This is a genomic window from Chryseobacterium pyrolae, assembly GCF_025153485.1.
GTDB classification, from domain to species: Bacteria; Bacteroidota; Bacteroidia; order Flavobacteriales; family Weeksellaceae; genus Chryseobacterium; species Chryseobacterium antibioticum.
Genome location: NZ_JANZQH010000010.1, coordinates 1 through 115,343, shown reverse-complemented (window position 1 = coordinate 115,343; position 115,343 = coordinate 1). Strand labels below are relative to the sequence as shown.

Genomic DNA, 115,343 nt, shown 5'->3' with positions numbered 1-115,343 from the left:
AACAAATGTTGAAGGAACACAAAATGTAATTCGTGCAGCTGCTTTCAATGGGGTGAAAAAAATAATTTGTCTAAGTACTGATAAAGCTGCTTATCCTATTAATGCAATGGGGATTTCAAAAGCAATGATGGAGAAAGTTGCCATTGCTGAATCTAGAAATTTGACAGATACTGTAGTGTGTTTAACGCGTTATGGAAATGTAATGGCATCTAGAGGATCTGTAATTCCATTATTTTTAAATCAGATCCAAAAGGGAGAGCCAATCACGATAACAGATCCTAATATGTCTCGTTTTTTTATGTCTTTAGAAGACGCAGTAGATCTGGTACTATTCGCTTTTGAAAATGGTAACACTGGAGATCTATTTGTAAATAAAGCGCCTGCAGGATCTATTGGCGATCTGGCAAAAGCTCTAATTGAACTTACAGGAAAAGAAGTGCCTATTACTGTTATTGGAACCCGCCACGGAGAAAAATTATATGAAACCCTTTGTACTCGGGAAGAAATGTTGAAGGCTGAAGATATGGGAGATTTCTATAGAATCCCAGCAGACAACAGAGATCTCAATTATGCAAAATATTTCTCTGAAGGTGAAGAAGATGTTTCTAGAATCGAAGATTATCATTCCCATAATACAGAACAACAGGGAGTTGAAGGGTTGAAGAAATTAATTTCAACATTGCCTTTGATTCAAAAAGAAGTCTTTGGAAAAGATGTAATGCAGTATCCTTATTAATCATAGAAATATTTGAAATGATATTAAAAGGGAGTAAATTCAAAGATGACCGGGGAGCTCTTAAGTTTAATAATGATTTTGATGTCAGTAGTATAAAACGTATTTATACCATAGAAAATGAAAATTTAAGTTTTATTCGGGGTTGGCAAGGACATAAAATTGAGCAGCGTTGGTTTGCTTGTATGAACGGAAAATTTAAGATAGGAGTAATAGAGATAGATAATTTCGACTCCCCCTCTAATCAACTTTGTCCAAAATATTTTGAATTAACTGCCGATGTCCTTGATATTTTACACGTACCTGCCGGATATATAACCTCTATTAAAGCTTTAGAAGAAGAGAGTAAATTATTGGTTATGGCAGATTATAAATTAGACGAAATTCAGGATGAATATCGTTTCCCTTTAGATTATTTTAGTAATTAATTATGAAAAAAATAGGAATCACAGGTCAAAATGGTTTTGTAGGCCTTCATTTATATAATACATTAGGGCTATCTCCTGATGAATTCGAAAGAATAGATTTTAATAAAAATTTCTTTAATGATGAAACTCAGTTAGATCATTTTGTTGCACAATGTGATGTTATTGTGCATTTAGCAGCAATGAATCGTCATGAAAGTGAGCAGGTTATTTATAATACCAATATTAAACTGACTTCAAGCCTAATTAAAGCTTTAGAACGAACAGGTTCTAAAGCTCATATTTTAATCTCCTCTTCTACACAAGAAGAAAGAGATAATTTGTACGGAAAATCAAAAAAAGAAGCACGAGAAGCATTAATTAATTGGGCTGAAATTAATGGAGGTAAAGTGACTGGACTGATTATTCCTAATGTATTTGGTGCATTTGGTAAACCATTTTATAATTCCTTTATTGCTACTTTTTGTCATCAGCTCACGCATGGAGATATACCAAAAATTGCAACAGATGGAGAAGTAAAGCTAATTTATGTTCAAGAATTGGTGGAAAGAATTATTCATGAAATAAGAGAAGAAAAAAGCAATTATTACCTAAACATTGAGGCTACATCAGTACAAAAAGTATCTGAAGTACTAGGTTTGTTGGAAGATTATCACGCAAAGTACTATCAAAATGGTGAAATCCCTGTATTATCTTCGTCTTTCGAGATCAACTTATTTAATACCTTTCGCTCATATATCGATTACAAAACCCATTATCCTGTCAAATTTACCCAACATGTTGATCCTAGAGGAGCTTTCGTTGAAGTAATTAGATTAGGAATTGGTGGGCAATGCTCTTTTTCTACCACAGTGCCGGGAATAACAAGAGGCAATCATTTCCATACCAGAAAGATTGAACGTTTTGCTGTCATTAAGGGAAAAGCTTTGATTCAGTTAAGAAAAATAGATTCTGATGAAGTTTTTAATTTTGAGCTTGATGGAAATGAGCCTGCTTATGTAGATATGCCTATCTGGTATACCCATAATATTAAAAATATAGGAGACGAAGAATTATATACAATCTTCTGGATCAACGAACCATTTGATCCAAAAGATCCGGATACTTACTTTGTAGAAGTTAATAAATAATGATACACAATATAATATAATGAAAAAATTAAAAGTAATGACAGTCGTGGGTACACGACCAGAGATTATTAGATTATCAAGAGTATTATCAGCTTTGGATGCTTCTGAGGCTGTAGAGCATATTATCGTTCACACAGGACAAAACTATGATTATGAACTTAACCAGATCTTCTTTGAAGATTTGGGATTGCGTAAACCTGATTATTTTCTGGAAGCTGCAGGAAAGACGGCAACAGAAACAGTAGGTAATATTTTAATAAAAATAGATCCTCTTTTAGAAGAACTTCAACCTGATGCTTTCTTAGTGTTGGGAGATACAAATTCTTGTCTATGTGCAATTCCTGCAAAGAAAAGACAAATTCCTATTTTTCACATGGAAGCAGGAAACAGATGTTTTGATCAGAGAGTTCCGGAAGAAACTAATCGTAAAATTGTAGACCACACTTCAGATGTCAATTTGACATATTCGGATATTGCCCGCGAATATTTGCTAAGAGAAGGTCTTCCAGCAGATAGGATTATCAAAACAGGGTCTCCTATGTTTGAGGTTTTAAACCATTACTTACCTGAAATAGAAAGTTCTGATGTCTTAAAAAGATTAAACTTGGAAGAAGGGAAGTACTTCGTTGTATCATCACATAGGGAAGAAAATATTAATTCTGAAAAGAATTTTACCGGATTAATGGACAGCCTTAATGCCATTGCTGAAAAATTTGGATATCCTATCATTGTTTCTACACATCCCAGAACTAGAAATATGATCGATAAAAAACAAATTGAGGTACGGCCAGAGATTCAGTTTTTAAAACCATTGGGTTTTCATGATTACAATGCACTTCAAATGAGAAGCTATGCTGTATTATCTGATTCTGGAACTATTTCAGAAGAATCATCTATTCTTAATTTTAGAGCTCTCAACATCAGAGATGCTCATGAAAGACCTGAAGCAATGGAAGAAGCATCTGTAATGATGGTAGGTCTTTCCCCTGAAAGAATTTTGCAGGGTCTAACCCAGCTTCAACAGCAAAAAACAGGTAAAGAAAGAAATTACAGACCAGTATCTGATTATTCTATGCCTAACGTTTCTGAGAAAGTGGTTAGAATTATTTTAAGTTATACCGATTACATTAATAGAGTAGTTTGGAGTAAGAAGTAATGAACATATTAATTGTAACCCAATATTTTTTTCCAGAAAATTTTAAAAGTAATGACATGGCCTTTGAACTTCAGAAAAGAGGCCATGATGTTACTGTTTTAACTGGAATACCTAATTACCCGGAAGGTGAAATATATGACGGATACGGCTTTTCCAAAAATAGAAAGCAGACAATTAATGGAGTTGAAGTTGTACGGGCATTATTATTACCAAGAGGGAAAGGAGGTGGAATAAAACTATTCCTTAATTATTTTAGCTGGGCCTTTTTTGCGTCTTTAAAAGCGATCAAACTTTCTTCTCGTAAAAAGTTTGATGCTGTTATTGTTCATGAACCTTCTCCTATTACTCAATTTTACCCTGCCTTAATGGTGAAAAAAAATCAAAAGACCCCAGTGTATTTTTGGGTCATGGATCTTTGGCCTGAAAGTTTAGAAATTGCTGGTGGAGTTAAAAATAAATTTGTGTTGAAATTTTTCACGAAAATGGTTCAGAAGTTTTATAATGAGTCTGAAAAAATATTGATTACTTCCAAAGGTTTTAAAAAATCAATATTAGAGAAGGGAGATTATGAGAATAAAATTGAATACTTCCCCAATTGGGCTGAAGATACAATTTCTGCTGGAAATCTAGATTATCCTATTCCTGTTTTACCTGCTGGCTTTAAAGTAATGTTCGCAGGAAACATTGGGGAAGCTCAGGATATGGAAAGCATAATGCATACTGCGTTGAAACTTAAAAACCATCACACAAATATTAAGTTTATACTAGTCGGAGATGGGCGTAAAATGCCTTTTGTTCATGAATTTATTAAAGAGCACGGTCTTGAGGAAACAGTATATACTTTGGGGAGATTTCCTGTTGAGGCTATGGCTTCTTTCTTTAATGCGGCAGATATATTGTTGGTAAGCCTTAAAGATGATCCCATCTTTAATCTTACAGTACCTGCCAAAGTTCAGGCATATATGAGCTCAGGGAAACCTATTATGGCTATGCTCAATGGCGAAGGGTCGGAAAATATAAAAGAAGCAGATTGTGGATTTGCTGTTCCTGCTGGAGATAGTGAGAAACTTGCTGAGGCGCTAGAATATGCTGCTAAAAGAGGGGAAAATGAATTAAATAGGATGGGATTAAACGGAAAGCTCTTTTATGAAAAAAATTATAAAATGGAAGAATGTATTTCAAATCTCGAAAATATAATTTCACCGAAATGAAAATTATAATTACTGGAGCATCGGGATTTGTAGGACAAAACCTTTTAAAATATCTTGAAGAAAAAGAATGTCATATTGAGAGCTTATCATTAAGAAAAGTCTGGGAAATTGATAAAAATGCGGATGCTGTAATTCATCTCGCAGGGAAAGCTCATGATACAGAAAACACTTCTGCAGATGATGAATATTTTAGAATTAATACAGAGTTAACAAAGAAGCTATTTGATAAATTCTTAGATTCAAATATTAACGATTTCATTTATTTTAGCAGTGTAAAAGCCACCGCAGACACTGTTGGAGGAATTCTAGATGAAGAACATATCTCAGATCCCAAAACCCCTTACGGGAAATCAAAACTTTTAGCAGAACAATATTTATTGTCTAAGGGGTTGCCAGAAGGCAAAAGAATGATCATTATCCGCCCCTGTATGATTCACGGTCCAGGAAATAAAGGGAATCTTAATCTTTTATATAAAATAGTAGAGAAAGGAATTCCTTGGCCGTTAGCATCATTTGAAAACCAACGTTCATTTTTAAGTATTGATAATCTTAACTTTTTAATATTACAAATTCTTAAGACTAAAAATATTCAATCAGGAATTTATAATTTTGCAGATGATGATTTTATTTCTACCAACCAACTTATTAGAATAATAAGTAATGCTTCAGGAAAGACAAGTAGATTATGGAATGTTCCCGCAGGGCTTATTTCTTTTGCTGCTAAAGTTGGAGATAAAATTAAAATACCTCTAAATTCAGAAAGATTAAAAAAATTAACTGAAAGTTATGTTGTTTCTAATAAGAAAATAAAAAATGCTTTAGAAATTACTAAGCTTCCTGTTTCAGCAGAAGAGGGATTAACAAGAACAATAAAAAGCTTTCAATCAAAGTAATGGAATATATTCTAGTCACAATTATATTGTTTGTTTCGATTTTGATGTATTTCAAAATTGCCGACCGCTATAATATTATCGATAAACCCAACCACAGAAGTGCACATACACAGATTACCTTAAGAGGAGGAGGAATTATTTTTCCTATTGCATTTATTATTTTCTGTCTGTTTAATCTAAATGAAACCATACAGGATTATTGGTCTTTCGGGTTAGGGCTTTTGGCGATATGTACCATCAGCTTTGTTGATGATGTTCGGACTTTATCAAACAAGATCAGGCTCTCCGTTCACTTGATTTCCGTGGTCCTTCTTTTATACTTTACAGGCGCTTTTACTTTAATGCCTTTCTGGGTATGGCCAATACTTTTTGTGATCATTATCGGGACATTGAACGCTTATAACTTTATGGACGGTATTAATGGCATGACGGGAGTCTATAGCCTTGTTACTTTGGGTTCGCTGGCATATATCAATAAAGATGTCATTCAGTTTACCAATGAAAATTTTATACTATATCCAATTTTGGCATGTCTGGTGTTTCTCTTTTTTAATTTTAGAAAAAAAGCGAAATGTTTTGCAGGGGATGTTGGAAGTATGGGAATAGGCTTTTGGGTAATAGGTCTTATTACACTTCTTATCATGAGGACAGGGGAATACAAATATATCCTGTTACTTTCGATTTACGGAATGGAAGTCGTTCTTACGATTACTGAAAGGATACTTTTAAAAGAAAATATTTTTGAGGCGCATAGAAGACATTTGTATCAGCTTTTTGCCAATGAGAAAAAAGTTTCACACCTGATCGTAAGTTCTGTATATGCTGTTTGTCAATTATTAGTTAATATATTTTTAATTCATTCGGAACTTCCTCTTTGGGCCGTTATTTTGATTATATTTATTCCTGCAGGTGGAATTTATTTAGGATTAAAATGGAGTTTAAAAAAAGAGTATAATTTATAGAAACATCACCATGAAAATAAAAGAAACTCCACTTAAAGACTGTTATATCATAGAACCCACCATATTTGAAGATGAGAGAGGTTATTTCTTTGAAAAATTTAATGAGAAAAAATTTGAGGAACTGACCGGAATGAACGGACATTTTGTTCAGGATAATATTTCAAAATCTTCTTATGGCGTTCTTCGTGGACTCCACTTACAGAAGGGAGAACATGCTCAGGCTAAATTGGTGTCATGTCTGGAAGGGAAAGTATGGGATGTAGCAGTTGATCTCAGAGAAGATTCCCCAAGTTTTGGAAAATGGTTCGGAATAGAGCTCACAGCAGAAAACAAAATCCAAATGTATGTTCCCCGTGGATTTGGACATGGATTTTCGGTCTTGAGCGAAACAGCCGTTTTTTCTTATAAATGCGATAATTTTTATAATAAAGAATCTGAAGGAAGTGTCAAATTCAATGATTCGGATTTGATGATAGACTGGAAGATTGATGAAAAAGATATGGTACTTTCTGAAAAAGATGTGAATGCACCTAGTTTCAGAGAGAAAAAATTTTAAATAAAACCTTGAAAACCACTTTAGCAAAGTGGTTTTCATTTTTTAATCCTTACTCCTTTATTATTTTGTATCTTTGCACACTCAAAATCAAAACGATGCGCACAAAATCTGTAGGGAAGAAGAAAATCAATGTGGTTACGCTTGGATGCTCCAAGAATGTATACGATTCTGAAGTATTAATGAGCCAGCTGAAAGCTAACGGAAAAGATGTAGTTCATGAAGGACGCGGAGATATCGTAGTGATCAACACATGCGGATTTATTGATAATGCAAAAGAAGAATCTATCAATACCATCCTTGATTATGTAGAAGCAAAAAACAGAGGCGAAGTCGAAAAGGTTTTTGTTACAGGATGTCTATCCGAAAGATACAAGCCAGACCTTATTAAAGAAATCCCTGATGTGGATCAGTATTTTGGAACAAGAGATCTTCCTATTTTATTGAAGCACCTTGGTGCAGATTATAAGCATGAACTGGTAGGAGAGAGATTGACAACAACTCCTAAACATTATGCATACCTTAAAATTTCCGAAGGCTGTGACAGGCCGTGCTCTTTCTGTGCAATTCCTTTAATGAGAGGAGGGCATGTTTCCACACCTATTGAAAAATTGGTTTTGGAAACTCAAAAGCTGGCAAAGAAAGGAACAAAAGAGATTATTCTTATCGCACAGGATCTTACCTACTACGGTCTAGATATTTATAAAAAACGTGCACTTGGAGAACTTTTAAAAGAGCTTGTAAAAATTGACGGGATCGAATGGATTCGTCTTCATTATGCTTTCCCAAGTGGTTTTCCGGAAGATGTTCTTGATATCATCCGTGAAGAACCTAAAGTCTGTAATTATATAGATATTCCTCTTCAGCATATCAATTCCGATCTATTGAAATCTATGAAGAGAGGAACGACACATGAAAAAACGGATGCATTATTGGCTAAGTTCAGAGAAAAAATTCCTGATATGGCCGTTAGAACTACATTGATTGTAGGCTATCCCGGAGAAACTGAAGAAAGATTCCAGGAGCTGAAAGATTGGGTAAGAGAGCAGAAATTTGACAGATTGGGATGCTTTACATATTCTCACGAAGAAAATACCGGTGCTTACGTACTGGAAGATGATATTCCACAGGAAGTGAAAGAAGCAAGAGTTGAGGAAATTATGGAGTTGCAGTCACAGATTTCCTGGGAAAAGAACCAGGAAAAGATCGGTAAAACATTTAAATGTGTATTTGACAGAAAAGAAGGCAATTATTTTATAGGAAGAACAGAATTTGATTCACCCGATGTAGATAACACCGTTTTGGTTTCTGCTGCTGAAACTTACATCTCCATAGGAGAGTTTGCAGAAGTGAAAATAACTTCAGCAGAAGAGTTTGACTTATATGGCGAATTAGTCTGATAGTGTGTCTTTTATCTAATTGTAATATTTTCATGCTTTCTGCAAATAATTAATAATATTAATAAAATTTAACACAATTAATAGAGTTGTTAGATTATTGATGTTTTTGATTTTCAGCAAGTTATCATTTTGATAGATAAAAGTCTATTATTTTTTTTGCATAAAAATGAATTAATTCGAAAATTATGTCTTAAATTTGCGCAATAAGCAATGTTTTAAAATCAAATGCTTCAAGCAGTTGCCTATTTAAATAAGGTTGAAAAATAGTTAACCTTTATGATTTGCACAAGTTGAGATGCACTTCCAGTTTGGAAATATTGATGGAAATAATGTAATTTAAATCTTTAAAAACTTATGAAAAAAATTTTATTAACAGCGACCGTACTTGCTAGTATGACAGCGTTAACTAAAGCTCAGCAAGGACGTGTAGGTATTAACACAACTACACCTGCCGCTACTTTAGATGTTGTAGCAAACACTACAGATTCGACTAGACCTGACGCGCTTTTAGTCCCTCGTATGACAGAAGATCAATTAGCAGCTAAAAATACTGCATATGCAACTGCTCAAAATGGTGCTCTTGCATTTGTTACAGCTGTAGACGGTACAACGACGCCTAAAACTGTAAATGTTACAGCTCCTGGTTTCTATTACTATGATGACCCAACATCTACTTGGAAAGCAGTAGGAGGAGGAGGTGCTGCGACCCCTCAGAAGTATGAAGTGACGAGAGGAACAGTAACTACAACTAGTGCAGGAGCTTATACCGTTGCAGCAAACGATTATTTAATAGTAACAACTGTTGCGGCAGGAGGTAGTACTATTACTTTCCCTCTATTAACAGCTGCTGATGCAGGACGTACTGTACTTGTTTTTAATAATAACCCTTCACTTGCTGCGAATACTATTATTGGTCCAATAGGACAAGTTAGTAATAACCAGGTTAGAGGTAGAACATTAGTTTGGACTGGGACCAATTGGGTGAGTATTGGATTATAATATATACAAGAAATAATATTTAATTTTTAAAATTTATACAACGATGAAAAATATATTTAATCTTTTGTTATTGGTTGGGCTTGGAACAGTGAGTTATGCTCAGGTTCTTACTAACCAACCAACCAATGCTACCATTACAAACTCTAACGTTTTATTAGATGGAAGTACAAACTTTAGTACTGAATCTGGAGCTCAGCCATATGTAGGTAAAGGAGTAATTATTCCAAGTGTAGACTTGGTCAACTTTCAATTTGATCTTGCATTAGCAGATGGTGTTACATTCCCAACTTTTTTTGATGGTATGATGGTATATAATAATGCTACAGGTACTACATTAACAGCTGGTAACAGATCTTCAACAGCAACACCAGTAACACCGGGATATTATTATTTCTATAATCCAAGTGGTGCATCAAATTCTAACGTAACTGGTGGAGTTTGGAGACCAATAGGTGGAGGTAATCCTAAATTTGACGTAACCGCTGCTGAAACAGCAACAAATACATTAGTAGCAAGTAAGCAAGTTTATGCTATCAAAGGTACTTTCACTGCAACTGGTTCTTCTACTGCAGTAAACATTCCTTCTCCTACAGGTATGACTGCTTTGTATGGTATTACCATTTATAAAGCAGGTACAAATACAGTTTATGACAGAAGTCTATATTCTTATACAATTGCAACCAGCGCTGGAAATGCAATTACAGGTTCACCTAGCATGTCAGTAGTGTATCCTTCTGGAACATATGACTATGTAATTGAATACTTGAAATAAGATAAGATATAACTTATATATAAAAAAAGAACCATTGAGCAATCATTGGTTCTTTTTTTGATTTAATGAGATATTAAAGATAAATAATAAGAAGAAGAATAAGAGATTAGATCATTGAAAAGATTATTTGGTATTCAATTTGATAATCTAATGAAGAGGATTGCTTTGAAATACAGTTTATTTTCTCAGGTTGGAGGTAATGAATTTATGACATAATTTAAGTTTGATGTTAAATAGGGTGTTAAAACAGAGATGCCTTATTACAGCCAACGGGCTTAAATTGCTTCTGTCAAACCTATTCTGCAGATTGAGCATCTTAAAAAATTTAGTTTTTAAAATAATTTTATTTGATTTGTTAGATTTTTATGATTTACGTAACGTTTTGATTTATAGTGAGTTTTGATTTTTTGTTTTTGAATTTTTTCGACAACAAGTTAATTATGTTAACTTTTGACCTGTTTTTTTAACGTTTTTTAACAGTGTGGTCTAAAACCCCTGTCAATAGGAACTTACAGGCCCTCTTAACATATAATTTAGTTTTCGTTAACGGTTTTTAACATATGGAGTAGGGACTTTAGAACATTCCTTATACATTTGCTCCGTCAAAACCAATAAAATTCAAGATGATGAAAAGATTCATTCTCGTAATCATAATGATGATTTCAACCTTAGGTGTTTATTCTTTTACAAATAATACCTTAGATGCGAAGAAAACAAGTTATGCATCGTACTACCACGATAAGTTTAATGGTAGAAAAACAGCAAGCGGAGAGATCTTTAGTAATTCAAAGCTTACCGCTGCAAACAGAACGCTTCCGTTTGGAACTAATATTAAAGTTACCAATCTGAACAATGGAAAACAGGTGATAGTGAAGATTAATGATAGAGGACCTTTCCATGCATCAAGAGCATTAGATATTTCTAAAGCTGCGTTCGATGAAATCGGGGATACCAATCGTGGGACCATTCCGGTTGAATATGAAATTGTCGACTAAATTTATGATTTAAATTTAAAAAAGCCAGCTGAAAATCAGCTGGCTTTTTATTTTGTGGACCTTCTAGACGTTTAATTCTAATAGAGCAGGGCAATGGTCTGAATGCACAGCCTCCTTTAATATAACTGCCCGGGAAAGCTTATCCTTTAGAGTATAGGTGGCAAAATTGTAATCCAGCCTCCATCCTTTATTTTTAGCTCTGGAATTCTGTCGGTAGCTCCACCAGGTATAATGATCTGGTTCATTGTTAAAAAAGCGGAAACTGTCAATCAGTTCACATTCTTCAATAAAGCTGGTCATCCATTCTCTTTCCATTGGCAGGAAGCCGGAAACGTTCTTTAAACGGACCGGATCATGAATATCGATAGCCTGATGGCAAATGTTGAAATCTCCCGAAATAATAAGGTTAGGGATCGTTTTTCTTAACTCCTTTATATAAGCCAGGAAATCGTGGCAGAATTGCATTTTAAATTCAAGCCTGTCAATATTACTGGCAGAAGGTACATACACTGAAATCACGGAGTAATCGTCAAAGTCTGCACGGATGATCCTGCCTTCATTATCGTAGCTTTCAATTCCACATCCGTATTCAATATGATTGGGGTTTATTTTTGACGCGATTCCGACCCCACTGTAGCCTTTTCTTACTGCGGAATGCCAATAACTATGGTAGCCTATTTTTTCAAGACTTTCAATATCTATCTGGTCGTTTCCGGCTTTGCTTTCCTGGATACAGACGATGTCCGGATCAGCCGTCTGCAGCCAGCCTAAAAAATCCTTCGTAAAGGCAGCTCTGATTCCGTTGACATTATAAGTGATTAACTTCATGAGTTTTTTATAAAAAAATTAAAGTGTTTATTATATTTTGATGGAATAAATTCAATAATATCGTAATCCGCTATCTGGTTACTGTAAAAAGGATCTTCTTTAATGATCTGTTCGACTTCACCCTTAGAATCTGCAGCAGCTAGAATAATTCCTCCGGTTCTGGGTTCTTTTCTGCCTGAAGTGATGAAATTTCCGGAACGGTAATACTTGTTAAGAAAATCATTGTGTTCCGGAATAAAACGTTCCACATTTTCAAGAGATGTTTTGTAGGTAAGCGAAATAATATACATCGTTTTTTTGCTAAGATAAGAACTCTTTGAGATTATTAAAAGAGGCTTAAAAAAAGAAGCGGCAAAAATCATATGATTTTTGCCGCCCCTGAACCCAAATTTAAATAAACTATGAGAAAAACTACTTGGGTTCTAAAATACTGAAAGGAATGATACATTCTTCCAATGAGATTCCACCGTGTTGGTAGGTTTCTTTATAGTAATTAACAAAGTGATTATAATTCTTAGGATAAGCCAGGAAAATATTATTCTTTGCAAAAATATATTTCGAACTTAAATTTCCTTTTGGAAGGAACAGTTTTTCAGGATTCGTTATAGCCCATACATCACTGCTGTCGTAGGTTAAACTTTTCCCTGTTTTATAACGGATATTGGTTGATGTCTCGCGGTCACCCACTACCTTGCTTGGTTTTTTCACATATACGGTTCCATGGTCTGTCGTGATGACAAGTTTATAACCGCTTTCTGCCGCTGCTTTGATAATCTTAATTAATGATGAATTTTCAAACCAGTTAAACGTAAGAGATCTGAATGTTTTATCATCACGGATCAGCTGATCTACAATATGATTATCCGTTTTAGCATGCGAAAGAATATCAATAAAGTTATAAACAATGACCAGCAGATCATTATTTTTATGCTGGTTAAAATCATCATAAATCTTTCTCTCAAAATCTGCATTCAGAACTTTAAGATACTTCATAGATTTAGATCCCAACCCAATTCTTTTCATCTGATCTTCCAGGAAATCACGCTCAAACTCATTTTTGTTTCCTTCCTCATTGTCATTGAACCATTTATCTGGAAAACGTTTCTCTATTTCAGATGGCATCAACCCTGCAAAAAACGAGTTTCTTGCATACTGAGTAGCTGTAGGAAGAATACTGTAGTAATAATCCTCTGAAACCTTGTTGTAATATTTTGTAAATAAAGGTTCGATGACTTTCCACTGGTCAAAACGTAAGTTATCCACCATAAGAAGCAGCACTTTATCTTTCTCTACCTCAGGTTTTACTTTTTCTTTAAATAGAGTATGACTCATCAAAGGCTTATCAGAATCCGTCAACCAGTCTTCGTAATTTTTTTCAATGAATTTAGCAAACTGGATATTGGCTTCCTCTTTCTGCGACTGCAAAAGGTCAGAAAACTCATTATCCGCTACCTTATCAAACTTTATTTCCCAGCTTAGGATCTTCTTGTAATATTCTGCCCATTCCTGATACGTTCTGATATAAGAAAGTTCCATAGACAGGTTTCTGAATTCCTGCTGGTACTGAAGAATGGTTTTCTGTTCCACAAGATTATCCTCCTGTAGATTCTTTTTTAATGATAATAGGATCTGGTTAGGATTAACCGGCTTAAGGATATAGTCAGCGATCTGTGATCCGATGGCTTCCTCCATAATATGTTCCTCCTCACTTTTTGTGACCATAACGATCTTAAGAGCGCTATCTTTCTCTTTGATCATGGGAATGGCTTCCAATCCCGAAATGCCGGGCATATTTTCATCAATAAGCGTCAATGCAAATTTCTCTGAATCCATTAGTTCCAGAGCCTCGTTCACGTTATTAACAGGGGTTACATGGTAACCTTTCTTTTCTAAAAATACGATATGGGGTTTGAGTAAATCTATTTCATCATCTATCCATAATATCTTTTCCGACATAATTTATTTTTTTACATGGTTATAATATCAAATTGTTGACCAATTCTTTTTAAATTCTCACAAATTAGAGACAATAAAAGTTAAATGTTAGTTAAATGAAAATGCTCTCCATCATTACTGATATTTTTTTCATCTAAAAACCGGTCTTTATATAATGTAAAGCCCTTTCCAGAACTTCGTCTTTTCCTTCCTGTATGCCCTTTACTGTAGGCTTTATGATAATATCGGGGATAATTCCTATCCGTTGCGTTTCTCTTCCGTCAGGATAGTAGGCTCCGAGTCCTGTAAAGCAGGTGTCCAGATCTGCAATTTTAAACCGGATGATATCACCATTGGCTCCTGAAGTATTACTCCCTATTATTTTCGCTTTAGGATGCTGTTTAAACATCATTGTTGTGGTTTCTGCCTGGCTTTGCGTATTCTCATCCACCAGAACCACTACATTTCCTTTATAATAATCCGGGTTCTTCCTGCCGATACTGTTTTTAGCGCTATAAAATTTACTCAAATAATCCGTCTCCGGGAAATTAAATTGGTAATAAATTGATTTTTCCGGAAGAATCATCCTGCTTAATGGGAAAATGGTCATTTTAGGATAATTTCTGAGATCAAAAATAATGGATGTCGCAGATTTTAAATCCTTATACATGTCATCCAGATCACCTTTCTCAATAATGCCCATATTGACGTACCCAGTCTTTTTTTCTGCATCCAGAAACTTCCACTTTTGCGGAACAGCCTGTTTTTCTAAGATAATATCCTTGAGAAGATACGTTTTAGCGGTTACACTCAGGTTCTGTCCGTCGCGCTCTATTTTTAACGGAATAGAATCATTATTATTGAAAAGAAAAAGATTTTTCACCTTGGTGATCTTTCCCCAGGAATTGGAAGCGGGAACATATTTTCCAAAGCTGTTCACCATCTGAGGAATCGTTCTGCTATTGATGTCGTAGATGACATCGCCGATCTTTAAAGAACTTTCTTCATTAAATTTATTTTTAATAATCTTAGTTACGACCAGCTTTCCCTCTGCATGGTTATATTCCACAGGAACCTTTCTTCGTCCGTATTGATGGGTACTGATGAGCGGAGAATATAAAAAGGCATGGGAGTCATCCACTTTTGTTACCAATTCTGCCAATGTCAGGTGATAACTTTCATCATGATCTGCATTGAGGAATTTGGGGATCATTTCCTTTAACACATCATTCCAGTTCTGATCTGTCTGATATTTATATGGGAAAAAATATTCTACCAGATTCCAATATCTGAAAAGTTCCAAAAGATTGATCTGCTTTGATGTAAATTTAGAACCGTATGAGTTTTCATTTCGGAAATAAACCTTTTTTCCACCACTTCCAAAGTAGTGATTGCTGCCAAGATTTCTGTTATTTTGAATAAAGAGAAGCTGGCGGCTTACTTTTTCGTTGAATATATGTTTATTACTGATCCAGGTCAGATCAAAATTTCTCAGGAAATACACTTTCGCTTGGTCTTCCTTTGCGCATTTTTTGCATTTTTCAACATTCCCAAGACTGGAGATCCAATTAGAATACAATTCATTCAGTTGAGCTTTGTCATGAATCTGGTCAAGCTCATCAATTTTCCGGATAAGTTGCTTGTCCCAGTCAAAATCCCCTTTTGCCACATGCGGATGGTAATATTTCAAAAATCCCCAGACTTTACAAAGTGATTCGAGTTTCTGAGTTTCAGATAAAGCTTGTGCAGAAAAGTTGATACTTAAAAAGGATATGATGAAAATGAATAAGCTTTTCATGAAGGGCAATTAGTTTATTAAAGCGATCAAAGGTAAATGTAAAACCAATATCACGCAAAGCTAAAGTATGTAAGCTTCGTAAAAATATCGTAAAAGCTTCATAAAGGACATTTTATATTTTTAAACAGAAATGTCCTCATGGATTTTAATCTCAATTCTAATGAGAGCTGCTGATAAAAGCTACTTTTTTTTCACCAATGGATGATTGGTCTCATTTCTCACCACTTCAAAATGCGGCAGATCATCAAATAATTTTGATAAAGTGGAATATCCATACGTTCTCGAGTCAAAACTGGGATCAATCTTTCTGATATTGGTGCCGAGTGTTGAAATAAAAGCGATGTCATTTTCGTTAGCAGAAATTTCAAATGCCTTTGAAATTGTCTCTTCATCTTTTCTGGATAAGAAGCCTTGAAACTCCTGAATTTTAGGACTGGCATCCTGTTTTTTTAGCGTATCCTTGGTTTTGTTTTCTTTGATCTTCTGGTTTTCGGCCTTTGGTTCCTTTTTGATTTTAGGGGTAATGTTTTCAGTATAAGTAAATATATCGCAGGATTTCACAAAAGCTTCAGGCGTTTTTTTCTCTCCGATACCCATGACGAAAAGTCCTTCCTCACGAATCCTTTTGGCCAAGCCGGTATAGTCGCTGTCGCTGGACACGATGCAGAAACCTTCAACGCTTTTTCCGTGCAAAATATCCATCGCATCAATAATCATGGCCCCATCTGTTGAATTTTTTCCGCTGGTATATGAAAATTTTTGAATAGGATTAATGGAATAGAGATTAACAAGATCTTTCCAGGAGTTCATACTTTGAGAAGTCCAGTCTCCATAAATCCTCCTGATTGTAGCTTTACCATATTTTGAAACCTCTTCAATGGTTTCTTTTAACAATTTAGCTTGAGCATTATCACCGTCAATAAGAATAGCGATATTAAATTTTTTGTCACTCATAGTTTTGCATGTTGGATGAAAAGTAATTATTCGTGCCGATTAATTTATTGCAGGAGTAATTTCTAAAAATTAATATACTTAAATTTAATGAAAAGACCATACTTATTCAGGTTTTTTTTGATTTCCAGTTAATTTTAAGAGGATTATGAATGAAAATTAAATAAGCCTAAAATTTAAAATCCCTAACTTTGTTTGCTAATATCTACCTTTCAATGCAGAACAAGCTAAAAATCATCAACGACCCTGTTCATGGTTTCATCAGAATCCCACACGAAATTTTATTTGACGTAATTGAACATCCCTATTTTCAAAGACTTCGAAGAATAGGCCAGACCGGACTTCTGAATCTCATCTTTCCGGGTGCCACACATACCAGATTTCATCACGCACTGGGAGCGATGCATCTGATGTTTACTGCATTAGAAACACTGCGACAGAAAGGAGTGAAGATCACAGAAGAAGAAGAGAAAGGCGCTATGCTTGCAATCCTGATGCATGATATCGGGCATGGACCATTTTCACACGCATTGGAAAATATGCTGATGGATGACTGGCACCATGAAAAGCTTTCGCTTTTGTTGATGAACAAATTAAACGAAGAGTTTGGCGGACAACTTTCAGTAGCCATCGAAATGTTTCAGGGTAAATACCACAGGAAATTTTTCAATCAGCTTATTTCGTCTCAACTGGATGTCGACAGGCTTGATTATCTAAACAGAGATAGCTTTTTTACCGGAGTTTCCGAGGGAAATATTAATACCCAGAGGATTATTTCCATGATGAATGTTTGTGGGGAAGGCGAGCTTGTGATTGATGCCAAAGGAGTTTACTCTATTGAAAATTTCCTGACGGCCAGAATGTTTATGTACTGGCAGGTATATTATCATAAAACTTCTGCATTGGCGGAGTTTCTTTTGGTTAAAATTCTGGAAAGAGCTAAATACCTGGTTTCCCAGGGGATGGATCTGCCTGCAGGGGAGAATCTGAAGTATTTCCTGCACAGAGCAAAAAGTTCAGCTACCGATGAGGATATTTATCGGTTTAACCAGCTTGATGATAATGATATAATTCATGCGATGAAATCCTGGCAGGATTCTGAGGACTTTATCCTTTCTTATTGGTGTCAGTGTGTGATCCAGAGAAATCTTCCGAAAACTATTATTTCCACACGTCCTTTTGATCGGGAATTTGTTGAAGAAAAAATAAAAAATACCAACGAATTTTTCGGAATTGATAATGGAAAGGAGCTTGTACACGAGATTAAAAGGAAATTATTGCCTTATGATACCGAAAAGCAACCTATTTACCTTCTTCAGAAAGATGGTAAAAAGATCAGGCTGGAAGAGTCCCAGGACCAGTTGTTGTCGGGGCTTATGGTACATAAGACAGCAAGGTATATTCTTACCTTTCCAAGAGATATTTCCCAGATAATTTCTTAAATAGTATTAAAATTCACGTTCCGAAAACCAAAAAATGTTTGCGAATTATAGAATTTCTTATCTTTGCAGAATATGGAATTTACAGCTTCGCAAATTGCAAGTTTTATTGACGGACAAATAATAGGCGACGAAAGTACGGTTATTACAGGGGTTTCACCAATTGAGAATGGTGAATCAGGGCATCTTTCTTTTATAGCACAAGATCGATTTTCCCACTTTTTAGACACCTCTAAATGCTCCGTTATTATTGTTTCGGAAAAACTTATTGATAAAGATAATTACAATCCTACCTTAATTGTTGTAAAGGATGCATACCTTTCATTTCAGGTCTTAATGAATCTGTATCAGGAAATGCAGGGAAGAAAAGAGGGAATCGAAACAGGTTCTTCTATTCATGACACAGCAGTGATCGGAGAAAAGGCTTATATTGGTGCATTTACATATGTTTCCGAGAAAGCTAAGATCGGAGAAGGTTCACAGATCTATCCGCATGTGTATATCGGTAAAGGAGTGAAAATCGGCAAAAACTGTAAAATTGACAGTGGTGCAAGGATTTATGACTACTGCATTATCGGGGACAACTGTGTAATCCACTCCAATACGGTGGTGGGTGGCGACGGATTCGGTTTTCAGCCTACCGCAGAAGGATTCAAAAAGATTCCTCAGTTAGGAAACGTAATCATTGAGGACGATGTAGAAATCGGCTCGAACTGTAGCATCGACAGAGCAACAATTGGTTCTACCATTATTGGAAAAGGAACGAAGATCGATAACCTGATCCAAATTGCCCACAATGTGAAAATAGGGCAGAATAACGTTATTGCCGCACAGGCTGGAATTGCAGGATCTACGACGATTGGAGACTGGAACCAGATCGGTGGTCAGGTAGGCGTGGTAGGGCATATCAGAATTGGTAACCAGGTTAAAATTCAGGCTCAGAGTGGTGTGAATTCCAGCGTTAATGATAAAGAAACGCTGTATGGATCTCCGGCGATAAGCTATAATGACTATCTTAGAAACTATGTACATTTCAGAAATTTCACTGAAATAGTACGAAGAATAAATAATCTTGAGGATACCTCAAAAGATAAAACTAATGAGTGATATGCAAAAAACACTCCAGAAAGAAGTAACGCTTTCCGGAATTGGCCTTCATACAGGTAAAGAAGTAAAACTTACCATCAAACCTGCAAAAGAAAATACAGGTTTTGTGTTCGTAAGAACAGATCTAGAGGGACATCCTCAGGTAGAAGCTGATGTTAATTATGTAGTAGCAACAGAAAGAGGAACAACATTAGAAAAGCTGGGCGTAAAGATTACTACCTGTGAGCACCTATTGGCTGCTTTGGTGGGATGTGACGTAGACAATGCTATTCTTGAAATGGATGCTTCGGAACCCCCAATTTTAGATGGATCTTCAAAATTCTTTGTTGAGGCTATTGAAAGTGTTGGTATCGTAGAGCAGAGTATAGCCAGAGAATATTTGGTGATCAAAGAAGTGTTGAGCTATTCAGATCCTGCATCAGGATCAGAAATTACCATTATTCCTTCAGATACTTACGAAGTGACTACCATGGTAGATTTTGGAACCAAAGTTTTGGGAACCCAAAATGCCACTCTTAAAAATATTTCAGAATTTAAAGACGAAATATCTTCCGCAAGAACATTCAGCTTTTTACATGAGCTGGAAATGTTGTTGGATCACGGTTTGATCAGAGGTGGAGATATCTCTAATGCAATTGTATATGTTGACAAGGATCTTACTCCTGAAACAACAGAAAAATTGAAGAAAGCCTTCGGAAAAGATAATGTTTCTATCAGACCGAACGGTATTTTAGACAATCTTACATTAAACTATCCCAACGAAGCTGCAAGACATAAATTACTTGATGTAATTGGTGATCTGGCTTTAGCTGGTGTAAAAATAAAAGGTAAAGTCATTGCAAACAAGCCCGGGCATTATGTGAATACCCAGTTTGCAAAAAAACTTAACCGTCAGTGGAAACTTCAGAAAAAGAAAAACGTGCCAGATTTTGACCTTACCAAAGAACCTGTTTTTGATATCAACGGGATCATGCGTCTTATGCCTCATAGACCACCATTCCTATTGATTGACAAAATTCTTGAACTTTCAGATTCTCATGTAGTAGGTTTGAAAAATGTGACCATGAATGAGCCTTTCTTCGTAGGACATTTCCCTAAAGAGCCTGTAATGCCCGGAGTACTTCAGGTAGAAGCTTTGGCACAGACAGGAGGTATTCTTGTGTTGGCAAGTGTTCCGGATCCGGAAAATTATTCTACTTATTTTATCAAAATTGATAAAGTGAAATTCAAGAAAAAAGTAGTTCCTGGAGATACTATTATTTTCAAAATTGAATTGATAGAGCCTATCAGAAGAGGTATTGTACATATGCAGGGGTATGGATATGTAGGAGGTACCGTGGTTGTAGAAGCAGAGTTAATGGCTCAAGTTGCAAAAAATAAAGTTGATTAAATGATTCATCAATTAGCCGCCGTAGATAAACGCGCAAAAATCAGCAAAAATGTTATTGTAGAACCTTTTACTACAATTGCAGGGGACGTGGAAATAGGAGAAGGAACCTGGATCGGACCAAATGTCACCATCATGGATGGGGCAAGAATAGGAAAGGATTGTAAAATTTTTCCGGGAACTGTAATCTCTGCCATCCCTCAGGATCTGAAATTTGACGGTGAAGACACACAGACCATTATTGGTGATAATACGACTCTAAGAGAATGTGTCACTGTCAACAGAGGAACCAAAGCGCTGGGGTTTACCAGAGTCGGCAGCAACTGCCTTATTATGGCAACTTCTCACATCGCTCATGACTGTATCATTGGAGATAATGTAATCATCGCTAACGGATGTGGTATTGCAGGCCACGTAGAGATAGGGGATTTTACTGTAATGGGAGGATTGTCTGCTGTACAACAGTTTGGCAAGATCGGAAAACATACCATGATTTCCGGAGGATCTTTGATCAGAAAAGATATTCCACCTTATGTAAAAGTAGCAAGAGACCCGATTTCTTATGCAGGGATCAATTCAGTAGGATTAAGAAGAAGAGGATATTCTAATGAGAAAATCTTTGAAATCCAGAAAATATACAGAGCGATCTTCCAAATGAAGATGAACGTTTCCCAGGCTTTGGCATTTATTGAAAAAGAAATGCTTCCAACGGCTGAAAGAGACGAAATCCTTCAGTTTATCCAAAACTCTCCGAGAGGGATTGTAAAAGGATACGGAACAAGTAAGGAAAGCAATTAAGAGCAAAAAGAAAAAAGGCGAATGCATCATATATTGGCCGAAATAAAAACTAAAATAAAAAGATAACATAAATTAATGGCAACAAGTAACGATATAAGAAAAGGACTTTGCATCGAATTTAGCAATGATATTTTCAAAGTAGTTGAATTTATGCACGTAAAGCCAGGAAAAGGACCTGCTTTCGTAAGAACAAAACTAAAGTCAGTAACCAACGGAAAAGTACTTGATAATACTTTCTCTGCAGGACATAAAATTGATGAGGTAAAAGTGATCACCAGAAAGTTCCAGTATCTTTACGATGATGAGAATGGTTTCCACTTCATGAATAATGATGATTTCTCTCAATTATATTTAGATAAAGAAATGATCGAAAACGCTCAGTTTATGAAAGCTGGTGAAGAAGTAACGATCATTCTGAAAGAAGTTGACGAAACTCCGCTTTCTGCCGAACTTCCTCAGTCTGTGTATCTGGAAGTAATTGAAGCTGATCCGGGTATCAAAGGAAATACAGCGACGAATGCTCTTAAAAACGCCATCGTTGAAACAGGAGCAAGAGTAAATGTTCCTTTGTTCATTGAGCCGGGAGACAAGATCAAAGTAAATACTGAAGACGGTAGCTACTTAGAAAGAGTAAAATAATAATTAAAATTTACATAAATTCGGTTTGCATTAGCAGTCCGAATTTTGTTTTTATAAGAAAAATCAATTGTTATGAGATTCCATTCTCCGCAAAAGCTCAAATCGATTGCCGATTTAATAGGTTCGGAATTTGTTGGTCCTGAAAACTTTGAAGTATTAGGAACTAATGAGATTCATAGGGTAAAACCAGGTGACATTGTTTTTGTCAACCATCCGAAATACTACGATAAAGCACTGAATTCCGCTGCTACCATTATTTTGATCGATAAAAAGGTAGATTGTCCGGAAGGAAAAGCCCTTTTGGTTTCTGATGATCCTTTCAGAGACTTCAATAAGATCAATACTCACTTTACGAGAATATATAACTTCACGGAAGAACTTCACGATGCTGAGATAGGAGAGGGAACAAGGATCCACTCTTCAGCAGTCATTGGAAACAATGTAAAGATCGGGAAGAACAGCCTTATCTTTCCTCATGTTGTGATCGGCGACAGAACTGAAATCGGGGATAATGTGATCATCCAGTCCGGAACGGTACTGGGAGGTGATGCTTTCTATTACAGAAAACTGAACGGGAATTTTGACCGTCTGATCTCTGTAGGAAATGTCATTATTGAAAACAATGTAGAGATCGGAAATAATTGTACGATCGACAGAGGCGTTACAGACTCCACGGTAATCGGGGAAGGTTCGGTTTTAGATAATCAGATTCAGATCGGACATGATACGGTTATCGGAAAAAAATGTTTAATTGCCTCTCAGGTAGGAATTGCCGGCTGCTGCATCATTGGAGATGAAGTAACACTTTGGGGGCAGGTAGGCATGGCTTCCGGGAACACAATTGAAAGCGGATCTGTGATTCTTGGTAAAACAGGAGTGAACAGAGATCTTAAAAAAGGAACCTATATCGGGATGTTTGCAGAAGATTTTAAAGGCTATCTGAAAAAAGAAGTAAAGCTGAGAAATCTCAAATAAACTATTCTCTTGGTTTTGTCTAAAATCAAAGAAAAATAAGTAAATTTGTGAGCATTAATAAAATATTTAAATAAATTAAAACATCAATAAAATGTCAATTTTAGTAAACAAAGATTCTAAAGTAATTGTACAAGGATTTACAGGGAACGAAGGTACTTTCCACGCTGGTCAGATGATTGAATACGGAACCAACGTAGTAGGAGGGGTAACTCCAGGAAAAGGAGGAACTGAGCACTTAGGAAAGCCTGTATTTAATACAGTAGCTGACGCTGTTGAAAAAGCTGGAGCAAACGTAAGTATCATTTTCGTACCACCTGCATTTGCTGCTGACGCCATCATGGAAGCTGCTGAAGCTGGGATCAAAGTGATCGTATGTATTACTGAAGGTATTCCTGTAGCGGATATGGTGAAAGTAAAATCTTACATCGCTGACAGAGACTGTAGATTAATCGGTCCAAACTGTCCGGGAATCATTACTTCTGAAGAAGCTAAAATTGGTATTATGCCAGGATTCGTTTTCAAAAAAGGTAAAGTAGGTATCGTTTCAAAATCAGGTACTCTTACTTACGAAGCTGCTGACCAGGTTGTAAAAGCGGGTTACGGTGTTTCTACAGCAATCGGTATCGGTGGTGACCCAATTATTGGAACCACTACAAGAGAAGCTTTGGAATTATTTATCAACGACCCTGAAACTGAAGCGGTAGTAATGATCGGTGAAATCGGAGGTGGTCTTGAGGCTGAAGCTGCAAGATGGTATAAAGCTAGTGGATCTACTAAGCCGGTTGTAGGCTTTATCGCTGGACAAACTGCTCCTAAAGGTAGAACTATGGGACACGCTGGTGCTATCGTTGGGGGTGATGAAGATACAGCTCAGGCAAAAATGGAGATCATGAGAGAAAACGGAATCAACGTTGTAGATTCTCCAGCTGATATCGGTGTTACTGTTGCAAAAGTTCTAGGATAATCACTATACAAAAACAAAACATATGAAAAAACTTTTATTAACCTCAGCATTGGCCCTTTCAACTTTGTCGTTTGCCCAAATCGACTTTGCGAATACAAGATTCGGTGTCACGGCAGGAGGTAACTATTCCAGAGTAAGAAATGCCCATAACCCTTCTGGTCCGAGATACGCGTTTCAGGGTGGAGCTTTAGCTCTTATCCCGGTAGGAAAAGCAAACCAGTTCTTTATACAACCAGAAGTTGTGTATTACGGTGCTGGAGAAACCGGAAAAGATAAAGATGCTAAAGGAAAAGATGGTTATGATGCAGTATATGGTAACAATTATCTGAGCGTACCTATCTATTTTAAAGGATATTTTTCTGAAGCAGAATCAGAATTCTTTGGAATGATAGGACCAAGATTTAACTTTTTGATGAGTCAGAATGTTAAAAATGCACCGATAGGCAGACCTTATTATGATCCGGATGTTACTGACCCTCTATATCCTTCAGTAAGCGGAAAAGCAGCAAGCTTTAACTTTGCTTTAGGATTAGGAGTAGGCTATAGCTACAAGAGACAGCTGGAAGTAGCTCTTAAATATGACCTTGGTCTTTCAGATACTTATCCTGATCTTGCCAAAGAAAAAGGAGGTACTACTAAAGGCAAGTCTGAGCAGGTAATGAGCTTAAGCTTAAGCTATATCTTCAAATAGAATAACGAGTTATTCAACGATAAAAAAATCCCGGAAATTCAATTTCCGGGATTTTTGTTTTATACAATGTTATGAAGTTGGAAGCTGGAGGAGAGAAGTTATAGAAGGTACAAAGAACAACTGGAATCCGTTCAGTACTTTCCATCCTCCCTCTTCCGGCTTCCAGTCCTTAATTCATTATCCTCTGATCCACTTCCAGATCTCTTTTAAAGTAGCTTTATTGCCATACATTAAAATACCTACACGGTAGATCTTTCCGGCTAAGAATATCATGAAAATGGTGGTTGCCAGCAATAAGACAATCGACAAAGCGATTTGCCACGCAGGAACACCGAAAGGTATTCTCGCAATCATCGCAACCGGTGATGTAAATGGAATAATAGACAGCCAGAAGCCCAAAGGACCGTCAGGATTGTTCATTAATGAGAAACTTCCATACATCCCTAAAGTAAGCGGTAAAATCGCAAATAAAGTGAACTGCTGAGTCTCTGTTTCATTATCTACCGCAGAACCGATGGCTGCATAAATGGAACTGTAGAAAATATATCCCAAAAGGAAAAATACAATGAATACAAAGATGATCAGCGGAAAATTAAGCTCTAATAAACTGTGTGAGATCTGCGTTGCGATCTGTGCTATGTCAAGCTTGCCGGCAAGCTCTTCATTACCTCCGGGAATGTTCTTCTGAAGAGACATAAATCCTGTATTTAAAACCAATGCTCCAACAACGGACATTGAGATCCAGATCAGAAACTGGGTCAACGCTACCAGAGTTACCCCTAATATTTTACCCATCATCAGTTCAAAAGGTTTAACAGAAGAAATAATGATCTCTACTACACGGTTATTTTTCTCCTCAAGAACACTTCTCATCACCCTTACTCCGTAAATGATGATGAACATAAAAGTTACATACATTAAAAGGATACTCAAGCCGCTTTTTACCCCAAAAGCAAGATCGGAATCTTCCTTATTGTTATTAGAAACGTTAATGGTCTTTAAAGTAAAGCTCTTATCAAGGCTGTTCAGTTGTGATTCCTGGATTCCAAGCTGTTTGATCTTTTCTTTTTTGATAACATCCGTGATATCTGAAACAATCTTCTGCTTCGTATCAAAGCCCATCTTGGCATTCACAATTAGTCTTGTGCTGTTTTCCAGCCCGTTGTAATCATGATCTTTAAGCTCAGGAAGGATCAGAATACCATCCAGAGACTCATTATCTTTCAGGTTATTGATCTTGGCCTTCTCGTCAGCGGCAGAAACAAACACATAATTCAGTTTGTCATTAGATTTCAGCTGATCTTTAAAAAGTCCGCTTTTATCAACCACTTCAATGATGCTGTGCGATTCATTAGCTTTAAACATCAGCCCGATCACGGCTCCAAATCCTATCAGCAAAAGAGGAGCGAGCAGCGTTAATATAATGAAGGATTTTTTCTTAACCTGAGTAAGAAATTCCCTTTTCGTAATTAAAAAAATATTGTTCATAAAATTAAGAATGATTACTTACGGCATTAATAAACACTTCATTCATGCTCGGAATTCTTTCGTCGAATGATCTTACTTTTCCCACATTCACAAGATCCAGAAGGATGTCGTTTTGCCCGCTTTCATTTTTTAAATCGAAAGAAATAAGGTTGTTTTCATTGGAGAAATTAAAAATATCATAACTGCTTTTGAAACTGTCAAACTTAGCTTCATCCACCTCAGAAAGAGTCACTCCGAAAATATTTTTCTTGAATTTTTCCCTTACGTCAAAAACCTTTCCGTCAATGATTTTTTTTGAGTTGTTGATCAGTGCCACATAGTCACACATTTCCTCCACACTTTCCATTCTGTGTGTAGAAAGGATGATAGTAGTTCCGTTATTTTTAAGATCTATGATCTGATCTTTAATTAAGTTGGCATTCACAGGGTCAAACCCTGAGAAAGGCTCATCAAGAATCAGAAGGTGCGGACGGTGAAGTACAGTGACCACAAACTGAATCTTCTGTGCCATCCCTTTCGAAAGCTCCGAAAGTTTCTTTTTCCACCATTGATCGATGTTCAGTTTTTCAAACCATTTTTTGGCTTCCTGCAAAGCATCATTTTTAGTCATTCCTTTCAGCTCACCGAAATAAAGGATCTGATCTCCCACGGTCATGTTTTTGTACAGACCTCTTTCTTCGGGCATATAACCGATATCTCTGATGTGACTTGGGTTGAGCTTGTTTCCATTGATGAATACATCTCCGGAATCGGCCTGGGTAATCTGATTGATGATACGGATAAAAGAAGTTTTTCCGGCTCCGTTCGGGCCTAAAAGACCATAAATACTGCCTTGAGGTACATGGATGCTGAAATCATCCAATGCTACTTTATTCCCGGCACTATAGGTTTTTCTGATATGTTCAGCTTTAAGCATTAAATTGTTTTTACAATGAGTATAAAAAAGTCCTTAAAGTTACGGAAATATTAAGGCAGAACTTACCTAAAAGAAAAAATCCTGATGATTATCAGGATTAAATTTTTATTGTTTTACAATTTGAGTCACCTTTTGGGTATTATCGCTTAAAATATAGCGAATCAGATATTTCCCGGGTTTTAATTTTTCAATATTAATCTCTCCGGAATTCATGTTGACAGCGTAATTAGCTACCTGCGTTCCTAAAATTGAATAAAAGGTTACACTTTTAATCTTTAAAGCAGAATCTTTTGCTTTGATCAAAAGAAAATCCTTTGCTGGATTTGGATAAGCTACCAATACACCATCATCAGACTTCTGTGTGATGGAACCCGGCTCTCTCAGCTGTGCCTGCATATTGTTGGAAAACCCAACGAAAGCGCCTGTAAATAGAAATAAAAGTAAAAGTTTTTTCATCAAATTATAATTTCTCGAATGTATTAAAACAAAAATAAACAATTCTACAATTCTATACAATAGTTTTTTATATAAGTTGTAGTAAATTTGTGGAAACTTATTCAAAAAGTATTCCAAAATGATACATTCAAGAAATAGAAGACTTAGAGTTAATGAATCTATCAGAAGTTTAGTAAGAGAAAATATCCTTACAACTGATGATTTTGTAATGCCGATCTTCGTAATGGAGGGCGAAAACCAGCAGGAAGCTATCCCGTCTATGCCGGGTATCTTCAGGAGGAGTATAGATTTGACGGTGAAGGAATGTAAAGAATTGTTTTCTTTGGGTGTAAAATCTGTCAACCTGTACATGAAAGTGTCAGAACATTTGAAAGACAATACCGGAAAAGAATCTTGGAACAAAGATGGATTAATGCAACAGACCATCAAAGCGATCAAAGATGCAGTGCCGGGAATGATTGTGATGCCGGATGTAGCTTTGGATCCTTATTCAATTTACGGCCATGACGGAATCATTGAAAACGGAAAAATCGTGAATGATGCGACCAATGATGCTTTAGCAAGAATGTCTGTATCCCACGCCGAGGCAGGAGCTGACATTGTGGCACCAAGCGACATGATGGACGGAAGAGTACTGGCGATTCGTGAAGCGTTGGAAGAAAGCGGATTTACCGATGTGGGAATTTTGAGCTATTCTGCAAAATATGCAAGTTCTTTTTACGGACCGTTCAGAAGTGCTCTCGACAGTGCACCGAAAGACAATATGGACATTCCTAAAGATAAAAAGACTTATCAGATGGATTTCCATAATTCCCGCGAAGCTTTAAACGAAGTATTCAAAGATATTGACGAAGGTGCAGATATCATTATGATCAAACCGGGATTACCTTATCTGGATATCGTTTCCAAAGTACGTGAAGCGATTGATCTTCCGATAGCAGTTTACAATGTAAGCGGAGAATATGCTATGGTAAAAGCAGCAGCTCAGAATGGCTGGCTGGATAATGATAAAACGATCATCGAAAGCCTTACCTGCTTCAAGAGAGCTGGAGCAGATTTGATCTTTACCTATTTTGCGAAAGAAGCAGCGATGATTTTAAATAAATAATGATTAAGTCACCATCATACAGAAACACCTCAGTTTAAACTGAGGTGTTTTTATTTTTAGAAAAAAAATGTTTTTTGTAATAGAGTAACGACAATTGATTACATGATATTGAAATCTTTTCCTTTCGTGAATTTTGCAGCAAAAGGAGCCTGATTTCCAGAATATTTTAAAACAAAATGTTTCTTTGTATCCGTATCTACTTTAGCATCCACTTCCACATCGGTAGTTTGAAAACTGACATCCAGTCCTACACCTGATTCTTTTTCAAGAAAGATTTCTACACTTTCTGCATAAAACAGGGAAGTACTCAGATAATTGAACTTGATATTCTTTCGGTACGTTTTGGATTTGTCCTGCGTAAACTGAGAGTAGTTTTTCAGAATTTCAATTCCCGGAGAATCAATGTTGGTCACCCGCGATTTTGTCACTCCGTTTACCCGTACAGAAAAGCTTTTAGCATTTTTTATATTGCCGTTCACCCCGATATTGAATAAAGAAGGAAGCGACAGGCCATATTCAACCATGCTGTCTTTTGTGAATTCAAAGTCAGGGATCAAAGCCGGATGTTTTGGCGTGTTGATCAGTTGTTCCTTTACAGTATTCAGGACATCCCCGGAAAATAGAAATCCGATGAGGTTGTTTTCTGTAGTTCTCCAGTTTCTGCCGTTCCACTCAAAGATTTCGCACAACAATGTGTCCGCAGAAGAGTGGGGAAGAAGATCCATATCCTGCCATTTGAAAACCTCCTTGGCGTAGGGCCTTCTGTCCACAATATTGAGACCCAGGTCCAGCGCAAGCAGATCTGTCAGGTCTTGATTATTTTCCATAGTAACTTAATTCTTGATTTGATGGAATAAAATTATGGAAATAAAATAATAAATGGTTTACAGCCATCCTTTTTTCCCATACACATACGTGTCATCAAACTGCTTATCACTCATAAACAGGTATAAAATCCCCTCAATAAAAGGAATAATAGAAGCTGCACCGAAAGTGACAATATTAAGGATAAGCTGAATCACCCCTTCCTTGGTATAGCCAAGATAAAACTTGTTTAAAGCCAGCCAGCCCACGAGGATTCCCAATATCGCAGCCGGAATTTTCTTTTCAGAACGGTAAGAACTATTGTTTTGCTGATTCTGATTCTGATTCTGATTCTGATTCTGATTGTTTTCTGTTTTGGTATAACCGTAATTTTCCATTGCTAATTTCTTTGTGATGTCTGATAGGTCGAATGAAATTCTCAGGAGTTACAAAATACCCGTTTAAATATTCTTCTTTTTCGGTGGACAGATGCTGATTGTTGAAAGTGTTTTTTATGAATGAACGGAAAAATAAAGCCTTTCACTCAAAAAACAACGGATACAATTTATAATCTAAAATTTGAATTCAAAAAAACTTTATCTTTGCTCCTATGATTTTACGAGGAGAAAACTTAATCAAAGAATACGGTCCTAAAAAAGTAGTAAAAGGTGTTTCTGTACAGGTTCAGCAGGGAGAAATTGTTGGTTTGCTTGGTCCAAATGGAGCAGGGAAGACCACTTCATTTTATATGATCGTAGGACTGGTTAAGCCTACTTCAGGAAAAATCTTTCTCGATAAACAGGAAATCACCACCGATGCGATGTACCGTCGTGCCCAAAAGGGAATCGGTTATCTGGCACAGGAAGCCTCGATTTTCAGAAAGCTGTCAGTAGAAGAAAATATCATGGGTGTTTTACAGCTCACCAAACTTTCAAGACGTGAGCAGCAGATCAAATGTGATGAGCTGGTTGAAGAATTTTCATTGCAGCATGTGCGTAAAAACCGTGGTGACCTTCTTTCCGGTGGGGAAAGACGTAGAACCGAAATTGCCCGCTGTCTGGCTACAAGCCCCAACTTTATCCTTCTTGATGAACCTTTCGCAGGGGTAGACCCGATTGCGGTAGAAGATATCCAGAAGATTGTAAGAAGTTTGGTAGATAAAAATATCGGGATCCTGATCACCGACCACAACGTTCAGCAGACCCTTGCCATTACCAATAAAACATACATCATGTTTGAAGGGAATATCCTGAAAGAAGGACTTCCGGAAGACCTTGCCAACGATCCACAGGTAAGAGAGGCATATCTTGGAGAAAATTTTGTGTATCAGAGCATTTTGGACAAACCGAAAAGGAAGAAATATATTTATAACATCTGGGCCGGTAATTTTGACTCAAAATCACAGCTGCAGGGGTTTGTAGATGAAAATTTCGGACAGTTTGATGACCTGAGGCTGATGTACGGTTTTGAAGATGCCAGTTTTGCTTCGCTTGCCAATTCTGAAATTGAGCATATCTTCAGTGAAGTGGTAGATAAGAATGCTAATAATTCCTTTGTTTTCCAAAGAAAAGAACTCACATCACAGTACACTCTGGAACAAGCAGAAGCTGAATCCAAAGCCGCAAGCCGACCGGAACTGCATTATCTGACGACGTATTTTTACGAAGGATAAGACGATTTGTTAAAAAAAGCAGATCATTTGCTGAAAAATAGAATTAAACGTACCTTTTCTCTCAGAAATGGTACGTTTTTTAGTTAAATAATTTCTATGGCAAAACCTTTTAACAGAACAGTCACATTATTTGGAATCTATAAACAGCTCGTTCCATTTATCAGGCCTTACCGTCCCATGATTTACTGGACGCTGTTTCTTACTTTTTTAGGTGCTCTTGCTGCACAGGTCAATCCTATTGTTTTAAAATACACGGTAGATGAGGTGACCAATCTTACCCATCTTCCGCATCCGATGTCGGAGGGGATTCATATTCTGGTGGTTATCTCGATTATTTTACTCGGAAAAGAACTGCTCAATATTTTTATCAACTTCGGGCAGAAGTTTTACGGTGAAAAAATAAGAATCAATGTAAGTTCTGTTTTGGCACAATCTGCCATCGACAAGATCCTGTCGTATAGAGTGGCCTATTTCAATGATGAGAATCATGAGTCCGGAAAACTACAGATTCGGATAGACCGTGGTATTGAAAGTTTAACGAAGCTGGTACAGAATTTTTTTATAGATATTCTTCCTCTTTTTTCCAATGCTATTATAGCTTTGATTATTATGTATATGCAGAATGTATATGTGGGAATGGTTTCTACAATCATTGTCCCGATTTATTTTTATATCAGTTCTCTTCAGGCAAAAAAATTGGGAGGAGTACGCCGTCAGCTCAGAAATCAGAGAGAAAGAAAAACTTCAGGACTGCTGAACCTGATCAATTCGATTATGGTGATCAAGAGCTTTGTCCGGGAAAAATTTGAAGGAAAAAAACAGTATGACCTGCAGATGGAGCTGATGGAAAGCCAGATGTTCACAAGAAAAACCAACTTTATCTATGACGGTTTAAAAACTTTTATCGAACAGTTCGGAGTGGTTTTAATTATCCTTTTGACAGTTTATCTGGTACTGGACCAGCAAATGACCATTGGTGCTATTATGCTTCATATCATGCTGTTCAACAATATTTCGGCACCTATCCGCCAACTGCATAGAATCTACGATGATATGAACGATGCCATGATTTATGCTGAAGGCTATTTTGAGATCCTGAATGCAGATGACGAAAAAGAACAGAATGGAACCTATGTAGAAAAACAGATCAAGGGTAATTTTGAACTGAAAAATGTAAACTTTAGTTATCCGAACGGGACCCATGCACTCCATGATGTTTCCATGAAAATAGAGAACGGGAAAACCACGGCATTGGTAGGGTTGAGTGGTGCTGGAAAATCTACAGTAATCAATCTCCTGTGTAAATTCTATCTTCCAAATTCCGGGGAAATCCTGCTGGATGAAGTTAATTTAAATAATTTTGAAAATAGTTTTCTAAGAAACGATCTTGGTTTGGTGCTTCAGAAAAACCATATTTTCCAGGGAAGCATTGAGGACAATATCCGTTATGGCGATATGAATGCGAGCTTCGAGGAAATTCAGGAGGCTTCGAGAAAAGCGTACCTCCATGAGCAGATCATGGATCTTCCGGATGGGTATCAGCATGACGCTACCCAGCTTTCCGGTGGACAGCAGCAGAGAATTGCCATAGCAAGATTATTCCTGAAAAACCCACCCATCATTTTCCTGGATGAGCCAACCGCCAGTCTGGATGCTATTGCTACAGAACAGATCAAAAACTCCCTCGATGCTATCAAAGAAGGCCGTACTGTCGTTATTATCTCCCATTCACTGTCACAAATTCTGGATTCAGATACCATTTATGTAATGAAAAAAGGAAGGGTAGTGGAGAGCGGAACCCATGACGAATTGGTTCAGATGAACGGAACATACCGTGAAATTTTTGATGCCTCTGCCAGAAGTTTAAATCTGGATAAGCTGGTGAATTCTTTTAAAGACAATTGATCTGAGCCGTACTGCATTCAGATTTGTAATGATGAAATTTTTTATGTCTCACAGATCACACGGATCTTCACATAGTATGGATTGTTGTTATCTGTAGGAGAATATATGTAGTAAGTTTCAAATGTTTTCTCATATAAAATTAAACGCAAAGGCTAAAATAAACCTTTGCGTTTGAAAAATTTTCAACAGTCAGTTTATTGTGCAGTTTCAGGGACCTTATACGTGCCTACCTCTGCGCCAAAAGCAATATTGATCCGGTTATAACTGTTTATAGCAATCACAGCCATGGTAAGATCTACCATTTCACTTTCGGAAAAATGTTTGCTGGCTTCGGAATAAATTTCGTCCGAGATTTCCCTGCCGTTTAAAGACGTTAAGCTTTCCGCCCAAAGCAATCCGGCTTTTTCTCTGTCTGTATAAAAAGAGCATTCTCTCCATGCGCTTACCAGAAATATTCGTTGCTCGGTTTCGCCTTTGGCTCTTAATTCCTTGGAGTGCATATCCAGGCAGAAAGCACACCCGTTCATTTGTGAAACACGGAAATACAAAAGTTCTAAAAATGAACTGTCAAGTGATGAATGCTGTACCTGAGATCCCATATGGTGAAGGGCGTTGACAGCTTTGTTTCCCATTGCAAATGCATTGATTCTTTGTGGCATAATAATTTGTTTTTTGATTAATTATGAGACAAATGTAGATCGCAATTTTCCGGAATTTTTTTACATATGATAAAAAACTATTTTTGTGCTCTGATCCTGCTTAAAGAAACCTGGGTGATCCCGATATAATCTGCCATATCTCCAAGGCTGATTCGCTGAACAAGATCAGGTCTCTGCTTCAGGAAATTATTGTACCGCTTTTTGCCATCATCTTCAAGCATTTCGCTTATCCTTCCCATCATATTGACAGGAGCTTTTGAATACAGCTTACTGAAAAGTGTTTCTGCCGTATGGTATTTTTTGCATAAACCTTCGATATGATCTTTATGTACACGGAAAACGTCACAGGGCTCCAGGGCAACAATCATATATTTTGAAGGACGACCTGTCAAAAAACCGCTCAATTCCGTGAAAAAAGAATTTTCCGCAAAGAAAGTCATGATGAAATCTTTGTCGCCATTATCGAAAAACAGCTTTACCAAGCCTTTCTCAAGAAAATAAAAATATCTGCACGTTTCGTCTCCTTTTAAAAGAAAATCTCCTTTTCTGTAAGTTTTTAATTCTAAACCTGAGACCAGATCTTCCATGACAGACGGTTCCGGTTTTATAATATTTTCAATGAACTGAATAAAACGGGTAGAATTCATATTTAAAAAATATTGATTGTAAAAAAATTAAATATAATAAAAAGCAATCCAATTTATATTCTCCGGACCAAAAAAGATTGATAGATTTGCTATAGCAATATGAACGATCACTATCTTAAAAAACTGGACAGAGTAACGGCAATTCTCACCCAATTACAATCAAAACCAACGGTAAGAGCACAAGACCTTGCTGCCAAATTTGATGTCAGCATCCGTACGATTTACCGTGATGTGAAAACCCTTGAGAACGCTGGGATTCCTATTATTGGAGAAGCCGGGAACGGGTATTCTCTGATGGACGGCTACAAACTTCCGCCCATAATGTTTACGAAGGAAGAAGTGCTGAGTTTTATCACTGCGGAAAAACTGATGCAGAAATTTTCCCATCAAAGTCTCGGAAATCATTACCAGACGGCGATGGAAAAAGTCAGGTCGGTGCTTCGGCATTCAGATAAAAATCTGATTCAGAATATTGAAAAGCAGATTGATGTTTTTAACTATCATACCCAGCCTGGCGGAGAACTCAAAAATGTGATCCCAACTATTCTGGAAAGCATTGCAGACAAAACACAGCTCATCATTGAATATAAAACAGTTCATTCCGAGGTAACGAACAGAACGGTGGAAGCAGTAGGTGTTTTCTTTGAATTCAATTACTGGTACATCATGGCTTTCTGTACACTAAGAAAAGATTTCAGACAGTTTAGGGTCGACAGGATTTTGCAGATCTTTAAAACTCAGATCCCTTTTTCTCAGGAATACGGGCAAATCAATGATTACAGGAGGTATTCAAACGGAGAGAAAACAAGGGTCAGACTTTTGATAGATAAAAAAATAATAGGACACATCGTGAATTCCAAAAAATATTACGGATTTATTGAAGAAACTGAAACCGAAAATGGAATTGAAATGACCTTTGATACCGAATGGATCGATGAAGGCTTTCCGCGCTGGCTGATCACTTTTGCAGATTATGCAACCATTTTAGAGCCGGAATCTTTAAAAACAAAACTCAGAAATTTGGCCTCGGATATTTCAAAAAAAATGGAATAGAAAATATAAACTCCGGCTTCACGAACGTGAAGCCGGAGTTTTGGAAATTTATATAATTTGAATAAAGAAACTTTTACTTCAACTAAAAAGGCAAAAATCAAAAACAACAAATCTGGGGTGTCTATATTTAATGGATGGATAATTGACATGATTGGTTTTGCGATTCTGCAGTTTCCTCTTTCTGTCTGAATTGAATCATCATTTTCAGTTTAAGTAAAGGCATTAATGATCCTAAAATCTCTCCCAAAAAAAAGGGGGCTCAATTCCTAAAGCTCTCAGATAGGTATATCCCTGGCCTCTGTGGTGAATTTCATTATCTACAAAATAAAGAATGTTCTGATACACCGGAAATTCGTACTGTCCGAATAAATTGAAAGTTTCCTGGAAACGTTCTTCAGTGATTTGGCTGAAATAATGGTTGATCACTTCTGTTTCCTCATCCCATTTTGTTAAGATATCTTCTTTGGTTTTTGGGTTGAATCCTTCTTCATTGTAAGCTTCCATATTTTTGTTAACGATTCCTTTTAAAGCAGGTCCTCCAATACTGATCAGTTCTAATGCCAGTTTCGCGAAAGGTCTCATTCCACCTACAGAAAATTCGAATAGTTCTTTTTCGGGGAAAGCTTCGATCACTCTTCTTGTCAGGTTTCTGTGTCCTTGCCAGTGTTCTAATAATTGGTCGGAAGTCATAAACTGTTTTGTGGCTGTGGCTGTAGTTGTCATAATTGTATTGTTTTAATTTGTTATTGTTGATACAAAGATAAGATGGGGTTATGACAACAGCTTGTCAGTAGGATTTTTGGTGCTGAAAAAATATTTTTTTTTCTTTGCTAAAATATAAACGTATGTTTCTCCGTTTAGATGTAAATTGCATGAAAAAATAAATGCCACGCTATTAAAATCTCGAAATGAAGAAGTATATTTTGCCTGTTATTCCTCTTTTTTTATTCCTCTCATGTAATAAAATTGAAGAGAAAATAGACGAGACTGTTCAGAAAACCACCGAAACTGTGCAACAGAAAGCGCAACAGGCGGTAGAAGAGACTGTCAAGAAGACCGTCAGCGAATCCCTTAATTCTTTAACCAATTCCCAGGACGTAAAATTTAATCAGGTATTTCCTGATGGAGGAAAACCTGTCGTTTCAGAAGAAACTGGAAAGAAATTTAAATTTCCAAACGGTTCCGAAGGATATATCTTTAAATACAAATCAGACATCGCTGTATTGCTTCCTTTCCTGGAAAAGCAACCTACTTCTGACGAAAACAAATCAGATAAAACAGCCCGTAAAATAGACGGACAAAGCATTATAGACAAAATAAGTTTTGTCTCAAAATTTCTTCCTGAAAATACTTTTGATACCAGTTTTCTGGAAGATATCAAGAGTGATAAAAATATAGAATATTACAAACTGAAAAGGTTTCCCAACAACAGTACAATAATCTATAACCCTAAAAACCAGACCATCATACAATACGTAGAGGTAAATAAATAATTTGTGAGTGACCGGATTTATCCGGTCATTTTTTTATTCATAACAAATTCAATAGAAACGGGCTTTAGCCCGTTTAAAAAAAACACCATCAATCGGGCTTTAGCCAAAACCTAAAACCCAAATCCTACATCCAAACATTTACATCTGTGCAATCCGTGGTGAAAATATCCTTCGTGAACTGCATTCATAAACCTTCAGTTTATACCCGGAATGATAACGTGTAATAAAAACAGATAGTATTAGCTTTGTAATCCTGAGCGAAGTCGAAGGACTCTCTCATTCAATCAATAATAAAGCTATAACTGTACAGAGATAAAACTACGAATCATTCCTGCATTTTACTTTTTACATTGTACAAAATAAAGTAATTTAGTAGTATGAAAATTTACACGAAAACAGGAGATAAAGGACAGACCGCTTTATACGGTGGTACAAGAGTTTCCAAAGCCAGTGCCAGAGTAGACAGCTACGGAAATATAGACGAGCTTAATTCATTCATTGGGATTTCTAAAAGTCATATTGAGGATGAAGAGGTTTTGAAGCAGTTGAAGAAAATTCAGTTTGATCTGTTTACAGTAGGTTCAGAAGCAGCAACACCAGTTGATAAATTGATGTTGGCCAACGGAAAATCACGTCTGCCGTTAATTATTTCAGATACGGAGATCGAAGAACTTGAGCAATGGATGGATGCTTTTGAAGATAAATTAGAGCCTCTTCAATATTTTATCCTGCCTGGTGGAGGAAAATCTGCAACATTTTTACATGCAGCAAGAACGATTTGCAGAAGAGCAGAACGTTCCCTTGTTTTCTTAAATGAATCTGAAGAAGTACGTCCTGAACTGATCAAATACCTGAACAGGCTTTCTGACTATCTTTTTGTTTTGGCAAGATATATTTCGAAAATCAACAACGAACCTGAAGAATACTGGAATCCGAATGAGAGATAAAGTATTGCTTTTCATCAACGGAGATCATCCGAAAACCCTTCCAGATCCGGATCAATATAGTTTAATAGCCTGTACCGACGGCGCTTTTCATTATTTGAAGCAGCTTGGTTTTCCTTTAGATAAACTGGATTTTATTTCCGGTGATTTTGATTCTCATTCAGGATCGGATGAAAGTGTTTATCAGGATAAATTTATTTTAACCCTGGATCAGGATAAAACAGACTTTCACAAAGCATTGGAAATTATTCTGGAAAAAGGTTTTACAGAAATTGATGTTTTCGGAGGAAGTGGGGGTGAACAGGATCATTTTTTAGGAAACCTGACGGTTGCTTATGCTTTTAAAGACAAAATGAATCTGAAATTCTACGATGAATTTTCCGAATATTATTTTGTTCCGAACAATTTTAAGCGGAAAGGGGTTAAAAATAAAATGATTTCATTGTATCCTTTCCCTTCCGTTGAAAATATAACCACAACAGGGTTAAACTGGCCTTTAACTAATGGAAGTTTGAGCATCACGTCAAGAATCGGAACAAGGAATTTCGCTGTGGAAGATGAGGTTTCCATTCAATACGAATCCGGTGATCTGTTGTTTTTTGTAGGAACTAATGAAATAGAATATCCCTCAATATATTGAAACAGTTTATAAAAATATCGGTTCTGCTAACAGTAGTATTTTGTGTTTTTTCCTGTAAAACACAGGATTTTACACCGCCTGAATATGGAAAAAGTGGAACCGGGAACTCTATTGAAATCAAAAAAGTAAACAATTTTCGAACGGTAGGAAATATTAAAAATTCTGAAGGAAGAACTTTAAAAGAAGGGAAGTTCTACAGAAGCGGACATCTTCATCAACTGAAGAAAAATTCGTTCAAAGAACTGGAGATTCTAGGAATAAAAGAGGTAATCGATCTTAGAAATTCAAAAGAAATATCAGATAAACCGGACCAGCTTCCCGATGATATTGTTTATAAAAAATATTCAGCTTTTAAAGATGAAGGAGATCAGCTTACCCAGGCAAAAAAGCTTGTTTTGAAAGGAAAGGTAAATGGCTCTGATGCAAATAAAAGAATGATTGATTTCTACCGGGAATATGTGACTGAGAATCCTGAAGTGATCAGAAAAATCATCACAGAAATTCTGGAATCTGATAAGCCGGTTCTTTACCACTGTACCGCGGGGAAAGACAGAACAGGCATTACGACGGCTTTAATTTTAACGATTTTAAAATTTGATAAAGCAACCATCTACAATGATTATCTTTTATCCAATAACTACAGAAAAAGATTGGTCCTCAAAAGGCTAAAACTGGCTGGTAATCTACATTTCCTATATCCCAAAATGGATGTGAAAGTTCTTGAAAAACTGAGCTGGGTTGAAACAGCTTACCTCGATGCGGCGTTTGATGAAATCAATAAGAAATATGGCTCAATGGATGCTTATATTCAACAGGTTTTGGGTATTTCGGGAAATAAGAGAGAGGAATATGTTAAGAAGTTCACGAATCAATAATGTGTAGCGGTTTTTACATGATGTCATTTTTAAATTTATAATAAATTTAACGCTTAAAAATCAAACTTTTTTAGCAATTTTGCATTTCGTAATTCACTTGTCAAGAAATGAAAATAAAGTACTCGGAACTTATTGATCAGACATTGTATTTTCCTACAGAGGAATTTAATGTTTCTGAGAACAATTTGTTATTTCACGATGTTCCTTTAATGGAAGTCGTTGAAAAATTTGGCACCCCGCTAAAAATTAGCTACCTGCCGAGAATTTCTCAAAATATCCAGAAGGCCAAGAGCTGGTTTAGGGAAGCTTTTGAGAAAGCCGAATATAAAAAGAATTATACCTACTGCTACTGTACAAAATCCAGTCATTTCAATTTTGTGCTTGAAGAAGCTCTTAAGAATGATATTTCTATAGAAACTTCTTCAGCCTACGATATGGATATTGTAAAATCTCTTTATGGGAAGGGTAAAGTAGATAAAAATATTGAGGTCATCTGTAATGGATTCAAGACTGATGATTATCTGGCGAAAATTTCCGAGATGATCAACAGCGGTTTTGAAAACATTACCCCGATCCTGGATAACTACCGTGAGCTGGATAAGCTTACAGAAAGTATTGATACCACGTTCGATATCGGTATCAGAATAGCTTCGGAGGAAGAGCCTAAATTCGAATTCTATACCTCAAGATTAGGGATCGGATATAGAGACATTATTCCTTATTACAGCCAGAAAATCGCTGAACACCCGAATGCAAGACTGAAAATGCTTCACTTCTTCATTAATACCGGGATCAAAGACACCGCTTATTACTGGAACGAATTGTACAAATGTCTTCGTGTATATGCACGTTTGAAGAAAATTGCTCCGGAAGTGGATTCACTGAACATCGGTGGAGGTTTCCCAATCAAAACTTCTTTAAACTTTGAATACGATTATCAGTATATGGTGGAAGAAATCGTTTCTCAGATCAAAAAATTCTGTGAAGAGGAAGGAGTGGAAGAACCTAATATTTATACGGAATTCGGAAGTTTTACGGTTGGAGAAAGTGGGGCTAATCTTTATAAAATCATTTCTCAGAAACGTCAGAATGACAGAGAGAAGTGGAATATGATCGATTCTTCATTCATGACTACACTTCCTGATACGTGGGCGATCTCCAGACACTTTATCATGCTTCCGTTGAACAGATGGGAAGATACGTATGAAAGAGTATTCCTGGGTGGATTGACTTGTGATTCTGATGATTATTATAACTCCGAACAACATACCAATGCTATCTATCTGCCGGTTTTCAGCGATACCAAACCTCTGTATATAGGATTCTTCCATACAGGAGCGTATCAGGAAACAATAGGAGGGTACGGAGGTGTTCACCACTGTCTGATGCCTCAGCCAAGACACGTCCTGATCCAGAAAGATGAAAATGGTGAGCTTCAGTATGAAGTTTTCCGTGAAAAACAGGAACCTGAAGATATTTTGAAAATCCTGGGTTACAAATAATAACATCGTCATTGCGAGGAACGAAGTGACGAAGCAATCTCAACTTAATGATCTTAACAACTCAATTATTTCTTAATGTTTTAAATTTAATCATTAAGGTTTTTGTTAAGAATTAAGAATAGTTAAGAATCTTCTCTTCGTTTCAGATGATAAGGAAAACATAAAAAATAAAGCTCTCAAAATTTTGAGAGTTTTTTTTCATTTAAAAATATTTTGAAAGCTTATCCAGTTCCAGTTCTTCATAATCTGAAACCACGATATCAGCTAAAGTATAATCCTGATTTTTTGAATGGAGACTTCTGTAGGCAGCACAGAAAATTTCAGCTCTGCTTGCTGCAAGAATTCCGTTCGTAGAATCTTCAATCACCATGCAGCTTTCTACAGGTTCTTCCGCCATTTCTGCTGCCAAAAGAAATACTTCAGGGTGAGGCTTGGATTCCTTCAAGGCTGCACCGCTTATTTTTCCACTAAAATATTGTTCAAGACCGAACTTTTCAAAAACCATGTTGATGGTCACCATCGTTGCAGAAGAAGCAAGAATAAGCTTAATGCCGTTCTCATGGTAATGCTTGATCAATTCTCTTACTCCGGGAATCAGGTCAAATTCCTCATCATTATCGAAATAATCTTTGAAATGAGCTCTTTTGATGGCAGAAAGGCCTTCGTGAGTATGAGATAGACTGTATTTCCCGATGAGTGTTTCAAAGACTCTTTTAGTGGAAGCTCCGGTGAAAGAGGTGTATAATTCTTCGGAAACAGCAATTTCCAGTTCGTCAAACGTTTTAAAATAAGCTTTTCTGTGAAGTGGTTCCGTATCTACAATAACCCCGTCCATATCGAAAAGAACAGCTTTTAAAGGCATATTTTGTTTTTTACAAAAGTAGGGAATTGGTTTGAAAGAGGAAAGGGGAGGAAGATGCTAGATTTCAGACACGAGATGTGAGACATGAGACTTTTTTGGTTAAGGTTTAGAAAGTGTCAATAGTGAATTTTGCTTTGCAAATGAAGGGAGAATGATAGAATCAAGAGCCAAGAACCAAGAGCCAAGAATCAAGATTTCAGACATCAGATAATTATCTTATTAACTTAATTACGATGAACCAGCAACATTATTTCAACCAGCAACTGACAACCGACCTCTAAACTCATTTACCCTCTTATTCTCAAACGAAAAAACCCTTAAACTCTGCCACCCTTAAACTCAGGTACACTCAAACTCACAAACTCTTCGTATCTTTGCCCAGAATATTTCAATCTTTAAATCATTTAAATTTTTAAATAAAACATGAGAACATACGCAGGAATTCCTGAAGAAAATGCAACGTTAGAGAACTCTAAAGTAATGCTGGTAACCGTTCCTTACGATGGAACTTCAACATGGGGTAAAGGAGCTGATAAAGGCCCTGAATTATTCCTGGATGCTTCCGAAAACATGGAGCTTTATGATATTGAAACAGGAACTGAACCTTTCCTTGACGGAGTATACCTGGCAGGAGAAATTTCTGAGAATTCAAGTCCTGAAGCGATGACGGAAGCTGTTTACCAAAAAACGAAAGAGCTTTTGAACAACGAAGGAAAAGTTTTTACTCTTTTCGGAGGTGAGCACTCTGTTTCTATCGGTTCTATCCGTGCAGTAGGAGAGAAGTTTGAAAACCTTACCGTTCTTCAGCTGGATGCCCACACAGACTTACGTCCTGAATTCCATGGCTCTACTTCTAACCATGCATGTGCAGTTTTTGAAGCGAATCAAAAGCATAACTTAGTTCAGGTGGGAATCCGTTCTATGGATGCTGAAGAAGCTGAATATCTGTCGGAAGGAAGAGTGTTTTTTGCGCATGAGATCGCAAACAATGAGAACTGGGTGAATGATGTTTTGGAAAAAGTTTCAGGAAACGTTTATATCACGATTGATCTTGATGCTTTCGATCCTTCTATTGCTCCATCTACAGGGACTCCTGAGCCAGGTGGTCTTCAGTGGTATCCAACGTTGGAATTATTGAGAAAAGTATTTGAAAAATGTAACGTAGTAGCCTTTGATATTGTAGAATTAATGGATTCTCCGATGCCTAAGCCAACAGCTTTCTTAGCCGCTAAGTTATATTACAAAATGCTTGCTTACAACCATATTTATAACAACAACTAAAATTCCGCAAGAATCAGATTTTTTCTGCCCTGTATTCTTCGGAAATTTGTGAGGTAAAACAGAAATATTATGTCCGCACAAAGTCAGATCGATTACAACAGAATTGCCAAAGCGATAGCATATATCCAGAGCAATTTCAGGCTTCAGCCAAGTTTGGAGGAAGTGGCAGAGAATATTCACTTAAGTCCGGCTCATTTTCAGAAGATATTTACGGAATGGGCAGGGACAAGTCCGAAGAAATTTTTACAGTTCATCAGTCTTGAACATGCTAAAAATTTATTGAAGGAAGAAAAAGCGACTTTATTTGATACCGCTTACGAGACGGGACTTTCCAGCACAAGCAGGCTTCATGACCTCTTTGTGAACATAGAAGGAATGTCTCCGGCGGAATATAAAAACGGCGGAAAAAGCCTGAACATCAATTACAGTTTTTCCAAAAGTCCTTTTGGATCTGTAATGGTAGCATCCACTGAAAAAGGAATTTGCTACATGGCTTTTGAAGACGATAAAGAAACAGCATTGGGAAATTTGAAGCATACGTTTCCCAATGCTTCTTTTTTTGAAAGACAGGATGCTCTTCAGAACAATGCATTGTCCATATTTGATCAGGACTGGACGAAACTCAACACGATTAAACTTCATCTAAAAGGCACAGATTTTCAGCTTAAAGTCTGGGAAAGCCTTCTTTCTATTCCAATGGGAAAACTGTCTACCTACGGCAATCTGGCTGGAAAGATCGGGAATCCGAGGGCATCCAGAGCAGTTGGAACTGCAATTGGCAGTAATCCTGTAGCCTTTCTTATTCCATGTCACCGGGTGATTCAATCTACGGGTAATATGGGTGGTTACCGATGGGGAACTGAAAGAAAACAGTTGATGGTAGGCTGGGAAAGTTCCCATATCTATTCTGAAAACCCTATTTTACTTTAATTATTATTTAAACCACAAAAGTCACAAAAGCGCTACGTTTTATCTAAAAGTTGAATACTTTTAAGTGAAAAAGTTCACAAAATATAACCTGAAGTTTTTTAGCTTTCGTTTATATGAATACCAGATTTAAGTTTTGGCTAAAGCCAGATTGGATGTTTCTGATTGATAAAACGGGCTAAAGCCCGTTCCTATTGATGTAAATACATCTATTTAGAAATAGTAGTGCCGAATAAAAATCTTTGATTTCAAAAAAAACTAAGTGGACTTTATTCAACGTTTTAGTAATAACTTAAAAAAACTTAAGTGTTAAAAACTTTTGCGACTAAAATAAAACTCTGATTATAAAACTTAATGACTCACTCATACTTTTTACAAACTCAAAATCATGAACAGCCTGTTTGAAGAAATATCAGAATATCCTTTCAATATCCTTCCGAATGACGGAACAGTCCATTATTACGGAACAGTATTTAACAAAGAAAGATCAGATTTCTTTTATGATTATCTGCTGAATCAGATCCCCTGGGAAAATGATGAAGCAGTGATCTTTGGAAAATTAATTTTAACGAAGAGAAAAGTAGCATGGTTCGGAGAGAAAGCCTTTGAATATACCTACTCAAAACGAACAAAATATGCGAAATTCTGGACACCGGAATTACTCGAGCTGAAGAAAAAATGCGAGGAAGTTTCAGGAGAAACATACAATTCCTGCCTTCTCAATTTATACCATGACGGAAGCGAAGGAATGGCCTATCACAGCGACGGAGAAAAGGATCTTAAAAAACATGGAGCTATCGCATCCCTGACTTTCGGTGCTGAAAGAAAGTTTTTATTTAAACATAAAATCACCAAAGAGAAAGTGGAAATATTCCTGGAAAATGGAAGCCTTCTGATTATGAAAGGAACAACGCAGGAAAACTGGCTGCACAGACTTCCGCCAACAACCAAAGTGAAATCGCCAAGGGTAAATCTTACTTTCAGAACGATCGAAGAGTAAAAATTCATGCTGGCTGAGGTTCTTGAAGCCACTAATAATGATTACATAAAAAAATCCGGTCACACAATTTCTCGTAGCGGCCGGATTTTACGTTTTATAAACAGATATCTATTACCATAGGTGGCTTTAGGCACCTTATTTTTATTTCAATACTTCAGCTTCAATAGAGCTGTCATTATATACTTTAATAAAAGCTTTTGTATAATCTGCTTTCGTCGCAAAGTTTGGATTCTCCATAAATTTCTGAGGGTTTATCGCGAAAAGCGGCCACCATGTACTGCTGATCTGAATCTGGATTTTATGTCCTTTTTTGAAGGTATGCATCACATCCTGTAATTTGAAATTGACAGCCGTTTTCTGATTAGGAACCAAAGCTTCGCCTTTTTCTCTTGAATTTCTGAACCTTGCCGGCATGATCTCACTTCTTACCATCTGGTGGTAATTAGGATAAATGACTCCGTCTTTCTTTTCCTTAGGTTTAAAATCTTCAGGATAAACATCAATCAGTTTTACTGCAAAATCTGCGTCGGTAGAAGAGGATGCGATATTCAGTTTAGCCATGATCTCTCCCGCAAAACTCATATCTTCTGTTAAAACATCTGTCGTAAACGTCAAAACATCAGGTCTTCCAACAGCAAATCTCTGGTCTTCCGACATATAATTTTTAGGGGTGAATCCGTTGAAATCTTTCAGATTATCAGAACTTAAAACAGGGTTGTTCGGATCACTGTAGTATTCTGAAGAGCCCTGGCCTGCAGCGTTCTTCAATGTTCCGTCAGCTAAGTAGAAATTGATCTTTTGGGCATTTTTTGGAGGATAAGAGGCAAATTCTCTCCATTCTTTAGATCCCGTATCGTACATCAAAGCTTCCGGAAGCCCGGCATCTTCTTTGGTGTTTCCTTTTAAATAATGATTAAAAAACTTGGTTTCAATATTTTTCTGGTAATACGTCGCAATGCTGTCCCCGAAATAGATCTGGTTATGGAAATGTTTTCCTTGTTCCTGTGCCCATGCTCCGTGAGAAAAAGGTCCCATTACAATGGTATTCTTAGCTTTCGGGCTTGTCTTTTCTATCGTTTTGTAAATGTTAAGCGGCCCTGAAAGGTCTTCTGCATCAAACCAGCCTCCAACGGTCATTACCGCATGGTTGACATTCTTTAAATGGGGAAGAAGGTTTCTTTTCTGCCAGAACTCATCATAGTTAGGATGATTCATGATCTCCGTCATGAAGAAATTGTTTTTGTAGTATTTTTCGTAGCCATCCTTTAAAGTTCCCATATCTCTGTAAAACTTAAGACCATCTTCCGAAGTCTGCTTCACGAAAGTATCCATATACCAGGCTTTATTTTCCGGTTTTGCCTTCTGAATCCCAAAAACAGGGAACGTTCTGAAATAGCCCAGCATGAATCTTCCGTTATGAAGAAAATCATCATTCCAGAAATCAGAAATAGGAGCCTGGGGAGATGAAGCCACAAGGGCAGGGTGCTGCGCCAGTATTCCTACCGCGGTGTAAAATCCAGGGTACGAAGTTCCATATTGTCCCGCTTTACCATTGTTGTCTTTAACATTCTTTAAAAGCCACTCTATCGTATCATAAGTATCCGTGCTTTCATCTATGTCTTTTTTCGTTTTGCGGTCTACCTGAGGCGTCATATTGGTAAAAGCTCCCTCACTCATATATCTTCCGCGTACATCCTGGAAGACAAAAATATACTTATCCTTCATCAGGTATTGGTTAGGTCCCAGTTTGGATCTGTATTCATTTTCTCCGTAAGGCGCGATGCTGTAGCAGGTTCTCTGCATCAGGAAAGGATATTTGTTTTTGTTTGAAATATCTTTCGGGACGTATATGGCTGTGAAAAGCTTTACCCCGTCACGCATCGGAATATAGAATTCCTTTTTGGTAAAATTATCTTTTACGAACGTATCCTTCTGATCTGTACTCTGTGCACGCCCAAGGATAAAAAAGAAAATAAATAAAATTGAAATATGGATCTTCATAAATAAAATTTGACGCTAATTTAGAAATAAAATGCGTCCAATACACATCATGCTCTCAATCTTTTGGCAGAAAATAGGGGAGAATGAAAAAATGACCGGAATCTTCCGGCCATAGTATGAGTTTTAAAAAATATAAAAACTATTTTTTCTACATCTTTTTTCCTGCAAATCTGTTGAGTTTCATACTCAGAGAGAACATGATATAGCGTTTCAGGATAAGATCTTCACGGTCTTCAATATATGAATTGGAGATCGTTCTTCTGACACTTTGGTTTTGGTTCAGAACATCATAGATCTTCATCTTTGCCGTGAATTGTTTATTGAAAAAAGAATATCCTAGACTTGTATTCCAGAAGTAAAAATCTTTTTTGAAACCGGGGGCAATATTAGAATTCGTATTGTATTCAAAGTCATTTCCGAAAACCAATCTGCTTTTAAAAAGATAATTGGTGAGTTCCAACTTCAGGGTTTGGTTGGCAGTATGTACATTATCAATGCTGTAATTGGTGTATTTTGAAAAATTATATCCAAGTCTGTAGGAAGGTTTTATGCTGAATTTATCCTTAAGCTCGTAGGTTACATTCAGGCCGGGATTCAGGCCGTACGACTCATTGGTGAAAAATTGACCATTAATAAATCCCTTATTGTAATTGTACTGCATATTAAACCTTGGGTTCACAGACAGTTTACTGTCTTTCCACTTAAAAGTTTTGTTGAAGCCTGCTCCCAGATTCATGTTCTTATTACCGCTCACGTTGTCATACGTCACAAGCTGCTTTCCTGAATCGTCATATCGGGAAAAATTAACAACATCATTATTTCTGTACATAAAATTAAGGCTCACGTAATAGTTTATGTTTTTTACCAGATTGTAATTATTGAAAAATATAGAGCTGCTATTGGTCCACGTGTTTCTTAAATTGGGATTTCCGGTAGAGGTAATCAGAGGATTTGAAGTGTCTTCATAAGGGGTAAGCTGTTCTGCCCCCGGAATCGTAAAACCTGAATAATTGTACAAATTCAGCATTTTATTTTCTGAGAACTGGTACCTGGCATTAAAGTTATAACCCGGAAGAGCAAAGCTTTTCTGTAAACCATATTGCTGGCCGTTATAGACAGAATTGACCTTCATGTCCGAAATATCAACAGTCACAGATCCCCAGATACTGAATTTCTTTTTATTAAGTTCAAAAGAAAGCTGGGGAGTAATTTGGTTGATCTTTTGTCTCAAACTGTTGGACAACGATGAATTATAATCAGAATACTGTCCTGAAGCTACATTGAAATCATTAACATTCCTCGAGTCACTGGAAATTTTTGAATTGTAAGCAACTTCAAAACTTACCGTTGCAGAATCTGAGACAGGTTCAGTATATCCGGCACTGAAATTATACATACTGTTCTGGTTTTTGGTTTTGGACAGTTGGTTTCTGTTGTCATTCTCCTCAGCTCCCTGATAAAATACAGTTTGTGATCTGTTGAGGTTATCCCTGTTGGATTCAGAAATTGTACTGTTCATTTTAGCATTCAGGGAACGTCTTTCCTTTCTGAATTGTTTTGAATAATAAATATAGGGAGTAAATGAATTGCTTTCAGATTCAGTGCTTGTAGAAGATTCACTTCCGTTGAGTAGTACATTATCTCGTAACGTAGATGATTGTGAACTGTTAAAACTGGAGCTTCGGCTATTGTTAAACTTTGGTGAAATGTAAACAGTACTCAAAGAATCCAGTGTAATTTCTGCTGAGGCATCTATATTGTTCTGCTGGGTTTCACTCTCACCTTTATTCTCAGAATGCGTTGTAAGCGTGTATTCCGGAAGAAGGGTAGTTCTTGATGATTTGGATGCTGTTTCCGTCTCAGAATTGGAATGGTTGAAGCTGAAATTGTCCAGATCCATCTCTTTTCCGAATTTATCATTGTAATTGATACCGACGGTGGTGGATTTCTGAATTCCTTTTCCCCTGCCTGATGATGATATTCCGCCCTGCCTTCCTGATGAATTCCGTCCTTCTCCCATGCTATCAAATACATCATCATTAGAGAAACCCTGGGAATTGATATTGTTCGATGAAGCGATAAGGCTTATTTTAGTGTCATTTTTAAAGTAACTCACCAATGCACTGCCTTCATAACGTTTGTCTGAACCGTAGCCTAGCATCAATCTCGACAGTAATCCCTTATTCTTTTTTTCGTCAATATTAAAATTGATCGTTGTGTTATTAGATTTAGGTTTTTTCCCGCTTAATTCTTCCTCCTTCGTTTTGGTAGTGGTAAACTGAATGTTTTTAATGATATCTGCAGGAAGATTCTGAAGAGCAATTTTACCATCCTTGTCAAAAAATGGCTTTCCGTTGATCATGATCTGGTCTACCTCCTTTCCGTTGACGGTGATTTTTTTGTCGTTGTCGATCTCCACACCCGGAATCTTTTTCAGGAGTTCTTCAATTTTACTGTCCGGACGAACTTTGATGGACGAAGCATTAAATTCTATCGTGTCTTTCTTTATCTTCACTGGTGATACCGTGATCTTTATTTCTTCTATACTTTTGACTATATTTTTTTCAAGTTCTATATCTCCCAAATTTATAGACTGGCTGATCTTTTCCACCTTTTTAGAGTAGGGAGAAAGCTTTTCAGCATTAATCTTTAAAATGGCAGGTTCATTCAGGGCATCTGTCTTCAGAGAAAATTTACCTTCCTTGTTGGTGGCGGTATAGTTGATGATGGATGAATCTTTTTCTTTAAGGAGATAAATAGTGGCATTTTCCACAGGCTTTTTATCAAAATCAGACACTTTTCCGTTAATGGATAAATTTTGTCCATACAGGACCATACTATTGAATGCTAATAACAGCAGCCATAAGATTTTCTTCATTCAGTGCTTTCTTTTAGAAGCGTAAAAATATAAAAAAAACATCCCCGATTGGGGATGTCTGTATTGATTTTTTCAAAAGTTTGTTATTTCGAAAAATTAAGCTTTCAAATATCTTGAATAAGCATAACCTTCCTGACCGTCGTCAGTTTTCACTTTCCACCAGTCATCAGAAGTTTGCTCGATCAAAGTTACGGATGAACCTTTAGCAGCTTTTCCTACTACAGCAGCCTCAGTAGAAGGCTCCTGTCTGATGTTTAGGTTAGAATCTTCTGTAGCTACTGTTAAAGCAGCACCTGAAGTTAATCCAGCAACCTGTACATCAATATTGATGTCTGAAGCTGAATAGGTAGAGTCGATAGTTCCTAAAGCATTCCATACTGCATCTTTTGCTGCTGTATTGGAAGCATTTCCTGAAACATACAGAATACCATCCTGCTCCTGAATCTGAAGGTTAGAAATTCCTGCAGACTGTGCCGCTGAAACTACGCTTGAATATTTATCTTGTAATGTGCTCATCTTAAATTATTTTACCACTAGGTTATTGTTATACTTTCCGATTTTCAAAGCATCTACAGATTCTTTGATCTTTCTTGCCTGAAGGCCTGAAACATTTCCTGTAAGCGTAAGCTGTCCGTTTACAACTTCTACTTTTACAGAAGGGAAATCTTTAACAGCATCCTGAACTTTTTTCTGAACTGCAGGATCTACAGCTGTTGTCGTTTCAACTGGCGCTGGTGCAGCTACAGCTACAGTAGACATGTCCATTACTTCTTTTACTCCGCTGATCGCTTTTAATTTTGTGATCATAGCATCCTTAGATTGCTGGTCGGCGAAAGTTCCGCTTAAATGAGCCACTCCTTCTTTTACTTCTACAGAAGCATTGGGATTAGAAGTTACGATTGTTGTAGCCTGAGTTTGAAGATCGGCATCCGAAATTTTCTTTTTGCAAGAAACCGCTCCAAAAGATATAGCTAGAGCCAAGGCAGCCATTGCGATAGTTTTTTTCATAGTTGTATATTTATTAATGTTGTTAATACAATCAAATGTAATAATAAAATTTGTACCAAAAGAATAAAAAATTAATAAATGTTTCTTAATTTTTTTACAATATTTTATAAATCAGGGATTTAATTTTAATGTATTATAATCTTAACCTAAACTTAACCTGATTCGGACAAAATCTTGTACCAATTGAAAAACTGTTATATTTGTGGGAATTGAACAATATATATGAAAGGACAAAATAAACTTTTTATAGCCATTATCGTTGCGCTTATCCTGGGAGTAGTCATTGGAGGTATCGTACACATAAAGTATCCCGAAAGTGCGGAACCCTTTTCCAAGAACATCAAACTGCTGGGAACTGTTTTTATCAGACTGGTACAGATGATCATCGCACCGCTGGTTTTTACCACGCTTGTCGTGGGAATTGCCAAAATGAGCGATATTAAAATGATTGGAAGGGTAGGGACAAAAGCCATGTTATGGTTTATCTCCGCTTCACTGGTTTCCCTCTTTATCGGACTGATGCTTGTGAACTGGCTTGAGCCCGGGCATGTGACCAAACTGCCAATCCAGGATGCCGCTGCTGCAGAAGATCTTCTGAAAAGCAGTAAAGGTTTTTCTCTGGAAGACTTTGTAAAACACATGATCCCTAAAAGTTTATTTGAAGCTTTTGCGACCAACGAGGTGCTTCAGATTGTGGTTTTCTCCATTATGTTTGGGGTAGCACTTGCTAATTTGGGAGAAGAATATTCAAAACCGGTGGTTAAACTTTTTGATATTATTGCCCATGCTATCCTTAAAATGGTAGCCTATATCATGTGGTTTGCTCCATTTGGAGTTTTGGGAGCTATTGCTGCTGTAGTAGCGATGAACGGATTCCAGATATTTATCGTCTATGCGGTGTATCTGCGAGACTTTTTCTTCGCCCTGGCCGTTCTTTGGCTCGTCCTGCTATTGGTAGGTTACCTGATCTTAGGAAAGCGTCTTTTCGAATTGCTTAAAAGAATCAAGGCACCGTTACTGATCGCTTTCTCTACAACGAGTTCAGAAGCTGTTTTCCCTAAATTGGTAGAAGAGCTTGAAAAATTCGGATGTAATAACAGAGTCGTATCCTTTATTCTGCCTTTAGGATATTCATTTAATCTGGACGGAAGTATGATGTATATGACATTTGCTTCCATTTTTATTGCTCAGATCTATGGTATTGAAATGTCATTGGGTCAGCAGATCACAATGCTTTTAGTATTAATGCTTACCTCCAAAGGTATTGCCGGAGTTCCAAGAGCTTCACTGGTCATCATCGTAGCTACCTGTTCCATGTTTGGTATTCCACCGGAAGGTATCGCTTTGATCCTGCCTATTGATCACTTCTGTGATATGGGAAGAAGTATGACCAATGTATTAGGAAACGCATTGGCCACCTCCGCTGTTTCCAAATGGGAAGGACAGCTAGAAAATACACCTCAGGAAGTTTAAAACGCACATGACAAAACAATATTTAGAGAATCATAAACAATATTTCCTTGAAAAAGGTCTTACCGTAATCAATTCAATCTTTTCTGATGATGAGATTGAAAAGATAACAAAGAGTATCGGAAAGGCCGATACCTCAAGAGAAAATTTCAGAAAATCGGATGATCTGTTTGCTGTAAGACAGTTCCTGAAAGAAATTCCGGAAATTAAAGATCTGATATTTAACGATAACCTTAAAACCATTATCAGAAAACTCTTCGGAGAAAAATATTTTGTCGTAAAAAGCATTTATTTTGACAAACCGGAAACCTCAAACTGGTATGTAGCCTATCATCAGGATCTTACGATTTCAGTAGATAAAAAGCTGGAAATAGCAGGTTTCGGACCCTGGACAACCAAAAAAGATCAGTTTGCTGTACAGCCGCCACTACCATTTCTTGAAAATATCTGTACCCTCAGGATCCATCTGGATGATACGGATGAATATAACGGAGCATTGAAAGTCATTCCAGGATCTCATACCAAAGGAATTTGCAGACCGGAAACCATAGACTGGAGTAAAGAACCAGAAAAATTCTGCGATGTACAGAAGGGTGGGATCATGATTATGAAGCCGCTTACACTTCACGGTTCCAACAGAACTACTGATGGCAGGAAAAGAAGAGTGATCCATATAGAATTTTCTGATATGGAGCTGCCGGAAGAACTGCAATGGTCCGAGAGAATGAGTTAATTAAGGAAAAATTAATGAAAAATATTTTAAAATCATGGAAGCCATTTGAAATCATTTGGCTTTTATCATTTTCATTACTTGGGGCTATTATTGCAATTGTAAGTAAAGATAACTGGTTGAATTTTTTGGTTCTTGTTTCTGGAATTTTATGTGTTGTATTGGCTGCCAAAGGAAGTATCTGGAACTATGTTATAGGAACTTTAAACACCGTTGCATATGCTTATGTTGCTTATACTAATGGTTTATTTGGGGAGCTTGGACTTTATATTTTATTTTTTTTTCCGATGAATATTATTGGATATTTTATGTGGAAAAACCATGTGAAAAATGATATAGTAGATATGAAAACACTCAATATAAGATCTATCTTAATCGTGTTTTTAATAACTGTCTTAGGATGTATTTTTTTAGGATATTTTTTATCAACAATTCATAATCAGAATAACCCTTATTTAGATGGAATGTCCACTGTTATTTCAATTATCGCGACGATTTTAATGATTCTTCGTTATAAAGAACAATGGTTATTATACATTATTTTAAATATTATCACGGTTATTATTTGGGTAATCAGAACTTTACACGGAAGCGAAAGCGGAATAATGATGATCGCAATGTGGTCAGCTTTTCTAATTAACGCTGTATATGGATATTATAATTGGAATAAGGGGAGTAAAGAATTAAAATAATGAAGAAAACGGGACTTACCTTAGGAAAATATGCGCCATTTCATAAAGGACATCAATTTGTCTTTGATACAGCTTTGAGTGAAGTTGATGAGTTGGTTGTACTTATATATGAAACAGAGGTTACCGGAATTCCTCTACATATTCGTGCCAATTGGATAAGAAACTTATATCCGAAAGTTGAGGTTATAGAATGTTGGGATGGTCCGGATGGTTATTCCAATGAAAGATGGTTTGAGATTATTCAGGAAGAATATATTTTGAAGATGCTTAATGGAAAAAAAATCACCCATTTTTATTCAAGCGAATTTTATGGCGATCATGTAAGTAAGGCTTTAAATGCTGTTGACAGAAGAATCGATGAAGCCAGGAATATGGTTCCGGTCTCTGCCACGAAAATCAGGGAAAATTCTTTTGTGACTAAAGAATATGTAAGTGATATTGTTTACAGAGATCTTATAACGAAAATTGTTTTTCTTGGTGCTATGTCTTCTGGAAAATCTACTATTGTAGAAGCTTTAGCAAAGAAATTCAATACGACTTTTGCTCCTGAATATGGAAGGGAATATTGGACTCAGCATCAGGTAGACAGAAGGATAGGTCTTGAAGCCTTTGATGAAATAGCGAAAGGACATATCGAAATTGAAGACAGGGAGATTTTAAATGCTAATCAATATTTTTTTGTTGATACTAATGCCATTACTACCTATATGTTTGCAATGGATTATCATAGGAAAGCTCCCGATTTTTTAACGAAAACAGCCCATTTAAATTACAAACGATATGATTTGTTCTTTCTTTGCGATATTGATATTCCTTATGATGATACTTGGGACAGAAGCGGAAATCAAAAAAGAGAAGTCTTTCAAAAACAAATTATTGCTGATTTAAAGGAACGAAATATACCTTATATTCTGCTTTCAGGAAATCTGGAAAAAAGAATTCAGAAGGTAGAAAATGTACTTTCAGAATTCAAAAAGTATTCAAATTACTTTGGTTCTAAAATTTGATATAATTAAAGGTAAAAATATACTGTTAGAGATATCATCCTGAGCTTTATCGAAGAGTTCTAACATAAAAATCCCCCATTGAAATCTTTCAAAGGGGGATTTTAATTCTATTTAGGTTGACCGTTATTTCACAGAAATCTCATCAATAAAAATATAAGACTCACCTCCGGCTCCCTGATGCCATTCCGGAAGTTTTCCGAAATAATACGCTTTTACCTTGATGTAGCGGGCTTCAGTGGGAAGGATCTCTGCTCCGAAATCTTTGATCTGTACCTTTTCATCTTTGGGATCTATGGTATTGTCTATCGTTTTTAGAAGAACAAAGTCTTTACCGTTCATGGAAGCATAATATTCTACTTTCTTAGGCATTAAGATCCATGCTCTGCCGTCCTGAAGATAGTTAGAGGATAGTTTAGTAATCTGCTGAGGCGATTTTAAATCAATTACGGCTTCAAAATCCTGTCCCTGATAGCCATGCCATTCGCCTTTTCGCCAGTTTACATCCCCGTTGATCCCGTCAATCAGTGCCAGTTTTCCATTAGCTGTGTATTGGGGAGTTGCTTTTGAATGGATGTTGATATCCCAATAATTGGGTCTCCTGTTGAAATTAGCTACTGTAATAGAACTCTTTTCACCATTTTTTTCCGAATAGGCCAGAACCTGAGTTGTTTTACTGATGGTGAAAGGCCCTTTATAGGGTATGAAAGTCTTTCTTACATTGGCATCGCTTTCACTTAATGTCATATAATAGACTTTATCGGCCGGATTCAGTGGGGTGATCTGTACTTTTGAAGAGAAATCGAAGATCCTGTCAGAGGCGATAACTGGCGAAGCAGTAAGCTGTGTATATTTGAAATCCTTTGCTGGTTTGCTGTTTTCAAACCCTAATTTTTGAAGTTCAGATTGACTGGTATTTCTGGTGATTACTTTTGTGGTACCCTCTTCCAAATGAATTTTAACCTCATCAAAATAAGGGGTTGTGGTTTGCCATTCGGGTAGTCCGGGAGTAACGGCATAGATTCCCAATGAACTCAGGATATACCAGGCACTCATCTGGCCGCAGTCTTCATTTCCGATAAGTCCGTCCGGAGTGTTTTTATAGAAATTATCAAGAATATATTTGATCTTGGCATCTGTCTTCTCCGGTTTGTCTACATAGTTATACAGATAAGCGATGTGATGGCTCGGCTCATTGCCCTGAGCATATTGCCCCATCAGCCCTGTGATGTCTACCTGTTCTCGTCCTGTTGTTTTATCCGGGGCTGCAAAAATAGCATCAATGAACTGTTCAAATTTTTCTTTTCCGCCGTGAGCAGCGATCAATCCGGGAATATCCTGCTGCACAGAATACGAATAATGCCATGAATTTCCTTCCGTATAGTTATTGTTCACCTCCCTTGCATCAAAAGGCTCATACCAGTTTCCATTCTTTCTGGGTTGCATAAAACCACTGTTTGGATTGTAGAGATTTTTCCAGTTCTGGGAACGTTTCATGAAATACTGATAATCTTCTTTTTTGCCTAAAATCTTAGCCATTTGAGCGATACACCAGTCGTCGTAGGCATATTCCATCGTTTTGGAAACGCTTTCATGCTCATCATCGATGCTGATATAATTGTTCTGTTTGTAAGCATTTAACCCAAAAATATCCAGCATGGCAGAATTTTTAGAGGCCTGGAATGCTTTTTCATAATCAAAACCTTTAATTCCTTTAGCCATCGCATCTGCAATCACAGAAACAGAATGGTAGCCGATCATACATTCCGTTTCATTGGAAGCCAGCTCCCAAACGGGAAGTTTTCCACCCTGTTCATACTGTTTGATAAATGTATTGATGAAATCGGCCGTTCTCTTTCTGTCGATCAGGGTCATCAGCGGATGGGCAGCTCTGAAGGTATCCCAGAGTGAGAAGACAGAGTAATAATCAAACCCAGCGGTGGTGTATAGTTTGTTGTCGCGGCCTCTGTATTTTCCATCCACATCCATATTGATGTTCGGTTGGGTAAAAACATGATAAAGGGCAGTATAAAAGACAGAAAGTTTATCCTTATCGTCAGACTTAACTTCAATTTTTGAAAGCTCTTTGTTCCAGTCAGTTTCTGCCTGTTTTTTTACTATTTCAAAATCATTGGATGGGCCTTCCGCTAACATGTTTTTTTTCGTTCCTTCATAACCTGTTGGTGAAATGGCAACTTTTACACTGATCTTTTCTCCTTTTTTGACATCGGACGAAAAAGAAAGAGCCAGTTTGGTGCCGGTGAAAAGTTTATTTTCCTGCTTTCCGTTAACCTCTTTTTTTGAGATTTTCATCGGCTTTGAAAATTCAATTCTGGCGTAGATATATTGGTTGGTAGCCCAGGCTTCGCTTCTTCTGAAAACTTCGATAGTTTTATCATCAATGATCTTCACTTCACCTTCCAGCAATTTGTCCCTGTGGTTGAGATCCAGAATGATATTGGCTACTCCGGGTTTATTAAAAGTATATTCATGGTAACCGACTCTTTTGGTAGTGGTCAGGCGGACATCAATATTATTTTTGTCTAGTTTAACAGAATAAAATCCAGCTGAAGCCTTTTCATTTTTATGTGAGAACTTGGAAGAATAGTCTTTAGAGTCTAAGCTTGAATTCCCCATCGTAGGCATCAGCATGATATCCCCATAATCTGAAACTCCGGTTCCATTGAGATGCGTATGCGAAAATCCATAGATCACAGAATCTGAATAATGATAACCGCTGCATCCGTCCCAGCTTCCGTCTATCCTTGTATCCGGTGAAAGCTGCACCATTCCGAAAGGAACAATAGCTCCGGGAAAGGTATGGCCGTGCCCTCCGGTTCCTATAAAAGGGTTGACATATTGAGAATAATTCTGGGAATATATAATCTGGGCAATACATAAGGAGAAAATCGCCAGTCTTTTTTTCATATCATAATTTTATGTCAACGAATATATTGAAAAAATGACAGAACAGGATGTAATAAAAGAAAGACAGGAATTGTCTTATTATAAACTATTACTCCAAAATACATGAGGAAAATATTACTTTCTGGGGCCTTGCTGCTATCGGCTCTTGCTTTTTCGCAGCGCATCACAGGGAAAATAACGCAAACGGGAAATTCAGTTTCATATGTAGAGATTATAGCGGTAAAAAATAAGACCAGGCAGACGGCTATTTCAGATGAAAAGGGAAATTATACACTAAAACTTCCTGAGAATGGAAATTACATTGTAACACTGATTCAGAACGGAACAGAAATATCAACTGCAGACGTTAAGGTAAACGGAGATATGAAGCAGGATTTTTTTCTTGAAAAAAAAGAGGAAAAACAGATTGAAGGAGTTACTCTTACTGCCAGAAAAAAATTAATTGAAAGAAAAGCGGACCGGTTGATCTTTAATGTATCCAATTCTGTTGCTTCACAGGGAATGGATGGTGCAGAAGCACTGTCAACGACACCATTGCTTAAAGTGGATGATAATACAGGAATTTCGATTGCAGGGAAAAGTGGAGTAGCGGTGATGATCAACGAAAGAATGCTGAATCTTTCCGGAAGTGAGCTTGTCACTTATCTTAAAAGTTTAAGATCTGAGAATATTGAAAAGATCGAAGTGATTACTACACCTCCTGCAAAATATGAAGCACAAGGAAACAGCGGACTGATCAATATTGTTTTGAAAAAAAATCAAAATCTGGGCTGGAGTGGAAGTATGACTACCAGTCTTCAGCAGCAAACTTATACAGGATTTTCGAACAGCGCAACAATTAATTATCAAAATGAAAAACTGCGTTCCTCACTGAAATTAAGACAGTATGATACTCAAAAACATTCCTATGAAAATTATACAATAGAAGGCGCAGACGGGCTGAAGAGTTCAGATGACAGAAGAGATTTCGGTAACGGGCTTGGGGCTAATTTAAGTGTTGATTATCAACTTAACGCTAAATCCAATGTAGGATTTATCTACGATTATGGTTTCGGACATTCCAATATGGATGTTCAGAATACTTCAAATTATTTTCAGGATGGAATATATACGAGCACACTTTCTACTTATGCGGAACACCGTGCCAAAAACCAGCAACAGACGGTAAGTGCTTATTATGATCTTAAATTCGGAAAACAAGATCATAAGCTAAGTATTACGGGAAACTATTTTTCCAATACACCAGAAAGTATGATTGATTTTACCACGATGGAAAATTCAGGCGACAGTTTTGTAGTGAGAACACCTTCTTCTGTTGATTATAAAATTTATTCCGGACAGGTTGATCTTACGCTTCCCTATCAATTTGCAACAGTAGAAACGGGAATTAAGTTTACCAATTTTGATAACAACTCAGATATTTCTTATCAGAATCTGAGTGATGGAAGTTTTGTCACAGATCCTGTAAAGAGCAATGTATTTGAATACAATGAGAAAAACTATGCAGGCTATCTCAGCTTTGAAAAAGATTTCAATGAAAAATGGTCGGCAAAAGCAGGACTTCGCTATGAATATTCTACAGTCAATGGGAATTCCTTAACTTCCGGACAGCAGACTGAAAATTCTTATGGCAAATTCTTTCCTACGGCTTATGTCACTTATAAAATCAATGAGAATAATACTTTCAGTTTAAATTATTCGAAAAGGATCAACAGACCGGGATTCCGCGCAATTAATCCTTACCGATGGTACATCAATGTCAATTCTTATTTTACCGGAAATCCTTTACTTAAACCCTCTATCAACCATAATTTTGAGATTTCACATGTGTACAAAGGAAAACTGTCAACAACTGCTTATTTCCAAAGAACGGTGGAAGCATTCAGCCAGTTAGTGAATCTTCAGGGTGAAAGCAGGATCAGTACTTTTGCTAATTTTTATAATCAGAACAGTATGGGAGTTACTGTAAATTATTCTGATACCTTCTTTAAATTCTGGGAGGCGAACTATTCTGCCGACCTGTCTTATATGGAAACTAAAGTTTTTGATACTGATGCTGCATCAAGAAAAGGAAACAGCTATAGTTTTGATTTTCAGAACAACCTTTCGCTCAACAAAAATAAAACGGTACAACTGATCTTTAACTATTGGTTCAGGCTGCCTTCCAATTCAGGGAATTCCTATATGAATTATGCAGGACTTGTTACTGCAGGGCTTAAATTGAGCCTTATGGAGAAGAGTCTGCAGATGAATCTATTGGTTTCAGATATCTTTAAACAAGGGAGAAGCCGTGGAGAAATTTATTATACAACAGGCACTCACTATTACAATAATTATTATGATGCCAGAAGGCTTACTTTATCAGCAACCTACACATTTGGAAATAAAAAGGTAAAAGGGGCAGATCGTAATGTGAGATTTGATGAGAAAAACAGGGCGAACTAAAAGAAGCTTGTCCGTTAAAAGATGTATTGTTTTTATCCGTTGAATACAGATTTCTGGAGAGAGTTGTGGTTGAATAGGGTTTGGCTAAAGCCGGATGAACGTTGATATATTTGTTAAACGGGCTAAAGCCCGTTCCTATTGAATTGATATACGACCTTAAACTTCTCCTTCGAAAAGATCATCCAGATAATGCTGTTGGTGAATTTCTGAACGGTCTGTCCCCAGGAATTTTTTCCATGATTGGGATTCGTGGTATACAATTCCCATTTCCCAGACGCAATACGTAGGCATATGAATTGTATTTCTGTCCCAGACTTCAAATGTTCCGGAGCCGTCATAATAAACACTTTCCCAGAGCTCATTTTCGCTTCTCCAGGTACAGACCAGCAGGAGGTAGTTTTTGCCACACCTGTGCATAATGACAAATCCAAGATCTTCTTTATTCTGGAAATTTTCGTCAGCATTTTCAAGGCAATTTTTAGCATTACTCAGATCCTGTGGAGAGATGTCAGCAGGGTTTTCTGCGAGATCGTACCATTTGAATCTGGTTTTTCCCAGCGTGAAAATACCTTTGGGAGACGCATATTTAGAGGGATAGATAGTAGAATTCATAGGTCATATGTATTATAGTGAAACTGTGTTTTAAAGATGGTGATAAGAATATAGGGAAAGTATGTTTTGTCATGTTATTTATCACATTGGGTTATAGATTTTATTGATTCTAAATTATCAAAAAAAACCGTAAATTTGTGAACAATTTATATTTAGTATGTTGACGAAAGAAAAGGTTCAAGATTTCCTTAAAGAGATAGAGGTACATGATTTGGTGAATAACTTTCAGATCATGGGTAATGATGTTTATATTGACATGACTGCCCATTCTCCCGCCATGCACGAAAAGAAAAAGCTGGAGGCAGCGATGAAGCAGGCTTTTGCCAGTGAGTTTGGAGAAGATATTCATCTGAAACTTAAAATTGTTTCTCCGGAACCAAGTGAGATTCAGCAAAGCCAGATCAAAGGTAAACAGATCCCGGGAATTCAAAATATTATTGCTATTGCTTCCGGAAAGGGAGGCGTAGGAAAATCTACAGTTGCTGCAAATATGGCAGTTACTTTAGCTAAAATGGGTTTCAAAGTAGGATTACTGGATGCTGATATTTACGGTCCATCTGTTCCTACGATGTTCGATACTGAAGGTGAAAAACCAATCTCTGTAGAAGTGAACGGAAAAAGCATGATGAAGCCTGTTGAAAATTACGGAGTGAAAATGCTTTCTATAGGATATTTTTCAGGTGCTAATCAGGCCGTTGTATGGAGAGGCCCAATGGCTTCAAAAGCGCTGAACCAGATGATCAGAGATGCAGCCTGGGGTGAACTAGACTTTTTATTGATCGACCTTCCTCCGGGAACAGGAGATATTCACTTATCCATCATTCAGGAAGTACCTGTAACAGGGGCTGTGATCGTAAGTACCCCTCAGCACGTAGCATTAGCAGACGTTAGAAAAGGGATTGCGATGTTCCAGATGGAAAGTATTAACATTCCGGTTCTTGGATTAATCGAAAATATGGCGTATTTTACGCCGGAAGAATTACCAGATAATAAGTACTATATCTTTGGACAGCAGGGAGCTCAGTATCTTGCTGAAGATCTGGGGATTCCTGTTTTGGGAGAGATTCCGTTGATTCAAAGCATCAGAGAAGCTGGAGACGTCGGAAGACCTGCAGCCCTTCAGGAAGGCTCTAAAATTGCAGAAATCTACACCGAAACAGCAAGAAAAATGGTAGAAAGCCTTCTGGAAAGAAATAAAAACCTTCCACCTACCGAAGCTGTAAAGATTTCGACCATGGCAGGATGCTCGCCGAAAGCTAAAAAATAATGATTTTCAATTAAGTTTGAAAAAAAACCGAATTGAACTAAAGAAATATGGAAACAAATATAGCACACGAAGATACAGTAACGAGAGTAATGGAAGCTCTGGAAAGCATCAGACCGTTCCTGAATAAGGATGGAGGTGATATCGAGCTTATTGACGTGAAGGATAACCAGGTTTTTGTGAAACTTTTGGGTAACTGTTCCGGGTGTTCGCTGAATTTTTCAACCCTGAAGCTGGGGGTGGAAAATACCATTAAGCAACACGCTCCGGAGATTCAAAAAGTAATCAATGTAGAGTAAAAAATTACACGAAATATTTTTTAAAGACAGGTTTTTTCAGCCTGTCTTTTTTTGTTTATGTATAATAAAAATACCTGTTAGTCCATTCAACCTTTGATTCATTTCTTCTGAGCTTAAACTATTTTAATGTTTTGTATTACAAAAACAGATACGTGTTTTTTAGATTAAAATTTACATGAGTTAAGTGGTGATAATGTAATTATTGATGAATTTATTTGTAAATTTAATAAATACTAACACTATTGATAATGAATGTAAAGATGCCTTCCATTTGTATTTTCAAAATATTAATGATGATATTTTGTTACAGTTCGTCCTTATATTTAGGTCAGAATATTGATCATAAAAAGATAGATTCTTTACTACATATTACAGAAAATAAATCCAAAAATTTTCAGTATAACGAAAGTGTGAATTTGGGAAAAGAGGCGATAAAATTATCCGAAAGTACATTCTACCATGAAGGTATCATAAAGGGGAACTTTTGGGTTGCATCGGGGTTATGTAATTTGGGAGATTATAAAGAAAGCTTTATTTATATTGAACGGCTAGAGAAAAGTAAGGGCTACCAGGAGTATATAGATAGAAACCCTGATTTTAATTTTAAACTCACTGATTTAATAGGCAGAAATTATCTCGCTCTGGGATTTAAAAAACAAGCGATACAACAGTTCAGAAAAGAATTGGTTTTAGCAGATCTTTACCCTAGCTCAAAAGAAAAGATCTCCCAAAAAATTTTTGCATTTATTCAACTTTCAGCCTGTTATGAGGACGTTGATGGGGATAGTACCTATTATTATTTAAATAAAATGTCATCTGTTTTGAAAGTCAACCCGATGCCGGAACACAACCTTTTTCTGTATTTGAATCTGTCTGATTATCATAAGAATTTTACGAAGAATGTAGATTCAGTCTATTACTATAATTCGGATGCTATAAAACTGGCCGAAAAATTACAGTCTCCCTATCTATATCTTGCCCTTTCCCAAAAAGCTAAAATTTTACATTGGCAGAAAAAATGTAATGAGTCTTTGACTTCTTGTTTTGACGCCCTGGAAATAGTGACACGAAAAAAAAGAATTGAAGACAGGATTTCGTTATATAAATTGATTGCAGATAATTACAGATGTCTCGGAGACCGGGAGAAAGAACTTTTATATATTGATAAGCATATTACGACTAAGGACAGCCTCGCAGAAACCAGAAAGGAAGGTGTACAGATTTCTGCTGACAGGCTTTCAGCCGAAACAACCAAAACAGAGAATAAGGTTAATGATGTAAAAAGATCGGTGTGGTTTATAATTATGATCTCTGTTACCCTTTTACTTATAGCCGGGATAAGTATTGCGAGGATCAAAAAAAGGAAAAGTGAGTTTATTGAACAGAAAGAACAGGAAATACGATTGCAGGAACAGCAAATAAATGCCCTTCATGATACGAGGCTGGACAAGATTCAGGAAGAAGTTATACTGTTGGCAAAAGAAAATTCTCCGGACTTTTTAAGTAAATTCAAAGAAGCGTATCCCAATTTTTATCAAAATATACTCCATATTGAGCCTAATCTTAAAAACTCGGAGCTCATTTTCTGTGCTTATTTAAAACTAAATTTTGGCACTAAAGAAATCGCTACTTATACTTTTGTTACCCCACGTGCTATACAAATACGCAAAAACAGACTTAGAAAAAAATTGAATATACCTTCAGATGATGATATTTATCAATGGATGGATAAATGGAGTTAAATTTTGTTTTCATTTGATTTTTAGTGTGTTATGAAAATGAGATATCTATGTGATAGCTCATTTTTTTGTTTTTCCACAAGACTTTATTTGTTTTGTTACAGAATTATACGATTCTTAAAACACTAAAAAATGGAAAAAAAATTATTATCTATACTCGGACTGAGTATTTTAAGTGTGATGTATTCCCAAGTAGGTATTAATACTTCCACTCCCCAAAAAAATCTACATGTTAACGGAGCACTACAGGTCACAAATGAATTCAGCGTTGGTGGAAGTAGCTCCACACCGGGTAGTGCCGGGCTCAGTGGCCAGGTTCTTAAATCCAATGGACCCGGGCAGGCTCCTGTCTGGGAAACTATTGCGGGGGTTCCTACTTCTACAGGAACGGTAATTGCAGTTGCAGGTCAGTTTCTGGTAGCCCAGGAAATTACGGTACAGATGACATCGGATTTTACCACAACAACTTCTGGAGTACCATTGACTATTGGAAATTTAAATAGTGAGATTATCGATAACGAGAACCTTTTTACAGGAAGTGCAAGTACCAATTCTTTTAAAGTTTCTTCCAACGGAGTTTATCAGGTTATGATGAACGGCCAGCTTTCTTCTACAATAAGCCCTACTAATCCTGTTATCGGTATTTGGGATGATACGGCAAATCGCTGGGTTGCCCGGGTAAATGATGATTACACTGCTTCAGTAGGAGGTGTGCAGACGTATACTCTGATTACTTCCATTCCTATGCTGGCAGCCAATACCTATTCTTTTAGAATGGCTAGTTCTGCCGGTAATTTGACAATGAGGGCTTTAAGCAGTGGTGGCAGTGGTTCAGGACCAGTAACCCAAGTTTCGTTAAGAAGGTTAAAATAATTGCATAATCATACCTTTTCATAAACAGTATAATTTCCTTTTACAATTTTTTTTGATGAAAAAACATAAGCTAATATTATTACAGCTCAGTTGTGCAGCATGTTTTTATAGTGCTCAGCAAGGTGGTGTGGGAATAGGTACTAGCAACCCGGATCCCTCAGCAATTTTGGAAATTAAAGCATCCAACAAGGGGCTTCAACTGCCGATAGTATCTCTTACTTCTACCGCTGATATTCTTACGGTTCCCAATCCTAAAACCGGTTTTATAGTGTATAATAAAGCAGTCGCAGGTTCAGGAAATTCAGCAGTAGATAAAGGCCTTTACGCATATAATGGCACTACCTGGGAGAAAATGTGGACCAAGACCAACGTAAAAACGGAAGTCAATAAAATTCCTTTTATAACTCCCGTGTTTGCAGCAAGTAATATGGCGATATCCTCAAGTATTGCTGCAGATACTATTTCTAATATCACCTTCAATACGCTATACCAAAATTCACCAGCAGGAGTTCAGGGGAGTTCAGGAGCCTACACTGGGTATACAATTCAGCAAGCGGGGGGATATGTGATCTCGTTTAATGTGGATATTCGGAATGTGTCCGGAGATACGCAAGGTCATGCAGCCGTGTACGTAAGAAAGAATGGAAGTACCATCTGTACCTATGGTGCAGCCAAGGTTCATCAGTTTGGAGGCGTTTCCAGCAGCTGCAATGTAAAACTAGTCGCTGGAGATGTTATTTCTTTTGCTGCACAATCTTCCAATGCTGATTTTCAGATAACTAATCCTAATGTTTCAATTTCAAGAACATCTAACTAATTGAATTATGAATACAAGACTATTAAGTGCGTTTTTGGGATTAATGATGATCATGAGTAATGCTCAGGTCGTAATAGGATCCAGCAATGTGTCTCTTGCCGCAATTCTTAAACTTGATGCTAATAATAAAGCGCTAAGGATTCCAAATCTTTCAATAACATCCAGAACGAGTACGACAATCCCTATTGTATCTCCTGTATCAGGACTCATGATCTATAATACCAACACAGATATTGTCAATAATATAGCAAAAGGAATTACGTATTGGGGCAGTGACAATCAATATCATTCTCAGGCAACACCTACAGCAACCGAAGCTGCTATTTCATCTTCGCAGATTCCTTTACTTATTTTTAGTGCAGCTATTGGACAGAAACCTATTACTCCTTTAGGTAGTGCATTTGGAGGCTCTCGTGTAAATCTTACCTTGACTACTCCTGAAATTATTATGGATAAATACTCAGGATGGAATGTTTCGACCAGTGAATATAAAATTCCTGCTACAGGAATTTATATGATAGAATTTATTGCCAATATGTCCAATACAGGCAATGCGGGTGGAACAACATTATTAGATTTATATAAAGCCGGTACCACAACATTAATAGCTACAGCTTTTGGGGGCTTTAATCCTCTTACGAACAGAATGTATACCACTTTAACTACTACTCAGAATTTAACGGTGAATGAGCTTCTTAATTTTAAATATATATTCACTGCCAATAATTACAGAATGGAATCCGGAACACTCAATATTTATAAATATCAATAACTAAGCAATGAAATTACCATTTAAAAGTATATGTACAACACTGATTTTCATTAGTGTTATGGCAAGGTCGCAGGTGGGAATTGGTTTGGCGAATCCTGATTCATCCACTGTATTAGATTTGTATAGTACTTCCAAAGGTTTATTAATGCCGCGGGTACAGCTTTTAGGAATTAATGATACCACTACTATTCCGGTAACATCTTCTGCCGTTTCACCGGATGAAGGAATGCTGGTGTATAATATAGCAGACGCTGGTGTTTCACCATCGAATGTTATTAAAGATACTTTTTATATATGGACAGGAACCCAATGGGAAAGTATCGGAGAAGTTTCTGATGTCCGGGCAGAAATTAATAATAAAAATATCACCCAAATCGTGTTTTCAGGAATACCGGCAGTAGTATCATCAGCCTATACGGCATCAGCCTATTCAGCTTGGACAACAATGAATTTTTCTACGGAAAAAATAGATACCAATAATACTCACAACGCGGGTACTTTTACGATACCGGCAACGGGACTGTATTCTTTTTCCGGAAGTGCAGAATTAAATTTATCTTCTAATAGTGGTACTTTAAAATCTTTTGGAGCCCGCATTATAAATGTTACCACCTCTACAGTGTTGGCGGCATCTTATTTTGGGACCAGTGCAGGTGGTTTTCAGGGGAGTATGCCATTATATTGGATGGGCACACTGCCTGTAGGGACTCAGATACAAGTACAGTATAGGGTGAGAGATAATGTATCAAGTACTTTGTCGACCAACACAAATTCTAATATCACCCTACGAAAACATTTCTGATGATTTCATGTAGTCTCTTTATCTTTTATTTATTCATCCCTTAAATAGTGTAAAGGAGAGGCTACTTTCGATTATATTTTAAAAAAAACATAAGAATTAATAAGGGAAATTCATAGTCAAGACTTCATATACATGCCGGAAGAGATAATCAATAGGTTTTTAGCTCGACTTCATCTTAGGTGGTTACAGTATGGAAGCTATTTCAAATGATTATATATCAATTCCGTCAGGATTATAAACAGATTGTAAGATGTCAGATAAATTAAAAAATATCCATGTAGGGGTGCTGGTTCAGCAGCGTGTAAATGTGTGTGAAATGGAAATGTCTCGTATTTGTGCCTTTTTCAAATGTTCAGAGATAGAAATTAATCTGATGCTTCAGTCTGAAAGTATGGATTCTTATCTGTTATTAAGATGGAGCAAATTATTAGGGTATGATTTCTTTAGAATCTATTCTCAACATTTGATACTGTATTCGCCACCTTTTGCAGCAGAGAAAAAAAATAATGACAAAAAACTACCCGAGCTTCCACAGTTTCGTAAGCATATTTATACAAAAGAAGTAATAGATTTTATACTTGAACTTGTAGAATCCGGAAAGAAAACAAAAAATCAAATCATGGAGGAATACAGAATACCCAGAACCACTTTATATAGGTGGATCAGTAAGTATAATAATCAGAATGATCATTGAATGTATAAAAAGAGAACGAGAGAAGTTTATGGAGTTTTCAATGAATTGATTATGAAAAATTTAGGTCCGGATTATAAAAAAATTTATACTGATATTTTACATTTGAAATATCCTCATAAATGGGAGATGTGTCGGCTATTATTGAATAAAAAACAACTTTCATTTTTTGATATCATAAAAATTAATGCCCTAATCTTTGGCTCTGTCAGTAAAGAAGCATCAGTTTTTAATCAAAAACACCGTTCATACAGTAAGGAAGCTATTATTAAAATATTAGAGTATCAGGAAAAAAATCAGTTAAACAATACGCAGGTAGCTTTGCATTTTAAACTAAGCAGAAATTCAATAGCGAAATGGAAGAAGAACTTTAAAGATATAAATATGTAATATGATGATTATCTTAATTCTTTCAAACTTTAGCTGTAAAAATTTTATTCGCAGTTATATTTAAAGCCGTAAAGAGGTTAAAAGCTTGTCTATCTTGACTTTAGAGCGTTTTCCGATAAATAAATTAGCTTTTATTAAAACCATACAAATCGATATTTTATAGGTGTGTTTTATGCTGGTTTTTATTGGTTTTATTGAGCTTTTTTAATTATATTTGTTAAAAACGCACCCTATGTTTGAATTTCTGCAAAACTTAGAACCTCTTCATCAGGGGTTTTGGTATACGGCCATCGCAGCCAGCTTTATCTTTCTGATTCAAACGGTTCTTACTTTTGTCGGAGGAAGTCATGGAGACGTGATGCATTCCGATTTTAGTGGTGATAGTCATGCTGACAGTCCTTTTCAGTTATTTTCTTTCAGAAACCTCATTAATTTTCTTTTAGGATTCGGATGGAGTGGTGTAGCATTCTATAGTTCAATAGGAAGCAAGTCGCTACTCATCTTTGTTGCCGTGCTGGTGGGGGCAGGGTTTATATTTTTATTCTTTATCCTTATCCTTCAGATCATGAAACTTACGGAAGATAACACCTTTAAGATGGAAAACCTCATCGGCAGGGCAGGAGAAGTATATCTCACCATTCCTGCAGATATGAGCGGTAAAGGGAAAATCACCATTTCTGTAAACGGAACCAGCCACGAACTTCCGGCAATGACGGAAGAAAAAGAAAAGATCCCGTCCGGTGATTCGGTGAGGGTTACCTACATTTATGACAAGATCCTTGTCGTTTCAAAAATTTAATTCATTATCAACCATTTTATAAAAACTATTTATGGCAATACCAGGAAGTCTTATTTTAACATTAGTTATTGTACTTGTACTATTCGTCACATTTTTAGCCCTTATTTCTAGGTATAAAAGATGTCCGTCGGATAAAATTTTAGTTATTTACGGTAAAACAGGAGGTAGCTCTGCAAAATGTATCCATGGAGGGGGTGCTTTCGTTTGGCCTGTTATTCAGGATTTTGCTTATCTTGACTTAAAACCGATTTCTATTGAGGCCAATCTTACCAATGCCCTATCCAGACAGAATATCCGTGTGGATGTACCGTGCCGGTTCACCATTGCCATCTCTACAGAACCGGATTCTATGGGAAATGCAGCGGAAAGATTATTAGGACTGGCTCAGGAACAGATTCAGGAACTTTCTAAAGATATCCTGTTCGGTCAGCTTCGTTTGGTTATTGCAACAATGACGATTGAAGAGATCAACTCAGACAGAGATAAATTCTTAGATAATATTTCTAAAAACGTAGATACGGAATTAAAGAAAATTGGGTTAAAGCTGATCAACGTCAACGTTACGGATATCAGAGATGAATCAGGATATATTGAAGCTTTAGGTAAAGAAGCGGCGGCAAAAGCAATTAACGAAGCCATCATCAGTGTTGCTGAGCAAACTAAGATCGGGGAAACCGGGAAAGCCATTGCTGACAGGGAAAAAGATACTCAGATCGCCGAAACGCAGAGAGACAGAGACGTGAAAATTGCGATTACGCAAAAAGATAAAGAGATCAGCATTGCTTCAGCCATTAAGGACGAATCTATTGGTAAGGCAGAAGCGGCAAAAGAATCCAGAATTGCTACTTCATTAGCCAACTCTATCGCTGTAAAAGGGGAAAATGAAGCAAAGATCACCATTGCGAACTCTGATGCTGAAAGAAGAGAAAAAGAAGCAGAAGCCTTAAGAATTGCAACGGCTGCCGAAAAAGTACAGGCTGCAAGATCTTTGGAGGAATCTTACCTGGCAGAACAGAAAGCAGAGGTCGCCAGAGGAGAAAGAGAACGTTCTACCCAACAGGCGAATATTGTAGTACATGCAGAAATTGCGAAACAAAAAGCCATTATTGATGCTGAAGCTGAAGCGGAAAAAATAAGATTACAGGCAAAAGGAGAGGCAGATGCTATTTTTGCTAAAATGGAGGCCGAAGCAAAAGGTCTTTATGAAATCCTGACCAAACAGGCTCAAGGTTACGATAAAATAGTACAAGCTGCAGGAGGCGATACCAACAGCGCCTTCCAGTTATTATTAATTGAAAAACTTCCTGAATTGGTTAAAACACAGGTGGAAGCTGTTAAAAATATTAAAATCGATAAAATCACGGTTTGGGACAGCGGAAACGGACAGGACGGAAATGGCTCTACGGCTAATTTCGTTTCAGGAATGATGAAATCTGTACCCCCATTGAACGATCTGTTTAATATGGCCGGACTTAATTTGCCGGATTATTTAAAAGGAAAGCAGGATGAGGTTAAAACAGAAATTGTAACCGTTCCGGAAAAGAAAGAGAAAAAGAATTTTGATGATATGAATCCGGAAACTGAAGTTCCGAAAGCATAATATTGAAATATAGAGATAAGACTCGGGCGGAAAGCGAAGCTTTCCGCCCGAGTCTTTTATTCTAAAATAACTTTTACACGGGGATATGCAAAGATTTGAAGTATTTGATTATAATAACTATCCAATAAATATTAGTTAATAACTATTTTTTTGTTAAAATTTGTTATATTCTGAACTAATAATTTCTACCACTTTTTCCAATTCTTCTGAGATCTGTTTTCCACTGAATCTTAAATATTTTACACCTAATTTTTCTAGAGATTTGTTGATTTTTTTGTCTTTCTCAATGTCGTGAAAGTCGCTACCATCACAAAATATCGCTAATTGTTTTTCTGGAAAATAAAAGTCAGCTTGTGTTATCAGTTGATCTTGGCCAATCCAAATTGGGCTATTTTGCATTTCGAAATAATTTGCAATTATATCTCCTGTCTTAAATATATTAGTCTGAATAACTGGTTTTAAACTCGCAAGATACATACCCTGCAAAAGAAATAGCTCTATAGGCGAGTCGCATCCAAATATTCTTCTGGGTTGTGAATTTGTAAAATTTTTAAAAAAAAGATTTGTTTTAAATTTTTTATATTTTGCATTTATTATAGGACTAAAGTTTGTATTTTCTGGAAAAATTATTTCTTTTTTATCATAGATTGGCGACAAAAAATACATTCCCCAATTAAACCCAACCGTATCGGTATATCCATCATAACCTATATTGGAGAATAATTCATATGTCAAACCTATTCCTTTTTTCCAAGATTGAAAAGGATTGAATTCTGTAAAAACTAGATTGTTGTCTTGGCTTAATTCCTCAACATTCATTTGTTTTAATAGATCTATACCCCATGTATCTATTTTACCATTTTCTGTCATTGGAAGCAACGATATATTATATGGAAGTCCTTTTAGAGATCCATCAGGACAGTCTTCAATTGCATAAAAGTTAAATACAATACCTATTGCCTGAAACTCTTTTACTCCGATACTTTCATAATATTCATATTCTTCATCTGTTGGATTGACAAATATTACAGGAGGTTTATCATATTTTGTTATAAACTCATATCTTGATTTTGTCAAGGGTAAGAGACCACTCAATGAGTGAAAATCTAAGTTTAGAAGTGCAGGAATATGTAAGAAATCAATGTCGAAATCTTTTTGTTTTGGAAAATGATTATAATATTTTAAATTCTTCTTTAAAAATTTTGGTCTATTTTGAATCATTATATTAATTGTTATTATATATGATAATCCATTTGCATCTGCTCTAAGATCTCTTTTGCTGATTTTAAATTTGAATTATTCTTAAAATGGTTTAATTCTTTCAGACGATATAGAATATTAGGGCGGGTAACATTAAAATACTCACTTAATCTATATAATAATGTTTGGTAGTTTAAGTAGTTGTCTTTTTGATCATCTAGGTACAATATACCTTTATTTATTCCAAGCTTTTGCTGATTTCGCCAAAGCATTGCTAAAATGGATGTTTTGGGTAATATCATATTTATTGAGAAATAATTTGCTTGCCACTCAATCCAATGTCTGGGATTTATAAGCGAATGTTTTCCTATTTTAAAATTATATTCACTTTCATTAAAATTATTATATGTATTTTGATCAATTATTAAATTTTGATGTAGCTTGTAATGCCCAAACTCATGACATAAAACAAACAGCTCTCTTTTTGTATTTCGTATATTTTTATTTAATGAAATAGTATTATTATCTATATCACAAGAACCTAGCAAATCAAATTTATCAGTATAAGTAATATGAATGCCATATTTTTCATTGATATAACTTTTCAAGCTATCAATGTCCAAATTTTTTGCTTGAGCTAAAATTTTAGAATTGATTTGATTAATTTCTAAATTACACATTTCTTCAATGCTTTCCTTATTAATTTTATCAATATTATAGCTAATTCCAGAAGTGAATTCTTCACAAGCCTTTTTAATATGATTATCAATAATCTTTGTTAATCCTAAAATTCCTAGATCTTCAATTGGACCATACAATGTTGGAATAGAGATTTCTTTTGAGTTAATTTTATGATATATTATTTTATAATTGTTTATATCATTTGCTTGAATAACCATAAATCCATTTGCTTCAGCATAGCTCTTTGCACCTTGTTGTAAAAGTGATTTAGTTATAAATATTGCTTTAGCGTTTGCTCCGGAAACTTCTTGTATATCATTGTGGAATTTTTTAAGCTGGTTAACTCCAACTCGATTTTTGTAATCTTTACATTCAATGAAATATATGATTGAGAATCTTTCTGCATTTGGTGGCCAAACTTCTATTACATAATCAAATTCAACTGTGCCTTCTCTCGATTTACAGTTGTATTTTTTCTTTTTATAAGTTCGAATGAAATTGGAATTTATGAGAATTTCTTCTTGTGAAATTAATTTATGTATTAGGTCGATTCCAATATCTTCAAATCTATCTCCTTTTAAAACGGTATTCATTTAATTATTATTAGTTTTTGTGATTTAAGTATTATAAGAAGTAATAATAGTCTGATTAGGAATATTAAAAGTTTTTTTAATAAATATAAGACTTGTTTTTATTATTTTCAACTTCTAGAAGAATCAAAACTACTGAATTTACACATCAAAAAAAAGCCCCGGAAAATCCGGGACCCCATCAACTTAATTATATTTATATGCTATTTTACAATAACCCTTTTAATTGGCCCTTCTGATGTTTTCAAAAGGTAAACGCCTGCAGATAGTTTTGAAGTGTCTATGGTCAATGCATTTTTATCTTTTCCCAGCATTTTTCCTGACATATCATACAGCTCATAATCCTGAGCTCTGTTGAAATATAGCGTATTTCCTTTCGTTACAGGATTTGGGAATACATTGAATGTGGCCTTCTCTGTTTTTGTTTCACCCGTTCCCAATGTAACCGGAGAAACTACTTCATACATGGATAATGTTCCGCTGATTTCATTCGCAATAATCACATAACCTTTTCCTGTTGTGGTGTTACCCGGAGCAATGTAAGTAATGCCTTCAGGGCCATTATCCCCGCCATAAGCTGAGGTAGAACGGGAATGTTTATAGTCTGTGAATGTAGGATTATTGGGATCAGTAATATTATAAACCATGACACCTCCGGTTCTTTCTAAAGTAATGAAAGCGTAGGTCTGCCCATTGATGGTCGCTAAAGCAACTCCTTCCGGTTCAGGACCTTTGGCCCGGCTTCGGTTTTTGGCACCGTTGCCTTCATTATCGGCATTAAAGATAAGAGGATGATAGGCCGCGATATATCTTTCAAACCGATCACCACTGTCATAAACCAATTGTTTGGTATCAGCATTAAAAATTGAGAATGAACGGGCACCCAAAGCTGAAATTTCTTCAAAATCTGAATCTGCATCCGTATTTCCCGTCGCACTGGAAACCCTGAATCTTCCAAGATTATGGGATGCTTTTAAGACCGATGCCTGAGGAGACAGTACAGGATCTAATGTATAGGTTCCAGCTCCTACAGTGGTTCTTTCGCTGTATCCTGAAAGATCTTTTTCGTCACCTTCATTAGCTGTTACAATATAATGGGTATTTCCTATTTTGTAATTCTGAACCGCATCCGGAGTGTAATAGGCTTTTACCGGCCAGTTTGCAATTAACACTTCACCATTATTGTCTGAAGCATCAAAACCATTACCCGGAAGACTCATATCTTTTTTGCCCAATCCCCAGATTCCGGTAATTGTTTTTGTTGCTAAATTGATCTCCGTTACTGCATTGTTTTCCTGAAGCGTTACCCAGGCTTTCTGGCTGTCTGCGCTTACAGTAACATATTCAGGTTCCAGATCCTGAGAAAGTGTATTATTAGTTCTTACTTTTCTTAGTCCCGTTGCCATTAAAGCTGCAGTTTGAGAATCGAAACTGTTAAAGTTCAGCGTTGTGACATTACTTTGGGTAAGATTTCCTATACCACCCGAGATATCAATAATACTGATGGTTCCTTCGGGGTCTATCGTATAGGCATCATTCGGTTCGCCTTCATTGGCAGTAATCACTTTGGTTCCGTCCGGAGTGAAAGCGACCATATCAGGAAGAGCGCCTACTGTTACCTGTTTCAGGAAGTTTCCGTTAATATCGAAGAAAACTACGGAACCGTTCTGCTGTGGATCTGCATTCGGAGAAGCGGTGGCGATAATACCGTTTTTAACAGCAATACTTGTGATTCCTCCGTATGGAGCCATATTTACGGTTTTCACCACTGACAGAGCTGTAGGGTTACTGAAATCAATAATGTCAAAAACATCCGTGATCGAGCTGATGGTGAATAGTTTCTGTGTAGCCGGGTCATGAACTACAATTTCTGTGGAGCTGTTGTTATTTCCGGAAGGATCAAAGCTTCCGATATAGTTGAGCTGGATCTGTCCAGAAGGAACGGGGGCAGGTTTATCATTATCCACAATATAAACCGTTGCCGTATTATCTCCGGAAATAGTAGTTCCCGCTGGATTTTCTAAACTTAGAACAAAATATTCTGCCTGCTGCTCTTCCAGTGTATCATCAATGATTGGAATATTGACAGTATAGCTGGTCGTAGAAGGGGTAATATTGATCGTTTGGTTCGCCAATGTAAAGTCGCTGCTGTTAGCAGTACTAAATGGTGATGGCTTTACCACAAGGTTCACCGAGGCTGCTGAAGGATTGATAACATTGATCTTCAATGCCAGAGTTCCTGCATTCTCATTCACCTTAATGAAATTCTTATCTAAAGAAACCGTTGTCCCGGCAGTTGTAAAAGTGCTTGAGGTTAATGTTGTAATCCCATTATCACTTACATCTTCAACAGCATTCGGCTTAAGAGACAAATAATAGGTCTGCCCGGGAATAAGAAGTGCTGTTGGAATTACTGTGATCTTGTTATTATTAAACGTGGTCGTGAAGGGAACTGGAGTACCTGAAGCATTTCCAATACGGAATTCTACAAGGTTTTGTGCATTAGAATCGGTGATCGCGGAATTGTCTGTAAGTCTTACATTTTCATTAAAAGAAATAGAGGGATTTACAGAAGTGGAAGCATTATTTGTGTTGTGAGCGGGAAGATAGGTCGTCGTGGGAGGGGTAGTGTCGGTTCCGCCGGCAGTGGTAGCATCTACGGTAAAATTATCGAAACGGTTATTGCCTCCCGTTCCACCTCCTGTTGCAGAAAATTCTACTTTTAATTTAAAATTCGGGTTATTGGAAACTCCGGAGACTGCAGAAAAGTCGAAAGTGATCAGTTGAGGATTGGCATCCTGTGGATTAACCGTCTGATAGGGAACAAAAGTAGTTCCATCCGTTGAATAAGACCAGGCCTGAGTTCCTGCCCCCTGTCCGGATCTTCTTGTTGTAAACTTTACAACGGCATTTTGATAGCCTGTTGTAGGAAGGTTAAATTGTAATCCACCCCCAATCGGATTGTTGAATCTTAAATGGGTTCCGGACGGATCGCCGTTTCTCGTATTGAGATTATCAATATTGAAATTCTGTCCGGTACCTCCCGCAAAATCTATTTCGCTGGTTCCTCCGGCTATGGCAGCAAGAGAGCCGCTGACTAGAGTGGAAGAAGGAGTTGTAATAGATGTGGAAGAGGCATTATTGTTAAAATTCCAGTAATGGATTAGGGTCTGTCCGAAAAGTCCGCCCTGAAGGAAGAATGCGGCAATGACAGATCCTTTTAAAAGATAGTTGTTGGTCATTTTTTACTTGCATTAGATGTATGCAAAAATGAACTTTATACTTCGCAAGTATTTTAATGGAATTTTAATAAATGTTTAATAAAAAGGTAACAAAGACTATGGAAGGTGAAAATGTAGAACTTTAAAAAGATAAAAATGAATAGTAACGGCAATTTGCAAATAAGCAAACTCGCTTATTTGCGTTTCCCACTTATTTTTTCATCTATTTTGAGTGATTTCCTGAGAGGTTCAATGTTTTTTTTACAGAAGATTTTCCTTCAAGAGGATTTTTCTGCATATAGAAAAAACCTGAAATTGCAGTCAGAACCAAAAGTATAAAGACAACCAGAACAATTCTTTTTACCATTTCTCTCATATAGTTAAGTTTTTAATGTCCCTAATTTCCAAAGCAGACGTAGGATAGCCCTTATGTACGGCATTGATCATTGCTCTGCCCACTTCGTGTAAAGTTAATGATTTTGAAGGTAAAAAAACAGGAAAAAGCCAAATAAAAGGTTTGAAGAACCATTTTACATTGATTTGACCTTCAACGGGTTTCATGAATCCCGGGCGGAAATTGAACGCGTTTCTAAAACCCAGTTTCTTCAAAGCATTTTCTGTTCTGCCTTTTACTCTTGCCCACATTAGCTTTCCGCTTTCCGTACTGTCTGTATGCGCTCCGGAAACATAATTGAATACCATATCCGGATTTTGATTCAGAACTGCCTGAGCAAAGTGAAGGGTAGTGTCGTAAGTGATCTTCGTATAGTCTTCCTCGCTCATGCCTACGCTACTGATCCCGGCACAGAAAAAGCAGGCATCATATCCCTTCAGGTTTTCATCGTGAAGATCTATGGCCATAAAATCCGTAACTAAATATTCTTTGAGTTTAGCGTGTGTTTTTCCGGAAGGCTTTCTGCTTATGCTTAATATTTCAGAAACGGCAGGATTTTCAAGGCATTCCATTAAAACACCTTCACCTACCATACCGGTTGCTCCCGTGAGAATTATTTTGATCGGATTCATTTTTTTTCTGTTGATATTATGTATAACGTATTAACTTTTGGTATTACTTTAAATTTACAGTAAAAATTTCACATTTTTAAAGATAATATTGAAGCACAGTTTTTACATAAAACAAAAACCAGTCAAAAGATGACTGGTTTTAAATATATTGGGGAAAAAATTTATTTTTTTTCGTGCAGCTGGCTGAAAATATTGTGAATCAATCCGTCTGCTACGGAAATCTTAGGAACAAAGATTCTGTTGATATCCGACCATGACATGACATTATTAAAGATTCTCAAAGCGTGAACAAGAACATCGGCTCTGTCTTCTCTCAGAGTATGTTTGGTCATCCTTTCTTCTACAGAAAGTTCATTAAATTCTTTATACACTTTTTTTAGATGGGCGAGGGTCATCGGTTTTCCGTCTTTGGTCTTACTCATGGAGAAAACTTTATTAATATTTCCTCCGGAACCGATAGCTACGATAGGTCTTTTACTGACAATATTTTGCTTGATCTCATCCTTCATTTCCTCCCAGTTTTCCGGAGTTACAAGGTTGTTCAGAAGTCGTATGGTTCCTATATTGAAGGATTTTTCATAGACCATTTTCCCATTTTCGTAAAAGGTAAGCTCTGTGGAACCTCCTCCCACGTCAATATAAAGATAGGCGAATTCTTTGTCCAGGCCTTCTGCAACATGGTTTTCATAAATAAGTGTGGCTTCCTCATCACCAGAGATGATCTCTATATTGATGCCTGAAGTTTCCTTTACCCGCTTGATGATCTCATTTCCATTCGAGGCATCACGCATGGCACTGGTGGCGCAGGCCCGGTAATGTTCTACTTTATAGATCTTCATAAGGTCGCTAAAAATTTTCATCGAATCAATGACCATTTTTTCCCTTTCCTCACCGATCATCCCCATGGTGAAAACATCCATGCCCAGCCTTAAAGGGATTCTTAAAAGATTAAGTTTTATAAATTCAGGTTTTCTGTTGCTGATCTTTACTTCATTGATCAGAAGTCTGGCGGCGTTGCTTCCTATATCTATCGCTGCAATCTTCATTTCTTGCTTGTTTTAGCTTTTAAATACTTGTAGGTTTCTATTTGAGAACGGCATTCCTTTTTATCATTCCTGACATACTCGTTGCCCAATTTTTTGTCTAAAATACGAGCTTTTACGTTATCTCTCAACTGAATGTCGAGAATATCTTTCAATTCTTTCTTAAGATTCTTGTCTGTGATCTTCGCGGCAGCCTCAATTCTGTAGTCCAGATTTCGGGTCATCCAGTCGGCAGATGAGATGTACAGGTCTTCTGCACCTTTGTTGTAGAAGTACATTACCCTGGCGTGTTCCAGGTATTCGTCAACAATACTTATCGCTTTTATTTTTTCTTTAAATTCTTTCTGATTGACGGGGCAGTAGATCCCTCTTACAATCGTTCTTGTGATCACACCTGCCTGTGCCGCTTCATAGAGTTTTTCAATCAAAGCTCTGTCACTCATAGAGTTTACTTTGACAATGATTTCGGCTCTTCTTCCGGCTTTAGCTTCTTCAATTTCCTTATCGATATGGTGTACAATTTTTTCACGCATGAACTGCGGGCAGATCAATAAATTTTTACAGGTCTTCAATACCGGCAGAAAATCATCTTTTGGTTTTTTCAATACATTAAATACCTTATTAATATCTGCCATGATACCACGGTCTGAGGTCATCAATAAATGATCACCGTAAATCTTTGCCGTTTTTTCGTTGAAGTTCCCGGTACTTACAAAACCGTACTGGAGGGTCTTGTTGTGGGATCTTTTTTTGATTACACATAGTTTGGCGTGTACTTTTTTATTGGGAATACCTACAAGTACAGTGATTCCTTCAGGCTCCAGCATTTCTTTCCACTTAAGATTGGATTCTTCATCAAACCTTGCCTGAAGTTCCAGCATTACCGTTACTTCTTTGCCGTTTCTCGCAGCATAAATCAGGGCATTGCTGATCTTTGAGCTGCTGGCAAGGCGGTACGCTGTAATTTGAATAGATTTTACATCAGGATCCATGGCTGCTTCACGGAGAAGATCAATCACAGGATTGTATTTGTGGTAAGGGAAAGAAAGAAGAACGTCATCCTTTAAAATAACATCGGTCACTCTTTCACCATTTTCAAAAGCCTGATGGGTGAAAGAAGATCTTTCCACCGGTCTTTCATACGTTTCGAAAACGTCCGGAAAATCCATAAAATGTTTGAAATTATGAATTTTTCCTCCCGGAATGATGCTGTCTTTTTTCGTTAAATTTAATTTTCGGATAAGAAGCTCCAATAGCGCCTTGTCCATATCTTTATCGAAAACAAAACGGGTAGGCTTTCCTTTTCTCCTGTTTTTAAGTCCTTTTTCTATTTTTTCTGCGAAGTTGGTACGGATGTCATTATCCAGGTCCAGCTCGGCATCTTTAGTTACTTTAAAAGCATTGGCAGCAAATTCGTCATACCCGAAGTAAGAGAAAATATGGGGAAGATTGAAGGTGATGACATCTTCAAGCAACATGACATTTTTTTCTTCCGGATCTTCCGTTGGCAATAGGACAAATCTTCCTACAAAACGTGACGGAATTTCAATAATTGCATAATTGCTGGAATACTGCCAGTCTTTCTTTCTCATCGCAACACCCAGATAGAGACTTTTATCCCTCATATAGGGCATCGGGGTGTTTTCGTGAAGTAAGATAGGGATCACATTAGATTCCACCACTTCATCAAAATACTGCCTTACAAATTCCTTCTGCTTGGCCGTGAGGTTTTTAGAAGTTTTAATAGAAACTTTAAGGTTAGCCATTTCAACCTGAATATGTTTCCAGGTCTTGTCGAAATTCTGCTGCTGCCTCATCACAATTTCATTGATTCGCTGAAGAATCTTTGAAGGCGGCTGGTAAAAAGATTCAGCAATCACTTTTTCTTTAAAATCCATTGCACGCTTTAATCCGGCTACCCGTACCCTGAAAAATTCATCTAAATTGTTGGAGAAGATTCCCAGGAAACGTATTCTTAAATGTAAAGGGACATTTTCGTCCATGGCTTCCTGTAAAACCCTTTCGTTGAAGGCAAGCCATGTAATATCTCGCGGATTAAAGTGTACTGACATTCTAAAGTATATATTTTATCAAAAATAGCAATTCGTGAAGTTTAATTCATATTTCTAAAGTTAAACTTTAATTAATTTTTAAAAATATCCAATGTTCAAACTGTCTTGAATAGTACAATTTAACATAATCAGGAAGACGTTATTAACCCTATGTATTTTTGATTCTGTCATTTTGTCACAAATTTTTGAATGGTACAGATATTGAGAAATTGAGAGTGTAAATTAAAATATAAAAATTAGAAAAAATATAATATTATGAGTAAAATAATTGGAATTGACTTAGGAACAACCAACTCTTGTGTTGCTGTAATGGAGGGTAAAGACCCTGTTGTTATCCCTAACGCTGAAGGTAAAAGAACGACTCCATCTATCGTAGCGTTTACAGAAGATGGTGAAAGAAAAGTAGGGGATCCTGCAAAAAGACAGGCTGTAACCAATCCAAAGAAAACTGTATACTCTATCAAAAGATTTATCGGAACGCATTTTAAAGAAGATGCTAAAGAAATCTCAAGAGTACCTTATGAAGTAGTAGCAGGACCAAATGATACCGTAAAAGTAAAAATCGACGACAGAGAATATACACCACAGGAAATTTCTGCAATGACGCTTCAGAAAATGAAGAAAACTGCTGAAGACTATCTTGGACATGAAGTAACAAGAGCGGTAATCACTGTTCCGGCTTATTTCAATGATGCACAGAGACAAGCTACTAAAGAAGCTGGAGAAATCGCAGGTCTTATTGTAGAAAGAATCATCAACGAGCCTACTGCTGCTGCATTAGCTTACGGTTTGGATAAGAGCCACAAAGATCAGAAGATCGCTGTATATGACCTTGGAGGAGGTACTTTCGATATCTCGATCCTTGATTTAGGTGACGGTGTATTCGAAGTATTGTCTACGAACGGTGATACACACTTAGGAGGTGATGACTTTGATGATGTGATCATCAACTGGATGGCAGATGAGTTCAAAGCTGAAGAAGGGGTAGAATTAAAAACTGATGCTATTGCACTTCAGAGATTAAAAGAAGCTGCTGAAAAAGCAAAAATCGAATTGTCTTCTTCTGCTCAGACAGAAATCAATTTACCATATATCACGGCTACAGCTACAGGTCCTAAACACTTAGTGAAGACTTTAACTAAAGCTAAATTCGAGCAATTAGCTTCTGATCTTGTAAGAAGATCTATGGAGCCGGTAGCAAAAGCATTGAAAGACGCAGGTTTATCAACTTCTGATATCGATGAAGTACTATTGGTAGGTGGTTCTACAAGAATCCCGATCATTCAGGAAGAAGTAGAAAAATTCTTCGGTAAAAAACCTTCAAAAGGAGTTAATCCGGATGAGGTAGTTGCTGTTGGAGCTGCTATTCAGGGAGGAGTATTGACAGGAGACGTTACAGATGTATTGCTTCTTGACGTTACACCGCTTTCTCTAGGTATCGAAACTATGGGTTCTGTGTTCACTAAATTAATTGATGCCAACACAACGATCCCAACTAAAAAATCTGAAGTATTCTCTACAGCTTCTGACAACCAGCCAGCGGTAAGCATCAGAGTAGGACAGGGAGAAAGAGCAATGTTCAACGATAACAAAGAGATCGGAAGATTTGATCTTTCTGATATTCCACCAGCACCGAGAGGAGTTCCTCAGATCGAAGTAACTTTCGATATTGATGCTAACGGTATCTTAAGTGTTTCTGCTAAAGATAAAGGAACTGGAAAAGAACAAACAATTAAGATCCAGGCTTCTTCAGGTCTTTCTGACGAAGAAATCGAAAGAATGAAGAAAGAAGCTCAGGAAAACTCTGCAGCCGATGCTAAGAGAAAAGAAGAAGTTGAAATCTTCAACAAAGCTGACGGATTGATCTTCCAGACTGAAAAGCAGTTAAAAGAATTCGGTGATAAACTTTCTGCTGACAAAAAAGCAGCGGTAGAAGCAGCTCACACAGAATTGAAAGCAGCTTTCGAAACTAAAAATGTTGACGAGGTAAAAGCTAAAACAGAAGCTTTAGATGCAGCATGGATGGCCGCTTCAGAAGAAATGTATGCAGCAGGACAACAGGCTGAAGGTGCTAATGCAGGTGCAGGCGCTCAAAACCCTGGAGGTAATGCAGCAGGAGCTGATGACGTACAGGATGCTGACTTCGAAGAAGTAAAATAATTATTGATTATCAATAATAACAAATAATTGAAAACCGCTTTAAACGTTAGTTTATAGCGGTTTTTTTATGTTTACACTTTCCAGTTCAATTTTTTATCAAATGGTTCACTTTCTATTTTTCTTAAGATCAGTCTTGCTTTCTCTTACATTCGCCGTATTCATAAATCATTTTATATAAGGTAAAAGCTTTAATATCTGTAATTACCTATCTATGTACAATTTTATTTCGTTCATTGTATAGATTAAATAACGATATAATTAATATTTGGATATATTCATGAATTATTGTAAATTATAAATTAAAACACTGTTATTGTTATATTTTTTTACACCTGAATTAGGTGAGCTTGCTGATTTCATTATATATCTACTACTTTTAAAAATGTAATATTTTATGAAACAATATCTACTCAAAAAGATAAATTACTCAACCATTAAAAAAGCAAATTTAGACAAAGTACTGTTTTTTATTCTGCTTCTTTTGGTTTTTGAATTGAAAGCCCAATCCAGTGTCACTGAAATTGATAGCATGCAAATCAATGTCTTTAGTGAGCTGGTAAAGGAAGGTGATTATAATGGAGTGATTGTACAGGAAAGAAAATGTATTGAAGCAAGTAAAAGAATAAATTATAAAAAAGGTAAAATTAGAGGCTGCATCAATATTGCCAACGTTCTGAATGCAATGAAGAGAAACCAGGAAAGTCTGAAATTCCTTGAAATTGCGGCAATAAAACTTAAAAAAAATGAAGATGACGAACTGCTGGCTTATTTACATTATACCTATGGTAAAAACTATTATTCATTGGGATTGTATGAGCGTTCCATCAAGTCCTTTAATATAGCTTTGGAGTTTGCAGAAAAAATCAAAAACAGGAAAGAACGGGAAAAAAGAATTTATTCTATTTATGACTGGAAAAGATCGAGTTTTGAATTTCTGGGAATGATGGATTCTGTATATAGTATTGAACATAAATGCATGAGGTCTCCAATGCCTATGCTATACATTACTATTGCAGAAAGGCATTATAAAGACCATAATATTGATTCTGCGGAATATTACATTAATAAGGCAAATGATTTACTGTTCACAAAGCAGATCTCTCTTGAAGGCAAAGCTAATGTTTTGCGGGCTTTTGGCAGATTGAATATAGAAAAGCGGAATTATGGTGAAGCTCTGGACTACCTGCTAAATTCTTTAAAAATTACTCAGAAAACCAAGCTAAGAAGTAGAGACTTGGAATCCTATAAACTAATTGCAGAGGCATATAAGGGACTTAATAATCTTGATAAGGAAAATGAATATTTATCAAAATATTCTAAATTGAATGATAGTTTACAAAAAGAAGCGAAAGCAGTCGTTAATACAGTTATCGAAAAAATGCTTACCGAGCAGGAAGAAAACGAAAAAAGAACGCATCGCAATCTTTATTATATTCTTTTCACTATTGTTTTTATCAGCGGTATTGTAATTTACCTTATTTATACCAGGTATAAAACCCGACAAAAACTAAAAGATGCTTTAATAAATCAAAAGGTTCTGGAGTCGGAAGAACTTAAACGAAAATTGGATAGTACATATGAAGAATTGACTCATCTTGCTATCAATTCTGATCCTTCTTTCATGAACAGGTTTAAAGAATTATATCCTGAATTTTATAATACCCTTACTTCAAAATACCAGAATCTGACCTTAAATGATATGAGGTTATGTGCTTTTATAAAGTTAAACTTTTCTAATAAAGAAATAGCGGAGTATGACCACATTTCATTAAGGACTGTTGAATCTAAAAAATACCGGTTACGAAAAAAATTAAACCTTTCTGGAGACATCGATTTTAATAAATGGGTTCTGGAACATTAGTGAATTCTTTTGTTTAAACTAAAATATTAAAAACACAAACAAAGAGAGCGTTAATTTAAAATACTTATAATCAGATTGTTAAATATTGCAGTGTAAATGCAGTATAAACTTTTTTAAATCATTACTATAGATTTGTCACGAAAATTTTAATCAAACAGCATTCTATTTATGTTCATTCAGAACAGCTATTTGTTATAAAATTTAATAAACACTATCTGATTATTTAACGCGATGAAAAAAAAACATTTTACTGTATCCCGGTCATTTATCATTTGAACCAAGGTGGGTTTTCTGTCTTCAGTATTGTTCTGTTAAAAAATATTTTAACAGACTGGATTTAGATCTATACTGGTTCATTTTCTACAATGTCATCCCTTATTTTACTAACCTTAACAGCATAGAATGAAAAAAATAGTATTTTTTGCAAGTGTACTGATGTCAGGATTTGTACTTGCGCAAGTTGGTATTAATGAAATTAATCCCACAGCCACTTTAGATATTAAATCTAAAGGAAACACAAATGCAACCAAAGCACTTGAAGTAAGCAACTTCAGCGGAACAGAAATTTTTACTGTTCTTGACAACGGAAATGTCGGAGTCAATGTTACTAATCCCACAGCAAAACTGCATACCAATGGAAGTATCAGGTATGAAAACCTTCCCATTGTTTCCGGAAGTTTATCACCTCTGGCTATAAAGAGTGATGGAACAGTTGGAACATATGTTCCGGAGCCAACCAAATATCTTTATATGGAGATGGCATCATCCGTTACAACGTCTAATTTTACACTTTCAGATACGGGGGTTTATACCAATATTCCACTTACTTCTGCCCAATCCGTTACTAATACCATCACTGCAGGATTTGGTACTGATGCTTCAGCTACTTTAAATGTGAACAGTACTGCCATTTCATCCTCAAATGTAAGGTATATCTCATTTCCGGATCCTGGTATTTACAAAATAAATCTAAGTTATTATACTTCCTGTACCGGAAGTCCCGCAGACTCATCAAATAACATGCTGGGAATAGGAACAGCTTTATTCAAGGCAAACTCTGCAAGTACCAGTTACAGCAGGCAGGCTGTAATACGTTATAATGGTTTACCCAGAAGAAATGACACCGGTGCTGTAATTGCTGGCCCTTACAACTTTGCACTTCCCCACACTGTTTTCTTAGTATTTGAAACAACGTCTGCAAACGAAAAAATAGCACTTTTTGTAAACTACGGCTTTGGAGATACTTTTACTTCAAATGTTTGCTCTTTTGCAACCCCACCCGGTTTATCCAATAAGATAACAATGAATATTTCTAAATTATGATTCACCAATGATGAAAAAGATATTTTTTATAACTCTCATTTCGGTTTGTACTGAGATGTGGGGACAGATGGGGATTAATACAGGTAATCCTTCAGCAGCTTTAGATATTGTTTCAAATGGAAATACGGTGGTTACTAAAGCTTTAGAGGTTAATGATTCAGATAATTCGGAATTATTCAAAATTCACAATAACGGAAATACAGGTATTAATATAGGAACTTCTTCACCTACTGATTTATTACATGTAAAGACAGATATAAAGCACGAAAATTTACCTGTTTTGTCATCTCCTTACAGCCCGTTGGCCGTTGATGCTGCCGGGGCGGCTAAAGTTAAGCCTACATCAACCCAGTATTTTTATTTTAAACGAAGCTCGTCCTTCGGTAACTTTTCGCTTTACAATACAAATGTTTACACCAATATACCTTTTCCTGCCGGAGCAGATGTCCAGGGCAATACAGCTGGTTTTGGATTCGGAACAGATACTTCTGGAACTGTCAATGCACAGTCTGTAAGCAATATCAGCTATTTAACAATCCCTGAACCGGGTGTTTATCTTTTTGAGATGTATCAGACGGCACTTTGTACCGGACTTCCAACAACATCTTCCAATACCGGGCAAATTGCTATAAATACACTATTTGCGACAGCCGGCAGCGGAAGTTCTGTTTATTCTACTAATACAATTTCCAGGGATTATTCGATAGCCCGAAGAAATTTGTCGGGAGGAATTCATACTAGTAGCTATGGGTATGCTAATCCACAAAAACTTATTGTTGCTTATCAAAGTACTGCTGCGAATGAAAAAGTGGCCTTATTTGTTAACTATGCAGGAGGAGACAGCTACAGTACCCAGTCATGTATTATGAATCAACCCAATGGAAGTGATAATTATGGTTACTTAATTGTGACCAAGCTTTAAAATAGGCAAATACCTTAAGAAGATTCTAAAAACAAAATGAAAAAAAATATTCCTTGAAAATTCCTGCCACTCTTTTCCCCAGGAAGAGTATAAGATCCAGGAGTTTCAAAAACAGCTCAAGATTAATTTTCAAATTCAGGCATTTACATTTCTAAAAACACACAAAAATTCAAAAAAATGAAAAAATCATTACTTTACTTAAGTTCATTCGTATGTACTGCATTATTGCATGCGCAGGTTGGAATAAACACTGCCATACCAAGAAGTACACTTACTGTCAATGGATCTTTTGCCGGACAGTATAAATTGTCTTCTGCATCGACGATATTAGGAGCTAGCGATTATTATATGGCATTTAACGGGAGTACAGCCGCTACATTTACTTTGCCTGCTGCCACTGCCGCTGCACCGGCAGCCGGAAATATACAGGGAAGGGTCTATTACATCAAAAATACGGGCAGTACACAGCTTACTGTCGCAGCCAACGGGACAGAGCTTATTGATAACCAGACAGGTTCTGGAGTGGCCAATTTTAAACTCAATCCAGCTGGGTACGCTATGCTGATTAGCAGAGGTACTGTTTCTGGAACAACCTGGGAATTGTCCACCTTTATTGATAAAACTACATCCACTATTGCAGCACTTGGAGCTACTGACCTGGTAACCTACACTGGAACTGCCTTCACAAACTTTAATAACAGTGTCCCCCAGATTGTTCCTTTTGCAGTAGGTGATATGATTGTCAATCAGGGAGGATCAGTAACATGGAATGACGCAGGGGATTACTGGCAAATATTGGAATCAGGGGTTTATAAAATAGAAGGCTATGCCTATTTCGGTAGCGGGGGAGCCTTATCCGGTACTTCCCAGTGGACCGGGATTAACCTCAATATCACCAAAAATGGTACGGCCATCTCTAATATAATAGGTGGAAACAGAGGAAACATTATGGATGTTATCGCTCAGTTAGGTAATACACCGATTAATGTTAATTGCATCGTCCACTTGAATGCGGGAGACCGTGTTTATTTAACAATGAACTATGGCGCGGGAGATTCTCCGACCACAAGTGTTCGGATTGCAGTACCAAATTCACTGATAGAAAATAGGAACTTTTCAATGCAGCAGCTGTCTGTACCTTAATGAATCTTTTTTCCACCTGGGATTAGATTTCAGGTTGAAAAATATTGAGAAGAGATAACCAATAATACTTTTATTCTTATAAAATATGAAGTTGTATATATGTATTGTTTTTATAATTACATCATTTTTCCATGCACAAGCAAATAATGAGAAACAAATAGACTTAATACTTGAAAATTCCCTGAAAAACTTTAATGAAATAAAGTTTAATGAATCCCTGAAAAAAGCAAACCATGCCCTCAAGATTTCTGAAAAAAATAATTATTCAAAAGGAAAAGCGGCTAGCTGTATTTATATCGCTAAAGTTTTACTTGAAGTTGGAGCTTATAATGAAGGTCTTTATTATTTAGAAAAGGCAGAAAAGGAACCTTTTGTTGATACGGCAGTTAATTTCAAAACAGAAGTCTGCCGTCTGAGGGGAAGAGCATACGGAAATCTTAAAATGTATACGCTCGCTGGTAAAGAATTTCATAAGCAGATCCAGTATTCCTATAAAATAAAGGACAGTCTCAAAAGAAACTTTTCCCTTGTCTGGGCGCATCAAAACTTAAGTCAGATTTTTGAATTGCAGAATAAAAGAGACTCACTTTGGAAGCACCTAAAAAGTCAGGAGAGTATTTTAAAAAAAATGAATGAAAAAGAAGTGTACCACATGTTGTATACTACTTATACTCAAAAAGCTGATGAATATATTGCTGCTAATGATTTGCCCAGAGCAGAATTTTATCTTCAAAAGGCTTTTCGACTTCTAAAAAAGTATCATGTTTCATATCAGCATGATGCCTTGGAGGTATTGGGGAAACTTATGGATAAGAACGGGAATAAAAAGAAAGCGATTGAATATTATGAAAAGGCGTTACAAAATGCTATTGCCATTGGAGATGGAGACGGGGAAAAACATCTTTATAAAGTTCTGGGTAATTATTATACTGAAAATAAATTGGATATAGCAAAGGCTAACGAATATCTGTATAAATATCAGAGTATAAGTGATTCTATTGATCTTCACAACAAGCAGGCAGTGGAAGCCGTACTCGCTCAGATTGTAGAAAAAAAAGACAAAGAAATCACAAACAGTTTGCTTGACTCTAAGTATCTGAATACTTTAATTCTGATATTTTCTTTTTTAATTATTTCTTTTTTTTATTTCAAAAGTAAAAGACAAAAGCTACTGCTTGAAAAGAAAGAACAGACGATTGAAGAAAAACAAGTACTTACAGAGGAACTTACGGGGAAACTTAATGATAAAAAATTTTATGAAGTAATTAGACTGGCAAAGAATTACAGTCCTGAATTTATCATCCTCTTTAAGGAAGTATATCCTGAATTTTATAATAATCTTACTTCAAAATACCAGAATCTTACTTTAAATGATATCAAGCTATGTGCTTTTATAAAGTTAAATTTTTCTAATAAAGAAATAGCAGAGTATGATCACATTTCATTAAGGACTGTTGAATCGAAAAAATACAGGTTACGGAAAAAGTTAAATCTTTCTGGTGATGTAGATTTTAATGTCTGGATAAGAAATATGTAATAACGCTAATTGATAAGGAGTGTATTTGAATTTAATCATTGATTATCGATGAGTCCTAATATTCAAATTCTAAAGACAAAATCAAACGGCTAGCGGAATTATATATCCTAGTGGTGGTGGAAATAACTTTTCAACGCATACAATACTTTCTGTAGTGCTTAGCCATGGCGATGTGATTTATATATCTGCCACATCTGGGAATTGTACTTTGTTCAATATCAGTTAATTAACTAAATAAAGGAATGGCGCTCTAAGAGGTATCGCTATAATTAAAATAATTTTATAAAATACTAAAAATGAATTTCAAGGAAATCCATATTGGGCAATTGATAGAAAAACGAGTTTCAGAAAAAGAAATAGAAGTTACGCGAATCGGCAAGTTTCTTAATTGTACAGAAAGTGAAATAACGGAAATGTACAAGTCAAAAGATTTGAGTACAGAAATTTTATTGCGATGGAGCAAACTTTTGGAATACGATTTTTTTAGAATTTATTCTCAGCATTTGTTGCTTTATGCTCCATCAAACAACAGTTTGAATCAAAATGGAGTTAAAGGAAAGAAGCCATCCTTACTTCCTGTGTTTCGGAAGAACATTTATACAAAAGAAGTCGTTCTCTTTATTCTTGAAATGATTACTTCCGGTGAAAAAACCAAATCACAAATTATCGTTGAATACAGAATCCCTAAAACAACACTTGACAATTGGATAAACAAATACAAAATATAAAACCGAATTACATAAAAATTTACTCGGATATCATACATAAAAAATTTCCGGAGAAGATGGATCAATGTAAAAACATACTTCAGAAAGAAAATTTATCTGTACTGGATATCTTAGAACTAAACAAAAAGATTTTTGGCAATTCAGAACTTGATACGGAGAAATTCAATCAGAGACACCGCGCATATAATGAAACAGCGATTAAACAAATATTGGATTATCAGAGCAAAAACAAATGTAATAATACTGAATTAGCAAAGTATTTCAAATTAAGCAGAAATACGGTTACAAGATGGAAAAAATTATTTATTGACAAAAAATAATAATTTAGAAAATAGAGAGTGATTATATATTATGATATCAATGAAAAAAATGATTTGCAGAATGAAATAGGGATGTGAGATCTAAGGTGGGGATTACATTTTTATTTTTGGAAGAAAAATGGAGTAGGTTGATTATGCAATAAAAAGAGGGGGCATAATGATTATTCAAAGAACAATGTGTTTTTTGTAAATTGTAGCTATTACACGTCAATAGGATTGATGTTTTTATTACTGTCAGTAAAAAAAATAAAATTAAAATCAGTGAAAATATTTGAAGTAATTGCCTAAGTTTTACTATTTAACTTATCTCAGATATGTTTTATGACAATGATAAAAATTACACCGAAAACTGCTATTTAATTCATTCTTCCAAATAGTCAGTCTCACTAAAATACCATGCAAATATTTTGCTCTCGACTGACATTTGAAAATTTGAATATATAATCTTAAGGTTTTGCTATCATAGACTCATTTTGGTTTAAATAATAAATAATGTAAATATGTAAACATTAAATATTTTTATTTATTGGTTGTTACATAATAAGTTAAATTGAAAATATATTGAATATTTTATAGTGTGATAGATAAATATTTGCTAATTTTAGGATTATAAAATATGAAAATGACTAAAAACTTATTATCTAAATTAAACTATGATAAGGAAGGTGTTAAGATCAAACTTTTTTTATTGGTGGCTTTATTGTCCACAGTTTGGTCAAAAGCCCAATCTCCTTCCTTAGAGATGACTGCTGGTGATGGTAATCCTACTGCCAATGTAACAAACGTTGTAGGCACTACTGTTATCAGGCTCCGGAACAATACGGATAACCCTACAGGTAGTACTTATGCTACTTATGCAAACCCTACTGCCCTGAATGTAACCTATACTCTAAGTAATCAACAGTATACGCAAGCCAATTTTACGGGCTATAATGGCGTTGTATTTATGGGGTACCCGGGAGAACCTATTCTGACCTTAATGAATGCTTTCGGAAGTACTACTGTCAATACACCTTTTACGAGCAGTGATGCACCGGTAGGGACTGGGATTGATATTACAACAAACAGAGCTATCAATTTTTCCACTAACGTTCAGCCACTAACAGCTGCTGGAAGAGCTACGAACCAACGATGGCAAATGGCAGATTTAACCCTAACCTTCAGCAGACCTGTTAATAATCCGTATTTACAGGTTAATGCATTGGGAGGAACATCCAACGGGCAGTCTTATACTGCAGAATTTGATTATGTATCTTCCAATGTACCGGTATCTTTTTCTAAAGTTTCGGGTACGGCACTTTTGAATGTCAATTCTACTCAGATTTTAAATTCGGCCACAACTCCTGATGGTGCAGCGGCAAATGCTTCAAGAGGAACCGTACTGGTATCAGGTACAGGTATAACTTCAATAACCCTGAGAGTATTTACACGCGGTTCAGCTAGCAATACGGGTACTAACTGGCACGGGACAACAAATACAGCAGGAGAGGGCTATATGTTAGGAGTAACTGCTTTGGAATCGAACTTAGGAATTACAAAAACAGTTAATAACGCAACTCCTGCTGCGGGAAGCAATGTAAGTTTTACGGTTACCGCAAGTAACTTAGGAGCATCCAATAACACCAATGTGATCGTAAATGATCTCCTTCCCGCCGGATATACTTATGTAAGTTCTACACCTTCCACAGGTACTTATAACAGTGGAACGGGAGTCTGGACTATAGGGAATTTAAGTGCCGGTGCAAGTGCTACTTTAGAAGTTAATGCGACTGTAAAAAGCACAGGTAGCTATGTGAACACGGCTACTATTTCAGGAGACCTCCCTGATCCTGATGCCACCAATAATACGGCCAGTGTAACACCAACGCCGGTGATTACCGATACAGATGGTGATGGAATCGATAATACCATCGATCTGGACGATGATAATGATGGTATTTTAGATACAGTGGAAGGCTTTTGTACCTCTCAAAGTGTATATACTTTAAATATGGCCAGCACTCTGGCAGGAGCTACAATAGGGATTAATGGCGGAAGCTTTAATCTGGTATATACATTAACATCAGGTACTGCGGTCCCATCATTGGGAGCCAGTTTTAATGTACCTTTCTCCTATTCGGATTTTACGAATACAGTCAATGCACAAAACCATACCTGGAGCGTATTCGATACTTCCGCTACTGAGTTCAGGATACTTCCCAACACGACTTCTCTGTATACGGGTTTACCAACTAATAATACAACCAACGAAGATCAGAGTGGTGCATCACCCAATACACCAGATTCCTGGTTGAGATATTTTCTAAGTACTAATAGGATTACCCAGTTAGGAAATTTCACCACTACCATAGGAAATTTACCGACAGTAACGGGAACTTCTTCATATAGCAGCAATACTGCACTTAATTTATTTTCAGTTTTTAATGCCGCTAATTCTGGAGCGGTCTTAGGAAGTGGATACTATTCGAGGCTGCAGTTTCAGAATACTACTAATTCTGGAGGTGCGCCATCGACATTACCTTTTGGGGTTAGCTATGGCAATGCTTATACCTGGAATTATACAGCATTTACCAGTACTGCTGGTTCAGGAGCAACAAATGCAGGAAACAGAGGATTGATCACTATTTCACAGAATACAGTTACTTTCTGTAACCATAGAGATACCGATGGAGACGGAACTCCGGATTATCTGGATCTGGATTCAGACGGAGATGGCTGTTATGATGCCCTTGAAGGAGATGAAAATGTACTTGTTGCACAGTTAAATCCAAATGGAAGTATTGCAGGAGCTGTGGATGCCCAGGGGGTTCCGGTAATCGTAAACTCTGGTGGAGCTGCAGATGTAGGAGCGGATCAGGGACAGGGAGTAGGAACTTCAGCTAATTCTGCGATTCAGGATACTCAGTGTTTAACGGGATTCGGATGTACTGGTAATATGTACCTTTCTCAATTAAATACTTTATATAATGTAGATACTTCTACTAATCCTTTTACATACACACAAATCGGGACACCTGCTGCTACCAATTATAATGCGATAGGGATTAATCCTCTTGATGGTTTCATGTACGGAATGCTTACCACCTCTAATACGATTATTCGTATCAATGCCAACGGTACCTATAATACATTGGGAGCAGTAACAGGTTTACCTGGAGCAGTTATATACAACTCCGGTGAAATAGATAATCTGGGGAACTATTATGTGAAATTGAACACCACTAATAATCAGATTTACAGAATAAACCTTACAACGTTAACCGCTACATTAATTACACTTTCAGCAAGTGTTAATTTACCGGATATGGCCTATAGTATAACTACGGGACTGTTATATGGTGTTAACTCAACAAACGGACAGTTGGTATCCGTTAATACGACTACAGGACTTGTGACTCCAATAGGAATTACACCGGGAGCCGCAAATATTGGAGCCATGTTCGCATCCAGCACGGGTGAAATGTATGGCGTTGATAACGTAGGAGGTTTTTATCAGTTTAACCTTACCACAGGACAGAGAGTTCTAATTTCAAACGCACCTCCAAGTTCAGGAAATGATGGTGCACATTGTGTGAATACACCTATCGTGTTTAGTGCTGATCTTGCTGTAACTAAAACAGACGGAGTTACAACATATGCTCCTGGTACTACCACTACATATACAGTAACGGTGAGTAACAGTGGTCCGTTTGGAGTTTTAGGAGCTACTGTTTCAGATCCTGTTCCTGCAGGAATTCCACCTGCGAATGTGAGTTATACTGCAGTTGTGGCTGGTGGAGCTACCACATCCGTATCCGGAACGCAATCCGGAGCAATTAATGATCTGGTAAGTCTCCCTGTTGGAGGAACTGTAACGTACACAGTTGTGGTGAATATACCTTTTGCTTATTCAGGGAACCTTGTTAATACAGTAACCATTACTCCTCCTTCTAATATAACTGAAGTCAATAATACCAATAATACAGCAACAGATACCGACACTCAGGCAGTGTGCTACAAGCCTGCAGTAACCGCGGGAACTGTTTTGGATACTCCTCAGGGCATTACTTCTCTGGGAAGAGCCGGTATAGCTGGTAATAACTGGCCGATGGTAAGAAAAGGGGCATGGACTGTTCTGGAAGCTAAAACGAAAGGCTTTGTGCCTAATAGACTGACCTCTGCACAGATTGCTGCCATTCCGGCTGCTAGTCTGATAGAAGGAATGATGGTCTATAATATTACCCTGGACTGTTTACAGATTAACACCAATGGAACTGCTACCGGATGGGCCTGCTTTAATACCCAAACTTGCCCGACTAATTAATTAACTTACTTTTAATATATTCAAGATGAAAAATATTTTCGTAATCATATTGACTTTGTTCTGTGGAATTCTTTTTTCACAGGTTGCAATAGGAAAGACATCCGTTTCGTCTCCGTCCGCTTCTCTGGATTTTGGAACTGCCAACCGGGGAATAGTACTACCTTGGGTAACTTCAACAGCAGCCGTAACAGCAGTTGTGAATGGAACCATGGTTTATGATCTTACTGATAAAAAAGTCAAGATTAAGTATACTGCAGGCTGGAAAGACCTCTCAGTGGACACTTCAGGAACTACTGTTGATCCATTGACGAGTGTGGATGGTGTGACTATCCAAAATACGGCAACAGAAAATACAGCTGCTAAAACATCCATAGGTACTCCAACCCCTACTCCAGGCATTTTGGTTTTGGAAGATACCAATAAAGCGATGATACTGCCGAAAGTTGCCAGTCCGCATCTTAATATCATCAACCCTGCCCCGGGAATGATGGTGTATGATACTTTTAATAAACAGTTAGCTGTTTTTAACGGCAATGCCTGGACCTTCTGGAAACAATAAGATAGTATTAGCAAAAAGTAAAAAATTGTAAGTAACGGAACACTTACGTTTGAATATAGAACCGCAGTAAACTTTGTTTACTGCGTTTTTTTTATTAATGGTAATGGTTCGGCTGCCTGGTACAAGCATAAAGAAAGCAGGGACGAAAAACGACAGTTATTGGTTTTTTTTAATTTGATTCAATTATTTTCATTAATCTATAGGTTTGGCTTGTTTTATGTTATATTTATCAAATTAATTTTTAAAAAAACGACAATATGAAAAAGAATGTATTGACCTTATTAGTGTTCGGTTTATTTGCAACCGCTGTTAATGCCCAGGAAACGGTAAAACAAGAAGCAAAAAATGTAGGCACTGCCATTGAAAAAGGGGCAAAAGCAACAGAAAAAGGAGTTAAAAATGGTGCAGAATGGGTTGGAGACAAAGCTCAAAAAGGAGCAACAGCTACAAAAAAAGGGGTTAAAAATAGCACGAGATGGGTTGGTAAAACAGCAACCAAAGGTGCGAAAAGTGTTAAAAAGACCGCTGTAAAAGGTGCAGATGCAGTTGCAGATGGTTATAAAGATGTGAAAGCAGATCTAAAAAAATAATTTTTCTGGAAAAATATAAAAAAACGGCTTCTATTGTTGAAGTCGTTTTTTTAATGTTTTTATATTTCTTAATTAATTCGGCTTCGTTTGAAAAATAGTAAGGTTATAAGATAGACAATTCCTGATCTTTTGTGTATTTAGAAAAAAAATAATGCAAAGGTATTGATCATAAAAACTTTGTATTATAAAAGCGAATAGTAAGTGCAATTTAATCAATCAGATACTCCCAAACGTATCCTGTTTTCTTTTGGTACCGAACTTTCACCCAACTACCTTTTCTATGATCAATCCTATCATTTTGTACTTTTCGCTGAATGATCTCTATTTTTGAATGTAGAGGTGCAATGATTAGAACCTTCCCATTTTTGGAAGGCATATCTCTAATTGAAGCTCCACTTTTAGCTATTATTTTTGCCGATACAAATAGACTGTCCTTCACTGGATTACTATCAAAAAAGCGAAATGCTACGATAAGTAGAACAAGGATAAGACCTGTGATAACCCAGTTCAATATTTTTAAATGAGTCCTGAGTGATTTTAAACTTTCCCAATCTGCCATTTTACCTTAAAAAAAAATAAATTAATCCAACTAAAAAGAGGATGATCATATATTTGCTTACAATCCTGCTTTTCAGTGCTTCCTTTTCCATGTCCAATACGCAGTCATTGCAAAGGAATCTTGGACCTGTATAAGTTACGTCTGTATGTCTGGATGATGAGCGGCCCGTGACAACATTCCTGCGATGGTAAGCCCCCGAACGACCACAATGATAACAATATGCCATTGAATTTATTTTTATTCAACAAATGATGAGTTATTATTCAAATATACATTTTTCTTCATAAATTAAGGATAGAATAACATGAGATTTATATTTTTTATGGACGCTAAGGGAGTAAGACATTGTAGGATAAGTAAAAGATATCACAAGAAAAATAGCTAAATTCGTATGAGTAAACCCAAAACAAAATTTAAATGAAATTTTTTAAAGTCATCCTTATAGCCTCCTTATTTGTGTTTCAGCTGAATGCTGCACAGGAAAAAGCAGATGTAGAATTGAATAAAGCCCTCACAGAAGCTAAAGCCCAGAAGAAAAACGTTCTGCTGGTATTCCATGCTTCATGGTGCGGATGGTGCAAGCTGATGGAAAAAAATATGAACCTCCCTGAAACCAAACCCATTTTCGACAAGAAATTCGTAACCACCTACATCGATGTTCAGGAAAGAGGAGAAAAGAAAAAACTTGAAAACCCCGGCGGACAGGAACTGATGAATAAATACAAAGGCGAAAATGCCGGACTTCCTTTCTGGCTGGTATTAAATCCAAAAGGAGAGGTGCTTGCCGATTCTTTCAACAGTAAAGGTGAGAATTTAGGATCGCCCGCAACCCCTGACGAAGTGTCCACATTTTTGGACAAGCTGGAAAAAAGTTCAAAAATGAATAAAGAAGAACTTCTGATCATTCAGAAAGTCTTTGTGAAAAAGGATAAATAAAAAGAAACTCCCCGGACACTATCCGGGGAGTTTTTAGTCAGATTAACCCAAAAAAATTCTATAATCTGATGGTGCATCTGTAAAGTATTGATAGTCTTCAATATACTTTTATAAATAGTGATAAGATCATATAAAAACTCCCCTAACGATAAGTTGGGGGAGGCTGTTCTCAGATCAAATAAATGTATGAAAGGATATTTCTAGGATCTGAGTACACATCGTCAAAATTTATTATAAGTTTTTATAGTGATAATCGATATTAGTCCACACGATATCATCTCCGGTTGCAGTCATTTCTGATGGATTGTTGAAAACAGTCTTTCCAAAAATATCCTGATAGGTGGTAATCCCGAAAACAGCTTTCTGGGAAATAGTCAGAGCATTGGTATTTTCTCTTGGCATCTTTTTAACGTAGCGGAACGATCTTTTAAGGGTAAAAGAAGATTCACTTCTGTTAAAAACCCCAACCAAATTCTGCTCATTATTTTCAGTGATAAATACAGAGTCTTTTTCAATCTTCACGACGTAGGTCATATCCGCTGATGTTCCGGAGATCAACTGCAAAGAATTGTTTTTCAGGTCTAAACTTATTTTCTTCCACGCCGGCTCCTGGTAAGTACTCCAGTAGGTGCCCAGGTAAGATTCTGAAGGATCAGTCTTTTGGCCTGAAGGGCCTTTGTAAACTGAAATGTTCTGTACACTATACGTTTTATATTCAAAGTTATAGACTTGCTTTTCCACAGGCTGGATATGTTCAGCCACTGAATCTTCATTTCCACTGCATGAGATCATGAAGAGAGTTGCAAGAATAAATAACGACAGGTATTTCATTGAATAATTTTTGCAAAAGTATACATTTTACACCATGTTGTGAAATATAATTCAATAAAATATCTGCTACGCATAATAAAACTGAAGAACTGATACAGAATTTTTAATTCATCCGAAAAAGATATCTCATCGCATACTTTGCACTGAACAACTTTTTTAACGCAAAGTTTAATTTTGACACCGCCTATTTTAAGAAATACTAAGAAGAAATCAATCAAAGATTTGATTCGATTAAGCGCATGTAATATCCAAAAGCTTAGACAGTGGCGAAGTCGCACCTCTTTGCTCAGCTTAAAACTAAGCACATTATCTTTAGACTTTTCGTTAAAGAATTTATAAAAAATTTAAAAAATAAAATATCTTCACCAATTCCTTGATTTTTAAAACTCAAAAAAAAAACTCCCCAGACAAAAATGCCTGAAGAGCCTATTTACAAATTAAATTATTTCTTACTTACCGAAAAAGATCTCGTCCTGTTTCTGTTGCTCATTATAAATAAGCTGAAAATTATCTGGCATGTTCTGATAAAGGAGTTGCCATTGCTGGGTTTTGGAATGCTTTTTAAAGCTCTCCAAAGATCTTACAAACAGGTTTTCGATCACAGTTCTTACATAAGAATCACCGTTTCTATAGATCCAGTCCATCAGTTTGATATGATGGGCTACGATGTAGATTTTCGATTCCTGCAGCATATCCTTTAAATAATTAATGGTAGCCTGGATAACGCCGGCAAAGTTTTCCTGCACAGATAACTGTGTGATTTCCTTTCGGAGTGGTGGATAGAAAAATTTTAAGTATTCAACGGCTATCTTTTTATTAATAGCTTGCATTTGTACTTTCATCATAACTAATATTTTTCAGTATTTATATTGCAGCCAAATGTGTACCAAAATTTACAGCATGGCAGCAAAAATAAAAACGCCTATAATCACAGCGATGTGAGTAAGCAATACCTCTGTATTGTGCCTAGTAGTCGTTGTTTTCCACGTTTTCCAGTCGGATATTCTTCTGATTTTTGATTTCATAACCTGTTGAATTTGAGTGGTTTTCAATTTTATGTAAAATGAGCTTTTGTAATGAAACAGATGAAAAATGTAATAAAATTTTAAATGCCATGGGTGTAAATCTGTCTCGAGTACGTCTGTTGTAACTCCCTGGAGATGTGACTAAAGATTACTTTTCTGTATTCTCCGCTGCAAAAAGCAGTAAAATTGTCCAATGAATAGATGAAAACTCCTTCTATAGCATTTTTTAAAGCAGTATCGCCGTGTATGTAAATTTTGTCCATTTTTTGAAGACTTTTGAATAAAATATTTCTGTCATTCTGTCGGACCATACTTTTAATGCGCTCCGTGAAACTTCTAATCACACTGTAAGAGTTCTGAGGTGTAGTTGGGGTAAGTTCATTTTCAAAGTCAGGAATCACTTCTGTAATTTCCCGGATGGCTTCTGAATAGTTCATATGATTAATGATTTTGTTCTAAAAGTTTAATGAGGGCTCCAAAGACGAAAACAGTCAGAAAAGCCATGAGAATAACATGGTAGGGTTTCAGCCATTTTGGAGTGGCCGGCCCTCTGCTTTTTAATCTTCTTAACTTGTCAATGCGGTTTAAGGTCTTCAGGTCCATATGGTATGTTTTGAAGATGATGAAGCGAATGGTGTTCCTTTGTATAGGAATTTTGCTTAATTGTTTATAAATCAGAATTTTATGTTTTTTATAGGATGTGCCAGGATTAAAAAAATCCTGTCAAAATGATAAGGTTTTTATCAGAATGAAATGAAGAGATCACGTTTTTTTTTAAACTATTAAGGAAGAATAAGTTTTTAAGAACATAAAGAAACATTTCTTATCACAGTGTTCATTTAAAAAAATCATTTGATTTTACCTTAACTTTCCTCATCTCCTTCATTAATCTTAATGGTTTAAATGCGCGTTTGAAACGTAATCCTTACCATCTGCCTGATCCGCGCTCGATAAAAAATATCAGCAACTTCTTTTTTCCTAAACATCAGGCGATCTATTTTATTTGTATGATGGAAAGGATAGAATGAATATCTTTGCACTCCAAATTATTCAGGACATGTTTTCAAAAATTATAGTACACAGAGTAGGAAATAAAATCAACGGAGAATCTTTAACGCTGTCTCAGGAAGAGTTGAAGCTGGAAGAAGGAATGGCAGAACTGCTGGAAGATTATTTTTTAGGTTCTTTTAAATCAGAAGAGACCTTCAATTTTTACAGCGACACGTATTTGGTCAATAACCCGGTCTACAGTTCGGTATCCGAGATCTTTGAAGACAAATCGAAATTCCTTTGGGAATCTGAAAATATTGCAAAACACCTTTTTGAAGCAGCTGAAAATCCTAGAGTTCAGGGTGGAGAATTGTTTATCGTGCTTTTTGAAGAAGAAAGTGACCGTCCGGATAAAGTAGATAAAATCGGGATCTTTAAAACCGAAAAGAGAGAATCTTTCCTTAAAATTTCACCTAATGAAGAAACTTTTGATATTGAAAAAGACCAGGGAATCGGTTTGTCTAAAATAGATAAGGCTGCTTTGATCTACAACAATAACAAAGAGACCGGATATGTACTTTCTGTGGTCGACAACAACAAAAACGGAGATATGTACTATTGGTTTGAAGATTTCCTGAAAGTAAAACAGCGTGATGACGAATATTTCCACACGCAGGAAGCCCTGATGGTGTACAAAGATTATATCACTAAACAACTTCCGCAGGAATTTGAAGTGTCAAAAGCAGACCAGGCAGATTTCTTAAATAAATCCATCAATTTCTTCAAAGAAAAAGAAGAATTCAAAATGGATGAGTTTGCCACAGAAGTATTGGGAGACGAACATGTGATTGAAAGTTTTGTGAATTTCAAAACCGATTACGAGCAGGATATGCAGGTGAATATTGCTGAAGAATTCCCAATCAGTGAAGCGGCTGTAAAGAAAACACAACGTCATTTCAAAAGCATCATTAAACTGGATAAAAACTTCCATATTTACATCCATGGCGACAGACAGAAGCTGGAAATGGGCGAGGATGACAAGGGAAAATACTACAGACTTTACTTCGAAAAAGAAGTGTAATCAAACAAAAATAACCTGAGTTAGGGTTTGAGAGTGAGAGAGTCGGAGAGTTATAGAGTGATAGGGTTTTAGAGTTTTGAACTGGTTATCAGTTGCTGGTTGCTAGTTCGTAGTGATGAAGTTAATAAGATGATTGTCTGAAATCTTGGCTCTTGTCTCTTAAAAATTCACCATTCACTTGCGAAGCAAAATTCACCATTGACATTCTAAATATAAAGAATCAAAGAGGGCTAATTGTTTAATTGGTCCTCTTTTCGTATTGGGAATTCACCCCTTTTTCCTTCCTTTGTTATATGAAAACAACCATTATCGATCTGTCGAAACCCATTCAGTACAATGCCGGAGATCCCTGGTTCATGAGGGTTAAGATCAAGCATAAATCGCATAAAAAATCGTACTGGCTGATCCGTCTGGCATTAAATCTTCCATTCAGGCTTTTTCCTAAAAACTGGACAGGATGGGCAGATGATTCGATCAAAAATATGGGTCTGCATGCGACGACACACATTGATGCTCCCTGGCATTATGGGCCTGTTGTGGAAGGGAAACCTGCCAAAACGATTGATCAAATCCCTTTGGAGTGGTGCTATGGCGATGGTATTGTCATCGACTGTACCCACAAAGAAGATTTTGTGGCGATCACCATTGATGACTTGAAAAAAGATCTCGATAAAAACGGAATTTCCATTCAGGAAGGAAATATTGTCCTCATCAGAACAGACCGTGATACAATGATGGGAACCACAGATTTTGTAGAAAAAGGAACCGGAATGAGTAAAGAAGCCACAGAATGGCTGATTGATCAGGGAGTAAAAGTAATGGGAATCGATCAGTGGGGATGGGATCTTCCGCTAAAATATATGGCTAAAAAAGCAAGAGAACTCAATGACCCCGAATATTTCTGGGAAGGGCATCGTGTAGGCATTGAAAAAGAATACTTACATATCGAGCAGCTTACCAATCTCAGTGCATTGCCTCCTTCAGGTTTTAAAGTCAGTGTATTTCCACTAAAAATTGTGGGTGGTTCTGCAGCTCCGGCCAGAGTGGTAGCCATTATGAACCCTTAGAAATTAATATTTGGTGGTTGGAAGCTGGAAGAGGGAGGCAGGAAGTGATCCTTGGCATGGTTCTAAACCATGCCAAGGATAATCAAGAATACTTTTCAAAACTATTTTTTCCTAAAGAATAAGGCTCTCCCATATTCATAATTCATTCTTGCAATATTCAGCACAGAAATTCCCTGAGGGCACTCTACTTCACAGGCCTCGGTATTGGAGCAGTGTCCAAAAAGTTCATGGTCCATCTGGGTGACCATATTCAGGACACGGCTGCTTCTTTCCTCCTTACCTTGAGGAAGAAGGACCATATGAGTGATTTTTGCAGAAGTGAATAAAGCGGCACTTCCGTTTTTACACGTAGCCACACACGCGCCACATCCGATGCAGGCGGCAGAATCAAAAGCCTCCTCTGCAGTTTGATGAGTCACAGCAATTGCCGTGGCATCAGGAGCCTGACCCGTATTCACAGAAACAAATCCGCCTGAAGAGATAATTCTGTCAAAAGCCGACCGATCGACTTTCAGGTCTTTCTTTACAGGAAAAGCTTCTGCCCGGAAAGGCTCTATTAAAATCGTTTCCCCATTTTTGAAAGACCTTAAATGAAGCTGGCAGGTCGTTGTATTTTTTAAAGGTCCGTGGGCAATTCCGTTGATCATCATGCCGCACTGTCCGCAGATTCCTTCGCGGCAGTCGTGATCAAATTCTACAGGTTCGTCGCCTTCCGTAATGAGTTTTTCATTTAAAGTATCCAGCATTTCCAGGAAAGACATGTGGGGATTCAGTTCTTTCAGATCATAACTGACCAGTTTTCCTTCACTTTGTTTGTCTTTCTGTCTCCATATCTTAAGATGTAAATCCATAATTTTTGTTTTTTATTTGTAGCTTCTTACCGTAGGCTGTATTTCTTCAAATATCAGCGGTTCTCTGATCAGTTCCGGCTCACTGTTTTCGCCTGTCCATTCCCATGCGGAGATAAACTGATACTCAGCATCATTTCTTAAAGCTTCTCCGTCCGGAGTTTGAAATTCTTCTCTAAAGTGAGCACCGCAGGATTCATTCCGGGTTAAAGCATCATAGCACATCAGCTCCCCGATTTCGAAATAATCGGCGACACGGCCAGCTTTTTCAAGTTCCGTATTCATTTTATCCCCTTGTCCGGAAACCCGTACATCTCTGTAAAATTCCTGCTTTAGTTTCCTGATTTCTTCGATGGCATATTTCAGACCTTCTTCGTTTCTGGCCAGTCCGCAGTAATCGTATAAAAGTTTCCCCAGCGTTTTATGGAAGTAGTCAACTGTTTTAGTCCCTCTGATACCCATAAAATCCTGAATCTGTTTTTTTACGGCATTTTCTGCTGCTTCAAACTCAGGACCATCCGGAGAAATTTTTCCGGTATGGATTTCATCAGCTAAATAATTGGCAATGGTGTATGGAGCAATAAAATAGCCGTCTACAGAAGCCTGAAGAAGCGAATTGGCTCCCAATCTATTGGCTCCGTGATCTGCAAAATTAGCTTCTCCCAACGCAAACAATCCTGGAATAGTGGTCATCAGTTCATAATCTACCCAAAGTCCTCCCATTGAAAAGTGAGCAGAAGGGGAGATCATCATCGGTTCATTATAAGCATTGTACCCTGTGATCTTAAGATACATATCGAATAAATTTCCGTATTTCTCCTGGATCTTTTCCTTTCCCTGCTCTCTTATCGCTTTGGAAAAATCAAGATAAACTGCATTTTTCAAAGTTCCGATTCCAAAACCGGCATCAATTCTTTCTTTGGCCGCACGGGATGAAATATCTCTCGGAGCAAGGTTTCCAAAAGCAGGATACCTGCGTTCCAGATAATAATCTCTTTCGTTTTCCGGAATATCATTAGGGAGTCTGCTTTCATCAGCCTTTGACGGAACCCAGATCCTCCCGTCATTACGCAATGATTCTGACATCAAGGTTAATTTGGATTGATAATCTCCGGATTGCGGCAATGAAGTAGGATGTACCTGAATCCAGCTTGGGGAAGCCATTAAAGCCCCTTTTTTATGAGCTCTCCAGATCGCAGAACCATTGCATCCCATTGCCAGGGTTGAGAGATAATAGATTTTTCCATAACCACCAGTTGCGAGAATAACCGCATGAGCGGCATGTCTTTCGATTGCTCCGGTATCTAAATTTCTCACGATAATTCCTCTTGCTTTGCCATCAATCATGACCAGATCAAGCATTTCATGTCTGGAATACAGTTGCACTGTGCCTTTTCCAACCTGTCTCATCAGAGCTTGGTAAGCTCCAAGAAGGAGTTGTTGTCCGGTTTGTCCTCTTGCATAAAACGTACGGCTCACCTGAACCCCACCGAAGGAACGGTTGTTAAGATATCCACCATATTCACGTCCGAACGGAACGCCCTGTGCTACCGCTTGATCAATGAGGTTTAAAGAACATTCTGCCATACGGTAAACATTCGCTTCACGGGCTCTGAAGTCTCCGCCTTTTAACGTATCTACAAACATTCTGTAAACGCTGTCTCCGTCATTTTTATAATTTTTAGCCGCATTCACACCACCCTGCGCGGCTACGGAATGCGCTCTCCTCGGGCTGTCCTGGAAGCAGAATGATTTAACATTGTAGCCCATCTCACCCAGAGAAGCAGCAATAGAGCTTCCCGCGAGACCGGTTCCTACGACAATAACGTCCAGCTTTTTACGGTTAGCAGGATTAACGAGTTTAGCTTTCTTTTTATAATTGTCCCATTTTTGTTCTAATGGGCCTTGTGGTATTTTTGAATTTAAGATCATAACTTTTCTGTTTAATGGGCAGTAAAGAATACATAAACCGGCATCAGTGCAAAACCTATACTGATAATGACTGAATAGACAATTCCGGCGGTTTTGAACCATTTTACAAACTTAGGATGATACAATCCGAGCGTTCTGGCCGCACTGTGAATCCCGTGGATCAGGTGATAGCATAAAGCTCCCATTGATACTACGTAAATGATAACATACCACCATTCTTTGAATACCGTTACGACAAGAATATACAAATCCTTATTTCCGTTGTCGTCCAGCGGTGGGCTTCCAAATTTGTAGACATACCAGAAATTCTGAAAATGGATCACCAGAAAGATCAGAATTAACGTACCTAAAATTCCCATATTCCGGGAATACCATTTACTGGCTCGCCCACGTCTTTCCGACTGATAATCGCCTCCCGATTTTTTGTTTTTTAAAGTAATAACCAATCCGTCCAGGGCATGCAGAATAATACTTGCATACAGCACATATGAAACCATTTTGATCAGAATATTTCCGGACAGAAAATGCGAATACGTATTAAATTGCAGGTGCGCCTGCTCCGGTGGAAGAAACAGCTGGAGATTTCCCAAGAAATGGATCAACAGGAAGAAGCTCAGGAATAAACCTGTAAGGCACATCAGCATTTTTCTTGACAAAGTTGACAGCATAATTTTTTATTTAATGATTAATAATATCCTAAAACTTTCATCCACAGTCCTCCGACTACCATATAGATGATCAGTAGCACGATCCCGATTTCAAAACCTCGCAGCCACCAGGCTTTCAGCTCAACGTAGCCGCTTCCGTAGAATACAGGGGCAGGGCCGTGGCCGTAATGGGTAAGTACCCCATAAATTGAGCCTAAGAAACCAAGCATCATGGCCAACAGCATCGGTGGAATTCCCAAAGAAACACCAACTCCTAACAAGGCCGCATACATCGCTGCCACATGGGCTGTTGCACTCGCGAAAATATAGTGACTGAAGAAATAGACAACAATAATTACCGGAAAGGCAACCTGCCAGCTTAATCCGCCTATTTTTACTTTAATCAGATCACTGAACCAGCCAATGAAACCAAGTTCATTTAAAGAACTGGCCATCATCACCAGAACAGCAAACCAGACAATCGTGTCCCAGGCCCCTTTCTCTCCTTTGATATCTTCCCACGTCAGTACGGAAGTAAGAAGTAACATGGTAAGTCCAATGAAAGCCGTTGTTGTAGCATCTATAGACAATGCTCCTCCAAATATCCAAAGCGCTAAGAGAATAAAGAAAGCTAATAGCATCAGCCATTCATTACGGGAAATAGGTCCCATTTCTTTTAATTTCTGAGCCGCCATTTTTGGGGCATCTCCTGTCTTTTTCAATTCAGGTGGGTATAATTTGTATAAAACCAACGGTACCACAAAGAATGCCACCAATCCGGGAACGAAGCCTGCTGCAGCCCATGACATCCATGTAATATTGATTCCTAAATTCGCTGCAAATTTCTGACACATCGGATTACTCGCTGTTCCGGTAAGGAACATAGAAGAAGCGATGAGGTTCATATAATAACTGTTCAAGGTAAGAAAAGAGCCCAGTTTTCTATGGGTTTCAGGTTTTTCAGGAACTGAGTCAAAACTTATGGCCATAGATTTCATGATCGGGTAGATGATTCCGCCTCCTCTTGCCGTGTTACTCGGAATAGCTGGAGCTAAACATACATCGGCAAGTCCAAGACCGTAGGCAAGTCCCAATGAGCTTTTACCGAAAATCCGGATGAATAAAAAGGCAATCCGGTTCCCGAGTCCGGTTTTGATAAACCCTCTGGCGATAAAGAATGAGATCCCGATCAGCCAGATCACTTTATCCCCGAATCCGGAAAGTGCTTTAGTGATTGATTTTCCTGCATCTCCGGGAGCTACCACCTGGGTAAGCGCTGTAAATGCAATAGCCATCATACACATGGTACCCATAGGAGCAGCTTTAAGAATAATTCCTAAGATGGTAGCCGCAAAAATAGCAAACAGATGCCATGCATTTTCAGCAACGCCTTCCGGGGCAGGAATAAACCATATAATCAGCGCAACGGCAAACGTTATCGCGATATTTGTGATATTAATTTCTTTCATGATTTATAAATATTTAAGCGGTTAAAATCTACTTTGGACCTGAACAATGAATAGATTGTTGTTGTATTGTGAAGTGTTTTCTACCTGATGTTTGTAACGGTCAAACTGTACACCCAGCTGAATTCTTGCGCCATAGTTTTTCAGGAATTCCAGTCCGAACATCGGGGTTATGGTCTGTCTTGGGTTGGAGCTCAATCTGAAATTGGTGTCTAGGTATTCGTAACGGCAAGACAGTTCGAAAGCGCTGAGGTTTTTGTGATTGATCTCGTATCTTACATTCGGAAGAAAATAAGCTCCACGAATCAGATACTGGTCAGGATTCGAAGGTCTTAGTTCCGGATCGATGGTGTTGTACAGGACATGATTGGTTGCCTGTTTAGCTTCCAGCTGCATGTCCAGGCTCCATTTCGGGTCAAACCGGATCAGTGAACTGAGATCAATTCCCACGGCATATACTTTTTTACTTAAAACTTCGCCGATGCCACCATTCAGACCGATATTGAAATTATATTTTTTTGACAGTCCGAAAACCAGTCTTGTAGAATATTGTTTTCCGTTGTCATTATCATTCACTTGATTTTTGCCATTTCCGTTAACGACTGATACAGCATACTGGAAAGGTATTTGTCCCAGTTGAAGCTGTCCGGTAGCGGAAAGTCCGATCTGGAAACTTGTCCAGCCCAGTTTTCCAAATTCCGTATATTGATTGGACCAATCCAGAGACTTGATGATGTCAATAGGATAGGTCTCCTCAATACCGAACCAGGGTCTGAACTGTCCAACGGTAAAGGCCAATTTGGGGTTGAAGGTATATTTCAGATATGCATTTTCAAGCACCCTGCTTTTAGGGTCATTTTTAAAATCAGCGAGGTTAGCAAGGGCCACGACTTCTGTTCTTTTGCTGATCTGTGCACGTACCTGAACCCTCATGTATTTAAGCATGAAATTATTACTGGTTCCTGATCCGTCTGCATGATGCAAACCGTTCACGTCGACATCTTTGGCCATTCCAACGAGATAACGCGCCTGAAAAAGACCTTTAACCTGAAGCACCGGATATTTCACGTTGTCTTCCTCCTGTTTATTCTGCTGCAATGAATCCTGGATCTGTGCACTGACTGAAAAACAAGCCAGCAGGGCACAAAAGATGAGGCTTCTTTTTTTTGGTGAAAAAAGGGTCATAGTAATGGTGTTTAATGAATGTATTATTTAAAGGATCAAGAATGTAAAAGGTTTTGAGGTAGTTCTACTTGATCGTTCTGATGAACATTTCCCGGAAACCCCCATAAATCAACTGATATTTCATAGTACGAATCCATGGATAGGGTATTCATCATATTATTGAGGTTTTGATAGATCATCCTTGTAGAGGCTTCATACCCACTACCAACCCCTGTGGTAAGGATAAATATGGGAATAATTAAAGGGAACTTTTTCATAGTGTTATTATTTGAATTTAAATGATGATTTTATTGAAAATAATGCAGAAAAATTCAGAAATTTCTAATTGTATTCATTATTTGGTGATATAAATTTAATAAATTTTGTTTAATTAACATAATAATTTGAGGTGTTAATGTAAAATTCATGTGATGAATCATGAAGGGAAAATTAAACTTGACTGGCCCTGAAATTTTTAGTATATTATAAATTAAAAGCCATTATAAATATGAAAAAAGCAAGTGGATTTGCATTGAAATTCAGATAGATCCGGCTCACGGATTACAGGGATTATGGTGTTTTAAGGACTTCCGTGATTTAATACCACAAAGTAATATGTCGTTAAAAAAATCGTTATATTTGATTGATCAAAGAAAAATATGAATTTTGTAGAGTGTCATGAGGAGCCTATCCATATTCCTGGGTATATACAAAGTTTTGGATATCTGATTGGTATTGACGCAGAATCTCACTCCATCACTTTCTTCAGCAGGAATATTGCGGATATATTTAGGGTTGAAAATGCAGAACAGCTTTTTAACAGGAAACTTATGGATTTTCCTGAGATTTTCCGTTCTGTTATCGATTCGGATCTTTATGCTTCCATTCAGGACTTTACAAAAAGAGAAAACGAAACGCATTTTGATAAGGTGTTTATCAGTGGAAAGGAATATCATTTTTCAATTTTCAGGAGTGGTAAACATATATTCCTGGAATTCGAAGCTGTGCGGGAAAATCCGAATAAAAGAATCTCCAATAAATATGACAATTTTTATGTCATAGACAATGAGAAGGAGCTTTGGGAGCAGTTGCTGAGCACCCTTTCCAAGATTGTCAATTATGACCGCATGATGGTTTATAAGTTTATGATGGACGGTTCAGGAAAAGTGATTGCGGAAAGAAGAGATGAGAATATGGAAAGTTATCTCGGTCTTCATTACCCTGAATCTGATATTCCGAGACAGGCCAGAGCTCTCTATTTAAAGAAACGAAAAAGAATATTCAGTAATGTATATGCAGAGACCGTTCCGCTTATCAGCAGGACGGATGAAAGTATTGACCTTACTTTCGTGGCTTCGCGGGGAATGTCGCCTGTTCATGGGCAGTATATCAAAAACTCCGGAGCTTCTTCCAGTTTCAGTGTATCCATTATTATTGATGATTATCTTTGGGGATTGGTTACTTGCCAGAACTCCGAGGCTAAGCATATTGATCTTGAAGACCGGGTGCAGGCGGGAATATTTACGGCTCTGGCTTCTAATGCCTACTCTTCATTTAAATCTAAAAATGAACTGAACTATCGTCTGGCGCTGAATGAAAAATCGTCCCAGCTGAAAGCGGAGTTTTTAAAACATAACAATCTGTTTGACTCTCTTGCGGATAATAAAGGAAAGATCAGGAAACTGCCTGAAGCCGATGGTTTTGTTATTATTTCAGAGAATGATACAGTCACTGTAGGAACGGTTCCTGAGCGTGAAACGATTGATAGAATTGCGCACTGGGCCCTTGAGAATACGGAAGAAAGTATGTACGTCAGCAGAACTTTTCTTAAGGATTATGGAGAAGAATTGGGGCTGACTGAGAATGCTGCCGGAATCATTATTTATTTTATTGAAAGAAGCAAAAAGGAAATGCTGATCTGGTTCCGTAAGGAGTTCAGCGAACATATCAACTGGGCCGGAAATCCAGAGAAGAAAGTAGGGGTGCTTCTGCAGAATGGCGAAGAAAAACATATTATTTCACCGAGGACATCTTTTCATATTTTCACTGAAAATATTAAAGGAAATTCGAAAAGATGGAATTCCCGAGATATCAGTTCGGTACAGGCCGTTCGCGATGTGATCCTTGAGACTTCGCACAAACAGTACAATGCCATCAAAGCCCTGAACAATGAGCTGAGGAAGGTGAACGAGGAGCTTGACAGTTTCTCCTATACCATTTCGCATGACCTTGGGACACCTCTGACCGTGATGAAGCTAAATGCCCAGATGCTGCTTTCGAATTTTGAAAAAACAGAAAAAAATAAAAATAAGCTGACCTCCATTGTTGAAGAAATCGACAATATGGCGGAAATGATGCATGACGTATTGCAGCTCAGCCGTGCAAAGCACAGTGATATAGAGTTGGAACGGCTTCAGCCTTTAAATACGATCCTGAAGATCTCCGAAAACGCAAAAATCACTTTTGAAAGTCCGAAAAGCGAGGTCGTTATTAAAGAATGTCCTGATGTACTTGCTGATAAAACGATGCTTCATCAGGTGTTTTTAAATGTGATCAACAATGCTGTAAAATATTCTTCCCATAGAGACGAGCCGAAGGTGGAAATATGGGGAGCGGAAGAAGGTGAAAATATTGTGTACAGGATCTCTGATAATGGAATTGGGATTCCACAGGAGGAAAAGCATAAAATGTTTAAGATCTTCAACAGAATGGATAATGCCAAAAAGTTTAAAGGAAATGGAGTAGGGCTGTCCATTGTCCACAGAATTATGAAAAGGATTGGTGGAAATGTGGATTATGATAGCAATAAAGAGGGTACTTGTTTCATTTTAACGTTCAAAAAACCGTAAATTTGGGAAACTTTAAAAACCTTATTTATGGTATCAGAGTATCTTAAGCAAAATACGGCGGAATATCACGATGCTGCGGAGAAACTTTTTAATTCTGAAAAAATTTTCAACAAAACTTTCACTTTGGAGGACTATAAAAAGATCATCAATACAAATTATCTGATGCTTCTTCACAGTGAGGATAAAATATTCGGTAGCCTTTCTGATAAATATTCGGAAAAACTTCAACTCAACAACAGAATCAAACTTCCTCTTATCGAGAAGGATCTTAAAAGTCTTTCTTTGGAAAACCAGACCATTTCACACAATCTTCAGTTTGATAACGAACATGAAGCTTTAGGAGCAATGTATGTGATCGAAGGTTCTACCTTAGGAGGGAATGTAATTGCCAAGCAGCTTTCTAAAACAGAGGGTTTTGACAATGTGACTTTCAATTTCTTCGGATGCTACCAGGAAAATACGGGACCGATGTGGAAAAATTTCAAGGAGGTTCTGGACACTGAAGTCACTGAAGAAAACTATAATGAAGTTCTTTCAGGAGCAAAAAAACTATATACGTTTTTACTGAACGTCAATTAATTTCATTGAACCCTAATTAAATTCCTGAAAAATTGCCCACATTTTCAGGAATTGTTAAATTTGGGCGTTTCAATTTTTAGACTAAACTAAAAAATAATTTAAAAAAAGTATACAATATGAAAGTAACTGTAGTAGGTGCAGGCGCTGTAGGTGCAAGCTGTGCAGAATACATCGCAATGAAAAACTTCTGTTCAGAAGTAGTTTTAGTAGACATTAAAGAAGGATTTGCTGAAGGTAAGGCAATGGATTTGATGCAGACGGCATCGCTGAACGGATTCGATACAAAAATTACCGGAACAACAGGAGATTACAGCAAAACTGCAGGTTCTCATGTAGCAGTGATTACTTCAGGTATTCCAAGAAAACCAGGAATGACCAGAGAAGAGTTGATCGGTATCAATGCTGGTATCGTGAAAGAAGTTACTCAAAACTTAGTAAAAAATTCTCCGGAAGTAATCATCATCGTAGTTTCTAACCCAATGGATACGATGGCTTATTTAGTACACAAAACTTCAGGTCTTCCTAAGCACAAAATCATCGGAATGGGTGGTGCATTAGACTCTGCAAGATTCAAATACAGATTGGCTGAAGCTCTGGAAAGTCCTATCTCTGATGTAGACGGTATGGTAATCGCTGCACACAGTGATACAGGAATGCTTCCGTTATTGAGCAAAGCAACAAGAAACGGTGTTCCTGTAACTGAATTCTTAGATGAGGAGCAACAGAAATACGTGATCGAAGAAACTAAAGTAGGAGGAGCTACATTAACTAAATTATTAGGAACCTCAGCTTGGTATGCACCAGGTGCAGCAGTTTCTGTAATGGTTCAGGCAATCGCTTGCGACCAGAAAAAAATGATCCCTTGTTCTTTAATGCTTGAAGGTGAATACGGACAAAATGATATCTGCCTGGGTGTTCCTGCTATTATCGGAGCAAACGGAGTAGAAAAAATCGTTAATGTAACACTTACTGCTGATGAGCAGTTGAAGTTCGCTGAAGCGGCTAACGCTGTGAGAGAGGTGAACGGAGATCTTAAGTTTTAATTGATTTAAGCTTTATATATAGGAACCGCGCCCTCGGGCGCGGTTTTTTTAGTTATTTTTATGTTATAAAAATAAATTTTATTCAGGATGTAATTCTATTTCGACAATTCTGAGTAAACAAAATCAAGATCCTGAAATTTTAGCTTACTAAAATCATCACTGGGAACCTGAATCTCACCTAAGCGAGCAAAAAGAATTGAATAGTCTTTAGAACCAAACTCTTTTTGCATAATTTGATCGGCTCTGTCTCTAGTGACTGTAACTGTACTTTTATATTCATTATAATATTTCTTCTTGTCATTAAGGTCAATAGGAATTGATGTTATCGTGATTTTATTAATTGAAGTTTGAGCAAATGCCTGAAATGCAACATATATAATATCTCTCTTGACCGTTTCATTAATTGTTTTGTCCGAATCACCTTCTATGATAGGTTTGGAAACTTGAATATGTAAATTTTTCTCATCAGTGTTTATTAACTTTAAGGTTCCTTGCTCAACTGTAAAATCATGAGCATCCTCTAACATCTCTTTTACAGATTTATATTTTTTTAATTCAGATGGGTTAATTTTTTGTGTTTGAGAGGTTTCTATTTTTGTTTCGCTTTCTGTGATAACTGATTCGTTTTTTTTATCATTACTACAGCTTAATAGTACATATATAAAAGCGATTAATAATATTTTATTCATTTTGTAATTAAGTTTCAGGTTGTAATTTTAACTAATGTAATAATTTAGTTTAATCGATATCAATTGTTTGAGCTAAGCTTTCAAAACTATTATTATCATAATAATCTAGTTTACTATATCCGTTCATATTGTTGATTGTGTAAACAGCTTTTATGTTTTTCATGTCTTCATCTTCCGTATATAATCCAGTAAGAGGGTTGGTAGGAAATCTTGCATTATTTGCCTTTTTAAAGAATACTAATATTTGAAAATAACCATCTGTGTAATCAGATTTTACATTTGAACAGTAGTCTTTTAATTGGGTGAAGCTAATATCTTCATCGACTTCGAAAAGTGTCATTTGATTAAAATTACCATCACTTCTTATTTCCTTTTTACTATCAATTTTTTTCATTTTATCATTGTTGTATTTTAGCTTTGATTGCGTCTCAATAGAGCTTGTTATTGGATCTTGTTCTTTTTTGTTATTACTACAGCTTAGAGAAACTAATGTTATAGCATACAAGATTAGATTTAATTTTACATTCATAATTGTTGTATTACAGTAGTTCAAAGCTAAAGACTCTTTATGCTTAACAATTGAGGGAAACCATAAGTAAGTTCTTTTGTACTAGTAAAAAAGCATTAATTCCCTTACTTATAATTTACAGCTATTAGTCTTTGGGTCATTATGAATATTTTCAGCGCGACCTTCGGCCACGCTGAAAATATTATTTTACGTCTTATTTTATCTGTCTTAAAACATCTAATAGCTCAGGAATTTTATTTACCTGTGATTCGGTCCAGAAATAATGATCATTATCAATTACACCGAAATCCTTTAAGTAAATAGAAATTCTTCTTGTATTTTTTTCAATATAAAAATTGAATGATATCTCTTTGGAATTAAAAATGTAGGTTGTAGATTTTTTCTTTTCCGTCTTATCTTTTATATTGGGAATAACATATAATTCTATAAACTGAATAAATTCTTCCACTTCATTTAAATCAAGCCATGACGTCTTAAAAAATCTTCTTGATTTTCCCATAAAATCATATTTTGCATCCATGTCAACCTGAATGGATTTTATTTTCTGATTAGTTTTTAAATTGGTTGCTTCCACCGGGAAAAATGAAACTTCTTCGCCAATACCTGATTTAAAATCAGCTGTAACGTTCCAGTTTTTATCGACTTGAGTAAAATCAGCGCCATCAATGAATTTTCTTGTGCTGGAATTTAAATTCTCTTTTTGTTGTGCCGAAATGCATAAGCATGCCAACAAAAAGAAAATAATGGAGATTCTTTTCATTATAATTAATTTTAGTTTTCAACCTAAATATAATAATATTTATAGATTAAACATTACGGAAAGCCATAATCAAAGGCCTTCTGAGTGTCTTTATCGTTTCGGGGAGTTTGCTAATGGGTAGAAGGCCCCTAGTCAAGCGCTTCTAAGCTATGCATGATGCGGTTGTAAAGGGTTTTACAAGTATATGAATAGTTTCGGGGGGGGGGGGGGGGCGCGGCGAGGCCGTTTATTTTTTTATTTTAATAGTTATATTTATTAAAAAAAAAAAAACAAAAAACAAAA

105 protein-coding genes and 1 pseudogene (1 of these 106 running past the window's edge) are annotated in these 115,343 nt (G+C 36.8%); 65 read left to right on the top strand and 41 right to left on the bottom strand.

The window, feature by feature from the left end; genetic code table 11:
* From NZD88_RS18470 to NZD88_RS18415, 12 genes are all read left to right on the top strand, one after another.
* On the top strand, positions 1-736 hold the 3' portion of the coding sequence (locus NZD88_RS18470) for a polysaccharide biosynthesis protein (protein WP_259831083.1). It extends 302 nt beyond the left edge of the window; only the last 736 of its 1,038 coding nucleotides appear in the window; its start codon lies off the left edge, out of view; its stop codon occupies positions 734-736.
* 17 nt (positions 737-753) lie between these two features.
* Positions 754-1,161, top strand: a complete 408-nt coding sequence (locus tag NZD88_RS18465) for a WxcM-like domain-containing protein (RefSeq protein WP_259831082.1) — start codon at positions 754-756, stop codon at positions 1,159-1,161.
* A gap of 2 nt (positions 1,162-1,163) precedes the next feature.
* The gene (locus tag NZD88_RS18460; RefSeq protein ID WP_259831081.1) at positions 1,164-2,288 is read left to right on the top strand and encodes a polysaccharide biosynthesis C-terminal domain-containing protein; all 1,125 of its coding nucleotides are present in this window, start codon (positions 1,164-1,166) and stop codon (positions 2,286-2,288) included.
* A 19-nt stretch (positions 2,289-2,307) separates the two neighbouring features.
* Positions 2,308-3,444 carry a non-hydrolyzing UDP-N-acetylglucosamine 2-epimerase gene (wecB, locus tag NZD88_RS18455; RefSeq protein ID WP_259831080.1) on the top strand — a complete coding sequence of 379 codons (1,137 nt, stop codon included), beginning with the start codon at positions 2,308-2,310 and terminating at the stop codon, positions 3,442-3,444.
* Entirely contained in the window at positions 3,444-4,655 is a 1,212-nt protein-coding gene (locus NZD88_RS18450; RefSeq protein WP_259831079.1) for a glycosyltransferase family 4 protein, read from the top strand. Before wecB ends, NZD88_RS18450 begins: the two co-directional genes overlap by 1 nt.
* Positions 4,652-5,548: an NAD-dependent epimerase/dehydratase family protein gene (locus tag NZD88_RS18445; protein ID WP_259831078.1), complete on the top strand. Its 897-nt coding sequence runs from the start codon at positions 4,652-4,654 to the stop codon at positions 5,546-5,548. The genes NZD88_RS18450 and NZD88_RS18445 overlap by 4 nt, the downstream gene beginning before the upstream one ends.
* Entirely contained in the window at positions 5,548-6,510 is a 963-nt protein-coding gene (locus tag NZD88_RS18440; RefSeq protein ID WP_259831077.1) for an MraY family glycosyltransferase, read from the top strand. Before NZD88_RS18445 ends, NZD88_RS18440 begins: the two co-directional genes overlap by 1 nt.
* A gap of 10 nt (positions 6,511-6,520) precedes the next feature.
* Positions 6,521-7,066, top strand: a complete 546-nt coding sequence (gene rfbC / locus NZD88_RS18435; protein WP_259831076.1) for a dTDP-4-dehydrorhamnose 3,5-epimerase — start codon at positions 6,521-6,523, stop codon at positions 7,064-7,066.
* 95 nt (positions 7,067-7,161) lie between these two features.
* Complete coding sequence (gene rimO, locus NZD88_RS18430) at positions 7,162-8,463, top strand: 30S ribosomal protein S12 methylthiotransferase RimO (RefSeq protein WP_259831074.1); 1,302 nt, start codon at positions 7,162-7,164, stop codon at positions 8,461-8,463.
* Positions 8,464-8,817: 354 nt separating this feature from the next.
* A complete protein-coding gene (locus tag NZD88_RS18425; protein ID WP_259831072.1) occupies positions 8,818-9,462 on the top strand; it encodes a hypothetical protein in 645 nt (214 codons plus the stop codon).
* 43 nt (positions 9,463-9,505) lie between these two features.
* The gene (locus tag NZD88_RS18420) at positions 9,506-10,234 is read left to right on the top strand and encodes a hypothetical protein (protein WP_259831070.1); all 729 of its coding nucleotides are present in this window, start codon (positions 9,506-9,508) and stop codon (positions 10,232-10,234) included.
* A 623-nt stretch (positions 10,235-10,857) separates the two neighbouring features.
* The gene (locus tag NZD88_RS18415) at positions 10,858-11,229 is read left to right on the top strand and encodes a septal ring lytic transglycosylase RlpA family protein (protein ID WP_259831068.1); all 372 of its coding nucleotides are present in this window, start codon (positions 10,858-10,860) and stop codon (positions 11,227-11,229) included.
* Between the two features lie 63 nt (positions 11,230-11,292).
* Here the strand turns inward: NZD88_RS18415 and NZD88_RS18410 are convergent, their stop codons facing one another.
* From NZD88_RS18410 to NZD88_RS18390, 5 genes are all read right to left on the bottom strand, one after another.
* Positions 11,293-12,057 carry an exodeoxyribonuclease III gene (locus NZD88_RS18410; protein WP_259831067.1) on the bottom strand — a complete coding sequence of 255 codons (765 nt, stop codon included), beginning with the start codon at positions 12,055-12,057 and terminating at the stop codon, positions 11,293-11,295.
* Positions 12,054-12,347 carry a YciI family protein gene (locus NZD88_RS18405; RefSeq protein WP_259831066.1) on the bottom strand — a complete coding sequence of 98 codons (294 nt, stop codon included), beginning with the start codon at positions 12,345-12,347 and terminating at the stop codon, positions 12,054-12,056. Before NZD88_RS18405 ends, NZD88_RS18410 begins: the two co-directional genes overlap by 4 nt.
* A 121-nt stretch (positions 12,348-12,468) precedes the next feature.
* Positions 12,469-14,013 (bottom strand): T9SS response regulator signal transducer PorX, encoded by a 1,545-nt coding sequence (gene porX, locus NZD88_RS18400; protein WP_259831064.1) that lies wholly within the window; start codon positions 14,011-14,013, stop codon positions 12,469-12,471.
* 133 nt (positions 14,014-14,146) lie between these two features.
* Positions 14,147-15,790, bottom strand: coding sequence for a S41 family peptidase (locus NZD88_RS18395; protein ID WP_259831062.1), 1,644 nt, complete (start codon positions 15,788-15,790; stop codon positions 14,147-14,149).
* Positions 15,791-15,970: 180 nt separating this feature from the next.
* Positions 15,971-16,744 carry an NYN domain-containing protein gene (locus NZD88_RS18390; RefSeq protein ID WP_259831060.1) on the bottom strand — a complete coding sequence of 258 codons (774 nt, stop codon included), beginning with the start codon at positions 16,742-16,744 and terminating at the stop codon, positions 15,971-15,973.
* Positions 16,745-16,956: 212 nt separating this feature from the next.
* Between NZD88_RS18390 and NZD88_RS18385 the strand changes: the two genes are divergently transcribed.
* The 8 genes from NZD88_RS18385 (at position 16,957) to NZD88_RS18350 (ending at position 24,741) form a co-directional block, all read left to right on the top strand.
* Positions 16,957-18,183: an HD domain-containing protein gene (locus tag NZD88_RS18385; RefSeq protein WP_259831058.1), complete on the top strand. Its 1,227-nt coding sequence runs from the start codon at positions 16,957-16,959 to the stop codon at positions 18,181-18,183.
* Between the two features lie 72 nt (positions 18,184-18,255).
* Positions 18,256-19,287: a UDP-3-O-(3-hydroxymyristoyl)glucosamine N-acyltransferase gene (gene lpxD, locus NZD88_RS18380; RefSeq protein ID WP_259831056.1), complete on the top strand. Its 1,032-nt coding sequence runs from the start codon at positions 18,256-18,258 to the stop codon at positions 19,285-19,287.
* Complete coding sequence (locus NZD88_RS18375; protein WP_259831054.1) at positions 19,280-20,677, top strand: bifunctional UDP-3-O-[3-hydroxymyristoyl] N-acetylglucosamine deacetylase/3-hydroxyacyl-ACP dehydratase; 1,398 nt, start codon at positions 19,280-19,282, stop codon at positions 20,675-20,677. The genes lpxD and NZD88_RS18375 overlap by 8 nt, the downstream gene beginning before the upstream one ends.
* A complete protein-coding gene (gene lpxA, locus NZD88_RS18370; RefSeq protein ID WP_073336555.1) occupies positions 20,678-21,472 on the top strand; it encodes an acyl-ACP--UDP-N-acetylglucosamine O-acyltransferase in 795 nt (264 codons plus the stop codon). It begins immediately after the preceding gene.
* A gap of 75 nt (positions 21,473-21,547) precedes the next feature.
* On the top strand, positions 21,548-22,111 hold the full coding sequence (gene efp / locus NZD88_RS18365) for an elongation factor P (protein ID WP_073336557.1): 564 nt from the start codon (positions 21,548-21,550) through the stop codon (positions 22,109-22,111).
* A gap of 72 nt (positions 22,112-22,183) precedes the next feature.
* Positions 22,184-23,086: a UDP-3-O-(3-hydroxymyristoyl)glucosamine N-acyltransferase gene (locus NZD88_RS18360; RefSeq protein ID WP_259831053.1), complete on the top strand. Its 903-nt coding sequence runs from the start codon at positions 22,184-22,186 to the stop codon at positions 23,084-23,086.
* Positions 23,087-23,177: 91 nt separating this feature from the next.
* Positions 23,178-24,050, top strand: coding sequence for a succinate--CoA ligase subunit alpha (gene sucD, locus NZD88_RS18355; RefSeq protein ID WP_073336560.1), 873 nt, complete (start codon positions 23,178-23,180; stop codon positions 24,048-24,050).
* Positions 24,051-24,072: 22 nt separating this feature from the next.
* On the top strand, positions 24,073-24,741 hold the full coding sequence (locus tag NZD88_RS18350; RefSeq protein WP_259831052.1) for a porin family protein: 669 nt from the start codon (positions 24,073-24,075) through the stop codon (positions 24,739-24,741).
* Between the two features lie 177 nt (positions 24,742-24,918).
* On the opposite strand, the gene NZD88_RS18345 is transcribed toward NZD88_RS18350, so the two are convergent.
* From NZD88_RS18345 to NZD88_RS18335, 3 genes are all read right to left on the bottom strand, one after another.
* Positions 24,919-26,229 (bottom strand): ABC transporter permease, encoded by a 1,311-nt coding sequence (locus tag NZD88_RS18345; RefSeq protein ID WP_259831051.1) that lies wholly within the window; start codon positions 26,227-26,229, stop codon positions 24,919-24,921.
* Positions 26,230-26,233: 4 nt separating this feature from the next.
* Positions 26,234-27,145, bottom strand: a complete 912-nt coding sequence (locus tag NZD88_RS18340; protein ID WP_169235022.1) for an ABC transporter ATP-binding protein — start codon at positions 27,143-27,145, stop codon at positions 26,234-26,236.
* A 105-nt stretch (positions 27,146-27,250) separates the two neighbouring features.
* Positions 27,251-27,601 carry a T9SS type A sorting domain-containing protein gene (locus NZD88_RS18335; RefSeq protein WP_169235023.1) on the bottom strand — a complete coding sequence of 117 codons (351 nt, stop codon included), beginning with the start codon at positions 27,599-27,601 and terminating at the stop codon, positions 27,251-27,253.
* A gap of 118 nt (positions 27,602-27,719) precedes the next feature.
* Here NZD88_RS18335 and hemB point away from each other — a divergent pair, with 118 nt between their 5' ends.
* On the top strand, positions 27,720-28,709 hold the full coding sequence (gene hemB, locus NZD88_RS18330; protein WP_259831049.1) for a porphobilinogen synthase: 990 nt from the start codon (positions 27,720-27,722) through the stop codon (positions 28,707-28,709).
* Between the two features lie 98 nt (positions 28,710-28,807).
* Here the strand turns inward: hemB and NZD88_RS18325 are convergent, their stop codons facing one another.
* Together NZD88_RS18325 and NZD88_RS18320 are read right to left on the bottom strand one after the other, a co-directional pair.
* Positions 28,808-29,536 (bottom strand): hypothetical protein, encoded by a 729-nt coding sequence (locus NZD88_RS18325; protein WP_169235025.1) that lies wholly within the window; start codon positions 29,534-29,536, stop codon positions 28,808-28,810.
* Positions 29,537-29,593: 57 nt separating this feature from the next.
* Entirely contained in the window at positions 29,594-29,911 is a 318-nt protein-coding gene (locus NZD88_RS18320; RefSeq protein ID WP_259831047.1) for a TM2 domain-containing protein, read from the bottom strand.
* Between the two features lie 212 nt (positions 29,912-30,123).
* Here NZD88_RS18320 and lptB point away from each other — a divergent pair.
* Positions 30,124-30,849, top strand: a pseudogene (lptB, locus tag NZD88_RS18315) (LPS export ABC transporter ATP-binding protein); the annotation flags it as partial.
* Positions 30,850-31,362: 513 nt separating this feature from the next.
* Positions 31,363-33,090: an ABC transporter ATP-binding protein gene (locus tag NZD88_RS18310; protein ID WP_259831130.1), complete on the top strand. Its 1,728-nt coding sequence runs from the start codon at positions 31,363-31,365 to the stop codon at positions 33,088-33,090.
* A gap of 194 nt (positions 33,091-33,284) precedes the next feature.
* Here the strand turns inward: NZD88_RS18310 and NZD88_RS18305 are convergent, their stop codons facing one another.
* Both NZD88_RS18305 and NZD88_RS18300 read right to left on the bottom strand, forming a co-directional pair.
* On the bottom strand, positions 33,285-33,749 hold the full coding sequence (locus tag NZD88_RS18305; protein WP_259831042.1) for a carboxymuconolactone decarboxylase family protein: 465 nt from the start codon (positions 33,747-33,749) through the stop codon (positions 33,285-33,287).
* Positions 33,750-33,826: 77 nt separating this feature from the next.
* Positions 33,827-34,396, bottom strand: coding sequence for a Crp/Fnr family transcriptional regulator (locus tag NZD88_RS18300; RefSeq protein WP_259831041.1), 570 nt, complete (start codon positions 34,394-34,396; stop codon positions 33,827-33,829).
* Between the two features lie 99 nt (positions 34,397-34,495).
* On the opposite strand from NZD88_RS18300, the gene NZD88_RS18295 reads away from it, so the two are divergent.
* A complete protein-coding gene (locus NZD88_RS18295) occupies positions 34,496-35,449 on the top strand; it encodes a helix-turn-helix transcriptional regulator (protein ID WP_259831040.1) in 954 nt (317 codons plus the stop codon).
* 231 nt (positions 35,450-35,680) lie between these two features.
* On the opposite strand, the gene NZD88_RS18290 is transcribed toward NZD88_RS18295, so the two are convergent.
* Complete coding sequence (locus tag NZD88_RS18290; RefSeq protein WP_259831039.1) at positions 35,681-36,172, bottom strand: DinB family protein; 492 nt, start codon at positions 36,170-36,172, stop codon at positions 35,681-35,683.
* A gap of 185 nt (positions 36,173-36,357) precedes the next feature.
* On the opposite strand from NZD88_RS18290, the gene NZD88_RS18285 reads away from it, so the two are divergent.
* The 5 genes from NZD88_RS18285 (at position 36,358) to NZD88_RS18265 (ending at position 40,903) form a co-directional block, all read left to right on the top strand.
* On the top strand, positions 36,358-36,942 hold the full coding sequence (locus NZD88_RS18285; protein ID WP_259831038.1) for a hypothetical protein: 585 nt from the start codon (positions 36,358-36,360) through the stop codon (positions 36,940-36,942).
* A 377-nt stretch (positions 36,943-37,319) separates the two neighbouring features.
* Positions 37,320-37,889, top strand: a complete 570-nt coding sequence (locus NZD88_RS18280) for a cob(I)yrinic acid a,c-diamide adenosyltransferase (protein WP_259831037.1) — start codon at positions 37,320-37,322, stop codon at positions 37,887-37,889.
* Positions 37,879-38,526 (top strand): thiamine diphosphokinase, encoded by a 648-nt coding sequence (locus tag NZD88_RS18275; protein ID WP_259831036.1) that lies wholly within the window; start codon positions 37,879-37,881, stop codon positions 38,524-38,526. Before NZD88_RS18280 ends, NZD88_RS18275 begins: the two co-directional genes overlap by 11 nt.
* Complete coding sequence (locus NZD88_RS18270) at positions 38,523-39,401, top strand: tyrosine-protein phosphatase (RefSeq protein WP_259831035.1); 879 nt, start codon at positions 38,523-38,525, stop codon at positions 39,399-39,401. The genes NZD88_RS18275 and NZD88_RS18270 overlap by 4 nt, the downstream gene beginning before the upstream one ends.
* Positions 39,402-39,508: 107 nt before the next feature.
* Positions 39,509-40,903, top strand: a complete 1,395-nt coding sequence (locus tag NZD88_RS18265) for a type III PLP-dependent enzyme domain-containing protein (protein WP_034731926.1) — start codon at positions 39,509-39,511, stop codon at positions 40,901-40,903.
* A gap of 202 nt (positions 40,904-41,105) precedes the next feature.
* Here the strand turns inward: NZD88_RS18265 and NZD88_RS18260 are convergent, their stop codons facing one another.
* Positions 41,106-41,765, bottom strand: a complete 660-nt coding sequence (locus NZD88_RS18260) for an HAD family hydrolase (RefSeq protein ID WP_259831033.1) — start codon at positions 41,763-41,765, stop codon at positions 41,106-41,108.
* A gap of 423 nt (positions 41,766-42,188) precedes the next feature.
* Between NZD88_RS18260 and speB the strand changes: the two genes are divergently transcribed.
* The 3 genes from speB to NZD88_RS18245 all read left to right on the top strand — a co-directional run bounded on the left by speB (position 42,189) and on the right by NZD88_RS18245 (position 44,973).
* Positions 42,189-43,046 carry an agmatinase gene (gene speB / locus NZD88_RS18255; RefSeq protein WP_259831031.1) on the top strand — a complete coding sequence of 286 codons (858 nt, stop codon included), beginning with the start codon at positions 42,189-42,191 and terminating at the stop codon, positions 43,044-43,046.
* A 69-nt stretch (positions 43,047-43,115) separates the two neighbouring features.
* Positions 43,116-43,976: a bifunctional helix-turn-helix domain-containing protein/methylated-DNA--[protein]-cysteine S-methyltransferase gene (locus NZD88_RS18250; protein ID WP_259831030.1), complete on the top strand. Its 861-nt coding sequence runs from the start codon at positions 43,116-43,118 to the stop codon at positions 43,974-43,976.
* Between the two features lie 385 nt (positions 43,977-44,361).
* Positions 44,362-44,973, top strand: coding sequence for an alpha-ketoglutarate-dependent dioxygenase AlkB family protein (locus tag NZD88_RS18245; RefSeq protein WP_259831027.1), 612 nt, complete (start codon positions 44,362-44,364; stop codon positions 44,971-44,973).
* Between the two features lie 141 nt (positions 44,974-45,114).
* On the opposite strand, the gene NZD88_RS18240 is transcribed toward NZD88_RS18245, so the two are convergent.
* From NZD88_RS18240 to NZD88_RS18225, 4 genes are all read right to left on the bottom strand, one after another.
* Positions 45,115-46,974: a CocE/NonD family hydrolase gene (locus NZD88_RS18240; protein ID WP_259831026.1), complete on the bottom strand. Its 1,860-nt coding sequence runs from the start codon at positions 46,972-46,974 to the stop codon at positions 45,115-45,117.
* Positions 46,975-47,122: 148 nt separating this feature from the next.
* Positions 47,123-49,852: a TonB-dependent receptor gene (locus NZD88_RS18235; protein WP_259831025.1), complete on the bottom strand. Its 2,730-nt coding sequence runs from the start codon at positions 49,850-49,852 to the stop codon at positions 47,123-47,125.
* Positions 49,853-49,948: 96 nt separating this feature from the next.
* Positions 49,949-50,368 carry an SH3 domain-containing protein gene (locus NZD88_RS18230; protein WP_169236788.1) on the bottom strand — a complete coding sequence of 140 codons (420 nt, stop codon included), beginning with the start codon at positions 50,366-50,368 and terminating at the stop codon, positions 49,949-49,951.
* Positions 50,369-50,374: 6 nt separating this feature from the next.
* A complete protein-coding gene (locus NZD88_RS18225) occupies positions 50,375-50,860 on the bottom strand; it encodes a BON domain-containing protein (protein ID WP_259831024.1) in 486 nt (161 codons plus the stop codon).
* A 222-nt stretch (positions 50,861-51,082) separates the two neighbouring features.
* Between NZD88_RS18225 and NZD88_RS18220 the strand changes: the two genes are divergently transcribed.
* The 4 genes from NZD88_RS18220 to NZD88_RS18205 are packed head-to-tail and all read left to right on the top strand — an operon-like array spanning position 51,083 to position 54,759.
* The gene (locus NZD88_RS18220; protein ID WP_259831023.1) at positions 51,083-52,333 is read left to right on the top strand and encodes a dicarboxylate/amino acid:cation symporter; all 1,251 of its coding nucleotides are present in this window, start codon (positions 51,083-51,085) and stop codon (positions 52,331-52,333) included.
* A 7-nt stretch (positions 52,334-52,340) separates the two neighbouring features.
* Positions 52,341-53,063, top strand: coding sequence for a phytanoyl-CoA dioxygenase family protein (locus NZD88_RS18215; protein ID WP_259831022.1), 723 nt, complete (start codon positions 52,341-52,343; stop codon positions 53,061-53,063).
* A gap of 14 nt (positions 53,064-53,077) precedes the next feature.
* Positions 53,078-53,752, top strand: coding sequence for a nicotinamide riboside transporter PnuC (pnuC, locus tag NZD88_RS18210; RefSeq protein WP_259831021.1), 675 nt, complete (start codon positions 53,078-53,080; stop codon positions 53,750-53,752).
* Positions 53,752-54,759 (top strand): AAA family ATPase, encoded by a 1,008-nt coding sequence (locus tag NZD88_RS18205; RefSeq protein ID WP_259831020.1) that lies wholly within the window; start codon positions 53,752-53,754, stop codon positions 54,757-54,759. The genes pnuC and NZD88_RS18205 overlap by 1 nt, the downstream gene beginning before the upstream one ends.
* A gap of 123 nt (positions 54,760-54,882) precedes the next feature.
* Here the strand turns inward: NZD88_RS18205 and NZD88_RS18200 are convergent, their stop codons facing one another.
* A complete protein-coding gene (locus tag NZD88_RS18200; RefSeq protein WP_259831019.1) occupies positions 54,883-57,684 on the bottom strand; it encodes a GH92 family glycosyl hydrolase in 2,802 nt (933 codons plus the stop codon).
* Between the two features lie 102 nt (positions 57,685-57,786).
* Between NZD88_RS18200 and NZD88_RS18195 the strand changes: the two genes are divergently transcribed.
* Positions 57,787-60,129 carry a TonB-dependent receptor domain-containing protein gene (locus NZD88_RS18195; protein WP_259831016.1) on the top strand — a complete coding sequence of 781 codons (2,343 nt, stop codon included), beginning with the start codon at positions 57,787-57,789 and terminating at the stop codon, positions 60,127-60,129.
* Between the two features lie 156 nt (positions 60,130-60,285).
* On the opposite strand, the gene NZD88_RS18190 is transcribed toward NZD88_RS18195, so the two are convergent.
* On the bottom strand, positions 60,286-60,741 hold the full coding sequence (locus NZD88_RS18190) for a hypothetical protein (RefSeq protein WP_259831015.1): 456 nt from the start codon (positions 60,739-60,741) through the stop codon (positions 60,286-60,288).
* A gap of 157 nt (positions 60,742-60,898) precedes the next feature.
* On the opposite strand from NZD88_RS18190, the gene NZD88_RS18185 reads away from it, so the two are divergent.
* The 11 genes from NZD88_RS18185 (at position 60,899) to NZD88_RS18135 (ending at position 70,787) form a co-directional block, all read left to right on the top strand.
* Positions 60,899-62,008, top strand: a complete 1,110-nt coding sequence (locus NZD88_RS18185) for an Mrp/NBP35 family ATP-binding protein (protein ID WP_259831014.1) — start codon at positions 60,899-60,901, stop codon at positions 62,006-62,008.
* A 47-nt stretch (positions 62,009-62,055) separates the two neighbouring features.
* Positions 62,056-62,304 (top strand): NifU family protein, encoded by a 249-nt coding sequence (locus tag NZD88_RS18180; protein WP_169236813.1) that lies wholly within the window; start codon positions 62,056-62,058, stop codon positions 62,302-62,304.
* Between the two features lie 290 nt (positions 62,305-62,594).
* A complete protein-coding gene (locus tag NZD88_RS18175) occupies positions 62,595-64,046 on the top strand; it encodes a tetratricopeptide repeat protein (RefSeq protein WP_259831013.1) in 1,452 nt (483 codons plus the stop codon).
* Between the two features lie 129 nt (positions 64,047-64,175).
* A complete protein-coding gene (locus tag NZD88_RS18170; RefSeq protein ID WP_259831012.1) occupies positions 64,176-64,916 on the top strand; it encodes a hypothetical protein in 741 nt (246 codons plus the stop codon).
* Positions 64,917-64,971: 55 nt separating this feature from the next.
* Complete coding sequence (locus NZD88_RS18165) at positions 64,972-65,733, top strand: hypothetical protein (RefSeq protein ID WP_259831011.1); 762 nt, start codon at positions 64,972-64,974, stop codon at positions 65,731-65,733.
* 7 nt (positions 65,734-65,740) lie between these two features.
* Positions 65,741-66,505: a hypothetical protein gene (locus tag NZD88_RS18160; protein ID WP_259831010.1), complete on the top strand. Its 765-nt coding sequence runs from the start codon at positions 65,741-65,743 to the stop codon at positions 66,503-66,505.
* A gap of 7 nt (positions 66,506-66,512) precedes the next feature.
* Complete coding sequence (locus NZD88_RS18155) at positions 66,513-67,307, top strand: hypothetical protein (RefSeq protein ID WP_259831009.1); 795 nt, start codon at positions 66,513-66,515, stop codon at positions 67,305-67,307.
* 250 nt (positions 67,308-67,557) lie between these two features.
* On the top strand, positions 67,558-68,001 hold the full coding sequence (locus tag NZD88_RS18150) for a helix-turn-helix domain-containing protein (protein WP_259831008.1): 444 nt from the start codon (positions 67,558-67,560) through the stop codon (positions 67,999-68,001).
* A 51-nt stretch (positions 68,002-68,052) separates the two neighbouring features.
* Positions 68,053-68,388: a helix-turn-helix domain-containing protein gene (locus NZD88_RS18145; protein WP_259831007.1), complete on the top strand. Its 336-nt coding sequence runs from the start codon at positions 68,053-68,055 to the stop codon at positions 68,386-68,388.
* Positions 68,389-68,620: 232 nt separating this feature from the next.
* On the top strand, positions 68,621-69,187 hold the full coding sequence (locus NZD88_RS18140; RefSeq protein ID WP_169236805.1) for an NfeD family protein: 567 nt from the start codon (positions 68,621-68,623) through the stop codon (positions 69,185-69,187).
* Between the two features lie 31 nt (positions 69,188-69,218).
* Entirely contained in the window at positions 69,219-70,787 is a 1,569-nt protein-coding gene (locus NZD88_RS18135; protein WP_259831005.1) for a flotillin family protein, read from the top strand.
* Positions 70,788-70,940: 153 nt separating this feature from the next.
* On the opposite strand, the gene NZD88_RS18130 is transcribed toward NZD88_RS18135, so the two are convergent.
* The 7 genes from NZD88_RS18130 to ppk1 all read right to left on the bottom strand — a co-directional run bounded on the left by NZD88_RS18130 (position 70,941) and on the right by ppk1 (position 80,620).
* Positions 70,941-72,008, bottom strand: a complete 1,068-nt coding sequence (locus NZD88_RS18130; protein ID WP_259831003.1) for an endonuclease domain-containing protein — start codon at positions 72,006-72,008, stop codon at positions 70,941-70,943.
* Positions 72,009-72,022: 14 nt separating this feature from the next.
* The gene (locus NZD88_RS18125; RefSeq protein ID WP_259831001.1) at positions 72,023-73,261 is read right to left on the bottom strand and encodes an ImmA/IrrE family metallo-endopeptidase; all 1,239 of its coding nucleotides are present in this window, start codon (positions 73,259-73,261) and stop codon (positions 72,023-72,025) included.
* A gap of 200 nt (positions 73,262-73,461) precedes the next feature.
* Positions 73,462-76,500, bottom strand: coding sequence for a choice-of-anchor I family protein (locus tag NZD88_RS18120; protein WP_259830999.1), 3,039 nt, complete (start codon positions 76,498-76,500; stop codon positions 73,462-73,464).
* A 202-nt stretch (positions 76,501-76,702) separates the two neighbouring features.
* Complete coding sequence (locus NZD88_RS18115; RefSeq protein ID WP_259830996.1) at positions 76,703-76,855, bottom strand: hypothetical protein; 153 nt, start codon at positions 76,853-76,855, stop codon at positions 76,703-76,705.
* Complete coding sequence (locus tag NZD88_RS18110) at positions 76,852-77,505, bottom strand: NAD-dependent epimerase/dehydratase family protein (RefSeq protein ID WP_259830994.1); 654 nt, start codon at positions 77,503-77,505, stop codon at positions 76,852-76,854. Before NZD88_RS18110 ends, NZD88_RS18115 begins: the two co-directional genes overlap by 4 nt.
* A 161-nt stretch (positions 77,506-77,666) precedes the next feature.
* Complete coding sequence (locus NZD88_RS18105; RefSeq protein WP_259830992.1) at positions 77,667-78,551, bottom strand: Ppx/GppA phosphatase family protein; 885 nt, start codon at positions 78,549-78,551, stop codon at positions 77,667-77,669.
* Positions 78,548-80,620 (bottom strand): polyphosphate kinase 1, encoded by a 2,073-nt coding sequence (ppk1, locus tag NZD88_RS18100; protein ID WP_169236798.1) that lies wholly within the window; start codon positions 80,618-80,620, stop codon positions 78,548-78,550. Before ppk1 ends, NZD88_RS18105 begins: the two co-directional genes overlap by 4 nt.
* A 255-nt stretch (positions 80,621-80,875) precedes the next feature.
* Here ppk1 and dnaK point away from each other — a divergent pair, with 255 nt between their 5' ends.
* The 11 genes from dnaK to NZD88_RS18045 all read left to right on the top strand — a co-directional run bounded on the left by dnaK (position 80,876) and on the right by NZD88_RS18045 (position 96,066).
* The gene (gene dnaK, locus NZD88_RS18095) at positions 80,876-82,780 is read left to right on the top strand and encodes a molecular chaperone DnaK (protein ID WP_259830989.1); all 1,905 of its coding nucleotides are present in this window, start codon (positions 80,876-80,878) and stop codon (positions 82,778-82,780) included.
* A gap of 394 nt (positions 82,781-83,174) precedes the next feature.
* Complete coding sequence (locus NZD88_RS18090) at positions 83,175-84,641, top strand: hypothetical protein (RefSeq protein ID WP_259830988.1); 1,467 nt, start codon at positions 83,175-83,177, stop codon at positions 84,639-84,641.
* 402 nt (positions 84,642-85,043) lie between these two features.
* Positions 85,044-85,964 (top strand): hypothetical protein, encoded by a 921-nt coding sequence (locus NZD88_RS18085; protein WP_259830987.1) that lies wholly within the window; start codon positions 85,044-85,046, stop codon positions 85,962-85,964.
* A 10-nt stretch (positions 85,965-85,974) separates the two neighbouring features.
* A complete protein-coding gene (locus NZD88_RS18080) occupies positions 85,975-86,886 on the top strand; it encodes a hypothetical protein (protein WP_259830986.1) in 912 nt (303 codons plus the stop codon).
* A gap of 177 nt (positions 86,887-87,063) precedes the next feature.
* Complete coding sequence (locus NZD88_RS18075) at positions 87,064-88,029, top strand: hypothetical protein (RefSeq protein ID WP_259830985.1); 966 nt, start codon at positions 87,064-87,066, stop codon at positions 88,027-88,029.
* An 85-nt stretch (positions 88,030-88,114) separates the two neighbouring features.
* The gene (locus NZD88_RS18070) at positions 88,115-89,566 is read left to right on the top strand and encodes a tetratricopeptide repeat protein (protein WP_259830984.1); all 1,452 of its coding nucleotides are present in this window, start codon (positions 88,115-88,117) and stop codon (positions 89,564-89,566) included.
* 296 nt (positions 89,567-89,862) lie between these two features.
* Positions 89,863-90,294, top strand: a complete 432-nt coding sequence (locus NZD88_RS18065) for a transposase (RefSeq protein WP_259830983.1) — start codon at positions 89,863-89,865, stop codon at positions 90,292-90,294.
* Between the two features lie 56 nt (positions 90,295-90,350).
* Entirely contained in the window at positions 90,351-90,614 is a 264-nt protein-coding gene (locus NZD88_RS18060) for a helix-turn-helix domain-containing protein (protein ID WP_341483027.1), read from the top strand.
* Positions 90,615-91,236: 622 nt separating this feature from the next.
* Positions 91,237-94,917 (top strand): DUF6923 family protein, encoded by a 3,681-nt coding sequence (locus NZD88_RS18055; RefSeq protein WP_259830982.1) that lies wholly within the window; start codon positions 91,237-91,239, stop codon positions 94,915-94,917.
* 25 nt (positions 94,918-94,942) lie between these two features.
* Positions 94,943-95,476, top strand: coding sequence for a hypothetical protein (locus tag NZD88_RS18050; protein ID WP_259830981.1), 534 nt, complete (start codon positions 94,943-94,945; stop codon positions 95,474-95,476).
* A 257-nt stretch (positions 95,477-95,733) separates the two neighbouring features.
* Complete coding sequence (locus NZD88_RS18045; RefSeq protein WP_259830979.1) at positions 95,734-96,066, top strand: hypothetical protein; 333 nt, start codon at positions 95,734-95,736, stop codon at positions 96,064-96,066.
* A gap of 208 nt (positions 96,067-96,274) precedes the next feature.
* Here the strand turns inward: NZD88_RS18045 and NZD88_RS18040 are convergent, their stop codons facing one another.
* On the bottom strand, positions 96,275-96,625 hold the full coding sequence (locus tag NZD88_RS18040; protein ID WP_259830977.1) for an SH3 domain-containing protein: 351 nt from the start codon (positions 96,623-96,625) through the stop codon (positions 96,275-96,277).
* Positions 96,626-97,042: 417 nt separating this feature from the next.
* Between NZD88_RS18040 and NZD88_RS18035 the strand changes: the two genes are divergently transcribed.
* Positions 97,043-97,561, top strand: coding sequence for a thioredoxin family protein (locus NZD88_RS18035; RefSeq protein WP_259830975.1), 519 nt, complete (start codon positions 97,043-97,045; stop codon positions 97,559-97,561).
* 231 nt (positions 97,562-97,792) lie between these two features.
* On the opposite strand, the gene NZD88_RS18030 is transcribed toward NZD88_RS18035, so the two are convergent.
* The 4 genes from NZD88_RS18030 to NZD88_RS18015 form a co-directional block, all read right to left on the bottom strand.
* Positions 97,793-98,392 carry a hypothetical protein gene (locus NZD88_RS18030; protein WP_259830974.1) on the bottom strand — a complete coding sequence of 200 codons (600 nt, stop codon included), beginning with the start codon at positions 98,390-98,392 and terminating at the stop codon, positions 97,793-97,795.
* Between the two features lie 449 nt (positions 98,393-98,841).
* Complete coding sequence (locus NZD88_RS18025) at positions 98,842-99,237, bottom strand: DUF7674 family protein (RefSeq protein ID WP_169236743.1); 396 nt, start codon at positions 99,235-99,237, stop codon at positions 98,842-98,844.
* A gap of 48 nt (positions 99,238-99,285) precedes the next feature.
* Positions 99,286-99,417, bottom strand: a complete 132-nt coding sequence (locus NZD88_RS18020; protein WP_259830973.1) for a hypothetical protein — start codon at positions 99,415-99,417, stop codon at positions 99,286-99,288.
* 80 nt (positions 99,418-99,497) lie between these two features.
* Positions 99,498-99,854, bottom strand: coding sequence for a DUF7674 family protein (locus tag NZD88_RS18015; protein WP_259830972.1), 357 nt, complete (start codon positions 99,852-99,854; stop codon positions 99,498-99,500).
* Positions 99,855-100,474: 620 nt separating this feature from the next.
* Here NZD88_RS18015 and NZD88_RS18010 point away from each other — a divergent pair.
* Both NZD88_RS18010 and NZD88_RS18005 read left to right on the top strand, forming a co-directional pair.
* Positions 100,475-101,488 carry a nucleoid-associated protein gene (locus NZD88_RS18010; protein WP_169236745.1) on the top strand — a complete coding sequence of 338 codons (1,014 nt, stop codon included), beginning with the start codon at positions 100,475-100,477 and terminating at the stop codon, positions 101,486-101,488.
* Positions 101,489-101,781: 293 nt separating this feature from the next.
* Positions 101,782-102,555 carry a cyclase family protein gene (locus tag NZD88_RS18005; RefSeq protein ID WP_259830971.1) on the top strand — a complete coding sequence of 258 codons (774 nt, stop codon included), beginning with the start codon at positions 101,782-101,784 and terminating at the stop codon, positions 102,553-102,555.
* Positions 102,556-102,656: 101 nt separating this feature from the next.
* On the opposite strand, the gene NZD88_RS18000 is transcribed toward NZD88_RS18005, so the two are convergent.
* The 6 genes from NZD88_RS18000 to NZD88_RS17975 are packed head-to-tail and all read right to left on the bottom strand — an operon-like array spanning position 102,657 to position 108,890.
* On the bottom strand, positions 102,657-103,406 hold the full coding sequence (locus NZD88_RS18000) for a succinate dehydrogenase/fumarate reductase iron-sulfur subunit (RefSeq protein ID WP_169236746.1): 750 nt from the start codon (positions 103,404-103,406) through the stop codon (positions 102,657-102,659).
* Positions 103,407-103,418: 12 nt separating this feature from the next.
* Positions 103,419-105,335: a fumarate reductase/succinate dehydrogenase flavoprotein subunit gene (locus tag NZD88_RS17995; protein WP_259830970.1), complete on the bottom strand. Its 1,917-nt coding sequence runs from the start codon at positions 105,333-105,335 to the stop codon at positions 103,419-103,421.
* An 11-nt stretch (positions 105,336-105,346) separates the two neighbouring features.
* Entirely contained in the window at positions 105,347-106,003 is a 657-nt protein-coding gene (locus NZD88_RS17990) for a succinate dehydrogenase cytochrome b subunit (RefSeq protein WP_259830968.1), read from the bottom strand.
* Between the two features lie 17 nt (positions 106,004-106,020).
* Positions 106,021-107,451, bottom strand: coding sequence for an anion permease (locus NZD88_RS17985; RefSeq protein WP_259830967.1), 1,431 nt, complete (start codon positions 107,449-107,451; stop codon positions 106,021-106,023).
* 21 nt (positions 107,452-107,472) lie between these two features.
* Positions 107,473-108,633: an OprO/OprP family phosphate-selective porin gene (locus NZD88_RS17980; protein WP_259830966.1), complete on the bottom strand. Its 1,161-nt coding sequence runs from the start codon at positions 108,631-108,633 to the stop codon at positions 107,473-107,475.
* Between the two features lie 35 nt (positions 108,634-108,668).
* The gene (locus NZD88_RS17975; RefSeq protein ID WP_259830965.1) at positions 108,669-108,890 is read right to left on the bottom strand and encodes a hypothetical protein; all 222 of its coding nucleotides are present in this window, start codon (positions 108,888-108,890) and stop codon (positions 108,669-108,671) included.
* 381 nt (positions 108,891-109,271) lie between these two features.
* Here NZD88_RS17975 and NZD88_RS17970 point away from each other — a divergent pair, with 381 nt between their 5' ends.
* The 3 genes from NZD88_RS17970 (at position 109,272) to NZD88_RS17960 (ending at position 113,083) form a co-directional block, all read left to right on the top strand.
* On the top strand, positions 109,272-111,461 hold the full coding sequence (locus NZD88_RS17970; RefSeq protein WP_259830964.1) for an ATP-binding protein: 2,190 nt from the start codon (positions 109,272-109,274) through the stop codon (positions 111,459-111,461).
* A gap of 27 nt (positions 111,462-111,488) precedes the next feature.
* A complete protein-coding gene (locus NZD88_RS17965; RefSeq protein WP_259830963.1) occupies positions 111,489-112,040 on the top strand; it encodes a biliverdin-producing heme oxygenase in 552 nt (183 codons plus the stop codon).
* A 116-nt stretch (positions 112,041-112,156) separates the two neighbouring features.
* On the top strand, positions 112,157-113,083 hold the full coding sequence (locus NZD88_RS17960; RefSeq protein ID WP_259830962.1) for a malate dehydrogenase: 927 nt from the start codon (positions 112,157-112,159) through the stop codon (positions 113,081-113,083).
* Between the two features lie 95 nt (positions 113,084-113,178).
* Here NZD88_RS17960 and NZD88_RS17955 read toward each other — a convergent pair whose 3' ends face one another.
* The 3 genes from NZD88_RS17955 to NZD88_RS17945 form a co-directional block, all read right to left on the bottom strand.
* Positions 113,179-113,772, bottom strand: a complete 594-nt coding sequence (locus NZD88_RS17955; protein WP_259830961.1) for a hypothetical protein — start codon at positions 113,770-113,772, stop codon at positions 113,179-113,181.
* Positions 113,773-113,821: 49 nt separating this feature from the next.
* Entirely contained in the window at positions 113,822-114,301 is a 480-nt protein-coding gene (locus tag NZD88_RS17950) for a hypothetical protein (RefSeq protein WP_259830960.1), read from the bottom strand.
* A 193-nt stretch (positions 114,302-114,494) separates the two neighbouring features.
* The gene (locus NZD88_RS17945) at positions 114,495-115,061 is read right to left on the bottom strand and encodes a hypothetical protein (protein ID WP_259830958.1); all 567 of its coding nucleotides are present in this window, start codon (positions 115,059-115,061) and stop codon (positions 114,495-114,497) included.
* Positions 115,062-115,343 lie beyond the last annotated feature (282 nt).

Coding starts and splice junctions, on each gene's coding strand:
- NZD88_RS18305 (WP_259831042.1), bottom strand. CDS start 33,749: ATGCCACAAAGAATCAATGCATTTGCAATGGGAAACAAAGCTGTCAAC.
- pnuC (WP_259831021.1), top strand. CDS start 53,078: ATGAAAAATATTTTAAAATCATGGAAGCCATTTGAAATCATTTGGCTT.
- NZD88_RS18295 (WP_259831040.1), top strand. CDS start 34,496: ATGAACGATCACTATCTTAAAAAACTGGACAGAGTAACGGCAATTCTC.
- NZD88_RS18250 (WP_259831030.1), top strand. CDS start 43,116: ATGTCCGCACAAAGTCAGATCGATTACAACAGAATTGCCAAAGCGATA.
- NZD88_RS18350 (WP_259831052.1), top strand. CDS start 24,073: ATGAAAAAACTTTTATTAACCTCAGCATTGGCCCTTTCAACTTTGTCG.
- NZD88_RS18140 (WP_169236805.1), top strand. CDS start 68,621: ATGTTTGAATTTCTGCAAAACTTAGAACCTCTTCATCAGGGGTTTTGG.
- NZD88_RS18155 (WP_259831009.1), top strand. CDS start 66,513: ATGAAATTACCATTTAAAAGTATATGTACAACACTGATTTTCATTAGT.
- NZD88_RS18040 (WP_259830977.1), bottom strand. CDS start 96,625: ATGGCAGATTGGGAAAGTTTAAAATCACTCAGGACTCATTTAAAAATA.
- NZD88_RS18205 (WP_259831020.1), top strand. CDS start 53,752: ATGAAGAAAACGGGACTTACCTTAGGAAAATATGCGCCATTTCATAAA.
- NZD88_RS18275 (WP_259831036.1), top strand. CDS start 37,879: ATGAGAGATAAAGTATTGCTTTTCATCAACGGAGATCATCCGAAAACC.
- NZD88_RS18425 (WP_259831072.1), top strand. CDS start 8,818: ATGAAAAAAATTTTATTAACAGCGACCGTACTTGCTAGTATGACAGCG.
- NZD88_RS17995 (WP_259830970.1), bottom strand. CDS start 105,335: ATGATCTTAAATTCAAAAATACCACAAGGCCCATTAGAACAAAAATGG.
- NZD88_RS18190 (WP_259831015.1), bottom strand. CDS start 60,741: ATGAATTCTACTATCTATCCCTCTAAATATGCGTCTCCCAAAGGTATT.
- NZD88_RS18225 (WP_259831024.1), bottom strand. CDS start 50,860: ATGAAAAAAACTATCGCAATGGCTGCCTTGGCTCTAGCTATATCTTTT.
- speB (WP_259831031.1), top strand. CDS start 42,189: ATGAGAACATACGCAGGAATTCCTGAAGAAAATGCAACGTTAGAGAAC.
- NZD88_RS17965 (WP_259830963.1), top strand. CDS start 111,489: ATGGTATCAGAGTATCTTAAGCAAAATACGGCGGAATATCACGATGCT.
- NZD88_RS18085 (WP_259830987.1), top strand. CDS start 85,044: ATGAAAAAAATAGTATTTTTTGCAAGTGTACTGATGTCAGGATTTGTA.
- NZD88_RS18000 (WP_169236746.1), bottom strand. CDS start 103,406: ATGGATTTACATCTTAAGATATGGAGACAGAAAGACAAACAAAGTGAA.
- NZD88_RS18010 (WP_169236745.1), top strand. CDS start 100,475: ATGTTTTCAAAAATTATAGTACACAGAGTAGGAAATAAAATCAACGGA.
- NZD88_RS18080 (WP_259830986.1), top strand. CDS start 85,975: ATGAAAAAGATATTTTTTATAACTCTCATTTCGGTTTGTACTGAGATG.
- NZD88_RS18385 (WP_259831058.1), top strand. CDS start 16,957: ATGCAGAACAAGCTAAAAATCATCAACGACCCTGTTCATGGTTTCATC.
- NZD88_RS18450 (WP_259831079.1), top strand. CDS start 3,444: ATGAACATATTAATTGTAACCCAATATTTTTTTCCAGAAAATTTTAAA.
- NZD88_RS18310 (WP_259831130.1), top strand. CDS start 31,363: ATGATTTACTGGACGCTGTTTCTTACTTTTTTAGGTGCTCTTGCTGCA.
- NZD88_RS17955 (WP_259830961.1), bottom strand. CDS start 113,772: ATGAATAAAATATTATTAATCGCTTTTATATATGTACTATTAAGCTGT.
- NZD88_RS18170 (WP_259831012.1), top strand. CDS start 64,176: ATGGAAAAAAAATTATTATCTATACTCGGACTGAGTATTTTAAGTGTG.
- NZD88_RS18265 (WP_034731926.1), top strand. CDS start 39,509: ATGAAAATAAAGTACTCGGAACTTATTGATCAGACATTGTATTTTCCT.
- NZD88_RS18115 (WP_259830996.1), bottom strand. CDS start 76,855: ATGAGAGAAATGGTAAAAAGAATTGTTCTGGTTGTCTTTATACTTTTG.
- NZD88_RS18220 (WP_259831023.1), top strand. CDS start 51,083: ATGAAAGGACAAAATAAACTTTTTATAGCCATTATCGTTGCGCTTATC.
- NZD88_RS18395 (WP_259831062.1), bottom strand. CDS start 15,790: ATGAAAAGCTTATTCATTTTCATCATATCCTTTTTAAGTATCAACTTT.
- NZD88_RS18120 (WP_259830999.1), bottom strand. CDS start 76,500: ATGACCAACAACTATCTTTTAAAAGGATCTGTCATTGCCGCATTCTTC.
- wecB (WP_259831080.1), top strand. CDS start 2,308: ATGAAAAAATTAAAAGTAATGACAGTCGTGGGTACACGACCAGAGATT.
- NZD88_RS18215 (WP_259831022.1), top strand. CDS start 52,341: ATGACAAAACAATATTTAGAGAATCATAAACAATATTTCCTTGAAAAA.
- porX (WP_259831064.1), bottom strand. CDS start 14,013: ATGTCGGAAAAGATATTATGGATAGATGATGAAATAGATTTACTCAAA.
- NZD88_RS18360 (WP_259831053.1), top strand. CDS start 22,184: ATGAGATTCCATTCTCCGCAAAAGCTCAAATCGATTGCCGATTTAATA.
- NZD88_RS18025 (WP_169236743.1), bottom strand. CDS start 99,237: ATGATGAAAGTACAAATGCAAGCTATTAATAAAAAGATAGCCGTTGAA.
- NZD88_RS18145 (WP_259831007.1), top strand. CDS start 68,053: ATGAAAAATTTAGGTCCGGATTATAAAAAAATTTATACTGATATTTTA.
- efp (WP_073336557.1), top strand. CDS start 21,548: ATGGCAACAAGTAACGATATAAGAAAAGGACTTTGCATCGAATTTAGC.
- NZD88_RS18325 (WP_169235025.1), bottom strand. CDS start 29,536: ATGGAAAATAATCAAGACCTGACAGATCTGCTTGCGCTGGACCTGGGT.
- NZD88_RS18440 (WP_259831077.1), top strand. CDS start 5,548: ATGGAATATATTCTAGTCACAATTATATTGTTTGTTTCGATTTTGATG.
- NZD88_RS18130 (WP_259831003.1), bottom strand. CDS start 72,008: ATGATTCAAAATAGACCAAAATTTTTAAAGAAGAATTTAAAATATTAT.
- NZD88_RS18090 (WP_259830988.1), top strand. CDS start 83,175: ATGAAACAATATCTACTCAAAAAGATAAATTACTCAACCATTAAAAAA.
- NZD88_RS18415 (WP_259831068.1), top strand. CDS start 10,858: ATGATGAAAAGATTCATTCTCGTAATCATAATGATGATTTCAACCTTA.
- NZD88_RS18230 (WP_169236788.1), bottom strand. CDS start 50,368: ATGAGCACATTACAAGATAAATATTCAAGCGTAGTTTCAGCGGCACAG.
- NZD88_RS17990 (WP_259830968.1), bottom strand. CDS start 106,003: ATGCTGTCAACTTTGTCAAGAAAAATGCTGATGTGCCTTACAGGTTTA.
- NZD88_RS18465 (WP_259831082.1), top strand. CDS start 754: ATGATATTAAAAGGGAGTAAATTCAAAGATGACCGGGGAGCTCTTAAG.
- NZD88_RS18410 (WP_259831067.1), bottom strand. CDS start 12,057: ATGAAGTTAATCACTTATAATGTCAACGGAATCAGAGCTGCCTTTACG.
- NZD88_RS18180 (WP_169236813.1), top strand. CDS start 62,056: ATGGAAACAAATATAGCACACGAAGATACAGTAACGAGAGTAATGGAA.
- NZD88_RS18320 (WP_259831047.1), bottom strand. CDS start 29,911: ATGGAAAATTACGGTTATACCAAAACAGAAAACAATCAGAATCAGAAT.
- NZD88_RS18005 (WP_259830971.1), top strand. CDS start 101,782: ATGAAAACAACCATTATCGATCTGTCGAAACCCATTCAGTACAATGCC.
- rfbC (WP_259831076.1), top strand. CDS start 6,521: ATGAAAATAAAAGAAACTCCACTTAAAGACTGTTATATCATAGAACCC.
- lpxD (WP_259831056.1), top strand. CDS start 18,256: ATGGAATTTACAGCTTCGCAAATTGCAAGTTTTATTGACGGACAAATA.
- NZD88_RS18300 (WP_259831041.1), bottom strand. CDS start 34,396: ATGAATTCTACCCGTTTTATTCAGTTCATTGAAAATATTATAAAACCG.
- NZD88_RS18195 (WP_259831016.1), top strand. CDS start 57,787: ATGAGGAAAATATTACTTTCTGGGGCCTTGCTGCTATCGGCTCTTGCT.
- NZD88_RS18235 (WP_259831025.1), bottom strand. CDS start 49,852: ATGAAGAAAATCTTATGGCTGCTGTTATTAGCATTCAATAGTATGGTC.
- NZD88_RS18135 (WP_259831005.1), top strand. CDS start 69,219: ATGGCAATACCAGGAAGTCTTATTTTAACATTAGTTATTGTACTTGTA.
- NZD88_RS18175 (WP_259831013.1), top strand. CDS start 62,595: ATGATGATATTTTGTTACAGTTCGTCCTTATATTTAGGTCAGAATATT.
- NZD88_RS18245 (WP_259831027.1), top strand. CDS start 44,362: ATGAACAGCCTGTTTGAAGAAATATCAGAATATCCTTTCAATATCCTT.
- NZD88_RS17985 (WP_259830967.1), bottom strand. CDS start 107,451: ATGAAAGAAATTAATATCACAAATATCGCGATAACGTTTGCCGTTGCG.
- NZD88_RS18055 (WP_259830982.1), top strand. CDS start 91,237: ATGACTAAAAACTTATTATCTAAATTAAACTATGATAAGGAAGGTGTT.
- NZD88_RS18185 (WP_259831014.1), top strand. CDS start 60,899: ATGTTGACGAAAGAAAAGGTTCAAGATTTCCTTAAAGAGATAGAGGTA.
- NZD88_RS18260 (WP_259831033.1), bottom strand. CDS start 41,765: ATGCCTTTAAAAGCTGTTCTTTTCGATATGGACGGGGTTATTGTAGAT.
- sucD (WP_073336560.1), top strand. CDS start 23,178: ATGTCAATTTTAGTAAACAAAGATTCTAAAGTAATTGTACAAGGATTT.
- NZD88_RS18345 (WP_259831051.1), bottom strand. CDS start 26,229: ATGAACAATATTTTTTTAATTACGAAAAGGGAATTTCTTACTCAGGTT.
- NZD88_RS18160 (WP_259831010.1), top strand. CDS start 65,741: ATGAATACAAGACTATTAAGTGCGTTTTTGGGATTAATGATGATCATG.
- NZD88_RS18335 (WP_169235023.1), bottom strand. CDS start 27,601: ATGAAAAAACTTTTACTTTTATTTCTATTTACAGGCGCTTTCGTTGGG.
- hemB (WP_259831049.1), top strand. CDS start 27,720: ATGATACATTCAAGAAATAGAAGACTTAGAGTTAATGAATCTATCAGA.
- NZD88_RS18035 (WP_259830975.1), top strand. CDS start 97,043: ATGAAATTTTTTAAAGTCATCCTTATAGCCTCCTTATTTGTGTTTCAG.
- NZD88_RS18375 (WP_259831054.1), top strand. CDS start 19,280: ATGAGTGATATGCAAAAAACACTCCAGAAAGAAGTAACGCTTTCCGGA.
- NZD88_RS18285 (WP_259831038.1), top strand. CDS start 36,358: ATGAAGAAGTATATTTTGCCTGTTATTCCTCTTTTTTTATTCCTCTCA.
- NZD88_RS18050 (WP_259830981.1), top strand. CDS start 94,943: ATGAAAAATATTTTCGTAATCATATTGACTTTGTTCTGTGGAATTCTT.
- NZD88_RS18460 (WP_259831081.1), top strand. CDS start 1,164: ATGAAAAAAATAGGAATCACAGGTCAAAATGGTTTTGTAGGCCTTCAT.
- NZD88_RS18445 (WP_259831078.1), top strand. CDS start 4,652: ATGAAAATTATAATTACTGGAGCATCGGGATTTGTAGGACAAAACCTT.
- dnaK (WP_259830989.1), top strand. CDS start 80,876: ATGAGTAAAATAATTGGAATTGACTTAGGAACAACCAACTCTTGTGTT.
- lpxA (WP_073336555.1), top strand. CDS start 20,678: ATGATTCATCAATTAGCCGCCGTAGATAAACGCGCAAAAATCAGCAAA.
- NZD88_RS17980 (WP_259830966.1), bottom strand. CDS start 108,633: ATGACCCTTTTTTCACCAAAAAAAAGAAGCCTCATCTTTTGTGCCCTG.
- NZD88_RS18075 (WP_259830985.1), top strand. CDS start 87,064: ATGAAAAAATCATTACTTTACTTAAGTTCATTCGTATGTACTGCATTA.
- NZD88_RS17975 (WP_259830965.1), bottom strand. CDS start 108,890: ATGAAAAAGTTCCCTTTAATTATTCCCATATTTATCCTTACCACAGGG.
- NZD88_RS17950 (WP_259830960.1), bottom strand. CDS start 114,301: ATGAATGTAAAATTAAATCTAATCTTGTATGCTATAACATTAGTTTCT.
- NZD88_RS18125 (WP_259831001.1), bottom strand. CDS start 73,261: ATGAATACCGTTTTAAAAGGAGATAGATTTGAAGATATTGGAATCGAC.
- NZD88_RS18240 (WP_259831026.1), bottom strand. CDS start 46,974: ATGAAGATCCATATTTCAATTTTATTTATTTTCTTTTTTATCCTTGGG.
- NZD88_RS18065 (WP_259830983.1), top strand. CDS start 89,863: ATGAATTTCAAGGAAATCCATATTGGGCAATTGATAGAAAAACGAGTT.
- NZD88_RS18015 (WP_259830972.1), bottom strand. CDS start 99,854: ATGAACTATTCAGAAGCCATCCGGGAAATTACAGAAGTGATTCCTGAC.
- NZD88_RS18045 (WP_259830979.1), top strand. CDS start 95,734: ATGAAAAAGAATGTATTGACCTTATTAGTGTTCGGTTTATTTGCAACC.
- NZD88_RS18390 (WP_259831060.1), bottom strand. CDS start 16,744: ATGAGTGACAAAAAATTTAATATCGCTATTCTTATTGACGGTGATAAT.
- NZD88_RS18110 (WP_259830994.1), bottom strand. CDS start 77,505: ATGAATCCGATCAAAATAATTCTCACGGGAGCAACCGGTATGGTAGGT.
- NZD88_RS18340 (WP_169235022.1), bottom strand. CDS start 27,145: ATGCTTAAAGCTGAACATATCAGAAAAACCTATAGTGCCGGGAATAAA.
- NZD88_RS18030 (WP_259830974.1), bottom strand. CDS start 98,392: ATGAAATACCTGTCGTTATTTATTCTTGCAACTCTCTTCATGATCTCA.
- NZD88_RS17960 (WP_259830962.1), top strand. CDS start 112,157: ATGAAAGTAACTGTAGTAGGTGCAGGCGCTGTAGGTGCAAGCTGTGCA.
- NZD88_RS18280 (WP_259831037.1), top strand. CDS start 37,320: ATGAAAATTTACACGAAAACAGGAGATAAAGGACAGACCGCTTTATAC.
- NZD88_RS18405 (WP_259831066.1), bottom strand. CDS start 12,347: ATGTATATTATTTCGCTTACCTACAAAACATCTCTTGAAAATGTGGAA.
- NZD88_RS18070 (WP_259830984.1), top strand. CDS start 88,115: ATGAAGTTGTATATATGTATTGTTTTTATAATTACATCATTTTTCCAT.
- NZD88_RS17970 (WP_259830964.1), top strand. CDS start 109,272: ATGAATTTTGTAGAGTGTCATGAGGAGCCTATCCATATTCCTGGGTAT.
- NZD88_RS18060 (WP_341483027.1), top strand. CDS start 90,351: ATGGATCAATGTAAAAACATACTTCAGAAAGAAAATTTATCTGTACTG.
- NZD88_RS18020 (WP_259830973.1), bottom strand. CDS start 99,417: ATGAAATCAAAAATCAGAAGAATATCCGACTGGAAAACGTGGAAAACA.
- NZD88_RS18200 (WP_259831019.1), bottom strand. CDS start 57,684: ATGAAAAAAAGACTGGCGATTTTCTCCTTATGTATTGCCCAGATTATA.
- NZD88_RS18420 (WP_259831070.1), top strand. CDS start 9,506: ATGAAAAATATATTTAATCTTTTGTTATTGGTTGGGCTTGGAACAGTG.
- NZD88_RS18165 (WP_259831011.1), top strand. CDS start 64,972: ATGAAAAAACATAAGCTAATATTATTACAGCTCAGTTGTGCAGCATGT.
- NZD88_RS18290 (WP_259831039.1), bottom strand. CDS start 36,172: ATGACAACTACAGCCACAGCCACAAAACAGTTTATGACTTCCGACCAA.
- NZD88_RS18150 (WP_259831008.1), top strand. CDS start 67,558: ATGTCAGATAAATTAAAAAATATCCATGTAGGGGTGCTGGTTCAGCAG.
- ppk1 (WP_169236798.1), bottom strand. CDS start 80,620: ATGTCAGTACACTTTAATCCGCGAGATATTACATGGCTTGCCTTCAAC.
- rimO (WP_259831074.1), top strand. CDS start 7,162: ATGCGCACAAAATCTGTAGGGAAGAAGAAAATCAATGTGGTTACGCTT.
- NZD88_RS18105 (WP_259830992.1), bottom strand. CDS start 78,551: ATGAAGATTGCAGCGATAGATATAGGAAGCAACGCCGCCAGACTTCTG.
- NZD88_RS17945 (WP_259830958.1), bottom strand. CDS start 115,061: ATGAAAAGAATCTCCATTATTTTCTTTTTGTTGGCATGCTTATGCATT.